Origin of the sequence: Bremerella alba (assembly GCF_013618625.1) — a bacterium.
Classification (GTDB): domain Bacteria; phylum Planctomycetota; class Planctomycetia; order Pirellulales; family Pirellulaceae; genus Bremerella; species Bremerella alba.
In genome coordinates, this window is record NZ_JABRWO010000002.1 from 115343 (window position 1) to 230685 (window position 115343).

Below are 115343 nucleotides of genomic sequence, written 5' to 3' on the forward strand. Positions count from 1 at the left end.
GTAGCAGAGCGACTTACCACCCCCGGTGGGCATAACCACGACCGAGTCACGATCTTCAAGGACCGACTCCATCGCCTCGCGCTGTAAGGGACGGAACTGTTCGTATCCCCAGTACTTATGTATGGTCGCCAGCAAATCATCGGTACTGGCTGGCGACGTAGAATCCATGATATAGGCCTGAAGCGCGAGAATGCGAGAAAACACCCCGCGCGATCCGTCCTTCGCATCGCCATCAGCGAGGAACGTTAAGTGTAAAGGTGTTCATTCTGAGAGGCAACCGTGGCTGAGATAACGCCCTGGCAAAGCTTCATGGCTCATGTCCCGGCTGGAGTAAAAATGGGGGCTTAGCTACTGGTTCGCGTTCTTGCATTAGCCGCTTGACGGCGATGCCGACCCAGAGATGAATCTCTGGGCCACCCTGGTATTTGGGACCGTAGAGACGATCGACTGGACTTGGCTTGGATGCTGTGAGCGTATCGCCTGCTCAACCAGGGGAACGCAAACTCGGTTGTCCCAGAGTTTTATCTCTGGGTGCCGCAGGCACAAGCGGCTTGTGAGTTCGGCTTGAGCCCGATGGGGGCTTAGCTACTGGTTCGCGTTCTTGCACTAGCCGCTTGGCGGCCATGCCGACCCAGAGATGAATCTCTGGGCCACCCTGGTGATACCGTTGAGACAGACTGCTAGTTCGGTTGCACCTTACGTCGGTAAGCGGTCGGCGAGAGGCCGGTTTTTTTGCGGAAGGTGGCGCTCATGTATTCGACGTGCTCGAAGCCGGCGCGGTCGGCGATGTCGCCGATGCTTAGATCGGTGTCGTGCAGTAACTGGCGGACTTTATCGAGGCGCTGGTGGACGATGGCTTCGTGTGGCGTTTGACCGGTGATTTGTTTGAAGCGGTACTCGAGAATTCGACGCGTGCTGTCGACCGCTTTGAGCACATCGCCGACGTTGATGCCGTCACAGGCGTGTTCGCGAATAAACTGCATGGCCATGCCCACTAATGGATCTTCCGTCGCCAGCACGTCGGTCGAGCGGCGCGTCGCAATGCCCAGCGGCGGTATCAGCTTCATTATTTCCTTGGGCGTTTGCCCTTTCATCATGAAATCGAGCATTCTGGCGGCCTCGAAGCCTGTGCGACGGCTGTCGGGAATCACACTCGACAGCGGTGGCGAGCAGAGATCGCATAGCAGACGATCGTTATCGACCCCAATCACGGCGACCTGCCGCGGAACGTCGATTTCCAACTCTCGACACGCTTCTAGAAGCAGCTGGCCGCGGATATCGAAACAAGACATGATCCCGATCGGCTGGGGCAGGCGTTCGATCCAACGGTCGAGCTTCTGTACGTTCTTGGGGGTCGAGTTCTTGCCGTCTTCGCCGGTCGGCAGATCAAGCACGTGGCACCCGTGGCCATGCTCGGCGAGCGCTTCGACGAAGTACTTCTCGCGAAGCTTGCTCCACGCGAACGTGCTATCGCCGCAAAACGCGAAGTGCGAAAAGCCGCGCTGCAGGAGATGCTCGACCGCCATCTCCGAAATTGCCTTGTCGTCGGTTTCTACCCATGGCAGTTCCGGAATCAAACGGGCAGCGCTGACATCGACTATCGGGATGTTCAATGGTTTCAATGCGGCCGCGATCTCAGGCGTTTCTACCCGGGCAATGATCCCATCGCCGTTCCACTGCTTGAGCCACTTCGGAGGCTTCGCTCCGCGACCTTGCTCAGGCAGAAAGATAGACCACCGCTGGTATTCTTCCATGTACCTCACGACGCCATCCAAGAGACCTCGGGCATACTCGTTGGAGGTTTCGATCAATAGAGCGACCTCCTTGCGAGGTTGAATCATGGTCGTCCTCTGAGTTGAAAAGCAGCGGGGGTGATTTATCGATAAGGGAACGGGGATCGTTATGATAGCCGAATTACGGAAGAGATTCCTCCTGGCGTGTGAAATACCTATTGTTTAGTGCAAGTTTTCTCATGGCGTCATGGGAATGTTTCTGTTCTTCTAAAAGGGGTAAGCTACTGCTATTCACCTCGTCTAAGCCCCTCCAGGTAATTCCAATGAGCGAAAAGACTATTAACGTCGCAATGATCGGTTTGGGTTTTGGAGCCGAGTTCATTCCCATTTACCAGGCTCATCCCAACGCTAACGTTTACGCCCTATGCCGTCGCGACGAAGCAGCGCTGCAGAAGTCGGGCGATATGTTCGGTATTGAAAAACGCTACACCGACTACGACGACGTCCTGGCGGATCCGGAGGTCGACTTTGTCCATATCAATTCGCCGATTCCCGATCATGCGTGGATGTCGCTGAAGGCGCTCGATGCCGGTAAGCACGTCATGTGCACCGTGCCGATGGCCACCACCATTGACGAGTGCCGGCAAATCGTCGAGAAGGTGGCCGAGACCGGTCTGAAGTACATGATGGCCGAAACGGTCGTCTATAGCCGCGAGTACTTGTACATTAAGCAGCTGTACGAGACGGGCGAGTTGGGCAAAATTCAATACATGCAGGCCTCGCACCCGCAAGACATGGCCGGCTGGCCCGAGTATTGGGAACGCATGATCCCCATGCACTACGCCACACACGTTGTCAGCCCCGTGTTGGGTTTGGTAGACGGCCTGGCCGAATACGTCAGCTGCTTCGGTTCGGGTAGCATCAACAACGAACTGGCGAAGAAATCCGGCAACCCGTATGCCGTCGAGTCGTGCCATATCAAGATTAAGGACACCGACATCTCGGCCCAGATCTGGCGATTTTTGTTTGATACGGCTCGTCAATACCGCGAAAGCTTCGACGTTTACGGGACCAAGAAGAGCTTCGAGTGGTCGCTGGTCGAGGGGGAACCGCACGTGCTGCATACGGCGAAGCTGCCGGAACACGAAATCGCTTCGCACGTCGAGATCCCAGACTTCGCGCATCTTCTGCCGGAACCGATTCAGAAGTTTACACAGTCAATCGAAGACGCCGATCACCTATCGTTCATCCAAGGGGGTGGTCACGGCGGCTCGCATCCGCACCTGGTCAACGAGATGATCAGTGCCTTGCTGGAAGATCGCGACCCACTGCCCAATGCGGTGACTTCGGCCAACTGGACCTGCGTGGGAATCTGTGCTCACGAGTCGACCAAAAAGGGTGGCGAGATCGTGCGTCTGCCAGAGTTCACGCTGCAGAAGCCAAGCCCCCGTAAGACTGTCACCGCTTCTTAAGACGCGAACCCGCTGGCGAATCCAATGAGCGGACAACAGAAGCCCGGTTTGAGGCGATTGCTGTTCGCTTTTTTCGTTCGAACGGTTAAAGAGAGGAACGCTCTGAAGCCCATGAGGATCGTTCAGGGCGTTCCATGTTTTACGGGTTATCGAGTCAGATCTCGATAACCCTGGACAGCTCATGACTAGGCAGCCAGGGCTTTACCGATCACGCCAGCTTGACGCTGGAAACACTCGCTGCGGCGAAGGAACTTGGCTTTGGCCGGAATGCTGTGGGTGATCGCCGCCAGGTGACGATATTTCGCAGCAAGGGCCATTTTCACCGCAACTTTGTTTTCGATCTCGGTCTTCTTGGTCATATAGAACGATGCCTCAGGGACATACTTGATGGATTCACGCGAATCCGATTTGGGTAATTCTAATCTCGTCGGTGGCCAAGCTCCTATCCCTCTTTGCATGTCAGGAGCGAAATTCGGGAAGTCCACAAATTCTCTCCCGATTCCCGATCATTTCGCGACCAGCAGGGTTGGCAAGACGCCTGGTTTGTCGTGAGATAAAAGGAACGATTTTACGCAAACACCTTCCTGTGATGAGTCCTTATGACAGTTGAAGCTGGCACCAACGTCACGCTGATCGGTATGCCTGGTTCTGGAAAGAGCACGATCGGGGTCGTCCTGGCCAAACGCATCAATCGACAGTTCGTCGATACGGATCTGGTGATTCAGACTAGCCAACAGCGGACGCTGCAGCAGATTATGGATGTCGACGGCTTCGATCGGTTCTGCCAAATCGAGGAAGAAGCCGTCTTGAGCCTGGCGGTCGACTACCACGTGATCGCCACCGGAGGAAGTGTTTGCTACGGCCCGGACGGGATGGCCCACCTTCAAAAGCTAGGCCGGATCGTATTTCTCAAGACTAGCCTGGCGACCCTTGAGCAGCGTCTGTCCGACATGGCAACGCGTGGCATCGCGTTGAAACCGGGCCAAAGCCTGGAACAGCTTCTGCACGAGCGCAACGCGCTGTACGAAAAGTACGCCCAGATCACCATTGAGTGCGACGGATTGAATGTCGAACGCATTTGTGAACGGATCGAGGCGGCGCTAAGTTAGCGGCTGGCACTGGTCCGGTATTCGGTTGGCGTGTGGCCTGACTCGCGTTTGAAGAAACGCAGAAACGTTTCCTGGTGAAAGAACCCGGTCTGAAAGCCAATCTCTTGAACCGTCAGATCGGTTTCACTAAGCAAATACATCGCATGGGTTAGTTTCGTCCGGCGAATAACCTGGGCAGGGCTACGCCTAAGCGCCTTCTCAAAACGGTTCTCTAGCACGCGCCTTGAGAGGGCCACATGCGACGCGACATCGGTCACCTGGATTGCCTCGGCCATACGCTCGCGAATGAAATCCATGGCTTGGCGAACGATCTCGTCTTCGACGAACAAGTTGTCGACCGACATGCGTTCGGCAATTCCGCGGGGTGGAACCAAGACAGGCTCGACAGGTGCCGGGGCGCCTTGAATCATTCTTTCCAGCAGCGCGGCGGCTTGGGCTCCGACACGCCTGGGGGATTGGTCGATGTACGCAATGGGAACCGGCGACATGGCCGAGACAAGCGGGTCGAGTTCGACGGCTAAAATCGCTACGTCGTCCGGTACCGAGATACCAATCTGTCGGCAAAGCAGCGCGATCTCTTGTCCGATCGCCGTCGTCCAAACCAAGAGGGCGACCGGCTTGGGGAGTGCCATCAACCATTCGGCCATCTGAGGATGTTCCTGGCCGATGGTAATGGTGCCTGAATTCGGTTCATGGTTGAAACGTTTGACGGTCCGCCCTGCCTCGCCAACCGTGGAAGCGAAAGCCTTTTCGACCTTGTCCGAATAATTGAGCTGCGGCGGAGGCCCCACGAACCCGAAGAAGTGCCACCCGCGTTTCAAGTAAAACTCGGCCGCCATCTGACCGCAGGCTACCTCGTCGGAAACCACTTTGGGAACCGTTGGCGAGTGCTCGCCCAACCACGAGACATTCACCGCCGGTAATCGCCGCTGCTGAATCTGCCCCACCAGATCTTCGCTCGTCAGCCGACAGATCACCCCTTCCCCGCTCCAAGAGAGGGGGATTTCGATGTGTTCGTAGAAACCGCGCGGCTCAATCCAGAAGTCCCACCCGCCCGATTCCATCGCGTGTTCGGCTACCCCGGCTAGCACTTGCCGGCTCCAGGCACTGGAAGTTTGCACGAGCACCGCAATCCTACGACGCGTCTTTAAGCTCGCCATCGAGCTTTGCGGGTTCGGTTTGGGCGATACGTCGGGTGCAGGGTTGGTGGAACTCATGTGGAACTCTCTGGCGTTGTTAACCTATTCACCCGCCATTAGATCAAGAAATTGTGAAGATAAGGGGAGAACACTCAATAAAGTTGACGCAAAACGTCATCGTCATCCAAGGGGATCATTTCGCATAATTTCATTCGTTCGAGAGCAACAACCCAAATCATTCATATTGCAAGGTGCCCCGATGTCTCGAAGTGTCTCCGTTCTTTTGACGCTCATTCTACTATCTGCGATCAACAGTGGATGTGGGGTAGTTTCTTCGCCGGCAACGGTGGATGGACAGGTTCTGATCAACGGCAAACCGGCCGATGATGTCCAGTTAACGCTGTGGTTGGCGGATGTCGAGGTGACCGGCGCGTCGGCTACCGTGCGTACCGATTCCCAAGGGCACTTCCATATCACCAGCGATTCCAATCTCACCGCTGGCGAATATCACGTGACGTTTGAAAAGTTTGCCTTGCCTAACGGAAAAGCACCGTCGCCAGATATGAAGCCGTCGGAATCGGGCGCGAAGAATGTGATTCCCGAGCAATACCAATCGCCTAGCACCACGACGGTTCGTCTGACCGCTCCGGTTAAGGATGCCATCCTCGACGTCACATTGCAATCACGTTCCGGTGGCAAGCTACGCGTCGGCCAGACACGCTCACGTCACGGTTCCAAATCTTAACGTTCATTTTACGATCAATTGTCCGTCTCGTTTTCTCCGGGGGAGATTCAAATGCAGACTAGTTTCACTAACCGTCGCGGTTTCACATTAGTCGAACTCTTAGTCGTGATCGCGATTATCGGAGTTCTGATCGCCCTGCTTTTGCCAGCGGTTCAACAAGCTCGCGAAGCAGCACGACGCATGTCTTGTCAAAATAACCTGAAGCAGTTGGGCATCGCCATGCACAACTATCACGATACGTTTCTGACGTTTCCCTATGCAGGCGACAGCAGCGGTACGGCTTGGTCGACACATATCTTGCCGCAGATGGAACTCGGTAACGTTTACGATACGATCGGCCCTTTCAACGAGAGTAATAACTGGGGAAATGGTTCCGGCAATGCAACCAATGGCCGTACGATCGCATGTGAAACGGTTTTCCCTGTCTTACGTTGCCCATCGGCGGCGATCCCAGAGCACAAACGCGATCAAAGCAGCGATACATGGATAATAGAAAAGCGTGTCCCCGCCACCTATCTGGGATGCGTCTCCGGCATTGTGACCACCGACTCTTATAGCGGAATTACCGACAGTGATGGCGCCTTCTTTCCTTTTAGCAAGATCGCCTTGAGAGACGTCACCGATGGTTCGTCCAATACCATCTTGATTGGCGAAGCCGTTCCCGCGACCGATGCTGACTTCTCAGGCCGCGAAGACTCGGATACCTCAAATACCCGTAAAGATCATTGGTACTTTGGTGGCGACGATCTCGACGTAAGCCGCGATTACTCGGAAGTCCTTGGATCGACGGGCCTACGAATGAATGGCCCGGAAGAACTTTCCTTCGGCAGCCAACACCCAGGCGGATCTCAGTTTGTGCTGGGGGACGGCAGCGTCCGCTTCATTACCGAAACGATCGATGCTGACAACTATCGTCGTCTTGGCAATCGTCGCGACGGCGAAGTCATCGGCGAGTATTAATCACAAGCAAGTCGCTCCAAGGTTCCCTTCTCGGTTTGTGCTGTGACCGAGAAGGGATCTGACTTGACTGACCCATTCCTTGTCATTTGAATCTCGATACCCACTTGTCTGACAGAACCGTGAACAACCAGCCCACCACTGAAACACGTGAAGCTCAACCCAGCCGTTGGTCGGTCATTGCGACGGCCGCTGCCGCTGGGTTCCTGGTTTACTTCGCCATGTACGCGTTTCGCAAGCCCTTTACGGCGGCGACCTACGCCGGCGAAGGTCTCTGGGGAAGTGGCATCGAACTGAAGACGACCTTCGTCATTGCTCAGATCATCGGTTATGCCTTGTCGAAGTACCTCGGCATCGATCTCTGCACACGGATCCCCGATCGCTTTCGCGCCTGGGCACTGCTGGGCCTGATTAGTATCGCCGAGTTCGCGCTGGTTCTTTTTGCCGTGTTACCGTTGCCAGGGAAGGTGTTTGCTATCTTTCTTAATGGGGTCCCCCTGGGCATGGTTTGGGGTTTGGTCATTCGATACCTGGAAGGTCGGCGCAGTAGCGACCTTCTGCTGGCCTGTTTGTGCTGCTCGTTTATCGTCTCGAGCGGGGTTGTGAAAGATGTCGGCCGGGGGTGGATCAATGCCGGGGTCGATCCGTACTGGATGCCGGCGGTCACTGGTCTGTGCTTCCTGCCGATGTTTTTGTTGGCCCTGGGGATGCTGCTATGGCTACCAGCCCCTAGCGCCGCGGATATTCAATCGCGATCTAAGCGGGGCAAAATGTCCACGACCGATCGCTGGTCGTTTGTGCGATCGCAGTGGAACACGCTTTGGCCCCTGTTGCTGTTTTACACCGGCCTTACCGCTTACCGCGATTTTCGTGACAACTACTCTGTCGAAATCTTGAACCAACTCGGATATGCGGAAGCTCCGGCGATTTTCTCGAGAATGGAACTTCCCGTCGCGTTGTTCGTAACGCTCACGCTGGGTGCGCTGATTCTCGTGCAGAATCACCGCCATGGTCTAGCGGCCATCTACACGTCGATGCTGGTCGGTATGGCCCTGATCTTTGTCTCGACGAGCATGAGTTTCGCCGGGATGATACCAGGGCTGACGTGGATGATATTGGTGGGCCTGGGCAGCTATTTGGCCTACGTCCCTTTCAACGCAGTGTTGTTTGAACGGCTGGTCGCGCTGCGTGGGGCTGGCAGCGCCGTGTTTGGCATCTATTTGGCCGATGCACTTGGGTACACAGGTAGCATTGGCGTTCAGCTTTACAAAGACCTGGGAGCCGACTCCCTCGATCGCCTGACGTTCTTTCAACACTTTTCCTTTGTCCTTTCAGTAATCGGAATGGGCTGCCTGGTGGTGAGTGGTCTGGCAATCTTGATTGGCAACCACAAGCGGGCACTGGGCACGAACTGTACTTCACAGCCTTCGGCGCGTCCTCAGACAGCCGAAGTAATTTCGTAGCAGGAATGAAAGACTTTCACATGCATTACGATCTTATCGTCGTTGGGGGCGGCATTGTCGGTCTGGGCCATGCCTGGGCGGCCGCAAAACAAGGCCACACGGTGGCCGTTTTCGACAACAACTCGCGTGCAGAGGGAGCCAGCATTCGCAACTTCGGCATGGTTTGGCCGATAGGACAACCCGAGGGAACGCAGCGGGCGATCTCACTTCGCAGTCGTTTTTTGTGGCAAGAGCTGGGCGCCGTCGCAGGCTTTCCTGTGCAAGAGTGCGGCTCGCTTCATCTGGCTCATCACGATGACGAGTTGGCCGTACTGCAAGAGTTTGCCGCTTCGACCGCAGGCGACGGTCTTGATATCGAACTGGTAACCCCAGAGCAAATCGCAGCTCTCACACCATCGGCGAACCCCAACGGTTTAACGGGAGGTCTCTATTCACGCTCTGAACTACGCGTGACACCTCCGACCGCGATCAGTTCCGTTTCCGCCCACTTGGCCGACGCCCACAACGTGCAGTTTCATTTCAATACGCCCATCACCAAAGTCGACTCGGGGCTCGTGACCGGTTCCAACGGAAAGACTTGGACGGCCGAACGAATCGTGATCGCCACCGGTGCTTACTTTCAGCACCTATTTCCGGAAGCCCACGCGGCCGAGCGTCTGAAGCTGTGCAAGCTGCAGATGATGCTCACCGATTCGCAGCCGATCGGCTGGAATCTGGGGCCGCATATCGCCAGCGGACTGACCCTTCGACACTATCCTTCGTTTCAGGGCTGCCCTTCGCTAGCGGACGTCAAACAGCGTATTGCCAACGACTCGCCGGAACTCGATCGTTACGGCATCCATGTCATGGCATCTCAGGCCGACAACGGCGGACTGATCTTGGGTGATTCGCACGAATACGGAGACGACATCGAGCCGACCGATAAGGCCGAGATCGACACGCTTATGATCCAGGAACTTCAAAAGATCATGACCGTCCCTACTTGGAACATTACAAGACGTTGGCACGGCTTGTACGCCAAGCACCCTAGCCAGATGTGCTTCGTTCGCGAGGTTCGTCCGGAGGTTCTCGTCGTCAATGGCTTCGGCGGCAACGGAATGACTCTGGCCTTAGCTTTCTCGGAATCGATCATCAATCGCTGGCACAAATCGGCACAATGGGAGGTGCTTCATGGTTCCAACTAACTCGGCTATTCAAACTTCGGCCCGCCTGGTCATTTTCGACTGGGCAGGCACGATGATTGACTTCGGATGCCAGGCCCCGGTTGAAGTCTTACTGGCCCTCTTCCAGCAGCGCGGCGTGCCGGTGACCACCGCGCAAGCACGCGAACCCATGGGTGCCGCAAAACGGGACCATATCGCAGCGATTTTGGCGATACCGGAAGTGGCTACCCGCTGGGAAACCAAATTCGGAGCGTTGCCGATGGAAGCAGATGTCGACGCCATCTACGCTGACTTCCTTCCACTGCAGAAAACAATCCTCAGTCAACACGCCGGTGCTATCCCTGGCGCGGCAGACGTGCTGACTCAACTGCGTCAGCAAGACATCCAGATCGGTTCGACGACTGGTTACACACGTGAACTCATGGACGTGCTGCTTCCGTTCGCTGCTGACCAGGGGATCTCGCCAGACTATGTCATTACGTCCGACGAGGTGCCGCAAGGTCGTCCTGCACCGGACATGATTCAGAAGATCATGTCGCTCTCCGGTATCACCGATCCATCGCAAGTCGTCAAAGTCGACGATACGCCGGTGGGGATCGCCGCAGGCAAACGGGCCGGCTGCGTTACCATCGGGGTGGCCGCATCGGGCAACCAGCTTGGTTTGACACAAGCCGAGTACGATGCCCTGTCTGCCGACCAGCGCGATGCCCTGCTCGAGCCTGTTCGGGCGATTTTCCGCGAAGCTCAAGCCGACTTCGTTATCGACACCCTTGCTGACCTCCCCTCCATCCTTGCTCAAATCTAAGCTTTGCCATGACTAAATTCCCGCTACCTATCGTCTTACTTACTGCGGCAGTCTTTGCGACGGCTTCCCAATTCAGCCAAGCCCATGAAGGGCCCGATCCGTTGGCTCGCTGGCGGTTTGATTCGCAAGGAGTGGTCACCGAAGCGGAGGCCACCACGCTGCGTGCCCGACGCGGCCCCGACGGGACCGTGCTCGGGAAGCACCAAATGCTAGGCGAAAAGTACGAAGAGGCGTTGTTCCTTTCTGGCAAGATGTCAGGCATCGTCCTGGCAGAAGATCACAACGAAGCCGCTAAGTTCCTACCCAGTGAGTCGCTTACGGTTTCTGTGGTTGTGTCGGTCGACCGGCCCGAGAAATGGGGTGGTTTGGTAGGCGTGATCCAGGATAACGGCTCGAACGAATCGGGCTGGCTGCTAGGCTATGACCAAACGACGTTCACCTTCGCTTTGCGCGGCGACAACGGCCCCGGCAAATTAACCTACTTAAAGGGAACAACAAAATACGAGTCCGGCAAGCTGTATCACGTGGTTGCCGTGTACGACGGCAAGACCATGCAACTTTATGTGAACGGTAAACTGGATGCAGAAACCACGGCTCAATCCGGGCCAATCCATTACCCGGGGAAAGCCCCCTTCATGATTGGGGCTTATCGCGATGACAACGAGTTCCACAGTCAACGCGGCCGCATTCGCGACGTGGTACTTTACGATCTGGCCGCCAAGAAAGGGTGGGTCGAGCACGACTACGAGCACAACGCAGATCTTGCCAAGCTTCCGCCGGTTGAAATTCATGAACCGCTCGACTTCGTGATTGATCCTTATCTACAGTTTGGCACGCAAACCACGATGACCGTCATGTGGCGATCGAATCGACCGGCGATGGGCACACTGTTCTATGGAGAAACGGCCCAGTGCCCACAGCGAATCGATGTGGCTGACCTGAAGACGGTTCACGAGATCCGCATTGAAGACCTGCAACCGGAAACGCAATACTTCTATCGCACCGAAACACGCCTAACGGAAGAGGGCCCACCGCTTCTGAGTGAGGTTGCGACGTTTCAAACGGCCGTCCATAAGGACACGCCGTTTGCGTTCGCGGTGATTAGCGATACCCAAGGCAACCCTACCGTCAGCGGAAAGCTGGCCGGCTTGGCTTGGGAGCAACGTCCCAGCTTCTTGCTACACCCCGGCGACCTGGTCTCTGTAGGGCCTGATGATTCGCACTGGACACAGCACTTCTTTCCGAGCATGAACCCGCTGATTCGGCACGTGCCGTTCTACCCGGTTCTCGGCAATCACGAACGCAACGCCCAGTACTATTACGACTACGTTTCCCTACCCAGTCCCGAGTACTACTACACGTATCGTTTTGGCAACGCACAGTTCTTCATGATCGATTCCAATCGCAATGTCGATCCTGAGTCCGAGCAATATAAGTGGCTCGAGAAAACTCTTTCCGAATCGGATGCCGCGTGGAAATTTGTTTGCCATCATCATCCCCCCTACTCTTCCGATGAGAACGACTACGGCAATCTTTGGAAGACCAATAAAGGGACGCGAGGCGACACCAAGGCTCGTCAGTTGGTCCCACTTTATGAAAAGTATCACGTCGATATCGTGTGGAATGGTCATATCCATTCGTACGAACGCACCTGGCCCATTCTCGAGAACAAGGCCGTCAACCAGGGTGGGCCGGTCTACATGATCACCGGCGGAGGTGGTGGCCCCTTGGAAACGCCAGGTCCCATTCGCCCCTTCTTCATGAACACTGTTCGACGCGGTCACCATTACGCGATGGTTCGTATCAACGGTGCGAAACTGGAGTTCCAGGCCTACGATCTCGACAATCGCATGTTCGATCAGATGGTGATTGAAAAGAAGACCGGCCAAGATCAGGAATAAACTGCGGTACCATCTTTTGAAAAGCTGCCGGTCGAAGTGCTCGCCTCGACGCGTTTCGACCGTTTGCACGGCAGCTTGAGCATCGCCGGATTGGCTAATACCATGTGCGCGGTGGGCACGAAGGTCAATGCCAGCATCGTTGCACCGACCACGCCACCGGCGATCGAAACTGCAAGGGGTGGCCAGAAGCCGCCACCCGATAACACCAGCGGCAAGAAGCCAACGACGGTCGTAGCCGTGGTGGCGACGACGTGCCGTGTCGATCGCATCACGACCTCGCGGACGGCGATCGGATCTCCCGCTTTGGCCTGCTCGTTCTCGCGTAGTGCGGCGAGCACAACGATCGAGTCGTTAATGGCGATCCCTACCAAGCCCATGGTTCCGACGATGGCCATGAACCCAAAGGGATAGCCAAAGATCCACAAGGCAGCCAAGCCGAGACCGACGGAGAACAAGCCCACCCCACCAATCAGCGAGGCGGCACGAAACGAACTGAACGAGAGTACCAACGTGGCGACCATCAACACCATGAGAATACCAACACTGGACATCAAGTTGCCCACCGCCTGATTCCGCCCGTTCGCTTCGCCTCCGAGTCCCATTCGGTAGCCGGCCGGGAACTCGAAGCCTGACTCTGCCAGCCGGTCTTCGAGTTTCGCCAAAACGACCGACGGCAGAACCCCTGCTTTAACGTACCCTTTGACCTCGTTCATACGCAGATTGTTCAAACGCGTCACGGCAGAAATCTCCGGCTTTAGTTCCAGAGAACCCACCGCCGAAAATGGAACGGTATTCAACTTTCCTTCGCTGTTACTACCAGGCACAACCAGGTCGAGCGAGGCGATATCGGACAGGCTTGCGCGATACGATTCAGGTACCCGAACACGTACCGGTAACTCTTCCGTTTCTTCGAGAACCGTCCCCCCCAAAGCTCCTTCAGTGGAAGCAGCCAACTGCTGAGCGACTTGCGTATGGCTGAGACCTGCCAGGCGAGTTTTCTCTTCATCCAAGACCAGCGCAAACTTAGGGAGGTCGTCTCCCAGGTCGCTACGCGTGTGCGTGACCTCGGGAATTTGAGCCAATTCGGCCCGAACGCGTTCTCCTAAAGATCGCAGCACCTGAAGATCGGGGCCAAACAACTGTAGCTCGACCGGCGCATCAAACGGCGGCCCTTGTTCCAATTGACGGGCCAGCACTCGCCCTTCCGGCACGCCTTGGTCGAACTCTTTCTGCAACTGGTTGATCACTTCAGCGGCCCCTTCGGCCGACTTCAATTGCACGATGGCCTGACCATATGGCGCGTTGTTCTCTCTCCGCCGCACAATATTGTAATAGAACGAAGGGACGCTCTCTCCCAAAATCCAATCGATGCCGGTAACTTCGGGGTGCGTCTTAGCAATCTGGCTGATCTTACGAGCCGTCTGGGCGGTGTAATTGATCGATGCTTGAGGTGGAAGCTCTAGCTCGATCTGAAATTGATTTCGATCCGCCGGGGGGAAGAACTGCTCTGGCAGGAGTCGGGCTTGCACAAAACCGAAGATCGGCAGAACGATGGAAAGTCCGATGCTCAATAGGGGCCGCGCTAATAGGAAGTCCAACGTATTGCGCCAGGCACCGGCCAGCTTGGGGCTTTCGATTCCGATGGTCCACCAGTGGCGATCTCCGGCTTGCTTCGAGTCGGTAAATAACGCCGCCAAGGCTGGTGTGACGGTCATCGCCAGTAGAAAGGAACTCCCGATCGCCAGCATCACGCTAATGGCGATCGTTCCCACAAACTCGCCGGCCGGCCCCGGCATGAGCGCGATCGGTGCGAACGCCAGGCCAGTCGTCAACGTGCTGCCCAACAAGGGAATCGCCAAGTGACGCGTGCTACTGGCAACGGCATGGCTTGCGTCGTCCCCTTCTTCCATACGCGTCTTAACCTCGTCGACCATCACAATAGCGTTGTCAATCAAGAGGCCCAACGCGATGATGAGCCCGGTGATCGACATCTGGTGCATGGGTATCTCCATGAACCGCATGCCGGCGAGAACCATGAATGCCGAAAGGGGTAACGCCGTGCCAACCACAATGGCACTTCGCCAGCCCATCAGAACGAAAATCACGCCCACCACCGCTGCGCCACCGATCGCCAAGTTAAATAGTAAATTGGTCAACCGTGCCTCGACGTAAGGGCTTTGCTCGAACATGCGGGCCAGCTGAACCCCTTTAGGCAACTGCGATTCGAACTCTGAGATGACGCGTTGCGCCTCGGCATTCCAAACGTCGAGCCGGTAGTCACTGCGCACGAGCGTTCCCACCGTGACCGCTGCCTGGCCATCAATGATGGCCAATTGCCGAGGTGGCTGGGCGATTCCTTTATCGACGCTGGCAATGTCACCTAAGCGGACGAACCTACCATCTTGCCCGTACTGCACAGGGGTCTCGGCGATACGATTGATCGAGTCCAACTCGCTATCGACTTCCATCAGGAAGTTAGAATGCGAAGAACGTACCTGACCGGCGGACAGCTTGGCATCACTAGCGGCAAGCTGCTGCGCGACGTCTGCCGCCGTGAGACCAATGCTTGCCAACTGTGCGGGATGGACCTCGACCGAGATCTCTTCTTCCGGCTCGCCGAACATCTCGACGTCTTCCGTCCCCGGCACACTCCGCAGGCGATCTTCTAATTGCTCGGCCAACCGCAGGAGGATCGCATAGCTGGGGGCGCTATCTTGGGTCCACTTCAAGGCCACGATCGAGGCATAGGCCTTGGTTGTGATCAAGTCGATATCAGGCTCTCCGACCCCTTCAGGAAAACCAACCTGGGCATCGTCTATTTTGTCGCGAATACGGGACCAGATCTCCCCGACCTCGTAGACGTCGTCACGTAGTTCGATCACCATCGACGAAGCCCCGGCACGGCTGGTCGAGCGAATTTCCTTGATCTCTTCGATCTCTTGCAGTTCTTCTTCAAGACGATCGCTGACCAGAACCTCGACACGATCGCCGCGAGCCCCTGGAAACAAGGTCGTTACGATGGCAAAACGCGGGGTAAGCGTGGGATCTTCCAGACGGGGAAGCACAAAGTACGAAGAGAGTCCCGCCACAGCGACGACAGCAATCGTCAGGATCAGCATCCGTTTGTCGCGATAGAATGCGTTGAACATAGATTCACTCACTTCTTTTACTCGCTTGCCGGATGGATACGGACTTGCATGTCAGGCACCAAACGATTGACGCCACTGGCCACGACCTGTTCGCCGGATGTCAACGTGCCGCGGACGTACGAACGCTCACTCTCGCTATAGATGATCTCCAGATCACGGCGCGCCACGCGGTGATCCTGGTCGACGACGTAAGCCGACCAGAGGCCGCGTGAACCTTGCAGCAGCGCCGAATTGGGTAGCCAGAAACCGTCACTCTTACGCCCGCTGGCAAGCGAAACCCGTGCGACCTGAGCTGGTACCCAACCATGAGCTACATCCGCGGCAAGCGTCAGCACGATCGTCTGCGTGCGGGTCTTTGTATCAAGTTCTGGGATGATACCGGTGACTTTCGCGGACCGCGTTTGTCCGTTGACGGTTACCGGCAACGGGTCGCCTAACGACAAAGTAGATGCCGCGTCGGGCGGTAATCCGAACCATGCTTCGAGCGGTTCATGCTGGACGAGGCGAAATACGGCCTGGCCGGCGCTGATGACCGATCCCTCGTCGAAGTTTCGCCGGGCAATCGTGCCTGAGAAGGGCGCGACGAGCCGCGTGTCCTCTTCTTCGTGCTGCAAATCGGCAAGTTGAGCTTCGAGACCGGCCACTCTCGCTTTCTGGGCGTCAACCTGTTCGACACGTGTTCCTTTTTGCAATTCTTCCAGCCGACTCTTGGCCGCATCGAGTCGACCTTGTGCGGCTTCGGCTCCGAATACGGCGTCTTCTAACGTCTCTTGCGAAATGGCACTTCGCTCGATGAGCTGTTCTCGACGCTTCTTGTTCGCTTGTTGCAGGTGAAGCTCGGCATTCAATTGCCGCACTTCGGCAGATGCGGCGTCGATAACTTCGGACCGCGGGCCTGCTGTTAGTTCTTCGAGAATGGCAAGCTGCTGATTGCGTTCGGCTTTCGTCTGGGCAATTCTGGCCAAGAGATGCCGATCGTCCAGCACGGCAAGCTGGTCGCCGGCTTGCACATGATCCCCTTCATCGACCGAAAGCTGAGTGATCTTGCCGGGAAGCTCGAAACTTAGTTCGCTCGTCTTGGCGGCAACCAGCATGCCGGTGTAAGTACGCTGGGCGGTGTAACTTTCCTGCGGCTCGACCGGTACGACCGCTACCGGCAAGGGCTCGGCCTTAGGTGTAGGTACCGGTTGGGCACTGGCGAATGGGTAGCGAAGCAGCGCAACAATTGCGACCAAAAGCACGAATAGAAAACCCGTGATAAGACGCGACGTCCAAAGTTGACGCTTCGTCCACTTCTGGCCAAAAAAAGACTTACTGCTGGGCGAGTAGTTGCTGGTGCTCATCGGCAAAAGTCTCTGTTAGGGCCTTCTCAAAAACGGCTTCATAATCATGTTCGGTCGATAACAATCTCCAACCGAAACCGTCCAACATGTGATTAATGCAACCACGAATCGCGAGAGTCGGGTCTTCAATTCCAATTTCGTCGAGCGATCCGCTGGTCGACATGATCGAAAACGACCCAAAATTGATCGCCCACATACCGAATACCATATCCTCGGGCGTGATATCCTCAGGCAGTGTTAAATCGCCCTGGGAAACGGCATCTCGGACAATTCCAGACACGATCCCCATGCAAGCCTGTTCGCACGTTCGCAACACATTCTGCCGTTTTTCCGAGGTTTTTTCCCAGATCGAGGACAAGCGTACAACTTGCTCGACATGAAAATGGCTCGTGTACAACCGCACAAACAGCTCGCAAGCAACCCCGACGGCGGTCAGCCGCTCGCGAGACGCGCCTCGAAACAACGATGCCCTTTGAAACAAGGCGGTGCGTTTCTTTTGAGTCTCGACGGCCAGGGCCAGAATGATGTCTTCCTTGTTAGGAAAATGGCGGTATACGGTTCCTTTTCCGTACTCCACCGCTTCGGCGATACGGTCCATGCTCATTCCCAGGTAACCATCCTTGAGCAGCATTTCGCGTGCTACGGATAGAATCTGAGCTTCACGGTCCTGAATTTCTCGCTGTTTACGGCTTAATGTTGGCATCTGAATTCATTTTGGACGACTCGTCCATTTTTTGCAAGGATCATTATCTTATCTCTGATGAAATCGGCTCGGACACGGCAAAATCTTTTGACAGAGTCGCTGGAAATGAATGTCGTGACCTGACTACTAGAAATAGTACGCCGTTACGTACAACTCGCCCAGGCCTAAACCGCCCCATTAACGGCCACACACACGCTTCCCATTTCAAAGCGAACCAGCTAAACGCGGCGGGCATTGCGGTAGTCACGTGGCGACATTCCAGTTGCGCGACGAAATTGCCGCGTGAAGGCGCTTTGGTCGGAATAGCCAGCTTCCATGGCAATGTGCGAGATCGGCTCGTCCGAGGTCCTCAATCGACGTTGAGCGAGGTCGATTCGCAACTTCAGTAGCCATTGACCCGTCGTCAATCCAAACACGCGCCGCATGCGACGGTCGAGCTGGTAGGGAGACATTTCCGCAATATGGGCCAGTTCGGCCACACTGGGTGGATCATGTAGGCTGGCTTCGGCGAAATTGATCGCGGCAATCACGTGCTGATATTCGTCGGTCGAAAGATCAGGGAGTCGCAGATCTTGCGAAACACCCACCAAGCCGACAACTTCCCCCTGTTGACTACGAAGAGGCAACTTGCTGGTCAGGCACCAGCCCACATCGCGGGTTGCGTAGAAGTGAAGTTCTAACTGCCCTACGAGCGGCTGACCTGTTTCGAGAACCTTGCGGTCTTGGTCCTCAAAACTTTGCGCAAGTGGTGGACGCAACACCTCGCCGGGCAGGCGGCCAATCAGATCGCTTTTACTATGCGCACCACACCGCTGGACCAGCGTGTTGTTCACAACCAAGTACTGCCCTTTGGTGTTTTTAATGAAAAACACAATGTCTGGCAGATGGTCGAACAGTTCTTCTCCGGTGAATGGCTTATCCAACTGACCGAGAATTTTATGAATTTCCGAGATCATAGGTCTCCTCTGATTCTATGCGCAAATTCAAGTCGCAATTCGGTCGTTTGTCAAGACAAAACGCCTGCTGAAACGGTAATATCAGGGAAACATCGAAATCTTACTCCGGCCATTCCTATTTACCGAGTAGCGTTGTGAACGACAAATCGCAAGTTTTCCGTGGCTGCATTCCAGCACTTATGACACCATGCCAGAAGGATGGTACGCCGAACTTCGAGGCCTTGGTTGCCAAAGGCAAGGAGTTGATCGACGTCGGCATGTCGGGAGTCGTTTATTGCGGTTCGATGGGAGACTGGCCTTTGCTGACCGACGCGCAGCGTCAGGAAGGGGTCCGTCAGCTTACTGAAGCAGGCGTTCCTGTGGTTGTCGGAACCGGGGCTCAGAATCCGAAACTGGCCGCCGAGCATGCGGCTCATGCGAAGCAGGTCGGGGCCGCCGGTCTGATGGTCATCCCGCGGGTCCTTTCTCGTGGGATCTCGAAGGCCGCCCAGCGCGATCACTTCTCGGCCATTCTCACCGCGGCCGGAGACTTGCCGGCAGTGATCTACAACAGTCCTTATTATGGCTTTGAAACGAAAGCGGACTTATTCTTCGACTTGCGGCGCGAGTTCACGAATCTCGTCGGTTTCAAGGAATTCGGCGGAGCCAACTCCCTGACCTACGCCGCCGAGCACATCACCGGAACCAATCCCGACTTGGTGTTAATGGTGGGTGTCGACACGCAGGTCTACCACGGCTTTCTCCGCTGCAATGCCAAAGGAGCCATCACTGGCGTCGGCAATGCACTGCCCAAAGAGATTCTTCGTCTAGTCGAACTGTGCGAGAAAGGTGCGGCCGGTTGCGCCCAGTCGCGAAAACTGGCCTGGGAACTCAACGAGGCGCTGACCGTCCTGTCGACCTTCGACGAAGGACCTGATCTGGTGCTGTATTACAAGTACCTGATGGTCCTCGAAGGCAATCCAGAGTACGAGCATCACTTCAACGAAACCGACCAACTGAGCCCTAGCCAGCGCGATTACTTGAAAGCTCAGTGGCAACTGTTCCGCAATTGGTGGGATTCGTGGGCTGGGTCTCAAGGTTAGTTATCATCCGTGTTCTTGCCTCGCTGGATTTTGCTGCATGATTACCGCTTCGCCCCCTGAGAGTGTGCTGATTGTCGGTTCCGGAATCGTCGGAATAGCTTGTGCGCACTATCTCTCGAAACAGGGCTTGAAGGTCACCGTGATCGATCGCGGGACGATTGCCGGTGCCTGTTCGCATGGTAATTGCGGCTACATTTGCCCTAGCCACGTGCTACCGTTGACCGAGCCTGAGGCCATTCGCACGGCGGCCAAGTCGCTGTTTCAACCGAATGCTCCGTTCCGCGTGAAGCCACGTTTTAGTCCAGCGATGTGGAATTGGATGTGGCAGTTCGCACGCCGCTGCAATCATCGACAGATGGTGACCTCGGGCACCGCGCTGAAAACCATCCTCGATGCTTCGATGACCGAATACCGCCGGTTGGTCAAGGAAGAGTCGCTGGACTGCGAATGGAAGGATACCGGCCTCTTATATGTTCTACAGACTGAAAAAGGAATGCGATCGTTCGCCGAGACCGATCGATTTCTGACTGATCACTTCGGGGTGTCTGCCAAGCGGATCGATGGCAGCGAGCTTTCCACATTCGACCCGGCCTTGAACGATAACTTGGCCGGGGCGTTTCACTATCAGGGTGACGCTTCGGTTCGCCCCGACCGACTGAATGCCGATTGGACAGCCAAGCTGAAACAGCGCGGTGTCACGTTTCTCGAACACTGCGAACTACAGCACATCGAGAAAAAGAACGGTCGAATCGTTGGCTTACACACCACACATGGGCCGCTGGATGCCGATCAATATGTCATCGCAACAGGTGCCTGGAGCACGCAGTTGGGCAAGTCCCTCGAGTGTCGCATTCCGATTCAACCTGGCAAGGGATATTCCGTGACGATGTCGCGGCCGGTCGCCTGCCCAAAGTACCCCATGCTTCTGCCGGAACACAAAGTGGGCGTTTCGCCGTTCGAGGGAGGCTACCGTTTGGGTTCGATGATGGAGTTCTGCGGTTACGACCAATCGATTCCTGAGAAACGAATCGAGCAACTTCGCCAATCGGCTATACCCTATCTAAGGACGCCCAGTACCAGTGATAGACAAGCAACCTGGTATGGCTGGCGCCCCATGACATGGGACAGTTTGCCGATCATTGGACAAGTTCCGCGTTTAAAGAATGCCTACCTGGCGACTGGGCATAACATGCTCGGCCTCAGCATGGCCGCGGCGACCGGGCGACTCGTCGCCGAATTAGTGACACAATTGACTCCTCATATCGATCCCGAACCATTCTCACCTGTTCGATTTGCTTAGTTCCCCTAGCGCAAGTACATTTCTTAGGTAGTTCTCCCGGCGCCGGTCTTGTTTTTGACTAGAATTGCGGGAAACATCCTTCCTTTTCCCCTCCCTATTTTGCTCCACTGTTTGAGGTGCCCCTTGAAACAGACTGCCTTATCGCTTGCGCGATTTACTACTGCGTTTGTTCTATCGCTTGTTTGCTTGTCATCGATTGTCAGCTTGAGCCAGGCAGCGGATGATGCGAAGCGGCCCGATCGCAACGTCATCTTCTTCATCACCGATGACGAAAGCCCCACGCTAGGCTGCTACGGCGATAGCGTCGCCGTCACACCGACGATCGATGCCTTGGCCGAAGATGGAACGCTTTTCCGTAATGCGTTTGCCACCACCGCAAGTTGCAGTGCCAGCCGTTCGGTCGTGATGACCGGTCTGCACAATCATATGAACGGCCAATATGGTCACACGCACCACTTCCACAAGTTTTCGTCGTACCACGATGTGGTCAGCCTGGCACTACCGCGATTGATGGCCCAAGCAGGCTACCGCACGGCTCGGTGCGGCAAATACCACGTTGCCCCGGAAGCCGTCTTCCACTTCGATAAGACAATTCCCGGCAACACGCGTTCGCCTGTCGAAATGGCGGACAACTGTAAAGACTTCATCACCGAATCAAGTGATAAGCCATTCTTTTTGTACTTTGCCACAAGCGATCCGCACCGCGGTGGTGGCGACGATAAGACTTCAAGTCTCGAGCTGAAGCCGAACCTCTTCGGCAATAAGCCCAACAAAAAGGCGTATCCAGGTATCGAAGAAGTCTTTTACGATCCGGCGGAAGTCCCCATCCCAGAGTTCCTGCCCGACACGCCTGACACGCGCGAAGAGTTGGCTCAATACTATCAGTCCGTTTCGCGGATCGATCAAGGGCTTAAACGCCTGGTCGACATCTTGAAAGAGAACGGTCTTTACGACAAAACCATGATCGTCTTTACGGCCGATCATGGCATGGCGTTTTCTGGCGGCAAGACGACCGTTTACGAAGGCGGCCTACGCGTTCCCTTTGTCGTGCGGAATCCTTACGAGAAAAACCGCGGCATCGAAACCGATGCGATGATCAGCCACGTCGACATTACCCCTTCGCTTTTGGATTTTGCTGGTGCACTCGATCGCGAAGCTCAGCGTCCCAAGAACCCCATTAACGCCAATGCGTTCTGGAAGCAACGCGGCGAGGCGATGGCAGAGAATCGCAGCGGTGGCAATAAATTTGATCAATACCACGGCAAGTCCTGGGTTCCACTGCTGGGCGATGCCGAAGCAACTACGCACGACTCGATCTTTGCGTCGCATACGTTTCACGAAATTCAGATGTACTATCCAATGCGAGTTTACCGCGACAACCATTTCAAACTGATTTGGAACATCGCCCATAAGCTCGATTATCCGTTCGCATCCGACCTGTGGGCCGCGTCGAGTTGGCAAGCTCAGTTTCAAAAAGGGGAAGATGCCCCTTACGGCACCAAGACCGTCGGCGAGTACATCCAGCGTCCCGAGTTCGAGTTTTTCAACATCGAAACAGACCCGCACGAGTCACTGAACCTGGCCGACGATCCCGCCTACGCGAAGGCATTAGAAGAATATAAGGCCAAACTCAAAGCCAAGCAGAAAGAGTTAGACGATCCCTGGATCATGAAGTGGAGCTACGAATAACGTCGTTCGTTTCTCTTTCGTCGACCACCCGAGGGCCCTTCAATAACCACTTGAAGGGCCTTTTTTATGCGCGCCAGGGCATCGATTTAAAACGAATTGCAGAAATAAACGCCAGAAATATTTCTGCCGATTGAGTTTCCACACAATCTCTGCCAACATGATCCCCCACCCGCGTCCCCACCGCGGTGCATCATCTTCATCTGCGAACCACTCAATAGGTCTCTGATGCTCTTCCGACCGAATCTTTTCCGGCGTGCGTTGCTCGTCGTTGCGGCAACCCTGCTGATTGCTTCGTCGCACCGTGACAGCTTCGGTGAAACGCACCTCGATTGGCAGCAACTACCAGAGTTGCCTAATGCACTGGGTGTCGCTGGGCCATTCGCTGGCATAAGTAACCAGGCGCTGATCGTAGCCGGCGGTGCCAACTTTCCACGGCCTGTCTGGGAATCCCAAAAACAGTGGGTCGATGCGATCCATATACTCGTGCAGACAGACGAGGGTTACGCCTGGAAAGAAGGGGGAACGCTCCCCCGGCCAACAGCCTACGGGGCGAGCGCAACGACCAAGCATGGAGTGCTTTGCCTGGGTGGCAACGACGCCGACAAGGTCTACTCGGATGCGTACTTTTTGAAATGGAATGGCCAAGAGGTCGAGACGATTCCTTGTGCTGCCTTGCCGCAACCGATCGTCTACGCCCAGGCCGCTGTGATCGGAGATACGGTCTACGTTGCTTGTGGTCAAAGCAAACCAGAACTTTCCAGCGCGACCGGTTCGCTGTGGAGTCTCGATCTTTCTGGGCCCGAGCCGCCACAAGACCGGCACTGGAAGCAGCTGCCGTCGCTGCCAGGGCCGACGCGTGCGTTTTCAATGGTTGCCGCTCAGCATGACGGGTTTAATGATGGCATCTATGTGATCGGAGGTCGACGTGACGCGGACGGAGAGACTCAGTTTCTGCGAGACGTCTGGCAGTTCGTTCCCAAGACCAACACTTGGCGGCAGCGGAACGATGCCCCCCAGGCAATGATGGCCGGCGAGGCAATTGGCGTTGGGCAGAGTCATATCTTTGTGCTCGGCAGCGCCGACGAAAGTAATTGGGGCAAGGAAGATGAACTCAAAGACAACCACCCAGGCTTCCCTCGCCAGGCATTTGCTTATCATACCATCACCGATTCGTGGATCAGTGCCGGCGAAACTCCTGCCAGCCCAGTCACCACCACCGCCGTTCGATGGGGCGACTCGATCATCCTACCCAGCGGAGAAGTTCGTCCTCGCGTCCGTTCACCAGACATCTGGAAGATAACGCCTAGTACGCCGAGCAAGAGTTTTGGCCTGTTGAACTACACCGTTCTTTTCGGTTATTTGCTGGCCATGGTCGGTATCGGTGTCTACTTTACGCAGAAGAACAAGAACACCGACGACTACTTCCGCGGTGGGAAGCAAATCCCTTGGTGGGCCGCTGGCTGTAGCATTTTCGCCACGATGCTCAGCTCGCTGACCTTCACTGGGCTCCCTTCCAAGGCGTTCGCCCAAGACTGGGTCTATGCCGTCTCGAACTTTACGATTCCCTTCGTCGCCATCCTAGCCGTCTACGTGGCCCTACCGTTCTACCGACGAATCGACGCGACGAGTGCTTACGAATACCTTGAAATGCGTTTCGGACGCATGACGCGAATGTTTGCCAGCATGAGCTTTGTGTTCTTCCATCTCTTTCGAATGGCGATCGTGATGTCGCTTACCGCATTGGCCTTGGCCGTGGCAACTCCGCTGACACCGGTGCAATCCGTTCTGTTGATGGGCGTACTGAGTATTGTCTACTGCACGATGGGTGGTATCGAGGCCGTGATCTGGACCGACACGATTCAAACGTTTGTCTTGCTAGGCGGGGGACTTCTGGCAATTGTCCTGTTAATTAGCGGCGTCGACGGGGGTTGGTCTGGGTTCTGGGAGATTGCCCAGACGGCGGACAAATTCAATATGGCCAATGCCAACTGGGATGTCACGAACTCTCAGGTCGCGTTATGGGTCATCCTGACAGGAGCCGTCGCCCAAAATATTTCCTCTTATACGGCGGATCAAGCGGTTGTTCAAAGATACGTGACGACATCGACCCAGCAACTAGCCGCGCGCTCGATCTGGATGAGTGCCGTTCTAACGATCCCGGCGACCATCTTGTTTTTCGGAATTGGCACGGCGCTGTTCGCGTATTATCAGAGCCAGCCGGGCAAGTTGGATCCCCTGATCACGACCGATCAAATCTTCCCACTGTTCATCGCCCGAGAAATCCCCGTTGGTCTGGCAGGCTTGATTGTGGCTGGCGTTTTTGCCGCTGCGCAGTCGACCGTTTCGACCAGCATGAACTCGTCCGCGACCACGATCATCGTCGACTTTCTTCGTCCGCTGAACTTCTGCACTACAGAACGCGGTTATTTAAACGCGGCACGCGTTTGCACCTTCTCGATAGGAGCAATGGGAACGCTACTGGGCTTGCTGTTCGTCAATCCTGAGATTCGCTCGCTGTTCGATGCTTTCATTATGATCTTGGGAATTTTCATGGGCATTCTAGGAGGTCTATTTTTGCTGGGCGCGTTCACGCGGAGGACAAACCAATTCGGGGCGCTATGCGGGGCCATGATCGGCGCCGCAACCATGCTCGTCTTATGGAGATTCACGAAGGTCAACGGCTTCGTTTACCCCGCGGCAGGCCTCTCGGTTTGCTTTGTAGTGGGGTACGTAGCCAGCTATCTCAGCGGCCACACGCCGGCCAATCTATCAGGGCTGACGATCTACGATGCTCCCGCAACCGAGGAGAACCCACCGTTGGAGACTAGCAATCAGTCACACTGAACATCGGCAACTTCTTACATAATGGGGTCCTGCATTTCAGACTTCTCACTGCCAGGCACTTTCTTTAACAATAGTCTCCGGGGGGTTTTCATCGGTTGCTCGTGTTACCTAGAAACTCTCTCGACGGGTGGCGAATGTTTCCTACTGTCGATATGAATGAGAAGAAGGAATTGTTGGTCTAGGGACAGCGACAATTGATCGCGACACGAAAGAAGCTTGATGAGATACGAGTTCCAAGAAGGGCTACTTGAGCAGATCTTTGATTGCCTGGGCGATGTCGTGTATTGCGTGAAGAATCTGCAGGGCCGTTACACGTTTGTAAATCATGCATTCGCAGAACGTATTGGCGTGACAGATCCCGCCGAGCTAATTGGCAAACAGGCCGCACACTTTTTCCCTCCGGAATTGGCCAAGGTCTACGACGACCAAGACCGCGAGGTGATCCGCACTGGGCAACCATTAACAGATCAGTTGGAACTGATCTCGAACGTAGATGGAACGCGCGGATGGTACTTGTCTAACAAGTTTCCCCTTCTCGATTGCAGTGGCAACACGATCGGCCTGGTGGGCGTGTCGCAAGATCTAAAACAACCAAGCGACAGCGATCTGGAATTAGCCGATTTAAAGGTCGTTATTGACTTGATTCGGCAGCACATCGCTCAGCCGCTGACAACGGAGGAGCTTGCAGAGAAAGTCGGTCTTTCCGTGACGCAACTCGATCGCCGAATGCGTCGCGTGTTTCGGCTTTCGACCAAGAAGTTCGTGATGAAGTACCGACTTGATTTGGCTCAGCAGCTTCTAGTCTCCAGCGAAAAGTCCTTGTCCGAGATCGCTCTGGAGTGCGGTTTTAGTGACCAAAGCGCCTTCACCCGACACTTTGGTGCCGCAGCGAACCAAACCCCCTTAGCCTACCGAAAGTCGCACCAGAAGCCGGGTTAGGAAAATCAGCCGCTTTTCGTCATCCTAATTTTGACCGAAACGAACACCTGCGGCGCTAGAAATGCTCAATACCATCAGGGGTCTTCGTTTCTAAAATTCAGGCAAATGAATCTGTACGCTTATCCTGAAGGTGTGCCCGTGTCGATTGCAACTCACACGCAACGCAAAATGGAACTCTCTGACATCGATTTCATCACCCAAGAAGCGATCCCTCTCGCGGCCGATATCCTCCAGGCATCGAAGTCGCGTGAGACGACAGAGGATCGAGCCAACTTGGCGAAGGTGGCTGGTCTGATCAACGATCAAGATGGCAAAAAGTTAACCGTCGCGATGGTCGATCAGGTGCTGCGCATCAAAAATCCGCGACGTTCGGCCATCCATCTGCAATCGCTAGTTCAGCAGTACGGCCTGCCAGATTACTTCAGTCCTCGAGATCGCTGCTTACTTCAACTGGGGGTATGGGCCGCTCAATTCGCCCCGAGTTTAGTGATGCCGCTGGTTAGAAAGCGAATTCAAGCCGACTCGTCGCATGTCATCATCTCGGCCGAGCCGAAACCATTTGCCACCTACCTGAAACAGCGCAAGCGCGACGCAATTCGTATCAACCTGAACCAATTGGGCGAAGCTGTTCTCGGCGAGAAAGAAGCACAAGTAAGACTTCAGCTCTATCTTCAACGCATTGCAGATCCTGCGATTCATTACGTTTCGGTCAAGCTGTCTGCTGTCGCCGCTCACATCAGTTTGACTGGTTATCAAGCCACGCTCGAGCAGTTGAAACATCGGCTCCGAACCCTATATCGAGCAGCAATGGCCCCTGGGAATGGCAAGCACAAGTTCATCAATCTTGACATGGAAGAATATCGCGACCTTTACTTGACGGTCGATGTCTTACGCTCGGTGCTCGAAGAGCCCGAGTTTCGCGATCTGTCGGCGGGGATCGTGCTTCAAGCTTACCTGCCAGATTCGCATGCGGTTCAGCAATCCTTAACGCAGTGGGCTAAGCAGCGAGTTGCCCGAGGTGGAGCCGACATCAAGATTCGTTTGGTCAAAGGAGCGAACCTGGCGATGGAGCAGGTAGAAGCCTCTATCCATGGCTGGCCGCAAGCCCCTTACCACACGAAGACCGAAACCGACGCGAACTATAAACGCATGGTCGAATATGCCCTCCGACCTGAGAACGCCGAAGCAGTGCGGATTGGATTGGCAAGTCATAACTTGTTCGATATCGCGTTCGCCCTTCGTTTGTCACAACATCGCGAGGTTGTCCATCGCGTCGACTTCGAGATGCTCGAAGGAATGGCTAACGCTCAAGCTCGCGAGATGCGTGATCGCACAGGCGACCTGCTGGTCTATGCCCCCATTTGCTACGATGCCGATTTCGATTCCGCCGTAGCCTACCTGGTCCGCCGCTTCGACGAGAACACGCAGCCGGGAAGCTTTCTGGGATCGCTGTTTGCAATGGAAGTCGACTCACCTGCCTGGCAGGAACAAAGTCAGCGTTTTCTCGCTGCCGGCAAGCTGGCCCAGTCCCATCAATTGGCTACCCAACCCCATCGCAATCAAGACCGGAGCACCGAACACTTCACGGCAACCTCGGCAAACCAACCCTTCGAGAACGCCCCAAACACCGACTTTTCAATCCCTGCCAATCGCCGGTGGATCGAGGGATTACTCGACGTTTGGAATGAGAGATCCTACGGCACCATCCCTGTGCAAGTGGGTGGGGTTGAAGAAACGACCGATAATATCGCTGATGGTCTCGATCCTTCGCATCCAGGGGAGATTCTCTATCGCTACGCCAACGGCGATGCTTCTCATGTGGAAATTGCTTTGCAAACCGCTACTCAGTCTCAACCCCAATGGGAGGAACTGGGCATAAAGCAGCGTGCTCAGATTCTACGTCAGTTCGCCGCCGTGGCCGCGCAGCAGCGAGGCGAAACGATGGGCGTGATGCTGGCCGATGCCGGCAAGGCAGTGCAGGAGAGCGATGGTGAAATCAGCGAGGCAATCGACTTTGCCGAGTATTACAGCCGCTCGCACAACACCAAAGGGTGGAACGACGGCACAACCTCATCGCCTGTCGGGGTGGTGGTCGTTACGCCGCCTTGGAACTTCCCCTACGCGATTCCCGCCGGCGGTTGTCTCGCCGCGTTGATGGCCGGTAATAGCGTTATTCTGAAGCCTGCTCCGGAAACGGTCTTAACCGCGTGGCACTTGGCCTGCCAGTTGTGGGAAGCGGGCGTTCCCCGCAAAGTCTTGCAGTTTCTACCGCTGGACGACGGCGACAACGGTAAGGCCCTGCTGAGCGATCCTCGCACTTCAATTGTCGTTCTCACCGGGGCATACGCGACCGCCCAGCTTTTCCAATCGTGGCGACCAGCGATGCAATTGTATGCCGAGACAAGCGGCAAGAACAGCATGATCGTTTCCTCGGCGGCAGACCTCGACCTGGCAATCAAAGACCTCGTGCGTAGCGCCTTCGGTCACGCCGGACAAAAATGCTCGGCCGCCAGCTTGGCGATCGTTCTGCGAGATGTCTATGAGAGCGACCAGTTCCGCAATCAGCTTCGTGATGCGGCAGCGAGCTTGCATGTTGGATCTGCTTGGGATCTCTCTGCGGATGTCACGCCGATCATTCGACCGCCACATGCCGAACTGAAAAGAGGCTTGACGAAGCTAGAGCCGGGTGAGTTTTGGCTGCTTGAACCCCAAATGATTGACGATAACCCATGCCTGTGGAGTCCTGGTATCCGGCTGGGGGTGAAACCTGGCAGTTGGTATCACCGCACCGAATGCTTCGGCCCAGTACTGGGAATCATTTGCGTCGATTCACTAGAAGAAGCGATCCGCATCCAGAACGACAGCGAGTTCGGTCTGACCGGAGGCTTATATTCGCTAGATTCCGAAGAGATCACTACATGGCGCGAGTCGGTCGAAGTTGGCAATGCTTACATCAACCGTACGACGACCGGCGCGATTGTTCAGCGACAACCTTTCGGAGGTTGGAAACACTCGGCCGTCGGACCTGGCGCGAAAGCAGGTGGCCCTAACTACGTGGCCGCGTTCCAAAACTGGTCGCAAGCCGCCTTGCCTCAAGCCATGCAAACCCTTTCGGCCGAATTGCGCGAGCATGTGGCAATCCTCGGCAAAGCCCTCCCGTCGGACGATGATCGCCAAGAATTACAAGCAGCAACTGCCAGCTACGTTTATTGGTGGGACCATTACTTCTCAAGAGAACATGATCCATCCTCGTTGCTCGGAGAAACCAATCACTTCCGCTATCGACCTTTTCCGAAACATGTCGTTCGTGCCGAAGGTGACCCTATGCGCATGGTCGACTTAGCCAAGAGTTTCCTACTGTGTGAAATCGCTGAAATCCCCTGGGAGTTGAGCGCCGCTTCGCAAAGCAATTGGTTTAACCGACTGCCATCGGCGTTGAAACAACGTAGTCGAGCGGAATCCCAAGAGGAATTCATCCAGCGGTTGTCGCAAACCGAACCAGGGTGTCTGCGCGTTGTCGGGTCCTCGGACCTCGATCCACTCTTCGACCTGAAACGCTGTGGCTATCGCATCTTGAGCTCGACGTGTTACGCCAATGGGCGGCTCGAATGGCTCGGGTATCTGCGAGAACAATCGGTGACTGAAATCGTCCACCGACATGGGAATATCGTTTCCCGGCAACACCAACGGCAATAAAGAATACTTGATAGAACGCATTCCGAGTCGATGTTATGATGGCGAGTCTGGCCCCCCTTGACCTCCCCTGTCGACTTGGTTTCTTATGCATCTCTTTCGTACTCTCGTATTGCTGACCGTTTTCTACGTGACCACTGCCATTTCGGCGGCTGAGCGTCCTAACATCGTCTGGATCATTGCCGATGACCTCAGCCCAGAGTTGGGTTGCTATGGCTACCAAGGAGTTAGCACCCCTAATATTGATCGCCTGGCCGACCAGGGGCATCGCTATACAGAGGCGTTTTCTACCTCGCCGGTTTGCTCGTCCTCGCGTTCCGCGTTCATCACTGGGGTTTACCAGACGGCAACCGGGACGCATCATCATCGCACGGAAGTCAAACGACCGCTGCCGAGTCCTGTCGTTCCCATTCTCACGTTGTTGAAAGACGCCGGGTACTACCTCAGCAATAGCAACAGCACGATGACTCGCCCCGGCAAGACCGACTACAACTTCACTACCCAAGGCCAGGTTTTCGATGGTATCGATTGGTCGATGCGTGAAAAGGGACAGCCGTTTTTCGCGCAAATTCAAATCCACGAACCGCACCGCGCGTTCATCCGGGCCAAGGATTTGGCCCGAGCCGATGACGTCGAGATTCCTTCTTACTACCCAGAGCACCCGGTCATCCGTGCGGATTGGGCGAACTACCTCGCCAGCATCGAAACGCTCGACCAGCATGTGGGTGCCGTTGTGCAGCGATTAAAAGACGAAGGGGAATTCGATAAGACGGTGATCTTCTTCTTCGGAGATCACGGTCGGCCTCACTATCGCGACAAACAGTGGCTTTACGACGGCGGCCTTCGCGTTCCGCTTGTGGTGCACTTGCCAGGACATCTGAGCTCTGGTGTGGTCAACAACGATTTGGTCAGCCTGATCGACGTCAGCGCGACAACCATTGCCGTCGCTGGCCTGCCCGTACCTGAGTGGATGGACGGCCAAGATTTTCTTTCCGATGACTTCGCAGGGCGGACCATGATCTTCGCTGCGCGAGATCGGTGCGGTGACGCGGTCGACAGAATTCGCTGCGTGCGTACCGATTCGTTCAAGTATATTCGCAATGACTTCCCCGAACTTCCCTACACCCAGCGAAGTGGCTACAAAGAGCTTCAATACCCAGGCATGACAGTCGCTCGCGTATTAAAGCAGCAGGGCAAGCTGGAAGGTCCGCCGGCGCACTTTTGGACTGAGTCACGTCCTGCGGAAGAACTCTATGACTTGAATGCCGACCCAGATGAAACCAACAATGTGGCCGATGATAAGAAATACGCGAAGGTATTGGCCACTCTGCGCAATGAACTCGATCAGTGGATCGCCGGCACAAACGACTATGGTTATCAGCCTGAACCGCAGCTCCAAGAAACGATTGAGGCCAGTCGCAAGTGGTCGAACGGAGCATTTAAGCGACGCGGGCTCTCACCAGACGTCAAGCCGGATGTGTATCTAAACTGGTGGGAAAAGGAGTTAGGCGTCTCGCAGCGGTAACTCTGCCTAACTGGTCTCGGGCATGAAGGTCGGCATGACAATCCCCTCGGGCTTCGTCCATTCACCACGGACTTGCGAAAAGTGAAGCTCACAGTTCCTCGCTCCCCAACCGTACAACTGTTGAACCAGCTCGCTTGCTTCAACTGGGACAAGCCACACCGGCGATCTGCCAGCGTGATGCTGCAATTCGGAATAGATCAACGCTGCGGCATCCTCTTCCGTTCGCATCGCGCCTGGTCCTAGCATGTTCGAGCCAGGATGAAATACCGAGGCCAGAACTCCGTCGAGTTCCCCAGAGCTATTGACGATGACGGATACGTGCCATAGCCCGGATTTGTTTTCCAGAAAGTGGCGGTAATCGTCAGGGCGGCGAATGTGATGCAGCTTTTCTTCCAACGCGACGATCGCCTCCAGGTCGCCAGCGGTTGCTTCACGCACGCAGTCCAGCCGAGCTGGTGGCGTGCCTCGTTGTATTCCGCTCTCCGGCACTTCCAGGTACATATCTTGATAGGTTGCCCGAGGAACGAAACCAGCTCGACTGTAAAGCGAGAACGAATCTAGATTCAGAGCGCTCGACACCAGTCGCACCGGCTTGTTTACCTTCTCAGCCAGATCAATAACGGCCTGCAAGAGCTTCCGCGCGACACCTCCGCCGAAGTGATCGGGGTGAACGTTCATGATCCCCAACGACACGTGAGTGGGGCGTGGATGGTAAAAGCAAGATCCGGCAATCACACCAGACTCGTCACACCTAGCCACCACGCAGCATCCGGGATCAATGGCTTCGTACACTTCACAAAACACGCTTGCGACCGACACGTCGCCGGTGAAGATAGGCGGTCGGGCATGCGATTGATACCAGGCGTTGGTCGAATGGTAAATCAACGAGGTAACTTCATGCTGCTGCTCAGTCGTCATCGATTGAATCGTATAGCTCGACATACTTCGTCCTGTACCATGGCTCGTGAATCACTCCAAACAGTGTCGATATTCTCCAACGATTACTACATTCGTGCCACCCTTCGACGAGTGGGTTCATTTTCGACCAGAAAAGTCTCGCGTCATTTCCGCAGATCCATTAAAATGGCGATTCGGGCATCTCCTTGCCCTCCTCCTCTGTTTCCTTCCACTTCCCTCCTTCGGTAATCGAGCGTGGCGATCGTATGACCCAGCTGCCTCATTTAGCAGATTTCGCTCGCCTCGTGGCGATTATTGCGGTTGCGATGCTGCCAAGTGTTGCTTTCGCGGCTGATAATTCACAGACGGATGCGGTACGTTTCGAACAAGATATCTACCCCCTCCTTCGCAAGGCCTGCTTTGAATGCCACGGCGCCGATACGCAAGAGGCCGGATTACGCGTTGACGAGCGCCGTGCTTTTTTCGATTCGGGTAGCGTTGTCCCTGGTAATCCAAACGATAGCGAACTTTTGCGAAGAGTCATGCTGCCTGAGGGACATGACGAAATCATGCCCGCCGTGGGCGATCCGTTCACGACCAATGAGGTGAGTTCTCTTCGCGACTGGATTGTCAACGGAGCAACCTGGCCCCAAGATTTCATCCCTCCCAAGCACTGGGCATATGTCTCACCTGATCGGCCGATGCTACCGGAAGTGAAACATAAACCATGGCCCCAGTCTCCGATCGACCACTTCGTCCTGGCCAAGCTCGAATCGCTTGAGTTGGAACCATCGCCTGCGGCTTCCCCGGAGAAGCTCCTACGCCGGGTCCATCTCGACTTGATCGGACTGCCCCCCACGCCGCAGGAAGTGAATGCGTTCGTATCCAACCCATCTCAGCAGCATTATCGCCAAATTGTTGACGAGCTTTTAGCAAGACCGCAATTTGGCGAGCGCTGGGCACGACCTTGGCTCGACTTGGCACGTTATGCTGACTCGCATGGATTTCAGCGCGACGATCTCCGCGAGATTTGGGCATATCGCGATTGGGTCATACAAGCGATGAACGACGACATGCCGTTCGATCGATTTACGATCGAGCAAATCGCTGGCGACCTCTTGCCTGATGCGACCGAATCGACTCGGATCGCAACTGGGTTTCATCGCTGCGCTCCGACCAATGTCGAAGCAGGCTCACTGCCGGAAGAAACCCGGACCGAGCAGATCATCGACCGCGTCAACACCACAGGCGCCGTCTGGCTCGGAACGACGCTCGAATGCTGCCAATGTCACGATCACAAGTACGATCCTTTCCCCACGAAGGACTACTACCGGATGCTGGCATTCTTCAATAGCACGCAGCGCGAGGCAGACCGTACCGACTCGAAGAAGCCCAGCTCAATCGCGTTTCAGGGACCGTCCATGGATCTCGCGAATCCTCAGCGAGCACAGCGGCGGAAACAACTTCAAACAAAACAGGCTGAAGTCAAACAGCAACAATCTAAGCGACGCGACGAACTCGCAGACGAATTAAAATCCTGGGTCACAAGTATTGACTCCGACGCAATGAAGTCGATGCCTGACCCGGTCAAAGAGGTGATCGCAAAAGCCCCTGAACAGTGGACCCCTAAAGAAGAAAAGACGCTGCTTGATCACTGCATGAAACAAGATAGTTCGAGTCAAAAGATCACCAAACAGCTAAGTAAGATACAACGCGACCTGAAATCTGCCGCGCCGGACAAGACGCTGGTGATGATCGAACTTGAAGAAGCGCGTCCCACGCATATATACGAGCGTGGGAACTATCAGACCCCCGGCGCGCCTGTCCAACCTGGCACACCTGAAATCCTGCACGCGATGCCCCAGGGGCCGGGTAATCGGCTGTCGCTGGCACGCTGGCTGGTATCGCAGGAGAACCCGCTGGTCGCTCGCGTGGTCGTCAATCGCTGGTGGGCTGAACTATTCGGTCAAGGTATCGTGTCGACGGAAGAAGACTTCGGCATCAAAGGAGAGCAACCAACCCATCCCGAACTATTAGACTGGCTGGCGGTCGAGTTCATGGAAAACGGCTGGTCGCGCAAGAAACTACTGCGGGAGATCGTGCACTCGGCAACCTACCAGCAGTCGTCCAACATCACCCCGCAGCAGTTAGAACGTGACGATCGCAACAAGCAACTTGCACGCGGTCCACGCATGCGGATGGATGCCGAAATGATTCGCGACAACGCCCTGGCGATTTCCGGCTTGCTTAGCCTCAAGCAGTTCGGCCCTCCCATTCGTCCATATCAACCCTCAGGCATTTGGACCAAAGTCGGCGGGCAAAAGTACAACTACCAGGTTAGCCCCGGCAACGAGCAACATCGCCGAGGGATATATGTCGTCCTTAAACGAGGTTCACCCTACCCAAGCTTTCTCAACTTCGATGCCAACGCGCGCCTTGCGTGCACGGTGCAGCGGTCACGCACCAATACTCCCCTGCAAGCTCTCACGCTGCTGAACGACCCCGTTTACGTCGAAGCCGCCCAGTCCTTGGCGCAGCGAATTCAAAGCGAAGCGGCAGATCGCCCGCTTAACCAGCAGTTGACTTACGCCTTCCAACTGTGCACTGCGCGTACTCCGAACAAATCGGAACTTATCACGCTGAGACACTTGGTCGAGCTATATCCCCAGGACATCGACAAGGGCTGGTTCAATGTCGCAGCGGCATTGCTGAACCTACACGAAACCATCACGAAGGACTAGCGCGTCGCGATGAGCACCAAAGACCATCAACAAGCCACAACGCGCCGGGGATTCCTGCGGAATTCAGGCATCGGATTTGGTGGCATCGCGTTAGCGTCTCTGCTGCAAGACAATGGCAGCGCTAAAACGTTAGCCCCGCATCGTGTGCCGCGTGCCAAGCATGTGATCTATTTACACATGATCGGCGCTCCGTCGCAATTAGATCTGTTTGAGCCGAAGCCGGAACTCGTCAAACGACATAATCAGCCTTGCCCCGCAGAAGTGACCAAGGATCGTGATTTCGCTTTCATTGGTAAGACATCCACCCTCGCTGGTTCCCCATGGAAATACAGGCAACACGGATCGTGTGGCCATAGTTTTTCCGAACTGCTGCCCCACCTGGCAGGGGTTTCCGATGAGATCGCAATGATCCATTCGGTACATACCGAAGAGATCAACCATGCTCCGGCTCAGATGTTTCTGCACTCCGGATTCGGTCGTGGTGGACGCCCCAGTTTTGGGTCGTGGGTATCCTATGGTCTAGGATCTGAAAACGAAAACCTGCCAGGCTACATCGTCCTGCTTAGCGGCCCTAAAGGAGGCGCCGGAACAAGTCTCTGGTCGAGTGGTTTCCTACCCAGCATTCATCAAGGAATTCAGTTTCGCTCGGAAGGGGACCCGGTGCTGTTTTTATCCAACCCGAAGGACCACTCCACCCAAGATCGGCGACACGTTCTCGACACCGTGTCCGATCTTAACCGGCAGCACTTGGCTGCCACCGGTGACCCTGAAATTGAAACGCGGATAGAGCAGTACGAGATGGCCTTTCGCATGCAGGCATCCGTACCGGATCTGATGAACCTGGAAGGGGAAACCAAAGAGACGCTCTCCCTGTACGGGGCCCAGCCAGGGAAAGCATCGTTTGCCAATAATTGCCTACTTGCCCGGCGACTCGTTGAACGGGGTGTGCGTTTGATCGAGCTTTACGATGCCGATTGGGACCACCATAACAATCTCGACAAGCGTCTTCCGGCCAAATGCAAGCAAACCGACCAAGCGATTGCCGCGCTGATTCTCGATCTCAAGCGACGGGGTTTGTTAGACGATACGCTCATCGTTTGGGGCTCCGAATTCGGTCGTACACCACTACGCCAAGGTGGCAATGCCAAGGGGAACTCGGTGGCAGGTCGCGATCACCACAAAGACGCATTCACCATGTGGTTAGCTGGTGGCGGCGTGAAAGGGGGCGTCAGTCACGGGCGTACCGATGACTTCGGCATGGACATCGTCGATAACGGAGTCCACGTTCACGACCTCAACGCGACCATTTTGCATCTATTAGGCATCGATCACGAGCGACTCACCTACCGCTACCAAGGACGCGAGTTCCGCCTGACCGATGTGGATGGCAACTTGATTCGTCCGATACTGGCTTGAGCGACCTGGTAAATTTCACGGCCCCTTGGACATTATCTATAAGGAAACCGCCCTGGTTCGGGTGATAGACTAAACAGTCCTTGGCGATCCGTCGTGGCTGCCTTGGTTCACGTTGTGGACATTCCCTCCTTAGTCCCCTCTTCCCGTCTTGCCATTTGGCTGAAAAAGGATCCCGACCATGCGAGCGATCGTGATCTCCGCCTCTGCTGTCTGCTTCTTGTTATGCGTTGCCCCTCCATTGCAGGCAGCCCCACCGGAAGGTTATCTCCCCAAGGGAAATGATGGCCGGCAATTAAACCTCGACTTCGAGACCGGAACACTTCAAGACTGGTCGGCCCAAGGTGAAGCGTTCCAAGAGCAACCCATCGAGGGAGACACCATACATCGTCGTCGCAGTGACATGAGGAGCCGACACCAGGGCAAGTATTGGATCGGTGGATACGAACGTAAGCAAGACGAACCCACCGGCACACTCACCTCGGACTCGTTCCAGGTCACGCATCCCTGGGCGGCCTTTCTACACAATGGTGGATCCTTTGCAGAAACCCGAGTCGAGCTAGTGAGTGCCGCCAATGACAAGGTCTTTTACTCTACGGTTGGTGAGAAGCGTGAGGACATGCGTCTGGTGGTCGTCGATTTGAAGCCGGTCGCAGGCAAGCAGATCTACATTCGCCTGGTCGACGAACACCGCGGTGGCTGGGGACATCTTAACTTCGACAATTTTCGCTTCTACGACGAAGCTCCGGCTAAACCGAAGCCTCCCCTTAAGCCGCTGGTTGCCGATGACTACCCACACGCAGGATTATCCGCTGAACAAGCAGCGGCGGCCATGCAACTGCCTGACGGATTTGCGGCAATCGTAAGTGCCGCCGAGCCTGAAGTCACGCAGCCGATCGCGATGGCATTGGACGATCGCGGCCGACTCTGGGTGGCGGAAGCGTTTGAATACCCACAGCGTGCCCAAGATGGCGAGGGTCGCGACCGCATCTTGATTTTTGAAGACGACGACGGTGACGGCAAGTTCGATAGCCGCAAAGTCTTTTTCGAAGGCCTGAATCTGGTGAGCGGGCTGGAAGTCGGGTTTGGCGGCGTCTGGGTTGGTGCGGCACCCGACCTTTTATTCATCCCCGACGAAGACGGCGACGATGTGCCTGATAGCAAGCCGAAAGTGCTGCTCGACGGCTGGGGATATCAGGACACGCACGAAACGCTTAATGCTTTCATCTGGGGACCCGATGGTTGGCTTTATGGTTGCCATGGGGTGTTTACGCATTCCAATGTCGGAAAGCCTGGCACCCCAGACTCAGAGCGACAGCGGATCAACGCCGGCATCTGGCGTTATCATCCGCTGCGGCACGAGTTTGAGGTCTTCTGCCACGGCACGAGCAATCCTTGGGGAGTCGACTTCAACGACTACGGCCAGGCTTTTGCCACGGCGTGTGTTATCCCGCATCTCTATCACATGATTCAAGGAGCCCGATACCAACGCCAAGCCGGTTCTCATTTCAATCCGCACACCTACGACGACATCAAAACAATTGCCGACCACTTGCATTACCTGGGTGCGACTCCGCATGGAGGCAACAGCAAGTCCGACGAGGCTGGCGGCGGACATGCTCACGCAGGAGCCATGATCTATCTGGGAGATCGCTGGCCAGAACAATACCGCGGCCAGATCTTTATGAACAACATTCACGGCCAGCGTTTGAATGTCGATATCCTCCATCCGAAAGGGTCTGGATACGTTGGCAGCCATGGCCCAGACTTCCTGCTCACGCGAGATCGTGCTTCTCAGATATTGAATATCCGCTACTTGCCCGACGGAAATGCCTACATGATCGACTGGTACGACATGCAGGCATGTCATGACCGAAATGCGGCTGCGCACGATCGCAGCAACGGCCGGGTTTACAAAATCTGTTACGGCAAGAGTGAATCGGTCAAGGTTGACCTGCCCTGGAAAAGCGATCTCGAACTGGCCGAGCTAACTTTGCACCCCAACGACTGGTACGTCCGCCACGCCCGAAAGGTATTGCAGTATCGGACGACTAGTGTTGATATCGCCCCGAACGCAATCTCCCGCCTACAAGAGATCGCCGACACCCACGCTGACCCGACGCGCCGGCTAAGGGCCTACTGGGCACTGCACTCAATCGGCAAACTCGATTCCGAGCGAATCAATCAAATGACCAAAGATGCCAACCCGCATGTTCGCGGTTGGGCGATTCAGTTGGCGTTTGAGACCAACCACCAACCCTCGAAGTCATTCGCGAAAACCATGATTCGTTTAGCGAAAGAGGACCCCTCTCCTGTGGTTCGACTTTATCTTGCCTCGGCAGCTCAACGGATGTCGCTCGATTCAAGGTGGGAACTGCTCTCGGCATTGACCTCTCACGCGGAGGACGCCCAGGACCATAATCTTCCCCTGATGTATTGGTACGCGGCCGAACCTCTGGCCGAAGCGGCACCTGAACGAGCTCTTGCATTGGGTCTGGCTGCAAACGAGTCGATTCCTCAGTTAGGCCAATTCATGCTACGGCGCATCGGCAGTGGTGACTCGAATAGCTCTCTAGCAACATTAGTCAAAGGGGTCTCCACGGTAGACGATCCGAACACCCAGCTCATATTTCTGAAAGCCATGCGTGCGGCTTTGGCTGGTCGGCGTCAAGTCGTCATGCCGCCGGAGTGGGACAAAGTTGGTGGCAAGTTGATGTCAAACGGCAACAGCGAGGTTGCCATCGAAGCGACCGGGCTCGGCGTGACTTTTGGTGATGCAAAAGCCCTGTCGCGAATGCGTCAACTAGCCCAAAATGAACTCGCGAAACCACGTTTGCGAACGGCTGCAATCGAAGCCCTGTTGGCTGCAGACGATCCCCATCTACCAAGCACATTACAATCCCTCGTACCAAATCCCACCTATCGCGATATTGCGATCAAGGGTCTGGCTCAATACGATGACCTCCAAACGCCCGATAGTCTATTTGCTGAATATGCCCAGATGTCGCCGGGCGACAAGCGTTTGGCCCTGGCCACGTTGTGTTCGAGACCATCCTATGGAAAAGCGTTGCTCGCGACGATCGCCCATGGGGATATCCCTTCTAGTGATTTATCCGCCGATCTCGTTCGACAGTTGTCTAACCTGCAAGACATAGACATCAACACGCAGCTGAGATCAGTCTGGGGCTCAATTCGTGATACTCCGGAAGAGAAAGCCCAGCTGATCGAGCATTACAAAAAGTTAATCGCCCAGAAGACGCTACCCCAGGCCGATATAGAACTCGGACGTGCCATCTTCGCCAAAACCTGTCAGCGTTGCCACACTTTGTACGGCGTTGGTGGAGCCGTCGGTCCCGATTTAACAGGCTCGAACCGAGCGAACCTCGACTATCTCTTGAGTAACATCGTCGATCCGAGTGCCGTGATGGCGAAGGAATACCAACCTTCGATCATCCTGCTCGAATCTGGTCGCGTACTGACAGGCATTGTTCGCCAAGAAGATGACAAGACGCTCATTCTAGAAACGGCCGAAGATGTCTTGCCCCTTCCCAAGGATGAAATTGAAGCACGTCGGCTCAGCGATAAGTCGATGATGCCAGACGACCAACTTCGACCATTTTCTGAACACGACGTTCGTTCACTGGTCGCCTATTTGCAAAGCAAAACCCAAACAGCGCTGCTGGCAACTTCAGAGAACTCCGCTGATCTGTTCAACGGAACCGACCTGAAGGGATGGACAGGTGATCCCGCACTGTGGTCTGTCGAAGACGGGGAGATTGTCGGGAAGACAACCAAAGGCATTCCACAGAATAGTTTTTTAATCAGCGACCTTGCCGCAGAAAACTTTCGCTTGACCATGCAGGTGCGACTCGTGAAGAACGAGGGCAACAGCGGCGTGCAATTTCGCAGCCAGCCACTACAAGATGGTTCGGTCAAAGGATACCAGGCCGATATCGGGGCCGGTTGGTGGGGCAAGCTGTATGAAGAGCACGGCCGAGGCCTACTGTGGGAGAAATCCGGCCAGCGGCACTTGAAGCCAGATCAGTGGAACACTTACGAAATCAGCGCTCAGGGACCCGATATCAAGACACTTCTCAATGGTCAGCCGTGTGTGCAACTCCAGGACCACGAAGGGGCCAAACGTGGCATCTTCGCTTTGCAACTTCACTCAGGAGGTCCGACCGAAGTCCGTTTCCGCAATTTGAAGTTGGAAATTCTTCCCTAATCGACTTCCTGATCGATTCTCCTTCAAAAAACTCCCTCGCTGTCGCACCCTCAACTTGCCAGCGAGGTAAGATAAAGCATACGCTACGCGACTGTCCTGCCCTTTATTCTCTTCCCAGATAGACGACACGATATGACGACATTCTATTCTCGCGTCCTACTTTCCTTGACCTTTGTTTTGGCTACTGGAAGTTCTCTGCTGGCAGCAGATGAGCGATACCAGGTCTTGTTCAACGGTAAAGACCTTTCCGGTTGGAAAGGACTCGACAAGTTCTGGTCGGTCCAAGACGGCACCATCATAGGTGAAACAACTTCGGAGAATCCCACCAGCGGAAACACCTTTCTCATTTGGCAAGGCCCGCAGCTTGGCGACTTCGAGTTCCGCGGCAAGGTCCGTTTCCAAGGCAACAACTCCGGTGTGCAGTACCGTAGCGAAATCGTTGATGCCGATAACTATGTTCTCAAGGGGTATCAAGCCGACTTGCATCCCCGCCAAGAATACTTCGGCATGCTCTACGGAGAAAAAACGGGCCGAGGCATTATCGCCACCCGTGGACAGCAAGTGGTGATCAGCGAGGACGGCAAAAAGAAAGTCACCAGCCAGGTCGGTGATAGCGAACTACTGACCGATGACGATTGGAACGACGTGCACATCGTCGCCGTCGGCAATCGTTTGATTCACCAGATCAATGGTATCACCACGGTCGATGTCACCGATAAAAGCAAGCAGGCCATGTTGCAAGGAGCCCTCGGTTTGCAGCTACACGCCGGGCCTCCGATGAAGGTCGAATTTCGCAACCTCCTGCTCCGCCAACTGAAGGGAGACGAAGCGCAAGCGGTCCTCTCCCAAGCAATCAAGTCCGGTACACCGAACGACAAGTCCGCTTCTGTTGAGCCCACCGATGTGGCCCCCCAATCCAGTGAAGCCTGGCTTACCTCGCAACCGATTGCCAAGTGGATCTGGTCGAAGAATTCTCCTGACGGCCACAAGCTGAACCTTCGCAAGACATTCGAAGTAAGTGGCAAGGTCAAAGCGGCTCGGCTCTATGCCACCTGTGACAACAGCATGAAGTTAATGCTCAATGGAAAGCCCATCAAAAGTACTAACCAGTGGCAAACACCAATTGAGTTGAACATCACCCAATCGCTTAAGCCAGGCAACAACGTCTTAGCCGTCGCAGGTGAAAACGAAGGTGGTATCGCTGCAATGGTGCTGAAGCTTGTCGTGGAACTCACCGATGGCACCAAGCAAACAATCGTTACGGACGAGAGCTGGAAGATCAGCGATTCCCAAGTCAAAGATTGGGAGCAGGTCGCTTTCGACGACACAAGCTGGAACAAGCCCACCATTAAAGGAAAATTAGGGGATGGCCCTTGGCGAATTCCGAACTACACCTCTCAAACACAAAAGGGGGAAGCCAAAGACCCGCTCAATCCGAAGAACATTCTCACCGCACCAGGCTTCGTCGTCGATCACATATATACCGTTCCCAAAGAACAAGGCAGTTGGGTCTCGCTGACGACTGATCCCCAAGGACGTTTTTACGCCTGCGATCAAGGAGGAGCGGGACTGTTCCGAATCACCGTTCGTGAAGACTACGAGCCACTAATCGAGCCGGTCTCGGTCGACGCACTCAAGTCGATATCCGGTATTCAAGGGATGATCTGGGCCTTCGATAGCTTGTGGGTCCACCGCAACGGTGGGCACCTTTATCGATTGACTGACTCCAACGGCGACGACAAGCTCGACACGGCCGAAACGATTCCCGGCGGAACTGGTGGCGGCGAACATGGCAACCACGCGGTCATTGTTACCGAGGATGGAAGCGATCTTTACTTGGACGGCGGAAACCATGCTCCGCTAGGTAAGTACAAGAATACACACGTCGCAACCTGGGACGAGGATCTGCTGCTTCCACGAATGTGGGATGCCAATGGACATGCTCGCGGAAAACTGGCCCCAGGCGGTTGGATGACTCGTCTGAACGTCGACACGAAGGACCAAACGGTCTACACGATCGGCTTCCGAAATCAGTACGATATCGACAAGAATCGCTTCGGCGATGTCTTCACATTCGATGCCGACATGGAATGGGATTTGGGCCTGCCGTGGTACCGACCTACCCGCATTTGTCATGTGGCCAGTGGTGCAGACTACGGCTGGCGAAGCGGTTCCGGCAAGTGGCCAGCCTACTACGAAGATAGCGTTCCACCAGTGGTTGACATCGGCCCTGGCTCTCCGACCGGTGTGGTTTCCGGTAAGGGAACCGCATTTCCGACACGATACCAAGATGCAATCTTCGCACTCGACTGGACCTTCGGCACGATCTACGCGATTCACTTGAAACCGCACGGAGCGAGCTACCAAGGTGAAGCCGAACCGTTTACCTTCGGTTCGCCACTGCCGGTGACCGATGCCATCGTTGGCCATGATGGAGCGTTATATTTCACCATCGGTGGCCGTGGTACCCAGTCGGCTCTGTTCCGTGTTCGCTACATCGGCGACGAGTCGTTAGAAGCCCCTAGCGAAATCGATCCGGCTGCGGCAGAGGCCCGCACGGAACGCCGACAACTGGAAGCATTCCACGGAATCGAGGCGCCGGCAGCCGTTGAGTTTGCCTGGCCATTTCTTTCCAGCAAAGATCGCTTCCTGAGAAACGCCGCTCGCGCCGCGATTGAAAGCCAGCCAGTCGAAACGTGGTCTGCTTCGGTGTTGAGCGAACAAAACCCGCAAGCACACGTGACGGCGGCCGTCGCCCTGGCACGTATGGGCAACCAAGATCATCGTGCCCCACAGTTGGCAAGCTTGTTAAAGATGGATGCCAAATCGCTCGACAAAAGCGAGCTTCTCGGTCTGCTGCGTGCTTACTCTCTCACCTACATCCGACTTGGTTCTCCGACCGAGTCCGAGCGTACCCAGGTTATCGCTCAGCTCGATCCGTTGCTACCAGCCGGCGACCCCGACATCAATACGGAACTAATTCGTGTGCTCACGTATCTTCGCGCCGACAGCGTAATCGCCAAAACGATGATGTTGATCGAGAAGCGTTCTGCGCCTGAGATTCCTGATTGGTCGACCCTTGCTACACGTAATGCCCGCTACGGCGGAACGGTGAATTCTCTCTTGAGCAATCACCCCCCAACACGCGAACTGGGCTACGCCTTCATTTTACGAAACATGCGTTCTGGCTGGACCCTGAATCAACGCAAGGCGTACTTCACTTTTCTGAACGAAGCCGCCAAGGCCTCAGGAGGCGCCAGCTACCCTGGTTATCTGACACGTATCCGCGACGAGGCGTTGGGTAACAGCACCGACGCCGAGCGTAAAGCACTCGAGGGGATCACCGGCGAAGACTTCAATCCTGTTCCCGATTTCCCGATTGCCAAAATCGAAGGCCCCGGAAAACAGTACACGCTTGACTCAGCCATGGCGGCTGTGCGCGGCAAGCCTAACTTCGAACGCGGTCGATCGCTTTTCTTTAGCTCGACCTGCGGCAAATGCCATCGACTGGGAACTCTCGGCGGTAGCATTGGCCCCGACCTTACCAGTATCCCTCACAAGTTCGACCAGCGTTACCTTGTCGAGGCGATCGTCGATCCTAGCAAGAATATCTCCGATCAATACGGATCGTCGATCGTGTTGTTGGACAGTGGCCGAGTGATTACAGGCCTCCTCGTTGAAAATGACGAAGAGGTCACAATCTACCCCAACGAGCCCAATGCTGATCCGGTGAAGGTTTCACGAGACGAAATTGAAGACGTCCAATCGTCTCCTGTTTCCCAGATGCCCAAGGACTTGCTCAATCCGCTAAATCCGGAAGAAGTTCGCGACCTGATCAACTACCTGATGGCATCCGGCAATCCCAACGACAAGCGATACCGTCAAGGCAAATAGTCGCTTGCCACTCAGACCTTACCTTATTATTCGCCGGCACTAAGCCAGCGGCATTCCCTCCTGCGCCTCATCATGGAGAAATCGCTTGTCCCCTTCCAATTCTCCACCATCCTCGATCAGCACGATAGTTCATCTACGCTTTATCAGTCTTACCGCAATACTGTTTGCCGCTCTATCCGGTCTCCTACTAGCGGACGAAGAGAAGACTTCCAACAAGCCGCGTAGCATCAGCGGAATTTATCCGCACTTGGCCTACTGGAACGATCATGGTGAATGCGGCACCGGGGCAGTTGTGCCGTGGGCTGACAAGCTATGGGTTATTACCTATGGGCCTCACTACCCCAAAGGTTCCAGCGACCAGCTTTACTCGATAACACCAGATTTACAGATCGAAGCCTTCGCAGGAAGCGTAGGCGGTACCCCGGCCAATCGCATGATCCACAAGGAAAGCAATCAACTTCTGATTGGCCCGTATGTTATCGACGCGAAAGCCAACATTCGCGTTATTACGCCCGATGCCATGCCAGGTCGCTTGACCGGCAATGCCCGGCACTTGTTCGACCCTGCCGGCAAGGCCTATTACGCGACCATGGAAGAAGGCGTTTACGAGGTCGACATGGAAACGCTGGATGTGACCGAACTTTTTCAAGACGACCAGTCACACGGCCAAAATGTGGGGCCTGATCCGACCGCGCACGACGTACCTTTCGCCGCGCTTCCCGGTTATCACGGTAAAGGTCTCTACTCGGGGCAAGGCCGTCTGATCTACGCCAACAACGGCGAAGCTTCAGGGCTCGCCCGATCTCGTCCCGATATCCCTTCCGGGTGTCTGGCCGAGTGGGACGGCAAGAGCCAAACCTGGCAAGTCATTCGTCGCAACCAATTCACCGATGTCCGAGGTCCCGGCGATTTACTCGGCAACCCCAACCCCGAGACCGACCCTGTGTGGGCGATCGGTTGGGATCACCGTTCATTGCTACTTATGCTGTTAGATCAAGGACATTGGCATACCTATCGACTTCCCAAGGCCTCGCACAGTTACGATGGAGCGCACGGCTGGAATACCGAATGGCCCCGCATTCATGACATCGGCGAAGTGGATTTCGTCATGAACATGCATGGTATGTTCTGGCATTTTCCCAAAACCTTCACGCATGCCAATTCCGCAGGCATCGCTCCCCGTTCCACCTACTTGAAGGTGATAGGCGACTATTGCCGTTGGAACGATCAGCTTGTGTTCGGCTGCGATGACGCCGCCGCGAGCGAGTTCCTGAACACTCGTCGAGCCAAGGGGAAAGTCGCCGGACCCGGCCAATCGCATTCCAATTTGTGGTTCACATCGACCGATATTCTCGACAAGCTCGGGGCCCCGATTGGACGCGGAAGTGTTTGGCTAAACGACCCAGTGCAAGCTAATGTACCGTCCGATCCTTTCCTCTTTTCTGGTTTCGAGCGTCGTTCACTTTGCCTCTTCCACGATGCCAAGACACCAGTAACCTTCACCGTTGAAGTCGACCAGGAAGGCAACAACCAATGGAACGAACTGACGACCATCACCGTACCCGTCGGCGAAAACACTTGGCACGCATTCCCTCAAAATGAAACAGGCGTCTGGGTGCGTATCACAACAGATCAGGATTGCTCGCAAGCGACCGCTCAGTTCCAATATGCCAATCAGGACGTTCGCGACTCGGCAGCCGCCACAATCTTTCAAGGCCTTCGCCAGCCTGGTTCGAGTGATTACTCCGAAGGTATCGTTCGCGTTCGTGGCAATCGCCTGCAAACGATGGCCTTCGCGGCCACCCAGGTCGTCGACGGTCAGCCTGTCCACCACGGCTTCTACGAATTAGGTGCCGATCTGAAGCTGACAAATAGCCAAGATCAGACCGCATTTGAGTGGACGCATAATAACGCTCCCATTCCCCAAGGCGTTCTCACGTTCGACGAAGCCTCGATCCTTTATGTGGACGATGAAGGAAAACGCTGGCGTTTGCCCAGAAGCACGAAGGACGACACGGAAGATTTCGGCCCGCTACGAATCTCGCGAGAAGTAGCCACCGAGCGTGACCTCTTCAACTGCGGCGGCACGTTTTATGAACTACCTGCACGCAATGCAGATGGCATCGCCAAAATTCGTCCCGTTTGTAGTCACCCGTTCGCGATTCACGACTACTGCAGCTACCGCGGAATGATGATCTTAAGCGGCGTTGATGCGGACGCTTCCGGCGAGCACATCATTCGTTCTGAAGATGGTCGAGTCGCCGTCTGGGCTGGCGTGATCGACGATCTGTGGAAGCTCGGTAAGCCGGTGGGCGTCGGAGGTCCATGGCATAACAGCCAAGTCGAAGCCGGCTCGCCTTCGGATGCTTATTTGATGACAGGGTACGACCAAAAGTCGCTTACCGTTTCTACTGATGAGCCGACTGATATCCGCATCGAAGTCGATATCGATGGCACCGGCACCTGGCGAACCTACAAAACGCTAAGTCTCGCAGAGGGAGAAAGCAAGTCGCTATCGTTCCCCAAAGACTTTCAGGCATACTGGGTCCGCCTGGTATCTTCCCACGACGCGACTGTCACCGGCCAGCTGACCTACAAGTAGTCGCTAACGCTTGTGCTCAGCATAACAGTGCACCAGCGGCAAATGCCTTACGCCGCTGGCGCTGGAATAAGGATTCAGGAATTTTCTGTAATTCGTCGCCCCCTAACTTGAATGTGACGCACCACCCGGCCAAAATGCGGACGTCTTGGATAGACGATCTCTTCTGCAAGATGGCGTGGGATGGATGTCATGATATCGATTGATGAAGATTTCATTGCGGCAGCAGCTCCAAATGCAGCGGCAGCCAAGAATGGACGCGGGCTCGTATTAAAAAACAAGTTCATCGCCCTACACCACTCCGGCGACAACACGCTACTGTTCGGCGAGTGTCAGGGAAGTGGAAAGACGCCGTACCTTTGTTCGGCAGACTTTACCAATCCCCAGTCGGTCACGTATCGCTGTAGCTGCCCAAGCCGGCAGTTTCCTTGCAAGCATTCGCTGGGACTTCTATACGCTTACGTCGAAGGCAAGTCATTTACACCGAGCGAAGTTCCAGAGTCTCTACAAGAGAAGCGAGAAAAGGCCGCCGTCCGAGCCGACAAGAAAAAAGAAGACGCCAACAAACCTCGCAAAGTGAACAAGTCGGCACTGGCCAAAAAGATCAAAGCCCAACTCGACGGACTCGATCTTCTCGAGAAGCTGACCTTAGACCTTGTGCGTCTCGGCATCGGCAATATGAATGCCAAATCGGCCGGCGAGATCGAGAAGCAAGCCAAGCAGTTGGGTAACGCTTACCTGCCCGGTGCCCAGTCGGCGCTGCACGATTACACGAAGCTCTTTTTCGACGCAGACGAAGTCAAAACAACCGCATCTCAAGAGACCATCTACAGCGAGGCTCTTGATCAATTGGGCCGACTGCATTCACTGGTCAAACAGGGGCGATCATATCTTCAAAACCGCTCGGAAGACCCCGAACTGGCACCAGAAACAGAAACCTCCATCGCCGCCTGGCTGGGACACGCATGGCAACTTCGCGAACTGAAGGATGCTGGACTTGCACAGACCGACGTGGAACTCGTTCAACTTGCATTCAACAGTTACGACAATGTGGCCCGGCGCGAATGGGTCGATACCGGGACCTGGATGAATCTCGGCAACGGGGAAATTCAACTTACGCAAAACTTCCGTCCCTATTCGGCCGTGAAGCATATCAAAGCCGAGGACAGCTTCTTCCAGGTCGCTCAGGTAAGCGAACTGTGCGTCTATCCCGGCGATGCGAATCCGCGTATTCGTTGGGATGGCATGACGATGCGTCCGCTCGAAGAAAATGACTTCAAAGCTATCCGCAGCTACGCCCACAATAGCTTTGCCGAGGTCATCAAACAGGTAAAGAACCAACTCAAAGGACCGCTCGCCGACAAGCTTCCCGTCTATGCCCTGAATTTTGATTGTATCGGCCATGTGAACGATCAACTTGTCGTTCAAGATGCCAAGGGGCAACGTCTAGTCCTTACCGAACATGGTCTCGCCGAAGAGCCGTGCACATGCAACTTGTTACCGCTGCTACCATCGTCATTGCTTTCAGGGAAGACACTCATTGCTCGTTTTCGACATGACCTCGACACTCGTAAGCTGCAGGTTAAACCCCTGTCGATCGTCACATCCCACTCGATTGACCGACTCACGTACTAACGTCGCAAACCCCTTATTGGTTGGAGGAGTCTTCCGATGAGTATCGCGGTTCTCGCCCAGGTATACGACGAAGTGCGTCGTCTTTCGATCGCTGGTAGTAATGTTGCCCCAGGCGACTTTCGCTTAAAGAAGTTGATCTCCCCACTTGAAAAGTCCGGCGAAAAGGCACCCGTATTTAAAAAGGTTGCCGAGTCGGTCGGCAAGGTCGTTGAAAGCAACGAGTCGACATCAGCCGAAGCCCTGTTGGATCTCAGCACGCTGGTCAACGCCATTTTATACACGCAAGGAGAAGTCGGCGCTACGGGCGACCTGACACCAGTCGAGCAAATCGGACAAGGCATCCTACCCAAGCGTACGCCGGCTAGTTTGCTGAAATCGGTCGCTAATGCCCTGACCACAACCGGCTCTGGGCGTCTTGAGTTGATCCAGGAATCGCTCTCCCAAGATCCCTTTCCCGACCCTCGACTATTAGGACCAGCCATCGATGCGTTAGATGGTTCATACTACGAAGTAGGCGACCTGGTCGAAAAGTCGATTCTGCCCCAGTACGGTAAGTCGATCGTCCCCATCGTTCTCGAAAAGTTCGATCGCAAAGGGGGCGCAGGCGATGCCCGACGGCTTTCGCTGCTCCATCGCGTGGATCCCACAGGTGCAGAATCGATCATCCATGAGGTGCTCGAGGATGGTTCGAGCGAGGTGAAAATTGTCGCGATCTCGAAGCTCCGTGACCCCAAGAACGTCTCATTTCTGATTGAGCAGTCGAAGGCCAAAGGCACCAAGGTGCGTGATGCCGCCTTTTCCGCTTTGGCGGTCATTAATAACGCTGCCGCCGCAAAGTATCTCGTCCAGAGAATGAAGGAGAAAGGCCACCTCCGATCGATTCGAGAGGGACTCAAGACCCGTCACCCCGATGCCGTGAAAGTGCTTCTTGCCGAAACTCGCTTGGCCTGGCAGACACTGCTAGACACCAAGGAAACCGACAAGAACGCCCACGAGGCTGCTCACACACGCCTAGTGACTCTCCTGGCGGCCCTTGAACACCGCACCGATAAAGGAACGGAGAAGCTTCTTCTGGAACTGTTTCCTCACAGGGCTGCCATTACGAAGGCCGAGGGAAAACTTGGCAGCAAGACCTGCGCGCACAGTGTTATGACTCGCATGTCCGAGTGTAGCGACAAGACTCGCGACTTGCTTATCTCCGAGCACGAGACCTACGATGACTACGAACTGGCAATCGCGACCCAAGCGGCGATACAACAAGGTAACCCTGCTCAGTTTTATGACGAATTCCACGGCTATCTCGAAAACGCTAAAACCGCGAAAACGAAGAAGCGAGCAGCCCAGTCCAAGGCCGAAGCCATCACCCAGGCCATTGGCAACCGGGTCGGATCGATCTACCACTATTGGTACGAAACGGTCGACAAAGAACGAGAGCAGGAACTCGCCCAAAAGCGTGATCAGGTAGATCCCCGTTGGCTCGACCTGGCAGTCAAGCACAACAACATGGAACTTATCTTCGCGCTCGCTCGCCCCGACCACGGCATGGCCCACAAGGCCATCGAAGCAGAGCTTAAGAAACGATTGAAAATGAAACGGGTAGACTACCACCTGATGGACGTCCTTCTAGCCATCATTCGCTCGAAGCATCCCGACACGGTCGATCTGATCATCGAAGCGATCCGAAGTACCAGCAAACGCAGCATGGGATACTACTCGTATGGCATCGCTCGTTTGATCCCAGCACTCGACAAAAACGCCGTTCCAAAACTTGAATTGCTACTAGGTGAGCTTCCCGATACAGAAGCCGACCGCTACGTTCTGGCTGTGGCCGAACTGAAAAACCGCCGTTCTTAGTCAGGAGTTTCCATGGCCAAAAAGAAATCCGTCGCCGTCCCAGCTTATAGCTCGTCACAGTTATGCGAAGCAATTGAGTCGCAGGATGACGTTGCCTTGGCTGCCGCTAGGGTAAGCGAGGATCCTCTCGTCAATGCGAAACTACAAGGACTGATTCGCGATCAGCTTGGTGATCTCTACGACGCGACCAAAAAGAGTGCTACTATACAGAACCGTGTTTCGAAGCGAATGACTTGTCTTGTCAATGCACTTCGCGGCAAGAAGGATGCGAGTACTCAGTCCATACTTCTGGAACTATTCGATAACCGAACCAAGATCGCCAAGGCTCAAGGAAAAGCCCCCAAGCACGACATCAATGCTACGGTGATGCAGTCCCTGGCCTCCAGTACGGATGTGGCCGCCGATGCCCTGTTCGATAAGTTAGAGGAATTTAATCTCGACGACTTTTTTTGGGCTATCACGCTCGGATTACGCTTCTGTGAGAAAGAGAAGGTATTCGATACCTTCCACAATTGGGTCGCGCCGGCCCCTGAGACACCCAAACGCAAGCATGCCAAGGCAAAAGCCGAAAGCGTGATGGAGTTGTTAGATTTATATCAATCGGGTGTTCTCTATGCTCACGGATATGCCCTTGGCTCTGTTGATGCAGACGATCCCAACCACATCGACCATGTTTCACCGGAAGATCGTCTCGATGGTCGCTGGTTAGGCATTGCGATCGAAGTCGGAAACATCGACCTGATTCGCTCCCTGGCACGGCCCGGTCACCAGCCCACTCAAGACTGGGCCGAACAACGACTGCTCCAAGTGATTGAAGATGGCAAGAAGTCGAAAATCCGGGCAATCAAATTCGTGGGGCTACTCATAACTAGCGATCATCCCCAACTGCTAGATCGGTATGAACAAGCGATCGAGCACTTCCTCAAAAAGAAAGATGCCTGGGAAGTGGCGATTTGCCTGGAGATGATCCCTCGACTACCGGATTCATCAGTTCCTCGTTTGGAAGCCATTGAATTGCCGAGCGAACTGGCCCAAATGAGAGACCAGTTCCTTACTCAATTGAAAAACGACACTTAACAACCCCCTCAGCAAGGACTCTCCCATGGCGAAGAAGTCGACTTCCTCCGCCTCGAAAAAGCCCGAGACAAACGGCGATCTTCGTGCGACGGCCGAACAAATGTTTGCCGAAGAGATCGAGGCGCTGATCAAGGAAGACAAACACGACAAACCGCCCGGCTGGAAGATGTCGGCCAGGGCCGTGCACACCTACATTTGCGGTGGCAAGGCTGGTAAGCTCGCCATCACTCCAAAATATATTGGGCATAATCGCTTAGTCGAGATCGCCATAGCGACGCTAGTCACGGACCGCGCCCTGCTACTGATCGGCGAACCAGGCACCGCCAAAAGCTGGCTTTCGGAACACCTGACCGCCGCGATCAACGGCGACTCGACCAAAGTCGTCCAAGGTACAGCTGGCACCACCGAAGAACAGGTCCGCTATACCTGGAACTACGCGATGCTCATCGCCCATGGTCCTAGCAGCGATGCATTAATCAAGAGCCCCATATTCCGCGCGATGGAAAGTGGCAGCCTCGCCCGGTTTGAAGAGATTACTCGCTGCGCCTCCGAGGTCCAAGACGCGATGATTTCTCTGCTTTCCGAAAAACGGCTTTCCGTTCCCGAACTGGCCATCGAAGTCCCTGCTCAAAAGGGTTTTTCCATCATTGCCACAGCCAACACGCGTGATCGTGGCGTGAACGACATGTCGGCCGCCCTTAAACGCCGCTTCAACATCATCGTGCTTCCCACCCCAAGTTCCATCGAAACCGAAATTGAGATCGTGGGCAAACGCGTCCAGGAACTTGCCACAAATCTGGCACTGAAGTCGGAACTGCCTGCCACCGATGCCATCGAACAGGTGGTGACCATATTCCGTGAACTCCGCAGCGGGCAGACCTTGGATGGTAAAAACAAATTGAAGTCCCCCTCCGGCGTTCTTTCCACCGCAGAGGCCATTTCGGTACTGGCCAACAGCATGGCTCTTTCTGCCAGCTTTGGTAGCGGCACGGTGTCGGCCCAAGACATCGCTGCAGGCCTGCAAGGCGCGGTTGTGAAAGACGAAGAAAAAGATCGCATTGCGTGGCAAGAGTACCTGAAGAATGTCCTTAAGAAACGCGGCTCTGCTTGGCGGTCGCTTTACAACGCCTGCTCGGAGCACAACGCGTGAGTTGGCAGATTCCCATCTTCGGCGTACGTCACCTCTCTCCGATGGGGGCCTGGCAGCTGCGCGATTATCTCGACGAGATACGCCCTGAGGTGATTCTCGTCGAAGGGATCGACGACGCCACACCGCTCGTTCCCGATATGACCCGCCAGACAACGCGTCCGCCGATTGCTATTCTGGCTTACACCGATACGCTGCCGGTGCGGACGATTGTTACTCCCTTTGCCCGATATAGTCCTGAGTTTCAGGCCATTCTGTGGGCTGCCGAAAACCAAGTTGATGCTCAGTTCTTTGACCTTCCGTCAGAGTGTTTTCTAGGATTGATCGACGCTGAATACGAACGCCGCGAGAAAGAGCGTCGCGAAGCATTAGAAACGAACGACAGCCCAACCGACGACAACGAGTTTTCTGATCCAGACGAAGTCGCCACTCCGCTGGAACAAACCAAGCTCTCACTGTACGAGCGTGTTGCCAGTCAAGCTGGGGAAACCGATTTCGAGACCTATTGGGAACGCCATTTCGAGCATAACCAGGCCCAGGGAAGCTACCGTGGTTGCTCGTTCGAGTTCGGCGCTGCCATGCGTGACCTAGAAGAAGATCGACCTCACTGGCGTGCCGAGAATCTCGTGCGCGAAGCATACATGCGTCGTCGTATTCAGCAGACGATCGATGCCGGCACGCCACCTGAAAAGATCGTGGCGGTCGTCGGGGCGTTTCATGCACCGGTGCTGCGAGGTGACCTTCCGGCGATGACCGACCAAGAGCTTACTTCTCTGCGTCGGCGATCGAGCAAACTTACCTTAATGCCGTACTCCTACTTCAAGCTGTCCTCACAGTCAGGTTATGGTGCCGGCAATCGTGCCCCGGCCTACTTCGAACTTCTCTGGCGATCGCTCAACGAAGGAAACATTCGTGGGCTATCGCATCGCTATCTTGCTCAGGTCGCCACCAATTTGAGAAAAGCTGGCACCCATCGCTCGACCGCCGAAGTCATCGAAGGCGTTCGTCTGGCCGAAACGCTTTCGGCTTTAAATGGAGGTCAGGCTCCGACCCTCAGCGATCTGCGGGACGCAGCGATTACCCTGCTCGGTCGTGGTGAACGGTCGACGGTAAAAGATGCGTTGATGCGGGTTGATGTCGGGACCGAGATTGGTGAACTGCCAGAGGGGGTCAGCCAAACTTCGATTCAGGCCGACTTCGAACGAGAGTTGAAGCGGCTCAAGCTATCGAAATACAAAACTGCGGTTGAGCAAACTCTCGACCTCGATTTACGTGAAAATCGCCAGGTAGCCAGCGAAGAAGCGGCCTTCCTCGATCTGAACCGGTCTTCGCTTTTCCATCGCCTGCGTATGCTCGGCGTTCCATTTGCTAAGTGGGGGCAAGCTCGTCAGGAATCGACCACTTGGGCCGAGCGATGGATTGTACAGTGGACGCCGGAAAGCGAAATCGCCTTGGTCGAGGCTGTACTCGAGGGGGAAACGATCCTTCTCGCGACCGCGTTCCGTTTCAACACACTCTTGGAAAAGAGCCGCACGATCGCTGATGCCGCCAAGCTGGTCAACGATGCTTGTCAGTGCGGCATGATGGAGGCCATGGACCAAGCTCGGCAACGACTACAAGAGCTGTCGTCAGGCACTTCCGACTTCGTTGCGATTGCCAGGGCGGCATTTGAGCTGGCTCAGGTCGTTCGCTACGGAAACGTCCGCCGCTTCGATCCGGGACCGCTGATTCCTTTGATCGAAGAACTATTTGTCGAGGCCTCGCTGGCTCTTTATTCGGCCGCCAACTGCGACGATAGCGCGGCCGTGTCACTGCTAGAAGCAATCGACCTGACCAATCGTGTTGGTTTAGAGTTCGCTGAGCGAGTCGAAGAATGTCTTTGGACGGACCGTCTGCAGCAACTTGCCGACTCCGACGATCGCAACGCGCTGTTGTCTGGCTACGCTTGTGCCCTGCTGTTGGAGCGTGGACTGATTCCGAACGAGGCCCTCTCGCGTGAAGTCTCGCGGCGATTGTCCCCGGGCGTTCCTGCTGATTTAGGAGCTGGCTGGTTCGAGGGGTTGGCCCAACGTAATCGCTACGCATTGCTGGCCAGACAAACCCTGTGGGAGCAACTGGCCGAGTATGTGTCCTCGCTTGAGGAAGATCAATTTAAACGGGCGTTGGTCTTCTTGCGTCGGGCGTTTGCACAATTTCTCCCGCGCGAACGACGTCAGATTTGCGAGAACCTGGCAGAACACTGGGGACTCAACCAAGACGAGGCCGCCGATTTGCTGGAAGCACCTCTGAGCGAGGCGGAAGAAGAAAAGCTCTCTGACTTGAACGAATTCGATTTCGACGACTTTTAAGAGACCGCCACAAATGGATGCTGAACAACTCGCACGCTGGCGTCTGATCCTCGGGGCCGCAACGCAGGACTCACTAGGCAGTATGGGGCCAGGCTGCAGCCTATCTTCCGAACAATTGGAAATGGACGCAGCGCTCGCCGAAATCTATGGCGGCGGTGACGACGAGCTTTCTCAAGAGGAATGGGCTTCCGGCGATAAGAAGGTGGGGCATGGCCCCGCCAAAGGTCGCGTCACCCCCAAGGTTGCCAAGTGGCTCGATCAGATTCGCAACTTCTTCCCTACTGATGTCGTGACCCTGATCCAACACGATGCGATTGAGCGGCGGGGAATGAAGGAGTTGCTATTCGAGCCTGAGATTCTCTCTAAGGTCGAGCCCTCGTTAGACCTGGCCAGTACCGTGCTCGAACTCAAGAACCTGGTTCCCGAGAAAGCGAAAGATGCCGCTCGGGACTTGGTACGGACGGTCGTGGAAGACATTCGCCGCCGTCTGGAGCAAAGCTTCGTCCAGGCGGTTCGCGGAGCGCTCAATCGCAACCGACATTCTCCGTTTCGCAGTTTACCGAATCTCGATTGGACGCGGACCATTCGGCAGAACATCAAGAACTATAATCCCACGCTTAAAACGATCATCCCTGAGCAAATCTCTTTTTTTAGCCGACAGCAACGTCAAAACGATTGGAACATCATCATCGCCATGGACCAATCCGGGTCGATGCATTCGTCGCTTATTTTCGGCGGAATCATGGGAGCCATTCTAGCGAGCATGCCGGCTGTGGAAACCCATGTCGTGGCGTTCAATCATGAAGAGGTCGTCGACCTGACCGAGCATTGCCACGACCCGGTCGACCTACTCTTCGGTGTTCAGCTAAGCGGGGCCGAAGACTATTGGATGGCCACCAGCTACTGCGAGCGTTTCATGCATACGCCTGATAAAACGCTGTACATCGTTCTCGGCGACCTCTACGACACGAGCCCCAACGAAAACCGCTTCGTCCGAAAGATGGAGGGCCTTCTGGAAGGTGGCCTCAAAGCAATTGTGCTGTTGGCTATTTCTGATCAAGGAAAGCCCTCATACAACGAGAACCTGGCCAACAAGCTGGCAAAACTGGGTATGCCATGCTTTGCTTGCACGCCCAATCGCCTGCCGGACATGCTCGAGGCCGTCTTGCGAGGGAACGACCTGAAGAAGTTTGCCGAGACGGCGACCGAAAGTAGAAGCTAGTCGATACAACCTGCCAGGACTGACCTAACAACGGAACCTATCCCAGAATCCCGTGTGAATATTCGCCAGACGAATCGCTTGTCAGTCAAAAAGATTAGGACAAAAGCCTTTTCGCCAGATTTCGCTCTCTTAGAATAGGAAATAGGCGAAACTGCCCCATGACTAGTTTGCCTCCCTTGTCACTCAATCACCACATCAGTCGATTGCCGCCAGGATGGTTGGCACCCCTTGTGGAAGGATGCGCTGCCCAATGCCTGAAACAATCCGCATTCTCTTGATCGAAGACTCGCCCAAAGAAGCCGGTCTGGTCGAGCGTTACCTGCGCGAAGCCGAAGAAAGCTTCTCGCTTGTCCACGCCGATCGTCTCGACACGGGCCTCGCCAAGCTATCCGATGGTCCGGTTGATGTCATTTTGCTCGACCTCGATTTACCAGATAGCCACGGGCTAGAAACCATACGCTCGCTGCACGCCCAATCTCCTCATTTGCCGGTCGTGGTGCTATCCGATCGAGTCGATCGCGATCTAGCTGCACGAGCCATCCAGGAGGGCGCGCAAGATTGCCTTCCCAAGTCGAACGTCGATCCTGATTCGCTCACGCGGTGCGTACGTTATGCGATCGAACGCACGCATCGCCAACTGGTCGAATCCACGCTCGAAAACTCGGAGGCACGCTACCGAGGACTCGTCAATTCACTTCCCGTTTGCGTCTTGCAGAAAGATCTCGACGGACGTTTTATCTTCGCCAATAAAGCATACAGCGAATTCACCGGTCACGTGGTCGAAGACATTCTCGGCAAAACCGATTTCGACCTCTCGCCGGTGGATGTCGCGGAAAAGTTTCGCGAGGATGACCGCAAGGTGGCCGAGTCTGGCAAACAGTTTCGCGACATCGAAGTCAACACGACCGATGGCCACACTTCGTGGGTCGAAGTCATGAAGTCGCCGATCTGGGACGCTCATGGAAACATCGTTGGCACCCAGGCAATCTTCTGGGACGTTACCGAGCGCCAAATGGCAGTCGAAGCTCTCCTGAAAGCAAAGGAAGCCGCCGAAGAGGCCAACCGGGCCAAGAGCGAGTTTCTCGCAAACATGAGCCATGAAATTCGCACACCGCTCAATGCCGTCATTGGCATGGCCGAACTCTTGCTCGATACGTCCCTCACCCAGACGCAGCGCGACTACCTGAAAATGGTGCACGAGTCAGGTGAATCGCTTTTGTCGGTAATCAACGACATTCTTGATTTCTCGAAGATCGAGGCCGGTAAGTTAGACCTGGTCAGCAAACCGTTTGATCTCCGCGAAACGGTCGGCGATATGATGAAGCCACTTGGCGTCCGGGCCGGAGGCAACGGTCTGGAGCTTACTTGCCACTTTGAAGGCGACGTTCCCGCAATGATTGAAGGGGATCCGCACCGACTCCGCCAGATTATCGTGAATCTGGTTGGCAATGCCATCAAGTTCACCGAACAGGGAGAAATCGACTTTGATGTTAAGGTCGAATCGTCGAACAACGGCAACGTCGATCTTCATTTTCAGATCCACGACACGGGCATCGGAATCCCTGACCATAAACTGGGAACAATATTCGAGGCCTTCGAGCAGGCCGACTCCGGTTCGACTCGGCAGTACGGCGGAACAGGCTTGGGGCTGGCCATCTGTGCCCGGCTCGTCGAACTCATGGGCGGAAAGATTTGGGTCGAGAGCACCGTAGGAGAAGGTAGCACATTCCACTTCACCGTGCCCTTCCCCGTGACTCGTGCCGATCGCATTCCGCACCCTCGCGCAGCGGCTCGCATCCAGGGCACCCGCGTGTTAATCGTGGACGATAACGCGACCAACCGAACTATTCTCGATGAAATCGCACGTAGCTGGGGAATGCGGACGCAACTAGCGGCCGATGCCGAAGAAGGGCTAATGCTTCTCAAAGAGGCCTATTCGGTCGGCGACCCTCACTCGATTTTATTGACCGACGTTGAAATGCCCGGCAAGGATGGAATCGACCTGATCGCCGCAGTGCGCGAGATTCCGAACCTGAAGGATACACTAGTAATCGTCCTTAGTTCTTCCGAACGGCCCACCACGCGTCGGCGGTGCGAAGATCTTAAGATCAGTACCTTTCTTATGAAGCCGGCAAAACAGTCGGAACTGTTCGATGCAATCATCGTGGCTCTCGGAGTTGCTTCGCCAGAGGACGAGAACGAAGTCAAGTCGATAGGCAACCTGCCGAAGATTCGACCGCTCAAAGTTCTTTTGGCCGAAGACAACCGGGCCAATCAGCGTCTGGCGATTGCGTTACTGGAAAAATGGGGACACGACGTGACACTTGCCGAATCTGGCAAGCAGGCCATCGACCGTTGGGAGTACGATCAGTTCGATCTGATTGTGATGGACGTGCAGATGCCTGAGATGGATGGGCTTCAGGCAACTCAGTACATTCGAGAACGCGAAAAAGAACGCGGCGGACACGTTCCAATCATCGCCATGACCGCGCATGCGTTGGCCGGAGATCGTGAAAAATGCTTGGACTCTGGCATGGATGGCTACACTTCCAAGCCGCTACGGATTCAAGAATTGCATCAGGCGATTGCAGAATTCTTCGATGCGGAACAACCGGCCGCCGAGGATGAAACACCTAGTGCAACCGCAGCCGATCCGCAGGTCGACTGGTCGCACGCGTTGCGGGCATGTGACGGCGATAAGGAATTGTTCTTCGATCTGCTGCATCTCTTCTTGGAAGAGACGCCGGAACTGCTGAATGCCTTGGACAAAGCGATTGAAGAAAAGAACGGCGAGGCCGTCTTCCGTTCTGCCCACACGGTGGTCGGCTCATTACGCATTATAGGCCCTACCGAGGCCGGTGACATTGCCCTGCAAATCGAAAAAGCTGCTCATCAGGATGCGAACGACGGGGTCAGAGAGCTCTCTCGGCAACTGCGAAATCACCTTGATACGCTCTTTGCGGAAGCATCTCAGATCGTCGACGGTCGGCAGACTTTGCCCTAGTGGGCCACTCTGCTGATGCCCGCAATCTCTTGTGTCACTAAGAAAATCGTCGATCTTTCCATAAATTGGGAATAGGATTCGCATAAAATTTTTCGACCTTGGTAAGATACGGTCGATAGTTGTCAGGATGACGACTGTAAGCTTTATTTGTGCGCACGCTTAGCAACTTTTGTAGGCAGATTGGTGCCTATTTGATGGGAGAAATATGCCAGAAGCGGAATGGGATCGGCTTACTGCAGAGGCTGGTCGAGAACAGGGAGCGAATTGGCGGCGGTGGGGGCCCTATCTGGCAGAACGACAATGGGGCACCGTTCGAGAAAGCACGGTCGAAGCCGAACCCTGGCTCAACTTTACCCACGAAGAGTCTCGCTGGCGAGCCTATCGGTGGGGTGAGGATGGCCTGCTGGGCATTTCCGACCGTCAATGTCGACTTTGTTTTGGCCTGGCACTATGGAACGAGAAAGATCCCATTCTCAAAGAGCGTCTGTTCGGGCTGACGGGTCCCGAGGGTAACCATGGCGAAGATGTCAAAGAGGCCTATTACTACCTCGATTCGACGCCAACCCACTCATATATGAAGGCCCTCTACAAGTACCCGCAAGCCGAATACCCCTACAACCATTTGCGAGAAGAGAACGCGCGGCGGAATCGTGAGGAGCCCGAGTTCGAACTGACCGATACCTGCATCTTTGATGACGGTCGATATTTCGACGTTCAGGCCGAGTACGCCAAAGCGTCGCCTGAAGATGTTCTCATTCGGATCACTATCTCTAATCGTGGACCGGAAGACGCCCCGGTTCACCTGCTTCCGACGTGGTGGTTTCGAAATACGTGGGCCTGGGGCCCAACGCTGGAAAAGCCAGAAGTAAAACCGTCCGTTAAAGAGATTGCTCCCGATCAATTGCAAGTCAGCCACGAGACACTGGGCGAGTATCGAGTCTTCGTCGACGACGGCCCCGACGGCGAGACGCCTCCTTGGCTATTTACCGAGAACGAAACCAATACCTGGCGTTTCGAAGATGGCGAAAGCCGGCGACCTTCGTGCAAGGATGCCTTTCACCTGGCGGTCGTTCACAACATGGAAGGGGTCGTTAATCCCAATCCCACCGGTACCAAAGCCGCGGCACACTTCAAGTGCATGGTGCCTGCCGGCGAGTCCGTTCAGTTTCGCCTAAGGATCGCGCCGAACAATGACCTTCCTGAGACGCCGTTCGGAGCCGAGTTCGAAAACATCTTCGCTCAACGCGTCGACGAGGCCGATCGCTACGCTAAATCGCTGGTCGCCCCAGGCTTAACGGAAGACGAACAATCGGTTCTGCGTCAGGCTGACGCTGGTCTCTTGTGGACGAAGCAGTTTTATCACTACGTCATACCGCGTTGGCTCGAGAACAACGGCAACCCTAAGAAAAACCACGATAACCCAATGCCGGGCGCGCCCAGCCCGCGCAATGCCGACTGGGGGCATTTGTACAACAAGAACATCATCTCGATGCCGGACAAGTGGGAATATCCCTGGTACGCTGCGTGGGATTCGGCGTTTCATTTAATACCGTTCGCCAAGATCGATCCGTTCTTTGCCAAGGAACAGGCCATCCTGTTCCTCCGCGAGTGGTATATGCACCCCAACGGACAGTTGCCGGCCTACGAGTGGAACTTCAGCGATGTGAATCCGCCGGTTCATGCCTGGGCATGTTGGCGGGTCTACCAGATGACCGCGTCCAACGGTGACCGTGATCGCGTCTTCTTGGAACGTGTTTTCCAGAAGTTACTGCTGAACTTCACCTGGTGGGTCAACCGAAAAGATATCCGCGGCAAACACGTTTTCAGTGGCGGCTTTTTAGGGCTCGATAACATCGGGATCTTCGACCGCTCGAAACCACTACCCACCGGCGGTCATTTAGAACAAGCAGATGGCACCGCCTGGATGGCCTTTTATAGTTCAAGCATGCTCTCTATCGCGTTTGAACTGGCCGACGGTAATCCGGCTTACGAAGACATGGCTTCCAAGTTCTTCGAGCATTACGTCTCGATCGCCGAGGCGATGAACAGCTTGGACGGGACAGGCCTGTGGGACGAAGAAGACGGCTTTTATTACGACCACTTGCATCTGGACGGAAGAAGTATTCCTCTCAAGATTCGCTCTATTGTCGGTCTGATTCCTCTGCTGACGGTCGACGTAATCTACGAAAAAACAATCGCCAAACTTCCCGCCTTTCGCAAACGTATGGATTGGTTCCTCAATTTCCGTCCGGAACTGACTAAGTTCATGACCTATATGGAGCGAGAGCCAGAAGGGGAAAGCGACGGGCATCGATTGCTGGCGATTCCCACCAAAGATCGCTTGATGCGCATGCTGAGATACTTGCTCGACGAAGACGAGTTCCTCTCCGCCTACGGCATCCGGTCCCTCTCGAAATATCACGAGGAACATCCTTTCGAGTACGAACTGCACGGCGAACGTCTCTGCGTGAAGTATTTGCCAGGCGAGTCGGACAGCGGTTTATTCGGCGGCAATTCAAATTGGCGCGGACCAATCTGGTTTCCTCTCAATTACCTCATTATCGAGGCATTGGAACGATACCACCTGTTCTACGGTAAGTCGCTCCGGGTCGAATGCCCGGCCAGAAGCGGCCAGTACATGGACCTGCAAGAGGTAGCCGACGAGATTCGCAAGCGGCTATCGAAGCTGTTCTTAGCCAATTCCGAAGGAGACAGGCCCAGCTATGCTCGCACGGAAATTCTATTGAACGACCCGCACTGGCGCGACCTGGTACTGTTCTACGAATACTTCGACGCCGAAACAGGCAAAGGCCTGGGAGCAAGTCATCAGACCGGTTGGACCGCCCTGATTTCCCCCATCTTGGGCACGCTTGCTTCACGACGGAACGAAACGCCCGACGCCACGGAAAGCCAGCCAAAGACGCTGAGCAAGCAAACCTGAGCAGTGTCTCCACTGCGAAGTTCTGAGACAATCATGAACCAGTTCTGCAAAACAACCTGTCAGCAGAGCTGGTTTTGGGTTAGCCGCTGTCTAATTGGCATCGGCCTACCTGCCTAGTCATTTCGCCGGAAGAATAAACGGCGCAGAAAAAAGCTTCGCCACATAAAGAGCGAAGCATCATCGTAAAGTCTGTTGTAACAATAAGTTACATTCAAGTAGCGGCAGAGGGATTCGAACCCCCGACACGCGGATTATGATGCCTCCGAGTGCTTTTGCCGTAAGCCATTTCTAATTCTGGGTTTACGTCGCTCTAGGCGACAATCTTTATCCCTTTTTTAACCCCGTTTTGACCTTTTTCTATCCCTTTTATAACCCCATTCATTCCGCCGCTCTAGGGTTCTCCTGGAAAGATTCTGCTGTTACTCGCTCCAATCGATTGGACAAAATGTTTCCCACGTCGGAATCATTTCCTAAAGAGTACTTCACTGATTCGCAATTATTTGTGAAAAAGTTATTGTCCAACTATTTGGACAGTGATATCATGAGCTAGCGAATGTCACCTCCCCGATTTTTCAGCTAGTGCCATGAAACAGCTATCCCAATATTGCCGGTCTCGTCTGGGGTTCGATCCCTCGGACATGTCAGAGGATGAGCTACGGAAAGTCGCTTCCGTCATCATCGAAACTATGGCTACCGAAATCGGCCTCATGTTCCGGGTAGTGGAAAAGGGGCGGGAGGTAGCCAAAGCTGCTGAAGAGTACGGGAAGCAAGTCCCCTACGAAGTCATAAGAGAAGAACGCTTGCCGTGCTCTGACGACTTGCACCGAACCAATAATGACGACCCGAACGCAATCCTAGATTCGATTTTCGTCTTCACCGATCCGGAATAATTCCCATGCCTAAAACACTCTACGCTGTCACCGCAATAAAGAACGGTCTCCCGGTTGGTGCGTTTGTTATCGCTGATAATCCGGATGACTGCGTTTCCCGGGTTAGCCGTCGACTTGGAACAAAGGACCGAATCACGCACCTCATACCGCTCTGTGAAGCTACCCTCGGGACGATGAAGAGAAACCAGCTTCTTAAGTACGTGAACGAGGACGGGAAAATTGAGTTTTTGGCCGATGCAATTCTCGAAATCATCGACTCGCTACAAGAGAATATCGCGACTCTTCAACTAGCTCTAGCCGTTCATGTCGGGACGCTTACCGAAAAGCTCAAGCTTCAACGGTTCAAATTTTCGGCAACGGATCGGGACGGCGTCGTCCAGTTTCACGAGACCTACGCTCCCAACTTCGGGGCCGCAATGCGTGCTGCCGATGAGCTTTGCTTGAAAGAGTACGGCTCCCGCCCCTATTTCTTTCAAAGGATTCCCGATGAATCAGAAGAATGAATTGCTAGAGCTTCTTTTCGGGGCTCCCCTCGTCGTTTCAAAGTCGGCTGATAAGTGCATTGTGTCTGGCTTTGCGTCGACCGCCGATATCGATCTTTCGGGGCACCTTGTCGACGTTTCTAGCTTCACCTGGGACGGATTGCCCCAGCTTTTGGAGCAACACCAAGGAGACCCAATAGGCCAGATTATGACGCTGAATAAAGCATTCTTGAGCGACATCGGGGATATCGACAATTGGGGCGTTTTCGACTCTGAGAGTGGGGAGCAAATAAACACCTACCCCAAAAAGGACGCTCCCGAATTCCGGAACGGGTCACTCGGCTTGTTCGTCACTGCCGAAGTTACAAAACCCGAAGTTATCGAAAAAGTAAAATCCGGTCTCTTTGGCGGGTTCTCTTGGCGTGGCCTTACGTTGGCCGTTAAGGACTTTCTCGGTATGGCTAAGCAATACCTAACCGACATCGAACTATGGGAGGTCTCTCTTGTGACGGTCCCCGCAAACCCAAACGCAAAATTTGTCGTCGCCAAATCTGCGGAAGACAAAAACGCCATATTCGATGACATCTTCCCAAGTTGTGAAGTGACGGAAGAGGTCCAAAAGGAAGCGGACACGCCAGAGGATGCTCACCCAGAACTAGCAAACATGTTTCCTCCTTGCTTCCGGTAGACCATGACCCGATTGCAGCAACTCGACTCGATAGAGCGGGAAGTCCTAGCCCGATTAGTGGACGAAAAACCACAAGACGTTTATACGACTATTGATCTTTCAAAGTCCGCTTTCCATCGACTTAAGAGCGGGGGCAAAGGTTTGAGTCTGGCAACGCTTCGGGCTCTGGCCTGCTATTTCGATTGCAAAGATAAGGACAGCCAACGGTGAGGAAGGTTTTCGGAATCGGCATCAACAAAACTGGCACTAAGAGTCTTTCACAATTTGCCAAGAGTCTGGGCTTCAAGGTTCTGCATGACCGACCCGACGCCAAGCGGATTAGAGACGCTGTCAACGGCTCGAAAAAGTCGATTCCCTACGTCTCAGAATATGACGCCTTTTTCGACTTCCCCGAAGATGTCGACCTTGAAAAGTTCCTCGAACTTTTTCCAGATGCCCGTTTCATCATGACAACGAGGGACACTGAAAAATGGATCACAAGCCGCATCATTCATGTTCTGCACAATCGCACAGTTACCAACAAATCCTGGAAGGAAATCGACACTCAAGCTTGGAGACGGCAGAAGAACGAACACGAAAACAAAGTACGCGAAACCTTCAAGCGATTGGGCAAGCTCGATCAACTTCTAGTTGTCGATGTTTGCTCGAATCCCGACCAAGCCGGACAGAAGATTGCTGACTTCTTGGAAGTACCCGGAAGAGAAAATGGCTTTCCCCGACTGAATACTGGGGAGAGAAAACTCGAACAAATCCGCGAGAAGCTTTAAAACCATGCGTTCCATGTTCATTGTCGAATATCGAATGAGCGGACGGAAGATATCGTCGATGTCGATCTACGCCGATTGCCTAGCTTCCGCACTACGAGAGTTTCACGTTCGGATGGGTGCAAACGGTTGCGAACGTAATAAGTATTTCATCATCAGCCATCGCCAAACTTCAGATAAGGTCACCACCTAGTGAGCACCGAAACCAATACCTTAGATCGAAACGATATCCTCCGTGAGATTGCAGAATGCGAAGCTCGTATCGATGAGCTACGGGCACTGCTCCCGACTTGTATTAAGACGTTTTTCCGTTTCCGCTGTCGGCCCGAAAAATACGTTTGGGTCTACGCCGAAAATCGGGAGCAAGCCGAGCAACGTTTGCACGCTCGGATGCACAAGACGTACGGCAACACTGAAGCTTGGCAAGTCGTCTCAAAGGTAGTCGACCAATACGACGACCCCCAGAACGCTGCGGTACAGTCTCACGGTAACTTGTTGACTTACGTTACCGAAGCTGAAGCTCGGGAATTCGTCAACGACTACCGAGCTAATGAGCGGGGCAAGACACCCGATCCTAACCGACCGAAACACCTACCCTTAAGCCAGCTTGAAAAGGATGTTTCCGACTGGGAACACCTCCAACGTCGCAAGGGTAATCTCTGATCATCGCCAGCGTGGCCGGAAGGTCCGCTAGTCGCTGGGGTCCTTCGGGACCCTGGCGATTTTAAAGACTCCACACGTTTGGAGTCGGGAAGTGGCAGGTTTATTCCTACTTCAAAGTCTCATACAGTTTTTCCATTTCGTCATGCACCTTAGAAATCGCGTCCGTGTACTTTTTCGAGAAATTCAAGAGGTCTCTTGGGTCAGTACTCGATAGATTTCGATCCAAGTTAATTACGTTTTCGATGGCTTTCGCACAGTCCGTTCCCTCATCTGGAAAGAGCAACCGAACGGATATTTGGCGAGACTTGAGCTTCGCTTGGTAGTCTAGTGCCTTCGTCGTCGCCTTTTCTGCAAGCATACCCTCTCTGTCCCTTTGCTGAATTGCCGTTTCTCGTTCCGTTTCATAATCGCTATCAAGTGGAGAAAGGTGTATCAAAACACGATGCCATCTATCTGAGGATGCGATATACAAGCCCGAGTCATTCACCGCCATTCTGAACACATCTAGATCATGAGTGATTTCCCGAATTAGCTTTGCAACTTCTCGCTTGTCATTATCCGACTCCATCATTTGATGAGCCAATTTCACGCTCATCTTCGGGCCATACCACGCCACAAATGCTGCAACGAGAGTCGCGAAAACGGAGCAAATAGAAGTAACCACTGTTGCAGTTTCATACCCAGTCATAGAAATCCACTCTTTAAAATCGTCGCCAGCATTGGCGAAGCTAAAAACAAGAATCGCAACTAGCAATACCGCCCACATCACGTAGGACCATCGGTCTACCGAACTCATACCGCGAAAAGGCACAGGAAACTCTTACCTTTGGAAGTAGTGAAAGTGAATTGCCGATTTTCCGGAACAAAAAAATACACAATAGCTACGGGTTTAGGGGTTTCCCAAGGGAATCTGGACACGCCTTAACCGTTTTTGCGAATCCAACTCCCGAGCAAACTGGCCCAACTACCGAGCCCGATATCATCCCTTATATGTGAGCCTATATCAATCTTGTAACTGTATTCGTTTTCTATCCCCGAATCTTAGGCCCCCGGGCTTTTCTTTGTTGAGTGGTGGGGTTGCTGCCCGCACTAGGGAATTCCTTAGCTTCCCTGTGTGTCGTGCGGGTGGTGGTGAAGGGTTGAGCGAGTCGTCCAGGACTTTAGAGGGACCTGGGCGGCTCTGCTCCCCGTTCCTTTGTCTCCCGACTTTTCCAAACGGTTGGAGTCCGTACCGAGTGTGTCATTTAGGGTGTCTCCCGGTTTTGGCTAGTCTTGCCCGCTAACTCGCTGGTTTTATCGCTTGCTAGCCTGTTTCATTTTGGGTACACCTCAATAGGCACATTTCCAGTGAGTCAAAGAGCCCTGATTTCTCGGTCTCAATTAACCCAAAACAGTTGAGAACCCTAAATGACACAGTGACAGCCATAGAGGTACTTCGTTGGGAATTGGATGCACTTGGTTGCAATAACGCTCGGATGGTTAGTAGAGCCTTCTGCTTGACCCAGGCAACGCTAGCCCCGAGGTAAACCGACTGCCTATATTTTCAGCGCCATCTGTAACACAAGCGCGTGTACCAGAATCTAAACGGAAAGAATACCCAGATTAGCAGCTCAAATGACTTCTATTCGAGTTGCCCAAAAAAGCAGGGCGCTGGATTCGCCATGGCTTCCTCCAGCGCAAGGACAGCGTACTAAAGAATGATAGCTACGATTAGGCTGGCGATGCCAACTACTAATTGTAGTACGTCGATAATAACGGCTACCACTGCGAAATCCCATTTCATGAGACCTCCTATGATAGGTTAAAGGGATTGGAAAAGCCTTACTGGCAGCTCGCGGGTCCCCGTTCCCGACAGGCCATCCATTGACCTCAATAAAAGAAGTCAAAAGATGGCCTGCCCCCATCTCAGAGTGTCGTCATCTAATTAGAGAAATGAGATGACCGTCAGACTTGTGATCTTCCGGCTCCATCCTGCAGTTGAGTAGGATAGTTAATTGACCTGAGAGTATCAATACCTGAGAGAGATCATTTTGAAAGCACAATGCCAAACAATATGTCATACAACCATCAAAGCCGTCATCGATGTTGCAATAGTTTACTCCGGTATCTGCGGAACGTTATCTCCGCCATTTCCGAATAGCGTTAAAAGCCTGGGGGCATTCTGAGTCAAAGTGAGAACGGCGTTGCTTGTACGCACAACTGCGCCACCCAGACTGATAATATTCCAGAATTTAGCCCAAGTCTGAGGGTTCTTCTCCTTAAACTCGGCAACAATATCATGATGAAAAGATAGTTCGCCGAGGATTACCTTTATACGTTCCTCGAAATTGGAATATCCATATGCTTGATAATCGTGAATACTTTTGATCAGGGAAGATACCAAGCCGAGTAGCCACTGCTTGATGTCGTCGGACACATCCGAAGCCTTTATAGCTTCAAAGAGGGCTTCGGCATTCAGCAGCAAATCAGAAGCAGAAATTGTCTTCGGATTCGTACCTTTCGTAATAACCGCAGCAATCATTTCACAAGTCTGAGCAACTCGTCCATCTCGAAATAGTTCACGGGAATTTTTCCACGAGCTAGAATATCCAACGCTAAGAAATGTTGACTTGGCATGAGTCCATGCACCTTCAAACAGTTCAAACGAATCGGGATATAGATTATTCAGCGTTCGTTCAATGTCTTCTATGGCATAGTGAATTTGTGAAGCGAATGCAAAAGCAAACTCCCAACTATCTTCTTTGGTGATTGTATCTGAGTCCATTAACTTTCGGGCAAGCTCAAAATAAGTCTCATTGCTTTCATTTCTTGTACTAGATGCCAACACATTGCACATTTTTGCAAGCCATGCTGCCGGATTGCGTCCAATTTCGATATCTTTGCTTTTTTCATTCATGGCTTAGCCTCTGATAACGCCAATGTTGCTCTGAGAAAGAATCTACCGAAACGAGAACTAGATTTCTAGCGGCAATGGGTGGTTGGATCATCCGAGAAAGTGCCCTTTAGACAGTGCAATCGATTGCGCGTTAGAACGCGCCTGAACTTTTCTGCATTCGTCGCATCGGCTGGCGATTGAAATTCGAGCTAAGTCAAAGACTGCCAACAAAACGGCAGTTTTGCCTCTTATGCCAATAAGGTCATACCTCTGAGCTTTCCTTGTCTTCCTCTGTCTCTTCGCTTGGCTCGGCTGCTAGATCATAGAGACCGTCAAGATAATCCAGAGCTTCAAAGAGCAAGTCATAGTGACTTTCAACGTAGTGCTTTTTTACGCTGACTTCACTGTGAGCTAGAAACAAGCTCGACAAGTGCGGGGCATTCTGAAAACGTTTTTCTATTTCGTTGGCTGCTGACTTGCGAAAGTGCTTGAATCCCCGGCTGTCTTCAATTTTGGCTTGCTTCTTGGCTCGGTTGAATGCCAGGCGGATTACGTCAGTACCCGATAGATTCCCGTCTTCCTTGATTGACTCGGTATAGAGAGGCTTTCCATTTTCGCCAACGAGAACAAGCCCTGTCTTGCTTTGAGTCTCTTCTTTCAATAGTTCAAGAGTGATCGGCCAAAGCTTGTGCACTTGGAGTGCAGCAGACTTGCCCCGTCCTAGCGTCTTGTGTCGCTTCCTTCTGACAATGCCGGTTTCCCAGTCAATCATTTCATGGGTCAAGGTGGCTATGTCTTTCTGCGTGTAACCGCAATTGAGCCCCAAAGCGATATATAGGTGTGTTCTCTGTGTCGTTTTGTTCCAGATCGCTTTGACCTCTTCAGGCGTATAGAAAAGCGGGGCAGGATCAGGAAGCCGAATCTTGGCATAGGTGCGTATCGTGCGGGGAAGCCGGTCAAGGTGCTTTCGTTCGTATGCCCATTCAATAAACCGCTTGAGAGTTCCTAGCCGTTTCTTGGCGGTAACTGCACTGATACCGCCATCGGCTTTTTTCATGTTGATTAGCTCAAGCTGGTAGGCTCGATAAACGTCTAGATAAGCTTCGTCTAGTTCATCAACCAACTCGACGTTTTTGAAATTACAGAAGCCCCGAAAGTCTTCTAGCTTCTGTCGGTGTTCGCTGTAGGTCTTAACGGATACCTGCCCTGATTCGGCTTCTCGCTTTCGCATCTCAAGATAGGCGTCAAGCAGTTCAGATAGGTCAGACTCTTTCTTTCCCGAGCTTGCCCGAATCCCAGGGGCGACACGAAGCGACTTATAGTCACTCGCCATATTGACGCCAATCAACCGATCAGGCCCGGCAATTACTGAATCTGTTTGCTGATCCTGAGCCAGTGAGGCTTTGACGCCCTTCCATTCATCAAGAGCTTGCTGATATCCGTCTGTGTCTGTCTTCCCTTTGCAGACTCCCCCGGTTGCAAAGTAGTAGCGTTTGCCCCGATACCACTTTGACCAACAACTTCTCTGAGGCACCCAAGTAAGTTCTCGTTTTCTTGGCATTGTCCGAACCCCTATTGCATACAGAATCCGCGTGTTTGCCTACAGCATAACGATTCCGAGAGGGTGCAATCAATCTCGTATGCAATCCCGTATGCAATCCGGGACGATATTCGGAACAATCGGGGCGAATACAGAAAGACCCACCAAGACACGAAAAAAGCCGTAAACTGCTGTGAATCAACAATTTACGGCTTCTGTTTTTAGTAGCGGCAGAGGGATTCGAACCCCCGACACGCGGATTATGATTCCGCTGCTCTAACCAACTGAGCTATGCCGCCATGGAAACCCTAGACATTAAGTTTTCCCGTTAGGTTCGTCAACGGGGGAAACATCTCCTCCGCGGTAATCTTCGTGCGGAAAGCACGGATCCATCGGTATAGATAGAATAGGTCGACCTACTGGCTCAGTCAGGCAGTCGATTTGGGGGAATTGGTTCCATAAGTGAGTCGGCATGTTCCCTTCTCGGGGGCACACTCGTAATAATGGTATGTTTCTCGACTCACTTATCCCCAAATAAGATCTTTTCCCCCTCAATCCATGGCATCTCGCAAGCAAAAACGCAAGCAACCGTCCGCCCCTTCCACGACCATGCCTCGCTGGGTTCTTCTAGCTGGTGGAAGTTTGATTTTCATGCTCTTGGCTGTCTCCCTGGTCACGGCCGACTGGTATTACGCGATGCCGTCGAACACGAAGTTGACCTATGTCGGGCGAAACTCGTGCATCGAGTGTCATCAGTCTGAGCACGCCAAGTGGGAAGGCTCGTACCACGACCAGGCCATGGACATTGCCACCGAGGAAACGGTGCTGGCCGATTTCGATGGGCAAGAGATTGAACATTACGGCATTACGTCGAAAATGTTCCGCCGCGATGGCAAGTTCATGATTAACACCGAAGGTCCCGATGGCCAGATGCAAGACTTCGAGATCAAGTACGTCTTTGGCGTGAGTCCTTTGCAGCAATACATGGTCGAGATCGAACCCCCAACGCCTGGCTCCGAAGAAGGTTCAATCGGCCGCGTGCAGGTTCTCCGCGTTTCGTGGGACACCGAAAAGAAACAATGGTTCTATCTCTCGCCACCAGACGTCAAGGAAAAGCTGGAAGTCGACGATCCCTTGCATTGGACGGGTCGCACGCAAAACTGGAATCATTACTGCGCCGACTGCCATTCGACCAATTTGCAGAAGAACCACGACTTGGCTACCGACACGTTCCACACAACGTTTTCAGAAATAGACGTCAGCTGCGAAACGTGTCACGGCCCGGGCAGCGCCCACGTGAAACTTGCCAAGTCGACGAGCCTGTTCTGGGACCGAAACTTGGGCTACGGACTTAAGAAGCTCAAAGGAGATTCGACCGAAGCTCAGCTTAATCAGGTCGAATCGTGCGGAACGTGCCATTCGCGTCGCCAGGTAATTTGCCCCGACTTTCAGATGGGCGATAACTTCTACGATCAGTACAGCAACGAGCTTATCTCGCAGCACACCTACTACTGCGACGGCCAAATCATGGACGAGGACTACGTCTATGGTTCGTTTCTGCAAAGCAAGATGTTCCACAAAGGCATCCGCTGCACCGACTGCCATGATCCTCACTCGACCAAACTCAAGTTTGAAGGAAACAAGCTGTGTACGTCGTGTCACCAGCATCCCGCTGGGAAGTATGATTCGCCAGCCCATCATTTCCATAAGACAGGCTCCACCGGAGCATCTTGTGTTGAATGCCACATGCCGGAGACGACCTACATGGAGGTCGATCCACGGCGCGATCACAGCATTCGCGTCCCTCGCCCTGATCTATCGGTCAACCTAGGCACGCCCAACGCATGCACACAATGCCATCTCGATTTGGCAGAGCTTCCTCAGGAAGAACATCCCGAGGCTAAACGCTACGACCAATGGATGGCGCTGGCCCGCGGTGGTGACGATAAGGTTCGCCAAGCCTTAGCCAAAGTCGATCAATGGGCGCTCGATGCGGTCGACCAGTGGTATGGCGATACTTCGAAGATTCCCAAGGGAGAGCACTTCGCTTACAAGCTGAAACAAGCTTGGGATAACCAGCCCAACGCCGGTGAAGATCTGATTGAACTGGTTCGAGACACGCAGCAACCAGGCATTGTCCGGGCCAGCGGGATGATGTATCTCGCCAATTACTTGAACGAGGAAGGGGTCCGAACGGCTCTACGTTATCTATCCGACGAGGACCCCCAGGTGCGTATCGCCGCAATCGAAACCCTGCGTGATCTGCCGGCCGTAGCGCCGGATGTTCAAGGCCAGGTGCTCGATGCCCTGCTCACGCGTCTCTCCGACGAAGACCGTGCTGTGCGGACCGAAGCGGCTTGGTCGCTGGCCAATCAAGATGCCGAAGCACTTCGCCTGCGTGGCAAGAGCGAGGCCTTCCAAAAGGCCTTGAACGAGGCGATCGTGCAGTTGGAACGCGATAGCGATCAACCCTCGGCGCATCTCTCGCAGGGTGTGCTGTACGAACGCATAGGCGACGTCGCCAAGGCTGAACAGGCCTACCGCACCGCCATTCGCATCGGGCCGAACTTCACTGGACCACGTTCCAATCTCATTAGCCTGCTGCAGCAGCGGCAAGACATGGAAGAGCAGCGGATGCGACAATTGGTCGTCCAAGGCAACCGCCCGGCGGCCGAACAAATGACGACCGGCCTGGCCGAACGAGCCGTCGAGATTGCCCGCTTCCGCCTGGAAGAACTCGACAACTTGAAGCGTGACGTCAGCCAACAGCCCGACTTCGCCCCGCTGCAGTACCAGTTCGGATCGGCCCTGTACCTGGCCGCGCGTAACACCACGCCGGAAAGTGCCGGACCGTTCTACGACGAGGCCTTCGACGCCTACAAGAAAGCCAAAGAGCTAGAGCCGAATAGCGTTCAGTACGCTTACATGTACGCCCTGATCTCACAGTATTTGGAACGCTGGGACGAAGCCGATCAAGCTGTTGCTGATCTACTGGAAATCGACCCCAACAATCCTGATTTCCGTGGTTTGAAGCAGCAGATTGATGCTCGGCACTCGCCACGACAGGAACAACAACGAAGATAGGCTTACGAAGCTGAACCAACCCGCTGCTGCACGATCTGCAAGTGATGACGCACATGCCCCACGCTGCAGCGGCCCAGGTCTCGGACCGTCCATTGAAAGCCACTAGCCGTGCCTTCTCGCTCTAAGGCCTCCTTGGGCAACGTGCGAAACAGTTCGATTGTCGATTGCCGAACCAGGTATAGCTCCTGGACCAGCTCTGCGTAGGGTCGATCGTTAAAGTTGGCTGCCAGCATGTAGTCGTCTTGCTCGAAACCGGGCAGCGGGGTGGCGTCTCCGCGAGCGAAGCGTAGGGCTCGATACGCAAAGACACGCTCGGTGTCGCTTAAGTGTCCGACAACCTCCTTGATGGTCCACTGATACGGGGGATGCACGATGGTGGCCTGATCTTCCGAAACGAGCTGAAGCTTGGGAAGTTCTTGCTCGAATTGTATCTGTAACGCAATCGCGCAGTTCTCTTCTGGAGCCAGATCCAAGTAACGCTGAAAGGGAGCAGATTCGGTCATAATTTCCCCGAGGATTAGAAGTTACTTTCATTTTGCGGTGCCCCAAGCTGGACAACCTTTCAGCGCACAAAGTTCATTAATGGAATTGAACTTCATGCTATCGCCCCGATTCCTCTAAGGTAGTCATTATGGTAAATTACGCTGCTTTAACGCACAAACGCGTCCAACCATTCACCCTACTATCCTGAAGAGTCGGCTCCTTATGAAGGCGATTGCGGTTAAACCCGGGACCCCCAACAGCGTTCATCTTCGTGATATCCCTGAACCTTCCCTCGATCAATTCCCCAACGGCAAGGGCGTCCTGGTCAAGGTGCTGAAAGTCGGGGTTGATGCGACCGACAAAGAAATCAACGAAGCCCTCTATGGCAACGCCCCTCCCGGCGACGATTTTATGGTGATTGGCCACGAATCGTTCGGCATCGTTGAAGCAGTCGGCGAGAACGTCACGCGTTTCAAGCCCGGCGATTACGTCACCGCCACGGTTCGCCGTCCGGGTAGCTCGATCTACGACCAGATCGGCACCTACGATATGACCAGCGAGGAAACCTACTACGAACGCGGCATCAACCTGCTTCATGGTTATCTCACCGAGAAGTTTGTCGACGAAGAAGATTACATTATCCGCGTCCCACAAGGGCTGACCCATTTGCACGTTTTGATGGAGCCTATGAGCTGCGCGGCCAAGGCCGTACATCAGGCCTACGAAGTGCAGCGTCGTATGAAGGTTTGGAGTCCGAAGGTCGCTTGGGTGATGGGTGCTGGTCAGATCGGTTTGCTCACCACGCTTTGCCTCCGCCTGCGGGGACTGCAGGTCAGCACGATTGCCCGTTCCCCTGGCCCGCATCTCAAGCAAGAGATCACTGAGGGGATGGAGGCCAATTACGTCAGTACAAAGGAAACGGACCTGGACGAACTGGTCAAAAAGACAGGTCGTCCTGATGTCATCGTCGATGCCACCGGTAGCAGCATCATCGCTTTTGAAAGCATGAAGTACCTTGGCCTCAACGGCGTGCTGGTCTTCACCAGTGTGACCGGCGACAGCGATAAGCACGAACTGCCTACCTCGCAGATTAACCTGGAATGGGTTTTGGGCAATAAGCTTCTGTTGGGCAGCGTGAATGCCAACCGCGATCACTTCGAGATGGGTATCAAAGACCTGGCCCTGGGCGAGATGATGTACCCTAACGTGCTGGAAAAGATCTTGACCAACCCGGTCGACGGCTTGGACAACTATGCCGAGATGATGCGGTTGTTGGTCGAGGACAGTTCGGCCCTGAAGGTATACGTGAACGTCGCTTCCGAATAACCGCTCGGTCAACAATTTGAGAAGGGCCCGTTATGAGGTCCGGGTATTTAGCAGGCTGCGATCTGCGTGCTTGCTTTGGTCCCGGGTATTCATACGGGCCTGATGTTTGCGCATCCGCATTTCACAGATTGCCCGATTTGCTAGAATGCAGATCCTCGGGAGATTATCGCTAGATAGGCTCCCTGCCCTGCTTACTCATTCAGGATGACCCGATATGAAAAAGCCAACCAGTGGCGGCGGCTGGCAAGCGATCCGGTATACCTTTCAGAAAGCTCGCGAGTCCGGCGGGTACTGGAAGTTCTGGAAAGCCATGCGGAGTAAGAACGCGTGTAAGACTTGCGCCCTGGGCATGGGGGGCCAAAAAGGAGGCATGGTCAACGAGCAAGGCTCGTTCCCCGAAGTCTGCAAAAAGTCGATGCAGGCCATGGCTGCCGACATGCAAGGCGCCGTGCCTGAGGATTTCTGGAAAACCTATAGCATCGCCCAGTTGCAACAGTTCACTCCCTACCAAATGGAGCACGCCGGTCGCCTCACCCAGCCGATGCTGTGGGAACAAGGACAGCAGCACTATCGTCCGATCTCGTGGGAAGATGCCCTGGGTCGGTTGATCGCTAAACTGAAGTCGCTGACCCCCGATGAGACCTTCTGGTACTTCAGCGGTCGCAGCAGCATGGAAGCCGGCTTTCTGCTGCAGCTATTCGCTCGGATCTACGGCACCAACAACGTCAACAATTGCAGCTATTACTGTCACCAAGCCAGCGGTGTCGGACTAGCAAGCACCGTTGGTAGCGGCACGGCGACGATTGTCTTGGAAGACGTCGAGCACGCCGATCTGGTGTTCGTAATTGGTGGCAATCCGGCCAGCAATCATCCCCGGCTGATGTCGACGCTGAAACAGGTTCGTCGGCGCGGCGGCGAGGTGATCGTCATTAATCCGGTCGTTGAAACAGGCCTGGTCAACTTCCGCGTGCCAAGTGATCCGATCAGCATGCTCTTCGGCACGAAGATCGCGACGCTCTATGTTCAACCTGACATCGGCGGGGACCTGGCTCTGCTGTATGGCATCGCCAAACGTGTACTGGAACTAGGCGGACAAGACCAGGAGTTCCTCGACAACCACTGCGAAAATACGGCCCAGTGGCTCGAGTTTCTGAAGAACCTGACGTGGGAGGAAATCGAAGAGAAGTCAGGGGTCGGTGGTCTGAAGATAGCGGACATCGCCCAGCGCTATATCAAAGCCAAACGCGTCATCTTCAGCTGGACAATGGGCATTACACATCACGCGCACGGTGTCGACAATGTTCAGGCCATTGCCGGCCTGGCTGCCGTGCGTGGTATGGTCGGCAAGCCTGGCTGCGGTTTGATGCCCATTCGTGGCCATTCGAATGTACAAGGGATCGGTTCGGTGGGTGTTACCCCCACGCTCAAGCAAGCTATCTTCGACGGACTCGAAAAAGAATACGGCGTTCAGCTACCCACCACACCAGGGCTCGATACGTTGGGTTGCATGGAAGATGCCCACTCTGGCAAGCTGAAAATGGGGTTCTGTTTGGGGGGTAATCTATACGGCAGTAACCCCGATCTGGCCTTTGCGGCCCAGTCGCTGCAAAACCTGGAGACGATGGTCTATCTGAGCACCTCGCTAAACACCGGTCACGCACACGGTCTGGCCAAGGAAACGATCATACTGCCGGTCCTGGCCCGCGACGAAGAGCCTTACCAGTCAACGCAAGAATCGATGTTCAACTACATCCGCATGTCGGAAGGAGGACCGCGGCGACTGGACGGCCCCCGCGGCGAGGTCGACGTGATTGCCACTATCGGCGAAGGTGTCCTGGCAAGTAGCACGCCAATCGATTGGACGTCGATGCAAGATACAAACAAGATTCGTGCCGCCCTGGCAAAGGTGGTGCCGGGCTTTGAGAAGATAGCGGACATCGATAAAACCAAGCAGGAATTCCAAATCGACGGACGAACGTTCCACACGCCTAAGTTCCCCACACCCAGCGGTCGTTTGGTTCTGCATCACCACGAGATCCCGGAGCTCAAAGGGACGGGAGAAAACGAACTTCGGCTGATGACAGTGCGTAGTGAGGGACAATTCAACACCGTCGTGTACGAAGAGTACGACATCTATCGTGGCATCGACCGACGTGACGTCATCGTGCTTCACCCGGAAGATTGCCAACGTCTGGGTGTCGTTGCAGGGCAGAAAGTTACGATCCAATCGAACATCGGCAAGATCGATGGTTTCGTCGTCCACGAGTTTAAAGACATCAAACCTGGCAACGCATTGATGTATTACCCTGAGGCCAACACGCTTGTTTCCCGAACGGCCGACCCCAAGTCGAAGACGCCAGCGTTTAAGGGAGTTGTAGTCACCGTTTGTCCAGCGTAGGCCGATCGCTAGAATGGTCTTACGCGCCTTCCCTCTTTTAAATACCTTCCGAATGAATTGGAAAAAGGACGACCAACTTTGCTTTCACCTTGGCGTAGCGATGCGAAAGATTTCGCGTATCTACGCTGAAGGTTTGGCAGCGTATGAAGTCACCCCTGCCCAGTTGTTTATGCTATCTTGCCTGGATAGTCGTAACGGACAAAAGCCGAGCGAATTGGCCGAAGAAGTCCAGTTGGATGCCAGCAGCATGACAGGCCTTTTAGATCGTACGGAAAAGGCCCAACTGATTCGCCGCATGCGCGATCCAGCCGACCGACGTGCCCTGCGGATATACCTCACCCCGCAAGGTACCGAGACGTTGCAGCGACTGAAGCCGGTCATTAAGCAGCTACAGGAAAAAGTTCACGAGGACTTCTTTGGCGATTACAGTGACGAGCAAGTTGCGTGTTTCTTAGAAATGCTTCGAAACGCAGGCTCCTCCCTAGACCGCTCTAGCTAGTCCCATCCCCAGGAGATACACCATGTCAATGATCGAACGTTTACAACATCAACTCGAGTCGGCCCGCGGCTTCACGACGAGAATTCTAGCCGACTTTCAAAAGCAGGAAGACTGGGTGGCCCAAGTTTGCAATCAAAGCAACCATGCCCTCTGGTTTATTGGTCACATGGCCACGACCGACAACTTCTTTGTCTCGCTTCTGGCCCCCGAGAAAGCGGATGCAAAAGAGAACTACCAAGAGATGTTCGGTCTCGGTTCAACCCCATCGACCAAACTGGAAGACTATCCCCCGATCGCAGACGTCCGCGGCTACATGGACGATCGCCGCCAGGTCCTTCTCGAGATCCTCGCATCGTTGAGTGATGAAGACCTCGCCACGAAGACCCCTGACGGTACGCCTGACTTCCTGGCCGATTATGGTCAAGTATTCGAGACCGCCATCTGGCACGAAGGCCTGCACAGCGGTCAGTTAACCATGGTCCGCCGCTCGCTCGGGCACAAACCAGCGATCACATAGACCAGATCGACTTTCGTTCTCCTTCATTGAAAATTCGTTTGACCGTGCAGCGCGGCTACTAATAGACTGCTCCCAACAGACAGTACCACTGAGGGAGCAATACACCCTCTTTTGGGCATGCTAAAAATCATCTGCCTTTTAAGAGCCGTTAGGAGAGTCGCGTGTTCAAGGAACCTTACGAAAGCACTCAAAGCACCCATTCCAACGAGGATCAATACCGTAAGTTGGTCGATACGGAAACGCACGCATCGAGCCAACGACATAAAGAAAACTTGAAACTTGCTTGGACCAGTATGGCTGGTGGATTCGGTGTGATGCTGTTGGGTCTGATCTGGCTAACTGCTGGCCTATTGATGGGACGAATCTATTTTTATCCATTCTGGCTTATCGGAGGCGGATTCGTCGGCTTCGTTTCATCCATTGGTTACTACCAGCGTTTTCGCTAACTGGGGGCCGTTACCATCAACTTTTCGGCCGCTTCCAACCCCAATGCGGTGATTCGGCCTTCGATTTCGATGGTGACAATGCCAGCTTCCGCTCGACTGGTGATCAGTTTTGCCTCGCAGCCTGGCTGCAGTGACTCTTCGCTTAAGTAACGCAAAAAGTCCGAGCTTTGATCCATCACGCGAACCAGACGAAACGGCTTGCCGGGCTCCCACTGGGTGAGTTTGACGCCCTGCTCGGTGCGAATCTTACCATCGGCAGTCGGAATGGGATCGCCGTGAGGATCGGACGAGGGATACCCCAAATATTGGTCGATACGATCGACGAGAAAGTCGCTGACGGCGTGCTCCATGTTCTCGGCCTCTTCGTGGACTTCGTCCCAGGCCAGGTCGAGCGTGTGCACCAGAAATAACTCGATCAATCGGTGACGCCGCAGGACACGCAGCGCCAGCTTGCGACCACTCTCGGTCAGGCGAACCCCCTCGTACTTGGTATACGATGCCAAGCCGGTCTCGCTGAGGGTCTTCAGCATGCTGGTGACGGTACCCGGCGAGACTTCTAATGCTGTCGCGATTTCGCCGGTCGGGGCCGCTTTTTCCGGCGCTAGAAGCGCGATCTGATAAATCGCTTTTACGTAGTTTTCGATTGTCAGACTAGGCATGGGGGTCGGCTCCGGAAGACTCAAGGCACCGGATTTTAGACGGTTCCCACCAAAGCGGCAATCTGACGTACGGGCGTTTTATGTTGTCGGAATGGAGCCGTGCTTGTCTTGCCGACAATTTCGTGTTCATGCAGAAAATCGATTAGGCTATCGGCGTCGACCCACATGTTCGACTCATCGGTCACCATGTTCCCATCGACAGGATTGGCTAGGTACCAATAAAACGAATGTCCACAGGCAGCAGACAGTTCAGCGAAACAGTCATATGGCCGATACGGCGTCCCCAATTCGATGACTTTGGTGCCCGGAGGTGCAAAGACCATATTCCCCAGACCGGCACCATGGGGACCCATGATGACATCTGCTTGTTGAAACAGTTCGACTTGCTCTCGAACCGACATCGTTTCGAGGTAGTGCCGCTCGAACCCTAGCTTTTCTAGCTTCGGCATGAACTCATTTTCGTTCAAGCAGTTTCGCAGCTTCATGCGTCCTCGCGAAACGTAAACCAGTTTGCGAGGCTCTTGCTTCACCTTTGACCAGGGTTGGCCTGCGGCCGTTTCAAAAAGGAACTGCGTCTCTTCGCTGCGAACCGCGTGCTGATTATTGGGAACGTAAACGTTGTCGCCTTGAACGTGGGCGTGGTGGCTTTCCGGAATAACCTTGTTTGTGTCGACTCCAAACAGCGATAGCATCTCGCGTTGGTAAGAGCGACTCATCGGAGCATAGAGATTGTCAACCTGAACGCCGGACTTAGCGAACAGCCGCAGCTTGGGTATCGCTTCGATGAGGAAGTGAAAATAATTGGAACTCGACCATCCAAAGGAGATAACACCCACTGTGCCTGAGACTTTCCGCAGTCGTGGGAGGTACCCCTGGTGCAAGTATTGTGGAATCACCCCGTCATCGCTCATACCAGGAAAGCGAATCATTCCGAAGTCTAGCAGATGGCAATTGTCGTCGGTGATAACCGAGACACCTCGCAAAGCAACCCGTGCATCTTTCAAGCTGGTTAGTGATGTACCTTCCAACTTTCGCTGAGCCGGTGCATATAGGTTGTTCCAGAAGGTCAACTGTTTCTCGCCAGAGGTCTGGTCGAGCACTCGCTGAATCTCGTCCAGCGCTCCTCCTAGGATCCGGGGGGGGTTAACAATATCCCGAGGAGGCTCGAGAACAACCGCCGAGCCGCTTGCATGGCTCTTTTCTACCCACGACTTCGAATGGTCGGCGTGTGTCGGGGGCTGCGTCCCTACAAATCGGTTCCAGGCAGTTCGACTTTGACGGCGCAGTTCGTGGCGAGCACGTGTTAGCGACTTCACATCCAGCATCCTCAAGCGGAGATCAATCAAAGGAGGCTGAAAGTATCGATAATTATTAGAAACGTGGCAATAGACATACGACTGCTATTCCCCCCATTCACTGGGGCGGGATGGCAGCTAGTCTATGATCCCGCGTTGCTGAAGGAATTCGTAGATCTTATCGACACACTCGTCAACGCCCAACTCGTGCGTTGGCAGCACCAGGTCGGCATTCTCGGGAACTTCATACTCGTAGCTGACGCCTGGGAAGTTGGCAATCTCGCCGCTGTCTGCTTTCGCGTACATGCCAGAGTCATCTCGCTGACGGCAAACGTCGACAGGAGCCGACAAGTAGACCGTCAGGAATTGCTCAGGCCCAACCACTTCGCTGGCCCGCTGACGAACATCGGCGCTAGGTGCCAGGAACGCTGCAATGCAGAGCATCCCCGAATCGTTAAGCATCCGGGCAATCTCGCTGCCACGACGAAGATTCTCACTCCGCTGCTCAGCCGTGTACCCCAGGTCCTTGCTGATACCGCGACGAAGGTTTTGCCCGTCAAGCACAACGCTCGTCTTTCCTTCATCGAACAGACGTCGCTCTAGGGCGTAGGCGATTGTCGTTTTACCGGCTCCGGTCAAACCGGTCAGCAGCACGGTCGCTGGCTTTTGACCAAAGCGGGCCGCACGTTCGTCGACAGAGACGTTGCCCTTGCTGCTTTGCAGCGTTTCGTCGCCTTCGATGTCCCATAACTCATCGGTGTCGCTGGCATCGCGGTCGATAATCATGCCGGCACCGACGGTGCGATTGGTCATGTAGTCGATCAGAATGAACGCCCCGGTCGTCTTGTTCTTCGCGTACGGATCATAGGAAACCGGCTGATTCAGCTTGATGCTGCAGCGACCGATTTCATTGAGCTTGAGGGCCGGCGTATCTTCGCGATGAAGCGTATTCACGTCGACGTTGTAGCGTACCCGCGAAACTGTGCCGGTCATAATCTTGGTGGTGTGCTTGACGAAGTACTGCTTGCCAGGCACCAGCGGATCTTCCGACATCCAAACGACCATGGCGTCGAACTTGCTATCGACTTTTGGGCGATTGCCAGGACGCACGATGATGTCGCCGCGGCTGCAGTCAATTTCATCTTCGAAGGTCAGCGTGACCGACATCGGCGGGTAGGCTTCTTCGGCATTGCCGTCCATGGTGACGATGCTTTTCACCTTGCTCGTCTTTTTGGACGGCAAGACCATGACTTCTTCGCCTGGACGAATCGTGCCGGAGGCCACCGTACCGCAGAAACCACGGAAGTTGAGGTCAGGCCGATTGACCAATTGCACCGGGAAGCGAAAGTCTTGTAGGTTGCGGTCGGAACCGATATAGAGGTTCTCGAGCATGTGCATCAACGTGGCACCTTCATACCACGGCATCTTCGGGCTCTTCTCGACCAGGTTGTCCCCTTTGAGCGCCGACAGCGGAATAAAATGGACATCGTCGGCCGACATTTTCGCGGCGAAGTCGATGTAATCTTGCTTGATCTGCTCGAACACTTCCTGGCTATAATCGACCAGGTCCATCTTGTTGATCGCCACCACGATGTGCCGAATGCCCAGCAGCGACGTGATGAAGCTGTGCCGCTTGGTTTGGGTAAGCACCCCTTGGCGAGCATCAATCAGAATGATTGCCAGGTCGGCGGTTGAAGCACCGGTGGCCATGTTACGGGTATACTGCTCGTGGCCAGGGGTATCGGCAACGATGAACTTTCGTTTGGCGGTCGAGAAATAACGATAGGCCACGTCAATCGTGATGCCCTGCTCGCGTTCTTCCTTCAAACCGTCGGTCAGCAAGGCCGGATCGATCTCGCCCCCGACTGTTCCGTGTGTGGCCGAATCTTTCTCGATGGCTGCCAACTGGTCTTCGTAGGCCGCTTTCGATTCGATCAGCAGCTTGCCAAGTAGCGTACTCTTCCCGTCATCGACACTGCCGCAGGTCAGAAATCGCAGCAGTTCTTTCTTTTCGTGCTGAGCGAGATAAGCATGAATGTCGGTCGCGATCAGGTCAGATTTGTGAGACATGCGTCAGTCTTAAGTTTTCAGTGTTCGGTTTTCAGTAGGATTCGCGGTCCAGCTTTCAAACGCCTCAGTATCTATTCTCTTACTGAAAACTGAAAACTGAACACTTGCCCGTCTGCGGGCACACTTCGTTAGAAGTAGCCCTCTTCTTTTTTCTTCTGCATCGAGGCGCCCTGATCCTTATCGATCGCGCGGCCTTGGCGTTCAGATGTTGTGGTCAGCAGCATTTCCTGAATGATTTCAGGTAGCGTGTCAGCTTCCGATTCCACGGCTCCGGTTAGCGGATAGCAGCCAAGTGTACGGAAGCGAACCATCTTCTCTTCCACCTTCTCGCCCGGCTGAAGCTGGATGCGGTCGTCGTCGACCATGATCCACATATCGTTCCGCCAAACTACAGGGCGCTTCGCAGAGTAATACAACGGAACGATCGGAATCTCTTCCAGGTGGATGTATTGCCAGACGTCGAGTTCGGTCCAGTTGGAAAGCGGAAAGACGCGAATGCTCTCCCCTTTATTCACCTTGGTGTTATACAGATTCCAAAGTTCGGGACGCTGATTCTTCGGATCCCAGCGATGGTTCTTATCGCGGAACGAGAAGACACGTTCCTTGGCACGCGATTTTTCTTCATCGCGACGAGCCCCACCGAATGCGGCATCGAAACGGTACTTATCGAGCGCCTGCTTCAACCCTACTGTTTTCATCAGGTCGGTGTGGCGAACACTATCCTCGAACGGATCGATGCCGATCTGTTTGCCTTCTTCATTGATGTGAACAATCAAATCGAGACCCAGTTCATTGCGCGCGTAATCTTCGCGGAACTGGATCATTTCCTTGAACTTCCATGTCGTGTCGACATGCATCAAAGGAAATGGCGGTTTGGCCGGATAAAAGGCTTTCAAGGCCAAGTGGACCATGACCGAAGAGTCTTTGCCGACGGAATACAACATCACCGGGTTCTCAAACTCGGCCGCGACTTCGCGGATGATGTGGATGCTCTCTGCTTCCAGCTGTTTGAGATGCGTAATCTGATAACCGGACATCAATCAATCGCTGTGGGTTGAAGTTAGGCAGACTGGCCATTCTGCAGCGGGCCAACTGCCGTTGGGGTCGGTTTCTCTTTACTGGCTAATGCGGGGTCTTATTTCATGGTCAATGGCGTCGGCTTCTGAGCCGTTTGGCTGCTTCGCTGATCCAGGCTTAAAAACCTGGGCCACCCAAATTCCATGTTCCCTTACTGCACTAGGCACGCTCAGAGAGAATCGTCTGATTATAGGGGTCATAACTAATATCAACAACGACACTAATCGGCCGTAAGTTGAACTGGCTTAAGGCTCTTTGCGACCTTTCGGCCAAACTTTTACGATCACGCTGGGGTGATCGTTGCCAGGTGTCTCGTATTCGTGGGCGTTGCGGATTTCAACTCCCTTAGTCAAGCCAAGATGACGGGCTTCTTTTACTTCCTCGAGCCAGCGACCTCCCTTGATCGTCAACAACCGGCCGGCAGAAAGCCAATGCCCATCAAGCCATGCCAGCAGTTTCTTCAAAGGCGCAACCGCACGGCACACGACCGCGTCGAAGCTCAGGTCTTCCAGAATCTCTTCCGCTCGATTGTGGTAGACAGGAACCTCCAGCTCGAGCTGTTCGATCATGGCCTGCATCGCGTGTGCCTTCTTGCCTACCGAATCGCACAGAGTGACACGAACATCGGGGCGAATGATCGCGATCACAATGCCAGGCACGCCTCCGCCGCTTCCCATGTCGAGAATCTCTTCATTGGGCCGCAACTGACCGGCCAGCGCCAGGCTGTCGATCACATCGCGTGAAACGAACTTGTCGTAGTCGGTATGCCGCGTAAGATTTAGCGACTTGTTGATCTCCCACAGCGCATCGACGTACCGCTGAAGTTGATTGCGGATCTCGTCAGGCAAGGGAGCCCCAAATTTTATCAGGGCTTCTTCAAGAGTAGCGCTCGCGGAAACGTCTTCGCTCATACTGGCTTTTCAATGAGAATTCTTCTAACAGACAGGCCCAAACCAAATGGCCTGTCAATTCCCACTATTTGACCATGAATCGCCCATTTGGGCCATGACACTCACGGCAAAGCTACTTCTTTTCGTGCCGTGATAGCACCACTATCCGGTGTGCCGTTAGATGCGACTTGGTGTATTGATCTAGCGGTGAAATCTGCCCGTAAATACCTACCTGCATTCGGGAATATCGCCGTAAGTTCAGCCCCGGCGAAGGGCTCACAAACTGCAGCACGTTGCCCTGAGAATCGGTCAATGCAAACGGAGGCGTGTACTGATTGGCGTTTCGGGTCGACGAGGCCCGCGTGATGACCGGCATCAGCCACCCTTTGCCATCGTAGCGTGGGTCAAAGCCATCTTTGGTGAACGAAGCGGCCGGGTCGTTTGAAGGCTCGACTTTCCCAAGCTTCTCGTCACTAATCAGAGGTGTTTTCAAGGGAATCGACGAGGAAACGACCGCTTCCTTCGTAGCAAGCTGGCGTTCGTAAAGCTCGTTGAATTCTTCGATTTTCTCTAACAGCAAACGGGCCTTACCCCGCTCTAGTGGCGTTTCACCTTCGACAATGAGTCGTTTAGCCTGGTCTTTCAAAGGCTTAAAATTCCACAGATCAACCGCCTTAAGGCACTCGCGACTGACGTGCAGTTCTAACTCGATGAGGTTCAAGCTGGTGCCCGGACCAATTTCATCGAGAGGTTGCAGCTCTCCGGTAATCGTTGCGCCCGGCTTGTCGTTTTCTGCATCGAAGGAAACAGGCCGCACGACGCTCAACTTCTGTTCGGCCTCTTTCCAAAATTCGTCATCCTGAATTGACTCGGCCATGGCAGCAGAATCAACCACCGATGATCCCTGAGGAAGGGGCGGCGTACCGATCGCTTCCACGAAGTGCTTGTTGATCCAGCGAAACTCACCAGCCGGGGGGGCGATGCGGTAGAAGGCTTCCTTCTTGCCGCTCTCAGGGTCGCGAAGTTCCACAATCCCCAGCACTTCCAGCGGTTCGTCCTGGTCGAGTTTCACATGCGTGATGTGATGCTGGTCGCTGATCTGGCTACCCACATAGGCCGGTGCTTCGGCTGTTCGGACATGGGCAATTCGACGATCTTCGCCATACGAAAGGCCTTCGGCTCGTACTAAGCTGAACTCGTTCTCGGTCGGCCTAATGGCCAACCAGCCGCCGACATCTTCACGGTAGACATCCACGATCGAGTTTTTTTCCAGGTAGGCCGTCGGATAGTAGTTCTGCCCTGGACCGCTACGCGTAAAGACCTGCCCGGTAGTCACGCGTCCTTTGTAGGGTTCAGTAGCGAGAGCAGTGGCCGCGCAAGGCAAGACGCCTGCCAGCAGCAACAAGCAAAGTGGTCGAAAACAGAACATAGCCGGATCCCTCAGGCAAAAACTTGAGTTATTACCCGAGGAAATACCGGAAATCATGATCGCCGGCAAGATTGATTTCAGTGCTATCGCATTTCGACCAAGTTCTTAGAGATTTAGAACTTATGAGCCTTCTGAGGACCATCTTTGGTCATCGAGAGGATCTCAGCGCCATTCTCGGTCATAAGGATCGTGTGCTCGAACTGGGCACTCAGGCTGCGGTCGCGGGTACGGACGGTCCACCCATCGCTTGGATCGAGTTGAGTGGCAGCGCCGCCAATGTTGATCATCGGCTCGATCGTAAAACAGACACCTGGCAGCAGGCGAACCGAATGCGCGGCACGTGTCGGGACGTGAGGAATCGAAGGATCTTGATGGAAACGGCGACCGAGCCCGTGACCGACGAACTCTTCGACGACACCAAAGTTGTATTTCTTCGCCTCTTCGACAATTACCCGGCCGATTTCTGAAACACGACACTCAGGGTAGATCGCATCGATCGCCAGATACAGGCAATCGAACGCACACTGGGTCACCTGTTTCGCTTCCGGGGACACTTCCCCAATCAGGAACGTTTCCGACTGATCTCCGTGCCAGCCATCGACGATCGATGTTAGATCGACGTTGACAATGTCCCCATCTTTAAGTTCGTACTTGTCAGGAATTCCATGACAAATAACTTCGTTGACACTGGTGCACGAACTCTTCGGGAAGCCCTGGTAATTCAAACAAGCCGGTGTATGCCCGTGATCCAGCGTATATTCGTGCACCATCCGGTCAATCGCTTCGGTGGTGATGCCTGCTTTGACATGCGGGCGTACGAAATCCATCAGTTGCGCGTTGAACTGACAGGCAACTCGCATCGCGTCGCGTTCGGAATCAACTAGTTGAAGATGACGTCGTCCGTGAAGCATAAAGGATTCAGGGGTTTGTGGAGGGGGCTGAGAATATTTCCGAACCAGCAGTCTACCAAGGTAATCGTCTTGGCAACATGGATTTCTCGCGAATTCCTGGCACAGATTTCATCTCTGGGTTCCATTTAGCGCGAACGTTCCGGAGAACCAAGGGGGTCCTTGAATTGTCAGTTTTCGCGAGGGCCATTAGAATCGTTACCTTCGCGAGACTGCGGGAAAGCCCTATGTATCAACATTTTGCGGCGAACCCTGCCCCAACGACCCAACTTGCAAGCAGACCAAGCTGCGGCATGACCGCAATTTAGACGACTGGACAACACCCATGCCTCGCTACAATCCGGCCCAGATCGAACCCAAATGGCAAAAGTACTGGGACGAGAATCAAACTTTTCGCACACCTGAAGTCCCGCAAGGCGAAAAGCTTTATGTCTTGGATATGTTCCCTTATCCAAGTGGTGCTGGCTTGCACGTGGGGCATCCAGAAGGGTACACGGCGACCGATATTGTCTGCCGCTTTGCCCGCATGCAAGGCAAAAGCGTCTTACACCCGATGGGCTTCGACTCGTTCGGCCTTCCGGCAGAAGAGTATGCGATCAAGCACAACGTGCATCCTCGCGAGACCACGGAAAAGAACATCGGCGAGTTTGTCCGCCAATTGAAGATGCTCGGCTTTAGCTACGATTGGCAGCGTCAAGTCGCTACGACCGACGTCGAGTATTTCCGCTGGACGCAGTGGATTTTCCTTCTTCTTTTCGACACATGGTACGACCAAGATGCCGGCAAAGGCCGGCCTATCGCCGAGCTTCCCATTCCCGACGATGTCCAATCCGCCGGTGAAGAGGCCGTACGCGAGTACCAGGACGAGCATCGATTGGCCTTCGTCAGCGAGGCCCCGGTCAACTGGTGCCCCAAGTTGGGCACTGTATTGGCGAACGAAGAGGTGATCGACGGTAAGAGCGAACGTGGCGGATATCCGGTAGAGCGTTTGCCTCTTCGCCAGTGGATGCTCCGCATTACCGCCTATGCCGAGCGGTTAGAGAGCGATCTCGAGTCCCTCGATTGGTCCGATAGCATTAAGCAGCTTCAAAGAAACTGGATTGGCCGCAGCGTCGGCGCAGAAGTCGATTTCTTTCTCGGCACCGACCTGGAGTACACCCCCTGGGAAATCGAGCGGAAGAAACTCGGTTATCCCCGCAAGCCGGGCAGCGATGTGCTTCGCGTCTACACAACACGCCCCGACACGCTTTTCGGGGCAACCTATATGGTGATTGCTCCGGAACATCCGCTTGTCGACCAATTGACCACCACCGACCAAGCCGCAGCCGTTAAGAAATACTGCCAGACCGCCGCTTTCAAGTCTGACTTGGAACGCACCGAATTGGCCAAAGAGAAGACCGGCGTTTTCTCTGGCTCGCATGCTATCAACCCGGTTACGGGACAGCCTGTGCCGATCTGGATCGCCGATTATGTATTGGCCAGCTATGGAACGGGCGCGATCATGGCCGTTCCTGCCCACGACGATCGCGACTTCGAGTTCGCTCAGAAGTTCGATATTCCGGTGATTGCCGTGGTCGATCCGGGCGACAAGTCCGACATCGATCGCGATGCGGTCTTGGCCGGAACCGCCTGTGCGACCTTCGATGGCGTGGCCATCAATTCGGGTAAATACGACGGCATGAAGACCGGCGAGATGAAGGCGCAGATCGCTCTCGATCTCGAACAAAACGGTCTTGGCCGCGAAGCAACCAATTTCAAGCTTCGCGATTGGCTCTTCAGTCGCCAGCGTTTCTGGGGCGAGCCCTTCCCAATCCTCAAAGAACTCGACGCCAACGGCGAGCCCAACGGCAAGATTCGCGCCGTCCCGGTCGACCAGCTTCCGGTCGACTTGCCGCAGATCGAAGATTACAAACCGATCGGGCGACCGGAACCGCCACTCGAAAAAGCCGACCCGTCGTGGCTTTATCCAGTGATCGACGGCGTGAAGTACAAACGCGAAACGAACACCATGCCCCAATGGGCTGGCTCGTGCTGGTATTACCTTCGTTTCATCGACCCGAAGAACGACGAGATCTTTGTCGACCCCGAAAAAGAAAAGGCCTGGATGCCGGTCGACCTTTACATTGGAGGTGCCGAACACGCCGTGCTGCACCTCTTGTATGCCCGCTTCTGGCACAAGGTGCTTTTCGATCGCGGGTACATCTCGACGCCTGAACCGTTTCAAAAGCTCGTCAACCAAGGGATGATTTTGGGCGAGATCGAGTATATGGGCTTTCAGACGGAAGACGGCACCTGGGTCGGTAGCAACCTCGTCAAGAAGCAGGAAGACGGTTCGCTCGCCGATGCGAAGGGTGCCCCGATCAAGTCCGTTGCGCTGACTGAAGCCGATGTCCTTAAGAAAGGGGATGGCTTCGTGCTTGCTGCCGATCACAGCATTCGGATCGACTCGCGGGCGCATAAGATGTCGAAGAGCCGCGGAAATGTCGTAAACCCTGATCATGTCGTTCAAGATTTTGGCGCCGATAGTCTTCGGCTTTACGAAATGTTCATGGGTCCACTCGAAGCGACCAAGCCGTGGGCGATGGATGGCGTGAAGGGGGTTCGCGGATTCCTCGACCGAGCGTGGCGAATGCTCATCGATCACAACGCGGAAGAGTTGGTGCTCAACGCGGCCATTGAAGATGTCGAGCCCACCGAAGAGCAGAAGAAAATGCTCCACCGTACGCTCAAGAGCGTCACGAACGACCTGACCAACCTCAGCTTCAATACGTCGATTGCCCGCTTGATGGAGTTCACGAACTTTTTCACCAAGGAATCGACACGGCCGAAACAAGCCATGGAGTGGTTCACGTTGATGCTTTCGCCCTTGGCTCCTCACTTGGCGGAAGAATTTTGGCAATTATTGGGGCACAGCAACACTTTGGCCTACGAGCCCTGGCCACAGTTTGTCGAGTCGTACACCAAGGACAACGAGATCGAAGTGCCCGTGCAAATTATGGGCAAAGTTCGCGGCCGTATTACGGTTCCAGCCGACATTAAGAAGGACGATCTCGAAGCTCTCGCGAAATCGGATGTTCGCGTGCAAGAGTTTCTAGAAGGAAAACAAATCGTAAAAACGATTGTCGTTCCGGGTCGTCTCGTAAATTTCGTTGTGAAATGAACTTAGCTCCGCTGGCTGCGGTTGACGCGGCGCAACTTACGACGGATGCTTACAAGCAATGATTCGCTTCCGTTAGACTATGCCTAACAGAGAAGCCGGACCGAATATGGCAATTTGGTAAACCAATTGGAATCAGGAAAAAGCCTGTTCCTTAAGGAAGATTCGCATCTATGACGCACGCTTGGCACGACGTGACCCCCGGTGAAGACATCCCAAGGGAATTCTGTGCGGTCATCGAGATCCCCACTGGGTCCAGCATCAAGTATGAACTGGACAAAGATACGGGACTATTGCGAATGGACCGTATGCTCTATTCGGCCGTTCATTATCCGGCCAACTACGGCTTCGTCCCTCAAACACTCGCCGAAGACGACGACCCGCTCGACGTGTTGGTCCTTTGCCAGGAACCGGTGGCCCCGCTGACGCTGATCACCGCTCGCGCGGTCGGCCTGATGACGATGGTCGATAGCGGCAAGCTCGATCATAAGATTATCGCCGTCGCAGTGACCGACCCGGAATTCTCTTCCTACAATGAAGCGATTGATCTGCCGAATCATCGTCGAAACATGTTGCGACGCTTCTTCCAAGACTACAAGATGTTGGAAGGGAAGTCGGTTGAGGTCGACGAAATTCTGCCTTCTGAAATGGCTCTGCCGATCATCAACGAAGCCCTGGAACGCTATAGCGCGCAGCGTCGACGCGGATTTTATCGAAAGTAGGCGTCGTATCCGTTGCGGCGCAATAATTGCGTAAAGTTGCGCGAATATTGCGTGGCCCGGTACGCATTGGCTTGCGTAGTGGCAACCTTGCCCGTTATCGTTCGAACGCCACCAACTGAAATATCACCCAATGCTTTTCTTTCTTGGAGAGAAGGTGACCCATGCGTAATGTCATCAGCTTAGTACTAGGCGGAGGCCGAGGTACACGGCTTTACCCCCTGACTAAATACCGCTCGAAACCAGCCGTTCCGCTGGCGGGCAAATACCGCTTGATTGATATCCCCCTCTCCAACTGCCTGAACAGCCAGATGAACCGCATCTACGTGCTGACGCAGTTCATGTCGGTGAGTTTGCACCGCCATATCCGCCAGACGTATCGCTTCGATCACTTTAGCGGTGGTTTTGTTGAATTACTGGCCGCTCAGCAAACGGCCGGCGAAGGCTCCGACTGGTACCAAGGCACCGCCGATGCGGTCCGTAAAAACCTGCGTTATATCCAGCAGCACGGTATCGACTACGTCATGATCCTTTCCGGCGATCAGTTGTACCGGATGGACTACCGCGAAATGCTCGACTCGCATATCGAGTCGGGCGCCGACGTTTCTATCGCAGGCCTGCCGGTTCACTCGAAGGACGCCAGCGGATTGGGCATCATGAAGATCGACGAGTCAGGCCGCGTCAACGGCTTCGTCGAAAAGCCCCAGACCCCCGAAGAATTGGCCCACGTGCGAACCGACCCAGCTTGGATCGACGCCCGCGGGATTCAATCGAATGGTCGTGACTGTTTGGCGAGCATGGGCAACTATCTCTTTAACCGCGACACCCTGGTCGAGCTGCTGGAAAAGACCGACTACCAGGACTTCGGTAAAGAGATCTTCCCTGCTGCGATTCGAGCGAAAAAAGTGCAGATGCACATGTTCGATAGCTACTGGGAAGACATCGGAACGATCAAAGCGTTCTATGAATCGAATCTCGCCACGTTGGCTCCGAAGCCACCGTTTGAGTTCATCGAAGAAGAAGCCCCGATCTTCACCAGGGCTCGCTTCCTGCCGCCGACAATGGTCATGGAAGGCAGTTTCAGCAACAGCATGATTGCCGACGGCTGCCAGATCGGCAAAGGCTGTACCATCAAGAACAGCGTGATCGGCCTGCGTAGCGTGATCGAAGAAAACGTCACCATCGAAGACTCGGTGCTGATGGGCTGCGACTACTACGCAACGCGAACGGAAACCGAAGCCCACGAATCGTCCGGTCGACCTCGTATGAAGATCGGATCAGGCAGCGTCATCAAGGGAGCGATCGTCGACAAAAATTGCCACATCGGTAATAACGTCCGCGTCGATAACTGCGATAACCTGCCGGACAAAGAATACCCAGAAGGGGTCACCATCGTCGACGGCATCCCCGTCGTCGAAAAAGGTGCCTGCCTGCCCGATGGCTGGAAGCTGACCTAAGTCAAGCGTCCACCTAGCCAACCTACGCTTCCCTCTCCCTTCGCTGGGAGAGGGCTAGGGTGAAGGACTTTTCGTTTTCCTATCTTCTTTCCACGACGAATCTACCGTCGTGCGGTTTATTCCAATCGCACCCAATGTCGCTAACGGAAAAGCCACATAATTCGCGACTTCAAACCAAATCGGATACGGCAGCATCCACTGGTTAAACCCCACCGCAATCAATAGCAGCAAAGCGACCATTAGGGACGCAATCAGATCGCCAATCTTCTGGGCGATCCACACGCTACCAAACACGGCCATCGCCCACATGGGCAAGACCGCGGCCAAAACCCAGGCCGGATATTTCTCGACGTGGGCGCAAACCTCGTCTTCCGTTCCGCCAAAGTCTGCAGGAAACGGATGAACCACCGCGCTGAATAATTCGACAGCAATCACTAATAGAAATGCGACCACTAGGCCAATGAAGACTGCCAGTATGGCGCGAATAACCACCAAGGCTTACTCTCCGACTATGAAGCTATAGGTTTCTTAATATCCATCCCAATGCTGCTGGATTCTGCCCATCCCCATAATCCCCTCATACCTTTTCGCTTCGGACGAAAAGAATCCGTCTGCAGAAGTCGGAGCACCTCTTGAGCCAGGATCGTGCGAACTCTTAGCTTATCATTCTCAGTCTCTATCAGCTGAGAAATGATGTGTAACCCAAGCTTCTGAGAGCGTTCGCAATTGCTTTGAAGAAGCCCTAGCAATTGCTCGTCGGTCGGACTGCATTCCGCGATAACGCTGGCCGCGTCCTGCGGCCACAATTTGTGCTCGTTGAATGCCTGAACAAAGCTGGGAACCAATGCGGTCCCTTCGTCGGGCGACAGTGTTTTAAGAAACATCGGGTCTTCGATGATCTGCTGAACAAGCTGACTGGCGTTCATAAGACAATCGAGTCCGGCACACCGGCTTTCGTGTGTTGAATCACTGTTCACGGTCCGTCGTTACACGTTGTCTAGCAATACCTGATAGCCATGGAATTCGTTTTTCCAGTCACCGTATACGCCGGACAGCCCGCACTCGACGCACTTGCAACCGAGGTAGAACCAGCGAACGTCTTCGCTATCATCACTAAGAGAGACAGCAGCCATGATGCGAAACTTTGTTCCATCGCACGTACAGAGCACATCAAAGATCTCTTCGACCTTGGCGATATGTTGGTCACTGTCCCCAATGCCATGTTCTTCGTCGCAAGTAACGCAAATTCGAGCGGCAACGCCTTCCTCTTCGTTCATCAAAAGCTCGAACACATCGCCGCTGCACGAATTGCAGACGGCCGTCGCGAAATGAGTAGCAACGTACTCATTAGCTTCGCTGTACTCGACGATCTGTGCTTTCAACGTTTCCATAACGATCATGAACTTTCTTAAATCGCGTTAGATGCACCCAATGCGATTTTCGGTTCGCACTCTACGTGACGTTATCGTAACCTACCGGAGCGTGTTTTACGGAAGCGAGACCGATTTCAAGCGGATTCGACGCTGCTTGGCGAGGACCTCATCGACCTCGCCAAAGGTAATCTTCGAGGCCAGTTCGTCGATGTCGCCATCGTAAGGGAACATGATGACACGTTGGTTGATCTCGGGATCAAGCCAATTGACATAAGCCTGAGCCAAACTCCACGGCCTGATGATTTCCCGAACCTGCTTGGCCTGGTCCGAGGTAATTGTCTTGAATTCCAGGCGGACCAATTTGTCCTTACCGTATTGCTGCTCCAACCTCTCAATCGCTTCCTGGGCAGGATCTCGTCTTGCAGATCCCATATTTGGCATTCCAGGGGACCCAAAGCGAGGGCCACGAGGCCCCGCAGTTGGCTCTCTCGGTGGATTCGCTGAATCAAGCCCGGTAGGCGGTTGAAAACGCGGACCGAATTGCGAACCTGGCTCTGGCATCTGAGGCATTCTAGGGCGACGAATATCGGGCATGCCACCAAAGGGAAGCCCGCCTACTAAACGCCCTCGCGATCCCGAAGACTTCGAATCATCCCGCCTTTTAAGGACACTTTCGTCGTACGACATGACCACAACGTTCTCGCCGGCAATCTCTTGGACTTTCAGCGTGTAACCGGAGGTCACCATGCTGTGGAAATCTTCGCCCTCATCGGACGGTTTCCATATAATTTTCATGAGCTTAGTGCTCATCTCTTCGCAACGGTTATTATATTTCAGGGCCTTCCATTTTTCGATTTCTGGTCCGTATCGCTCATCGATGAACATCACAACATACCGGCGATCAGGCATTCGATACTTGTAAGCCTGATGTCGCTGCACGAACGTATCCAACTCTTCGGGCGTGAAGCAGTGGAACATCGGCCCAACCTTACCCTGGGAATCGGCGTGGGGACGTTCGCCGTTGATGGTTTCCCAGTTCCCCCTGATCTCGTTCGACAAGCCCAGGTTCACCTTAGCCGTTGAATTCGCAATGAAAGGGAGTCCACTCGTAGCGAGACCCTCCAGCGGAAAGTGATTCGAATCATGAATCTCTTGCACATCGGACTTGTACTTCTCGATAGCCGGATCAACCACGTTACCATGAAAGGCTGGGATGTTGGCGAGATCTTGCGAGAACTCACGGATGTTTTGATACAGCCTCTTGATCTCGTCTACCTTATTCTTGATTTGATCAGGAGGCATCGGAACACTTAGAACCTGCTTTGCTTTAGCGTAATCGGCTAAGGCAAATTCATACAACAGTTGGGGAAGTTGCTGCGGATTCTGGACATGGGCGTATTTGATTGCTTGCTGGCGATCGACTTCTTCCCTTCGCGTGTCCGACCGAGTATTGGCCGCGCCCAAAGCCCCACCCAGGTAGCTGTGGGATTGATGATACTGCTGGGCAGCATACGCAACACGAGCATTACTGGTGTACTTCGCCAATTTCTGTCCGGCAGCTTTGGCCCTACCTTCTACGCTATCAAGCTGCTGCCTGACTTCTCGCTTTAGTTTTTCCTGCATGTCCTTGGGCAGCGGTGGAATGTTGCGGACTCCATGGGTTAATGACTCCATTTCCTGAGTCAGGCCTCTGACCGTTTCGTCGAATTGCTTTAAGTCCTCTTCGCTTTGAATCGCTTCGATCGCTGTAAGGAACTGAAGCATGTTGTCAAATTGTTTTTCTGTTACGTCAAAATGCTGCTTGTAGCTGTCCTCTTTACTAAACTGCTGCTGGGCGGCGTTCATCTGAAAGGGCCGGTCGGAACCGCCGGAAGCAAATGAAATCACCGTGACAACTAAGATGACCACCACCAGCACGCCGACGCCACCCAACACTAGCGGTATCACGGGGAACGATCCGGAGGAACTGCTTCTCTTTTTCGGGGGCAGCGATCCCAACGCCGGCGACGCAGCGGCTGACGATGACGTGAAATCGCCAAACAGATCGTCCCCTAATGGGTCGCTGGCTGGACTCGACGCCGCAAACGGATCGAGGGCCGGCACCGCGTCACTTTCAATTTCCGCAACAAACTTTTCGCTGCACTTTTTACAGGTGACCCGCCGGCCGGCAAGTTTCTCATCGGCGACCGGATAACGGGTACTGCAGTTGGGACAGGTAATGTGAAGCTTAGCCATGGCCACCAATACACTAGATATCGAATTATTTTGATTGGATTATAACCACCAGTCAGAGACCACTCCACTGCATCCCTTCAGGTGGCACTCGATCGGGCCACATTGCCCTTCAATCGCCACAAAAAAACCCCCTCGCATTTTGCCAACGCGAGGGGGCATGTTCGTTCAACGTTGAGTCAGCTCGGCACACTAAGGAGCCATCAGCAACTTGCTGGGATTCTCGAGAAGCGACTTCACGTCGTTCAGGAACCGTTGAGCCGTCGCTCCATCGACCAGGCGGTGATCGTAAGACAAGCTCAGCGGCATCATCAGGCGAGCCACGATCTGATCTTTCACCACAACCGGCATCTTCCGCGAGCGGCCAACCAACAGGATGGCGACTTCCGGGACGTTGATGATCGGCGTGCTGTAAGTGCCGCCGATCGCGCCCAGGTTACTGATCGTGAAAGTGCCGCCTTGCAGGGTCGACATCTCGAAACTGTTGCCGCGAATGTCGGCAGCCGTCTGCTGAAGGGTGCGTGCGATATCCGGAATCGACATCCGATCGGTGTTCTTCATGTTGGGCACCATCAGACCACGATCAGAATCGACAGCGATGCCGACGTTCACGTAGTCTTTGTAGATGACCTGTTCCTGTTCCATGTCGATCGAGGCGTTCAATTCCGGGTGCTCACGCAGCCCTACGGCGATGGCCTTGATCAGAAACGGCATGGTGGTCAGCTTGACGCCCGCTTCGGCGTAGTCGTCCTTGCTTTGCTGACGCAGCTCTTCGAGGGCCGTGATGTCGGCGTCGTCGAAGTTGGTGACCCGTGGTGCGGTGGTCCAGCTCTTGCTCATCTGAGCGGCGGTCACCTTGCGGATCTTCTTCATCTTCTCGATGCGAACCGGACCGTACTTGTCCTCGTGCGCCTCGCCGGAAAGCGATGGCAACGAACCAGTCGCGGCCGGAGCCGAAGTCGCACCTGCCTGAGTAGCCGAACCGCCACCCTGATTCAGATCGCGAACGGTTCGCAGAACGTCGTCTCGTTCGATGCGACCGTTGGGGCCAGAGCCTTGGACGTTTCGCAAATCAACACCCACTTCGCGGGCAAAGCGACGCACAGCCGGACCGGCCGGTACACTTTCGTCGGTGCTCGAAGCATCGGCAACGGGCGCCGGTGGTGGCGTGGTCAGCCGTGGTGGCGTCGCCGGGGCAGGAGCCGCCTTCTGAGGTGCAGGAGCCTGCTTCGGTTCTGGCTTGGCCGGAGTCGGCTCAGGAGCTTCTTCCTTGACGGCTGGCTCTTCCGGAGCTTTCTCTTCCTGCGGTGGTTCAGCGGCAGGTGGAGGGGACGCGTTATTGGAACCAGCCCCGTCCAAAGTCACGATCGGCGCATGAACCGCAATGGTATCGCCGGTCTTGACGTGGACCTTTTCGATCTTGCCACCCTCGGTGCTGGGAACATCGACGGTTGCCTTGTCGGTTTCGATCTCGATCAGGGTTTGTCCCTTTTCGACCGTGTCGCCCACCGAAACGTGAACGACAAGCACGTCTCCCGATTCAATCCCATCGCCCAGATCAGGCAGTTGTACGTCTATTGCCATGGTGAATAACCTTGCTAGGAATGCGTATTTTTAGTCGCATGGAAAAGCGTTCGTCGGCCGGGGGTCTGTCCGACCGACGCTGCTACCAATGTGCCGTTAGGCAAAATACGGATTTGGCTTTTCCGCGTCGTAATTTAAATCCTTGATGGCCTGAGCGACTTCAGTTCGCTCGATCTTGCCGGTACGAGCCAACTCGTAAAGCGTGGCAATGACCACCGACTCGGCGTCGACCTCGAAGTGACGTCGCAGAGCTTCGCGAGTTTCGCTGCGGCCCATCCCATCGGTTCCCAAAGCAACCATGTTGCCAGGCAAGTAAGGACGGATCTGTTCAGCCCAAGCCCGAACGTTGTCCGACGCCGAGATGAAAGGCCCTTCGACCCCATCCATGATCGTCTCAAGGTACGATTTCTTCGGCGTTTCGGTCGGATGGAACATGTTCCAGCGTTCGATTGCCTGAGCATCGCGGCGCAGTTCGGTGTAACTGGTGGCGGCCCATACATCGCTGGCGATGTTGTACTTTTCGGCCAGCATCTGTGCCGCGTCGAGCACACAGCGGGTGATCGTTCCGCTACCCATCAGCTGAACCTTGGCACGCGGCTTTTCGGCTTCGTGCGATTTCAGCTTGTAGATTCCGCGAATGATCCCTTCCTCGGCACCTTCGGGCATCTCTGGCATCGCGTAGTTTTCGTTTCCTACGGTGATGTAATAGATGGCCGTTTCGCCTTGCTCGTACAGCTTGGACATCCCATCCAGCGTGAGAACAGCCGTTTCGTAGGCATAGCAAACGTCGTACGAACGAACCGTGGGGAAGGCGATCGCATTGAGATGGCTGTGGCCATCCTGGTGCTGCAGACCTTCGCCGTTTAGAGTGGTTCGCCCTGCCGTACCGCCGATCATGAAACCCTTGGCACGCGTGTCAGCCGCACACCAGATCAGGTCACCGATCCGCTGGAAGCCGAACATGCTGTAGTAAATGAAGAACGGAATCATGTTGATGCCGTGCTGCGAATAGGCGTTGCCAGCCGCGATGAACGACGACATCGAACCCGCTTCGGTAATCCCTTCTTCCAGGATCTGACCGTCTTTGGCTTCCTTGTAGTACATCAGCTGATCGGAGTCGACCGGCTCGTACAACTGGCCAGAGTGGGCATAGATACCGACCTGGCGGAACATGCCTTCCATACCGAAGGTACGCGACTCGTCGGGCACGATTGGCACGATGTTCTGGCCGATGTTCTTGTCCTTGCACAGCTTGGAAAGCAGGCGAACAAAGCCCATCGTGGTCGACATTTCTTTTCCCTTGCTGCCACCGAGGAATTCTTTGTATTCCTCCATGGTCGGGATTGGCGATGTCGGATGATTGGTCGGGCGAGAAGGAACCGGTCCGCCCAGTTCTTCGCGTCGCTTCTTCAGATAACGCATTTCAGCGCTATCTTCCGGCGGACGATAGAACGGAGCTTTCACGACTTCTTCGTCCGAGATCGGAATGCTGAAGCGTGTGCGGAACTCGCGTAGCTCTTCTTCGTTGAGCTTCTTCTGGTTGTGGGTGACGTTGCGACCTTCGCCCGCTTCGCCCAAACCGTAGCCTTTGATCGTCTTGGCAATGACGACGGTCGGCTTGCCTTTGCATTCGGTAGCCGCTTTGTAAGCTGCGTAAACCTTTTCTGGATCGTGACCACCGCGAGTCAGCTTTTGCAGCTTTTCATCGGAGTAGTTCTTCACCAGTTCCAGCAGTTCGGGATACTTGCCGAAGAAGTGTTTACGAATGTATTCGCCTGATTCGACGACGTACTTCTGGTACTGACCGTCGACGACTTCTTCCATTCGCTTGACCAGCAGGCCGGTCTTGTCGGCTTTGAGCAGCGGATCCCATTCGGCTCCCCAGACCACCTTAATGACGTTCCAACCAGCACCACGGAAGACAGCTTCCAGTTCCTGGATGATCTTGCCGTTACCGCGGACAGGACCATCGAGACGCTGCAGGTTGCAGTTGATGACCCAGGTCAGGTTGTCGAGCTGTTCACGCGAAGCCAGGCTGATCGCACCCAGTGTTTCGGGTTCGTCGCATTCGCCGTCGCCGAGAAACGCCCAGACGCGTGTCTTGCTGGTGTCTTTCAGACCGCGGTCTTGCAAGTAGCGATTGAAGCGAGCCTGGTAGATCGAGCAGATCGGCCCCAAGCCCATCGAAACGGTGGGGAATTCCCAGAAGTCTTCCATCAGCCATGGATGCGGATAGGACGACAGTCCCATTTCCGGCTGCAGTTCACGGCGGAAGTTCTCCAGGTTCTTTTCAGTCAATCGACCTTCAAGAAACGCTCGCGAGTACATCCCCGGCGAGGCATGCCCTTGAAAATAAACCTGGTCCCCTTCATAGCCGCTTCCGCGACCGCGAAGGAAGTGATTGTAAGCGACCTCCACCAGCGTAGCGCTCGAAGCGAACGTGCTGATGTGACCACCGAGCCCCTCGAAGTTTTTGTTGGCCCGCGTGACCATCGCCATCGCGTTCCAGCGAATGATGCTCTTGATGCGGCGTTCAAATTCTCGGTTGCCTGGGTAGGCCGGCTGTTCCGAGGAGTGAATCGTATTGATGTACGGCGTATTGGCAGCAAACGGCACATCGACGCCGCGTGCGTGGGCACGATTTTCTAGTGCCGAAAGTAGAAAGCGAACCCGGTCATCGCCTTTTCCTTCCAGAACGTAGTCGAGCGAGTCGAGCCATTCTTGCGTTTCAGCCGGGTCCACGTCTGCCGAAAAGGTCGACGGGTTGTTCCGCATCAAATTCTCTTCAGCAGGCATTATTTTGGCGTTCGCCATGCAACTTCCCTTTTTACAGTCCGTTGCTTTGCGCCAGGGAAAATTCTCTTCCGCCGCGACTTCATTGCGCGACGTTGTCTGGCGAAGCAACCCTCGATTAACTTATCTCAAAGATCAATCTCGGCTTAGGCCCGAGGCGGGCTTCGAGTCTGAATTCTACCGCGCTGACCGTATTTGTCAGCGAGTGGTAGGCGAACCCTCTCCGTCTTCTGCAAGTAGCAGAATCGGCACAAGCCCAATTAAAACCACAAGTTATTTAGTGGCAAGACCTTACGACTTCTTCTTGGGTTTGTAAATTTCGGTGGCAGTCCCGAAAAATACCTCCCCAGCATTCATAACCGTCTCACTTAGGGTCGGATGCGGGTGGATAGTCGAGGTCAGGTCAAAGACTTCGGCTCGCATTTCCAGAGCCAAAACGGCTTCGGAAATCATCTCTCCGGCACCTGGTCCGACAATCCCGCAGCCCAAAACACGCTGTGTTTCAGGGTCAACGATCCACTTGGTCAAGCCATCGGTGCGGCCCAATGCCTGGGCACGTCCACTAGCCGCCCAAGGGTACATGGCCACATCGACCTTTTTGCCCATCGCCTTGGCCTCGCCTTCCATCAGCCCTGCCCAGGCAATTTCGGGGTCGGTGAAGATCACGGCCGGAATGGCTGCAGGCTCGAAGGAGACCGGATGACCCAAAATGGCCTCGGCGGCGGTACGCCCTTCGTGGGTCGCCTTGTGGGCGAGCATCGGATCGCCGGTCACGTCGCCAATTGCCCAGATCTTCGGATCGGCTGTACGCAACTGTTTATCGACGCCAATGAAACCACGCTTGTCGACGACGCACTGCGTGTTTTCCAGACCAATTCCCTTGGTATTCGGCCAGCGACCGATCGAAACCAAGACGCGGTCGTACTTGAATGTTCCGAACTTGTTCGGGCCCTCGAACGCGACTTCAACCTTACCGTCGCGATCGCCCAGCGATCCGACCTTGGTATTGGTGAAAATGCGTCCCTCGAACAGTCCTTCCAGCTTTTTGGCCAGCGGCTTGACCAGATTACGGTCGGCACCCGGCAGAAGCCCGTCCGTCAGTTCCACGACACTGACCTTCGTACCCAGATGAGCATAGACGGAGCCCATTTCCAGGCCGATATAGCCACCACCGATGACCAGCATGGTTTCGGGAATATCTTGCAGGTCCAACGCACCGGTCGAGTCCATTACCCGTGGCGAGTCAATCTGGAATGCCGGCGGCATAGCAGCCACCGAACCGGTCGCGATGATCGCGTGATCGAAGGTTAGCTTGCCGCCTTCGGGAATGGAGGGGTCGTCCCCTTCCAATTCAAGCGTACTCGAATCGACAAAGCTGGCTTTGGCCTTGATGACGGTCACGTTTCGCTTTTTGGCAAGTTGACCGAGCCCTGTCGACAGGGATTTGATCACCCCTTCTTTGCGAGCACGGAGCTTGTCGAGTTCGATCTGAGGTTCACTGTAGGTGACACCCCAGTCTTTGTTCAGTTCGTGGACTTCGTCGATGACGCGTGCGACGTGCAGCAGCGCTTTGGATGGTATGCATCCACGCAGCAAACACGTCCCCCCCAGACGCGAGTCTTTTTCAATGAGGGTGACTTCCATTCCTTCGTCGGCAGCCAAGAATGCTGCTGCGTAGCCCCCGGGACCACCACCGATGACCGCCAATTGGGTATGAGCCATGATGTCTCTCTAGCAATTACTAAGGCAAAGTTGAGTTACTTACTTGAGATGCTGTAGTGGGGAGATGCGTCTCAAGTTCGACTGGTAACAGTGGGACATTGAACCAAAAAAAAAGGGACTCCGCGACGGGCTGTCGTGCCGGAATCCCTCTGAAATCTACGAATTGCTGCGAATTGCCGAAAAATTGATTTCGGAAATTAACGCGACATGAATTCGACCACCATGTTCACGTCCACTGGCAGGCTGATATCTTCCGGGCCTGGAACGGCGTCGTAGGTTACCGAAAGTGTTTCTGGCTCAGTTGTCAGAAACGCGGCCGGTTCGCCCGAAGATTCGCCATGAACGCTGCGATAAAGGATCTGCAGCTTTTCACGATTGCGGACGCTCACCACGTCGCCAGGACGCATCTGGTAGGACGGCTTGTCGACCTTCTGCCCGTTAACCAGGAAGTGACCGTGAACGATCCCCTGGCGAGCCTGGCAGCGTGTGAGTGCCAAACCGGCACGACGAACGATGTTATCCAGGCGGCGTTCGCACAACGACAACAGGTTTTCACCCGTGTTGCCCTTGCTGTGCTTGGCGTGGGCAAAATAGCGACGGAGCTGCTTTTCGCCGACACCGTAATAATGCTTGATCTTTTGCTTTTCCATCAAAGCAGCACCGTAGTTGGACGGGCGCTTCGGACGGGTGTGCATGCCGGGGGGGTTAGGCCGACGGTCAGCCGCACGCATAGCGCCGCGACTTTCGTAAATCATGGCACCGAGACGACGGTTGATTTTGGCCTTGGGACCTGTGTAATGGCCCATGTGCGATTCACTCCTAAAATTTCGATTTCCAGGAATCACCATACCGCAATGAAGCGACGAAAACGTGATTCCTACATCCACGTTTGTTCCCTGGTCAAAACTTTAGACCGGGTGGAAACCACACATTGTGCCGCACCCCTACTTAATTGGCAAGGGGTAACGCTTAACCCTAAGTCAGAAAACAACCTTCTGGCCGCAGCTTAGATCAAACAAGGCCTGCGACCACATGCCATGAATGCGCCCGGCAATTATCCAGCCCAGAGCATCCCACCTGAACCACCCAAGCGGGTAGCGCAATACAACTTAGCGGGTTAAAGCTTCCTTTCTGTTGGGAAGAGCTTTGCAGTCCGCGCGAAAGTCGACAATAATCTTAACAACCTTCTATCGCCTACCTACCTCCTATCTTCTTATGCCACGAGGAAGCCTGCCCATGCCACAGTCGAAACTCAGCCGTCGTCACTTTCTCCAAGGGTCTGCTGCCGCCACGATGGTCGCTGGCACCGGATTTCATCAGCTGGCCTCAGCCGCCGAATCGAAGTCACCCAACGAGCTCTTGGATATCGCGTGCATCGGCGTACAGAACCGTGCCTCGTCGAACGTTCGCGGTGTTAGTGGGCAAAACCTGGTCGCCATGTGCGATATCGACGACAGCTATTTGAACCAAGCGCTGAAGCAGTACGACAAACAGAAGTCCAATCGGTATAACGATTTCCGTGTTCTGCTGGACAAAGAAAAGAACATCGACGCTGTTGTGGTCAGTACGCCAGATCACACGCACGCTCCGGCTTCAATGTGGGCGATGCAGCTTGGCAAGCATGTTTACTGTGAAAAGCCGATGACCCACACGGTGCATGAAGCCCGCGAGATGACCAACTTCGCGGTCAAGAACAAGCTGGCCACGCAGCTCGGTACGCAGATTCACGCTGGCAACAACTATCGCCGCGTGGTTGAAGCCGTTCAGGCTGGTGCAATTGGCAATGTAAAGCACGTCGACGTCTGGGTCGGCAAAGGCTGGGGCGGCGGTAAGGTTCCGACCGACAAGCCGGCCATTCCCAAAGGTATCCACTGGGATGTCTGGCTCGGCCCCGCTGAGTACCGCACCTATTCACCCGTCTACATGCCCGCCCAGTGGCGACGCTGGTGGGACTTCGGTGGAGGCACCCTCGGCGACATGGGCTGTCATTACATCGACCTGGTCTTCTGGGCACTCAAGCTGAAGTACCCCACGAAGGTTTCTGCCGAAGGCCCCGAGCCTGACGCTCATACGGCACCGATGGGTCTCACCGTGAACTACGAGTTCCCCAAGACCGAAGTCGCCCCGGCCGTGACCATGCAATGGCGCGACGGCGACAACTGCCCCAAGGAAATCAACGGACACAAGGTCCCCGGCTCAGGCGTCATGTTCCACGGCGACAAAGGGATGATGTTGGCCACCTACGGCAACTTCACCCTGCTACCGGAAGACGACTTCCAAACGTGGAAAGCCCCTGAGCAGACCATCCCGAATTCCATCGGCCACTACGAGGAATGGATTCAGGCCTGTAAAGAAGGAACGCCCACGACTTGCAGCTTCGACTACAGCGGCCCGCTGACCGAAACGGTTCTGCTGGGCAATGTCGCCTACCGCAGCGGCGGACCGATCGAGTGGGACGCGAAGAACCTGAAGGTCACCAACAACGACTCGGCCAATCAGTTCATCGAGCGTAAGTATCGTGAAGGCTGGCGGATTTAGTTCGCCGTTTGATCTCAGGGTTTGCCTGATTGAGATAGTAGCTGGTCCCGGTCTTTAACCCGGGATCGGCGTAGTCGGCATGCGGCTAATCGATGCGTGCTGATCAGGATGGATATGCTCTACCCAATGTTTGCCAAATGCATTAGCCGCTTGTTGCCATTGGCCACCCGCGTGTTGACTATCAGGCGTTTCGATCGCTAGTCAACAAACGGTGGGTCCTGCGGGTACACGGCCACTTCAATCGTGTGCCCGTCCGGATCTTGGAAGAACGTCTGATGGATGTTGCCAGCGTTGACGCGCTGGATGAACTCGATGCCGTGCTCGTTGAGGATCTCAATCAGGTCGCTGTTGTCGTCCACGGCAAACGCGTAATGGTTTGCTCGCGAGTTCGGATTCTCGCCGTACTCTCCCCGATGCTCCGTTTCCAGGATATGAATCTGAATGCCATATCCCACCAGCCAGGCCCCAGGGAAATTGAACGGAGGGCGTTCGACTTCGCGAAAACCGAGGACATCGCGGTAGAAGCCGCAAGCTACGCGGGCGTCACGAACGGCCAAGGCCAGGTGATTCAAGCTCTTGATAGGAATCGGACGGGGCATGGATGACTTTCTACATGCAGTTAACATTCAAACTCACAAGGATGCGTACCATGCTCACGTCCGCGTGGGCATGGCTTCGTTCGTTATTGTGCGGGATTCGCATGTCCACGATGACGTGAACATGGCACCCTTTTTGGAAATTTCTAAGTAAGAGCACTCAGCATAATGTAATCCCAAAGCCCGAGGCCATGGGTACAGTCTCCACTGTCACCAAACGGTTGTTTAGCTGTTAGCGTTTTCCGGCAAACATCCGTAAACTTTGTTGGCCAGGAACGCCTCTTTGGCATTCGCACATAGCCGGAGGGCGTTACAATCAAGGGCTTGGACTCAATGTTTAACTTTGCGCAGAAGCTCCTTTAGGTTCGTTTCATGAAAGCGCTCGTCAAGCGTCATGCAGAAAAGGGATTGTGGCTGGAAGATGTCCCAGAACCAGCCATCGGTATCAACGATGTCTTAATCAAGGTGCTGAAAACGGGCATCTGCGGGACCGATCTCCACATCTATAAATGGGATGCCTGGGCGAAGAAGACCGTACCGGTACCAATGATCGTCGGGCACGAGTTCGTCGGTGAAATCATTGAAGTCGGTTCCAACGTCGGCATCTTCGAGCCAGGCCAAATCGTCAGCGGCGAAGGTCACGTTGTCTGTGGCCAATGCCGCAACTGCATGGCCGGCCGGCGTCACCTCTGCTCCGAGACAGAAGGCATCGGCGTCAATCGTCCCGGTGCGTTCGCCGAGTACATCTCGATCCCGATGACCAACGTTTGGCATCATGCCGACGACATTCCGCTCGACGTGGCATCCATTTTCGATCCCTTCGGCAATGCGGTTCACACGGCCCTGACTTTTCCCGTGCTGGGCGAAGACGTCCTGATCACCGGGGCCGGTCCCATCGGCTGCATGGCTGCGGCGGTTTGCAAACACGCCGGGGCACGCTTTGTCGTGGTAACCGATGTGAACCCCTGGCGTTTGGAACTGGCCAAAAAACTGGGCGCGACGCGGGTAGTCGATGTCCGCAACGAAAGCCTCACCGACGTTCAAAACGAGTTGGGCATGCTCGAAGGGTTTGACGTGGGCCTGGAAATGTCAGGCAACGATGTGGCCTTTCGCGATATGATCAAAAACATGTCGCACGGCGGTAAGATCGCCATGCTCGGCATCCCTCCGGAAGACATCGCGATCGACTGGAACGATGTGATCTTTAACATGCTGACCATCAAGGGCATTTACGGCCGCCAGATGTACGAAACCTGGTACCAAATGACCGTCCTGCTGCAAGGCGGTTTAGACCTCGACCCCGTCATCACGCACCGCTTGCACTTCACCGAATTTGAACAAGGCTTCGAGGCCATGTTCTCTGGCCAGTCAGGCAAGGTTGTTCTCGATTGGGCCGAGAAATAGTAATCAAGTTTGAAGTGTTCCATTTTCAGTGGAGAGGACAAAAGATCTTCTTATTGAAAACGGAACACTGAAAACCTTAACTCAAAAGTGATATTTCTATGTGGAACGAAGACGTAAAATCTCGCTACTCAGGCATCCTCAACGAGATCCGTGAAGCAGGTCTCTACAAGAGCGAGCGCACGATTCTTTCGCCGCAGAAGTCGAAGATCGACCTGCCTCAGCAGCAGCAAGTGCTGAACTTGTGCGCCAACAATTATCTCGGCTTGTCCGATCACCCCGAGATCATCGCCGCCGCCAAGGAAGGTCTCGATCGCTGGGGTTACGGACTTTCTTCCGTCCGATTCATCTGTGGAACACAGCAATCGCATGAAAACCTGGAAGACGAAATCACCAGCTTCCTCGGCATGGAAGATACCATTCTCTATTCGTCTTGTTTCGATGCCAACGGCGGGCTGTTCGAGACGATTCTCGGCCCGGAAGATGCCATCCTTTCCGACGAGTTGAATCACGCCAGCATCATCGATGGGGTGCGCCTCTGCAAAGCGAAGCGTTTTCGCTACAAGAACAACGACATGGCCGATCTCGAGGCCAAGCTGAAAGAAGCCGCAGATGCCCGCGTCAAACTGATCGCCACCGATGGTGTATTCAGCATGGACGGCTATATCTGCAACTTGCCCGACCTGTGCGAACTGGCCGACAAGTACGGCGCGATGGTGATGGTCGACGACTCGCACGCCGTCGGCTTCATGGGCAAGACCGGCCGCGGAACGCACGAGCACCACGATGTGATTGACCGCATCGATATTATCACCGGGACCCTCGGCAAGGCCCTCGGCGGTGCTTCCGGCGGGTACACCAGCGGCCGCAAAGAAATCATCGACCTACTGCGACAGCGTTCGCGTCCGTATCTGTTTTCCAACACGCTGGCCCCGCCCATCGTGGCTGGCTCGCTAAAGGCCTTAGAGCTGATCCAAAGCTCGACCCAGCTGCGCGACAAGTTAGAAGCCAACACCAAGTTCTTCCGCGAAGAGATCGCCAAGCTGGGGCTCGACGTCCTGCCGGGCGAGCACCCGATTGTGCCGGTGATGTTCTACGACGCCAAGATCGCGGCCGAGTTCTCTGAGCGGCTCCTCAAGCGGGGCATCTATGTGATTGGGTTCTCGTTTCCCGTGGTGCCGAAAGACAAAGCCCGCATCCGCACCCAGGTTTCTGCTGGGCATTCGATCGAAGAACTAAAGTTCGCCGTCGAGCAATTCGCCGCCGTGAAACAGGAACTGGGGCTTTAAGTTCCCATGCTACCTACGGGAAAACACTCACCTAGGCTGCGCAAAATGAAGCGCCGTTTGGCCCAACCTATTGGCGGACAACAACTTTAGCCCAGTTGACTACTCGCCCCAACGCAACCTAGGATAACCCCTTTCCTGACTGAAATTTTTCATCCTCATACCGTTTGTCCATACCTATGCACAAAACGAAGGTCGCCATTGTCGGCTTAGGCACCGTCGGGGCAGGCGTCGCTAAAATCTTACTCGACCACGGCGACCGCACTGCGCGTAACGCGGGGACCACTCTATGGTTAGAGAAAGCCGTCGTTCGCGATCGAAACCGAGATCGCGACTGCGAACTACCCGACGGCGTGCTGACAGACGACCTGAGCGAAGTCACCGGCGATCCTGAAATCAAAGTCGTTGCGCAGCTGATCGGGGGGATCGAACCAGCCCGGACCATCATGCTGCAGCTGCTGGAAAGCGGCAAAGATATTGTTACCGCCAACAAAGCGTTGATCGCCGAACATGGCGCCGAGTTGTTCGCCCGCGCTCGCGAATTGGGCCGCAGCATTGCCTTCGACGCCGCAGTCGCCGGTGGGATTCCGATCATCACGAATCTCAGCCAGTGCCTGACTGCCAACCGCATCAGTTCTCTCAGCGGTATCTTGAACGGCACGTCCAACTTCATCGCTTCCGAGATGGAAGAACAAGAGGCGAGCTACAAGTGGGCCGTCAAAGAGGCACAGCGACTAGGCTACGCCGAAGCCGACCCCACGATGGATGTCGATGGGACCGACGCCGCCCAGAAACTGGCCATTCTCGCTCACATTGCCTTTGGCATCAAAATCGACTGGAAGGCCGTCCCCCGCGAAGGGATCGATAAGCTGCTGCCGGTCGACATTCGCTTCGCCAAAGAACTTGGCTATCGCATCAAGCTGCTGGCCTCGGCCCAACTGAGCGAAGACGGGCTCGAACTGCACGTTTCGCCATCGCTGATCCGCGCCGGCGAACCGCTGGCCGAAGTCCGTGGTCCATTCAATGCCATCAGCGTCGAAGGCGACCAAGTCGGACCGTTGTTCTACTACGGACAAGGTGCCGGGCAGAAGCCGACCGCTTCCGCCGTGGTTGCCGACATGATCGACATGGCCGTCGGACGAACGGCCCTCACCTTCCGCACGCTGAAGCTATTCACCGAGAATCACAGTGACGTGCAAATGTGTTCGCCCGATCAGATTCGCGGTCGACACTACTTCCGTTTCAGCGTCGAAGACCGTCCCGGTGTGTTGGCGGAAATTGCCCGGGTGCTGGGCGAACAAAAGATTTCGATCGCCTCGGTTATTCAGCACGAGCCAGAGAACTTCGACGGCGACACCAAGAGTTACACGCCGCTGGTCATCATGACCCACACGGCAACCCAGGGACAAGCGGCCCGCGCCTTGGAAGTGATCAGCAAGATGCCCACCGTCAAACCGGGTGCTCGGAAAATGCTGGTCCAAGACTAAGCAAATCACAAGACCGCATAGTGCGAGCAGCGAAGCGTATCGCACCAAAAACGCATACCCATCTACAACCGATCGTTGCAACCAACGGTTGTAGATTGAATAATCCTCTGCAGAGAGGTCACTTTGCCGGTGCGATGCGCTTCGCTGCTCGCACCCTATCAAGATCAAGATACGCCCCATTCACGTCGGTTCTTATTCAGGAGATTCGGGAAATATGAAGTACGCGATTGTCATTCCCGACGGCTGTGCCGATGAACCTCAAGAGTCGCTCGGCGGCAAGACTCCCTTGGAAGCAGCCAATGTTCCGAACATGGACGCCGTTGCCAAAGCAGGCGTTGTCGGTCGAGCCGATAACGTGCCGGCGCATCTTCCCGCTGGAAGTGACGTGGCCAACCTGAGCTTGCTCGGCTATAGCCCGCTGAAGTACTTCTCGGGTCGGGCACCGCTGGAAGCCGCTGCTCAGGGAATTGAACTGGGGGCCGACGATTGGGCTGTCCGCTGCAACCTGGTCACCATCGAAGACCAGATCATGAAGAGCTTCACCGCCGGGCAGATCTCGTCGGAAGAAGCCAAGGCCCTGCTCGAAACGGCCCAAACGCAACTTGCCGGCCCAGGCGTCGAATTCCATCCCGGGGTCAGCTACCGCAACCTGCTGATCTATCGCGGCCAGGACCGCCCTGCCCCGTTCAGCATGGAAACCCGCACCACGCCGCCGCATGACTTGAGCGATAAGTCGGTTGCCGATGGCTACCCGCGTGGCCAAGGCAGCGATTGGCTTTCCGACATGATGAGCCGCAGCGTCGAGCTGTTCGCCGATCATCCGGTCAACAAGCAGCGTATCGCCGACGGCAAACCGCCGGCAACCAACATCTGGTTGTGGGGCCTGGGTTGCCGCCCTGCCCTGACCCCTTTCGCCGAGCTATACGGCAAGACCGGCAAGATGATCACCGCGGTCGACCTGCTGCGCGGCCTGGCCGCGCTGATCGGTTGGGACCGCATTGAAGTCCCCGGTGCGACCGGCTACACCGACACCGACTACGCCGCCAAGGGGCAGTATGCGATCAACGCGTTGGATTCCACCGACGTGATCTGCGTGCATGTCGAAGCCACCGACGAAGCCTCGCACGAAGGGGACATCCAGGAAAAGATTAAATCGCTTGAAGCGATCGACGGCAAAATCGTCGGCCCGCTGCATGAAGCGCTTAAGAAGCACGGAGATTACCGGATGATCGTGCTGCCCGATCACCCGACGTTCTGTCGTACAAAAACCCATAGCCATGGCTTTGTCCCGCTTACCATGTGTGGTAACGGCATCGAAGCCGACGCGTTCGAGGCCTACCACGAACGCAACGCCGACACCTCGTCGCTAAGCTTCGACGAAGGCTGGAAGATGATGCCATACTTCCTCGGCGTGTAAAACTTTGGTCACGGCGGTTGCCGGGCCACATCTTTGCCAAGTCGAAATTTATTACGGATGACACGATCCCATGTCATTGATTGTTCAAAAATTTGGCGGTACGAGCGTCGCTGACTGCGAGAAGATTGTTTCCGCAGCGAGAAAAGCGATTCGCGCCCAGCGAGAAGGCCATCAGGTGGTGATGGTCGTTAGCGCGATGGGTAAAAACACCGACGTCCTGGTCGACCTGGCCCAACAGGTCAGCGACAGCCCACCGGCTCGCGAGATGGATATGCTGCTCTCGACCGGCGAGCAGGTCAGCGTCGCGTTAATGGCCATGGCCATCGATGCACTCGGCTCGAAGGCCGTCAGTTTGACCGGTGCCCAAATCGGAATTCGCACCGACAGCACGCACACCAAGGCGCGTATCCGTTCGATCGAAACGTCCCGCGTCAAGCAGCTGTTGGACGATGGCAACATTGTCATCGCCGCCGGCTTCCAAGGGATCGACGAGAACCTCAACATCACGACCCTTGGCCGCGGCGGTAGCGACACCACCGCCGTTGCGTTAGCTGCCGTGCTCGATGCCGACACGTGCGAAATCTATACCGACGTCGACGGCGTCTACACCACCGACCCGCGCGTACTGCCGGACGCCCGCCGCGTTCCGCAGATTGCCTACGACGAAATGCTGGAGCTGGCCAGTCTGGGTGCCGGCGTCATGCACAGCCGTTCGGTTGAGTTCGCCAAGAAGTTTGGCGTGCCGATCCATGTCCGCAGCAGCTTCACCGATGTCCCGGGAACGCTGATCGTGCACGACCCCGAGTCGCGCACCCGTCCGGTCAGCGGCGCGGCCATCACTAAGAAGGAAGCCCGCATCACCCTGGAAGGCATTCCCGACGAACCAGGCATTTCACTGGAACTGTTCAGCCGTATCGCCGCCAAAGCGATCTCGGTCGACATGATCGTCCAGAACATCAGTAAAGACGGCAAAGCGAATATCAGCTTCACCGTTCCGCAAAACGAACTGAAGGTAACGCTCGACGCCGTGAAACAGGCCTCCGAGATCTTGCGTCCCGAGAACGTTACCTTCGACGAGCATGTCTCGAAGGTCTCGGTCGTCGGTCTCGGTATGGCTACCTTGCCGGGGGTCGCCGACAAGATGTTCCATGTCCTCTCGGAAGAAGGCATCAACATCCAGGCCATCTCGACTTCCGAGATTAAAATCTCGGTCCTGGTCAGCCAGTCCGATGCCCAGCGGGCCTTGCAAGCGGTTCACAATGGCTTCCAACTCGATGTCACGCCCGAAGATTCGCCCGCCGAAATTAGTTCGGTACGCGTTCGCGATGTGACCGATCCGGCCATCGTAGTTCAACGCCTTCGCGAGATGGAAGACCTGGCGATCGACAACATCGAGCTCGATCGTAGCCAGTCGCTGCTGTTGGTTCGCCGCGTGCCTGATCGACCAGGGATCGCTTCCCAGGTCTTGAATGCGGTCGCTTCCAAGGGCATCAACATCGACGTGATTATTCAGAACGTCGGCCGCGACGACAGCGCCAACGTCAGCTTCACCTGCCCCGTCGGCGACTACGAAAAGGCCTACGCGGCCTTGGAAGAAGTCGTCAAAGAGATCGGTGCCGGCGAAGTCGAAGGCAACCGGGAAGCGGCCAAGCTATCGGTCAGCGGCATCGGCCTGCGAAGCCATACCGGCGTAGGCGTTCGCATGTTCAAAGCCCTCAGCAACGCCAACATCAACGTCGACCTGATTAGCACCTCGGAAGTCCGCGTGAACGTCATCGTCGACGAGCACGAAGGTGAGCCAGGCCTGAAAGCATTGGAAGAAGCATTTCACGACGTCCTACTGGACACGTGAATGCGTCGGCCGGCATCAAAATGACATCCAAACGAATGGCCACCAAAAACGGTGGCCATTTTTCATGCGCGATCACAACCGAAAGCCTCCGGAAGCATCTGCCACAAAACGCGACATCCCTGTAGGGTGCCGAGCAGCGAAGCGAATCGCACCACGAACAGCGTTGTCGCGTTGCCATGCGATGGAGACCGTATTCGGTGCGATACGTTCCGCGATGCGTCACTTCTCACACCCTACGGCCTGGGCCGGCTTAGACTTCCGACTCTTCCAATACCTGTTCTTCGACGTAGATCGGCAGATGCGGCTGGCTGGTGACGGCCACGGCAATGGCGTCGGAAGGGCGGGCATCGATCGATACCAGTTCGCCGTCGACCTTCACGCGAAGGTTGGCGAAATAGGTTCCTTCTTTCAGGTCGGTGATGATCACGCTATCCAGTTCGCCACCGAGTTGCTCGACGATGCTGACAATTAAGTCATGCGTTAGCGGGCGTGGCGGGATGAAGTCCTTCACGCGGCGGTGAATACTGGTCGCTTCGAAGATACCAATCATGATAGGAAACTGGCGTTCTCCGTCCACTTCCTTCAAGTAGATAACCTGCTGGTCGTTAATCTCGCTGATGATGATCCGCGAGAGTTCCATCTGAATCGGCATAAGGGGATCTGACTTCCTCAGGGATTCTCGTTCAAGTAACTCGATTATATCCCTGGAATTTCTCGTGGGAACAGTCCCCATCTTGGTGAGCTTTCCAAGAGGGGTGGTACCGAGGCTTATTGAGTGCTCGGAGTTGTCGACAAGTGGGTAACGAACGGAGGTAATTTGAATAGAGGCGTGCCAAGCGGTACAGGCTCTATCCATGAACCGCTTGTAGCCTGCGGCCACCCAGAGACGAATCTCTGGGCCACCCTCAAGCGAAAATCATTTCGCCGCCGACTCACGCAGCTTGGCTAACGCTGCCTGGGTGCGTTCCAGTTCCTGCTTGGCTTGTTCCAGGCTCTCGCGTTCGCGGGCTACGATGTCGGCTGGGGCCCGGGCGACGAAGCTTTCATTACTAAGCTTCTTTTCCTTGCCGGTCACCAACTGCTGAAGTTTTTGCCCGTGCTTTTCGTTCCGCTCGATCTCGGCTTCGACGTCGATGAAGTCCTTCAGGTCGACGAAGATCTCCATATCCCCTACCGTGATCGTCGCGTTGGTTTCCGGCACGGCCACGTCCTTACCCAGGCCGCAGCTCTTGGCGTTGGCCATCGACAGGAAGTACGGCGACATCGTTTCCAACAGCTTGGCGGTCGGCTCGTCGCAGCGGATCACGAATTCGATCGTATCCTTCGGGACGATATTCTGGCGACTGCGAATCTCTCGCAAGCTGCCGAGCGTTTCCTCGAAGACGGCAAACTGACGCTCGATCGCGCGGTCTTCCCACTTGGCGTCGATCTCGGGCCAAGTCGATTGCATGATGCTTTCGGTCGCTTCCGCAGGCGATTCGATGCCACGCGTGGGAGCAATCTTGCCGAGCGTTTGCCAAATTTCTTCGGTGATAAACGGAATGATCGGGTGCAGAAGCCGCAGCATCGCGTCGAGCACGTAGGTAATCACTCGCTGGGCGGCGGCTCGCTGCTTTTCGTCCTGGAAACGCTCTTTGAGGATTTCCACGTAGAAGCTGCAGAACTCGTCCCAAGCAAAGTCATACGTTGCCCGGGCCGCGTCGGAATAGCCGTAGCTCTCGTAGCACCGCGTCACCTCTTGGCTCACCGTGTACAACCGCGACAAAATCCAGCGGTCTTCTAACTGCATCTCGTCGGACGACACGTCACCCGGCGTATAGCCTTCCAGGTTCAGCATGGTGAACCGGGCCGCGTTCCACAGTTTATTGCAGAAGTTACGCCCCAGCTCGAAGCGTTCGCTGACCACGGAACCACGCGGCAAGGCCTTGTCTTCGGCTGTTTCCGCCCACTGCGTGCTGAATGGCTCGTGGCACTTCTTGCACTCGACACGCGGTAACTGACGGTTCTTCTTGGTCTGATCGATCAATGCGCCGCAGTGC

At 54.7% G+C, this 115343-nt stretch carries 81 protein-coding genes and 1 tRNA gene (2 of these 82 running past the window's edge); 50 read left to right on the forward strand and 32 right to left on the reverse strand.

Going from position 1 to position 115343, the window contains the following annotated elements; translation table 11 throughout:
- Together recQ and HOV93_RS03720 are read right to left on the reverse strand one after the other, a co-directional pair.
- Positions 1–168: the 5' end (the start) of a DNA helicase RecQ gene (gene recQ, locus HOV93_RS03715; RefSeq protein WP_207395123.1), read on the reverse strand. It extends 2025 nt beyond the left edge of the window; the window shows 168 of its 2193 coding nt (coding positions 1–168); it begins with the start codon at positions 166–168; its stop codon lies beyond the left edge, outside the window.
- 512 nt (positions 169–680) lie between these two features.
- Positions 681–1841 (reverse strand): AraC family transcriptional regulator, encoded by a 1161-nt coding sequence (locus HOV93_RS03720; protein ID WP_207395124.1) that lies wholly within the window; start codon positions 1839–1841, stop codon positions 681–683.
- Positions 1842–2056: 215 nt separating this feature from the next.
- On the opposite strand from HOV93_RS03720, the gene HOV93_RS03725 reads away from it, so the two are divergent.
- Positions 2057–3205, forward strand: a complete 1149-nt coding sequence (locus tag HOV93_RS03725; RefSeq protein ID WP_207395125.1) for a Gfo/Idh/MocA family protein — start codon at positions 2057–2059, stop codon at positions 3203–3205.
- A 185-nt stretch (positions 3206–3390) separates the two neighbouring features.
- On the opposite strand, the gene HOV93_RS03730 is transcribed toward HOV93_RS03725, so the two are convergent.
- Positions 3391–3564, reverse strand: a complete 174-nt coding sequence (locus tag HOV93_RS03730) for a hypothetical protein (protein ID WP_207395126.1) — start codon at positions 3562–3564, stop codon at positions 3391–3393.
- A 240-nt stretch (positions 3565–3804) separates the two neighbouring features.
- On the opposite strand from HOV93_RS03730, the gene HOV93_RS03735 reads away from it, so the two are divergent.
- Positions 3805–4314 carry a shikimate kinase gene (locus HOV93_RS03735; RefSeq protein WP_207395127.1) on the forward strand — a complete coding sequence of 170 codons (510 nt, stop codon included), beginning with the start codon at positions 3805–3807 and terminating at the stop codon, positions 4312–4314.
- On the opposite strand, the gene HOV93_RS03740 is transcribed toward HOV93_RS03735, so the two are convergent.
- Positions 4311–5531 (reverse strand): XylR family transcriptional regulator, encoded by a 1221-nt coding sequence (locus HOV93_RS03740; RefSeq protein WP_207395128.1) that lies wholly within the window; start codon positions 5529–5531, stop codon positions 4311–4313. The genes HOV93_RS03735 and HOV93_RS03740 overlap by 4 nt on opposite strands.
- 181 nt (positions 5532–5712) lie before the next feature.
- On the opposite strand from HOV93_RS03740, the gene HOV93_RS03745 reads away from it, so the two are divergent.
- From HOV93_RS03745 to HOV93_RS03770, 6 genes are all read left to right on the forward strand, one after another.
- Positions 5713–6198 (forward strand): hypothetical protein, encoded by a 486-nt coding sequence (locus tag HOV93_RS03745; protein WP_207395129.1) that lies wholly within the window; start codon positions 5713–5715, stop codon positions 6196–6198.
- 51 nt (positions 6199–6249) lie between these two features.
- Entirely contained in the window at positions 6250–7158 is a 909-nt protein-coding gene (locus tag HOV93_RS03750; protein ID WP_207395130.1) for a DUF1559 domain-containing protein, read from the forward strand.
- A 104-nt stretch (positions 7159–7262) separates the two neighbouring features.
- Positions 7263–8618: a DUF5690 family protein gene (locus HOV93_RS03755; protein ID WP_207395131.1), complete on the forward strand. Its 1356-nt coding sequence runs from the start codon at positions 7263–7265 to the stop codon at positions 8616–8618.
- 20 nt (positions 8619–8638) lie between these two features.
- Complete coding sequence (locus HOV93_RS03760) at positions 8639–9802, forward strand: TIGR03364 family FAD-dependent oxidoreductase (RefSeq protein ID WP_207395132.1); 1164 nt, start codon at positions 8639–8641, stop codon at positions 9800–9802.
- The gene (gene phnX / locus HOV93_RS03765) at positions 9789–10586 is read left to right on the forward strand and encodes a phosphonoacetaldehyde hydrolase (protein WP_207395133.1); all 798 of its coding nucleotides are present in this window, start codon (positions 9789–9791) and stop codon (positions 10584–10586) included. Before HOV93_RS03760 ends, phnX begins: the two co-directional genes overlap by 14 nt.
- A gap of 8 nt (positions 10587–10594) precedes the next feature.
- Positions 10595–12487 (forward strand): LamG-like jellyroll fold domain-containing protein, encoded by a 1893-nt coding sequence (locus HOV93_RS03770; protein WP_207395134.1) that lies wholly within the window; start codon positions 10595–10597, stop codon positions 12485–12487.
- Here the strand turns inward: HOV93_RS03770 and HOV93_RS03775 are convergent.
- The 4 genes from HOV93_RS03775 to HOV93_RS03790 all read right to left on the reverse strand — a co-directional run bounded on the left by HOV93_RS03775 (position 12478) and on the right by HOV93_RS03790 (position 18638).
- On the reverse strand, positions 12478–15636 hold the full coding sequence (locus tag HOV93_RS03775; protein WP_207395135.1) for an efflux RND transporter permease subunit: 3159 nt from the start codon (positions 15634–15636) through the stop codon (positions 12478–12480). The two genes, HOV93_RS03770 and HOV93_RS03775, sit on opposite strands and share 10 nt — an antisense overlap.
- Positions 15637–15653: 17 nt before the next feature.
- The gene (locus tag HOV93_RS03780) at positions 15654–16979 is read right to left on the reverse strand and encodes an efflux RND transporter periplasmic adaptor subunit (RefSeq protein ID WP_207395136.1); all 1326 of its coding nucleotides are present in this window, start codon (positions 16977–16979) and stop codon (positions 15654–15656) included.
- Positions 16948–17682: a TetR/AcrR family transcriptional regulator gene (locus HOV93_RS03785; protein ID WP_207395137.1), complete on the reverse strand. Its 735-nt coding sequence runs from the start codon at positions 17680–17682 to the stop codon at positions 16948–16950. The genes HOV93_RS03780 and HOV93_RS03785 overlap by 32 nt, the downstream gene beginning before the upstream one ends.
- Before the next feature lie 218 nt (positions 17683–17900).
- The gene (locus HOV93_RS03790) at positions 17901–18638 is read right to left on the reverse strand and encodes an AraC family transcriptional regulator (RefSeq protein ID WP_207395138.1); all 738 of its coding nucleotides are present in this window, start codon (positions 18636–18638) and stop codon (positions 17901–17903) included.
- 134 nt (positions 18639–18772) lie between these two features.
- Between HOV93_RS03790 and HOV93_RS03795 the strand changes: the two genes are divergently transcribed.
- The 7 genes from HOV93_RS03795 (at position 18773) to HOV93_RS03825 (ending at position 31710) form a co-directional block, all read left to right on the forward strand.
- Complete coding sequence (locus HOV93_RS03795) at positions 18773–19720, forward strand: dihydrodipicolinate synthase family protein (protein ID WP_315853340.1); 948 nt, start codon at positions 18773–18775, stop codon at positions 19718–19720.
- 37 nt (positions 19721–19757) lie between these two features.
- Positions 19758–21020 (forward strand): NAD(P)/FAD-dependent oxidoreductase, encoded by a 1263-nt coding sequence (locus tag HOV93_RS03800; RefSeq protein WP_207395139.1) that lies wholly within the window; start codon positions 19758–19760, stop codon positions 21018–21020.
- A 186-nt stretch (positions 21021–21206) separates the two neighbouring features.
- Complete coding sequence (locus HOV93_RS03805; RefSeq protein ID WP_207395508.1) at positions 21207–22709, forward strand: sulfatase family protein; 1503 nt, start codon at positions 21207–21209, stop codon at positions 22707–22709.
- Positions 22710–22934: 225 nt separating this feature from the next.
- Positions 22935–25553: a sodium:solute symporter family transporter gene (locus HOV93_RS03810; RefSeq protein WP_207395140.1), complete on the forward strand. Its 2619-nt coding sequence runs from the start codon at positions 22935–22937 to the stop codon at positions 25551–25553.
- Positions 25554–25772: 219 nt separating this feature from the next.
- Complete coding sequence (locus HOV93_RS03815) at positions 25773–26492, forward strand: AraC family transcriptional regulator (RefSeq protein WP_207395141.1); 720 nt, start codon at positions 25773–25775, stop codon at positions 26490–26492.
- 138 nt (positions 26493–26630) lie between these two features.
- A complete protein-coding gene (locus HOV93_RS03820) occupies positions 26631–30188 on the forward strand; it encodes a bifunctional proline dehydrogenase/L-glutamate gamma-semialdehyde dehydrogenase (protein ID WP_207395142.1) in 3558 nt (1185 codons plus the stop codon).
- Between the two features lie 85 nt (positions 30189–30273).
- On the forward strand, positions 30274–31710 hold the full coding sequence (locus HOV93_RS03825; protein ID WP_207395143.1) for a sulfatase family protein: 1437 nt from the start codon (positions 30274–30276) through the stop codon (positions 31708–31710).
- A 6-nt stretch (positions 31711–31716) separates the two neighbouring features.
- Here the strand turns inward: HOV93_RS03825 and HOV93_RS03830 are convergent, their stop codons facing one another.
- Entirely contained in the window at positions 31717–32652 is a 936-nt protein-coding gene (locus HOV93_RS03830) for a GNAT family N-acetyltransferase (protein WP_207395144.1), read from the reverse strand.
- A 221-nt stretch (positions 32653–32873) separates the two neighbouring features.
- On the opposite strand from HOV93_RS03830, the gene HOV93_RS03835 reads away from it, so the two are divergent.
- The 19 genes from HOV93_RS03835 (at position 32874) to HOV93_RS03925 (ending at position 66194) form a co-directional block, all read left to right on the forward strand.
- On the forward strand, positions 32874–35348 hold the full coding sequence (locus tag HOV93_RS03835; protein ID WP_235989798.1) for a PSD1 and planctomycete cytochrome C domain-containing protein: 2475 nt from the start codon (positions 32874–32876) through the stop codon (positions 35346–35348).
- 9 nt (positions 35349–35357) lie between these two features.
- Positions 35358–36764 (forward strand): DUF1501 domain-containing protein, encoded by a 1407-nt coding sequence (locus HOV93_RS03840; protein ID WP_207395145.1) that lies wholly within the window; start codon positions 35358–35360, stop codon positions 36762–36764.
- A 178-nt stretch (positions 36765–36942) separates the two neighbouring features.
- Positions 36943–40986 (forward strand): PVC-type heme-binding CxxCH protein, encoded by a 4044-nt coding sequence (locus HOV93_RS03845; RefSeq protein ID WP_207395146.1) that lies wholly within the window; start codon positions 36943–36945, stop codon positions 40984–40986.
- Between the two features lie 132 nt (positions 40987–41118).
- Entirely contained in the window at positions 41119–44880 is a 3762-nt protein-coding gene (locus HOV93_RS03850) for a family 16 glycoside hydrolase (RefSeq protein WP_207395147.1), read from the forward strand.
- Positions 44881–44965: 85 nt separating this feature from the next.
- Complete coding sequence (locus HOV93_RS03855) at positions 44966–47482, forward strand: hypothetical protein (RefSeq protein WP_235989799.1); 2517 nt, start codon at positions 44966–44968, stop codon at positions 47480–47482.
- A 189-nt stretch (positions 47483–47671) separates the two neighbouring features.
- Positions 47672–49114: an SWIM zinc finger family protein gene (locus HOV93_RS03860; protein ID WP_235989802.1), complete on the forward strand. Its 1443-nt coding sequence runs from the start codon at positions 47672–47674 to the stop codon at positions 49112–49114.
- A 36-nt stretch (positions 49115–49150) separates the two neighbouring features.
- Entirely contained in the window at positions 49151–50968 is a 1818-nt protein-coding gene (locus HOV93_RS03865) for a hypothetical protein (RefSeq protein ID WP_207395148.1), read from the forward strand.
- A 12-nt stretch (positions 50969–50980) separates the two neighbouring features.
- Positions 50981–52045 (forward strand): hypothetical protein, encoded by a 1065-nt coding sequence (locus HOV93_RS03870; protein WP_207395149.1) that lies wholly within the window; start codon positions 50981–50983, stop codon positions 52043–52045.
- 25 nt (positions 52046–52070) lie between these two features.
- The gene (locus tag HOV93_RS03875; RefSeq protein WP_207395150.1) at positions 52071–53195 is read left to right on the forward strand and encodes an ATP-binding protein; all 1125 of its coding nucleotides are present in this window, start codon (positions 52071–52073) and stop codon (positions 53193–53195) included.
- A complete protein-coding gene (locus HOV93_RS03880; RefSeq protein WP_207395151.1) occupies positions 53192–55540 on the forward strand; it encodes a DUF5682 family protein in 2349 nt (782 codons plus the stop codon). The genes HOV93_RS03875 and HOV93_RS03880 overlap by 4 nt, the downstream gene beginning before the upstream one ends.
- 13 nt (positions 55541–55553) lie before the next feature.
- On the forward strand, positions 55554–56762 hold the full coding sequence (locus HOV93_RS03885; RefSeq protein ID WP_207395152.1) for a VWA domain-containing protein: 1209 nt from the start codon (positions 55554–55556) through the stop codon (positions 56760–56762).
- A gap of 250 nt (positions 56763–57012) precedes the next feature.
- On the forward strand, positions 57013–59766 hold the full coding sequence (locus HOV93_RS03890; protein WP_207395153.1) for a hybrid sensor histidine kinase/response regulator: 2754 nt from the start codon (positions 57013–57015) through the stop codon (positions 59764–59766).
- A gap of 205 nt (positions 59767–59971) precedes the next feature.
- Positions 59972–62707: an MGH1-like glycoside hydrolase domain-containing protein gene (locus HOV93_RS03895; RefSeq protein ID WP_207395154.1), complete on the forward strand. Its 2736-nt coding sequence runs from the start codon at positions 59972–59974 to the stop codon at positions 62705–62707.
- 584 nt (positions 62708–63291) lie between these two features.
- Positions 63292–63597: a hypothetical protein gene (locus HOV93_RS03900; RefSeq protein ID WP_207395155.1), complete on the forward strand. Its 306-nt coding sequence runs from the start codon at positions 63292–63294 to the stop codon at positions 63595–63597.
- Between the two features lie 5 nt (positions 63598–63602).
- On the forward strand, positions 63603–64100 hold the full coding sequence (locus tag HOV93_RS03905; protein ID WP_207395156.1) for a hypothetical protein: 498 nt from the start codon (positions 63603–63605) through the stop codon (positions 64098–64100).
- Complete coding sequence (locus tag HOV93_RS03910) at positions 64084–64767, forward strand: hypothetical protein (protein WP_207395157.1); 684 nt, start codon at positions 64084–64086, stop codon at positions 64765–64767. Before HOV93_RS03905 ends, HOV93_RS03910 begins: the two co-directional genes overlap by 17 nt.
- Before the next feature lie 206 nt (positions 64768–64973).
- Entirely contained in the window at positions 64974–65534 is a 561-nt protein-coding gene (locus HOV93_RS03915; protein ID WP_207395158.1) for a sulfotransferase, read from the forward strand.
- A gap of 4 nt (positions 65535–65538) precedes the next feature.
- Positions 65539–65724 carry a hypothetical protein gene (locus tag HOV93_RS03920; RefSeq protein WP_207395159.1) on the forward strand — a complete coding sequence of 62 codons (186 nt, stop codon included), beginning with the start codon at positions 65539–65541 and terminating at the stop codon, positions 65722–65724.
- Positions 65724–66194 carry a hypothetical protein gene (locus tag HOV93_RS03925; protein WP_315853341.1) on the forward strand — a complete coding sequence of 157 codons (471 nt, stop codon included), beginning with the start codon at positions 65724–65726 and terminating at the stop codon, positions 66192–66194. Before HOV93_RS03920 ends, HOV93_RS03925 begins: the two co-directional genes overlap by 1 nt.
- A gap of 106 nt (positions 66195–66300) precedes the next feature.
- Here the strand turns inward: HOV93_RS03925 and HOV93_RS03930 are convergent, their stop codons facing one another.
- From HOV93_RS03930 to HOV93_RS03945, 4 genes are all read right to left on the reverse strand, one after another.
- The gene (locus HOV93_RS03930) at positions 66301–66963 is read right to left on the reverse strand and encodes a hypothetical protein (protein WP_207395160.1); all 663 of its coding nucleotides are present in this window, start codon (positions 66961–66963) and stop codon (positions 66301–66303) included.
- Between the two features lie 1326 nt (positions 66964–68289).
- The gene (locus HOV93_RS03935; protein WP_207395161.1) at positions 68290–69090 is read right to left on the reverse strand and encodes a hypothetical protein; all 801 of its coding nucleotides are present in this window, start codon (positions 69088–69090) and stop codon (positions 68290–68292) included.
- A gap of 241 nt (positions 69091–69331) precedes the next feature.
- Entirely contained in the window at positions 69332–70402 is a 1071-nt protein-coding gene (locus HOV93_RS03940; RefSeq protein WP_207395162.1) for a tyrosine-type recombinase/integrase, read from the reverse strand.
- A 432-nt stretch (positions 70403–70834) separates the two neighbouring features.
- Positions 70835–70908: transfer RNA gene (locus tag HOV93_RS03945), tRNA-Met, on the reverse strand.
- Positions 70909–71260: 352 nt separating this feature from the next.
- On the opposite strand from HOV93_RS03945, the gene HOV93_RS03950 reads away from it, so the two are divergent.
- Positions 71261–73693 carry a HEAT repeat domain-containing protein gene (locus tag HOV93_RS03950; RefSeq protein ID WP_207395163.1) on the forward strand — a complete coding sequence of 811 codons (2433 nt, stop codon included), beginning with the start codon at positions 71261–71263 and terminating at the stop codon, positions 73691–73693.
- A gap of 2 nt (positions 73694–73695) precedes the next feature.
- Here the strand turns inward: HOV93_RS03950 and HOV93_RS03955 are convergent, their stop codons facing one another.
- Entirely contained in the window at positions 73696–74196 is a 501-nt protein-coding gene (locus tag HOV93_RS03955) for a DinB family protein (RefSeq protein ID WP_207395164.1), read from the reverse strand.
- A gap of 202 nt (positions 74197–74398) precedes the next feature.
- Between HOV93_RS03955 and HOV93_RS03960 the strand changes: the two genes are divergently transcribed.
- From HOV93_RS03960 to HOV93_RS03980, 5 genes are all read left to right on the forward strand, one after another.
- Positions 74399–75502, forward strand: a complete 1104-nt coding sequence (locus HOV93_RS03960) for a glucose 1-dehydrogenase (RefSeq protein ID WP_207395165.1) — start codon at positions 74399–74401, stop codon at positions 75500–75502.
- Between the two features lie 214 nt (positions 75503–75716).
- A complete protein-coding gene (locus HOV93_RS03965; RefSeq protein ID WP_207395166.1) occupies positions 75717–77900 on the forward strand; it encodes an FdhF/YdeP family oxidoreductase in 2184 nt (727 codons plus the stop codon).
- Positions 77901–77952: 52 nt separating this feature from the next.
- A complete protein-coding gene (locus HOV93_RS03970) occupies positions 77953–78399 on the forward strand; it encodes a MarR family winged helix-turn-helix transcriptional regulator (protein WP_207395167.1) in 447 nt (148 codons plus the stop codon).
- 22 nt (positions 78400–78421) lie between these two features.
- On the forward strand, positions 78422–78916 hold the full coding sequence (locus tag HOV93_RS03975) for a DinB family protein (protein WP_207395168.1): 495 nt from the start codon (positions 78422–78424) through the stop codon (positions 78914–78916).
- A gap of 161 nt (positions 78917–79077) precedes the next feature.
- Complete coding sequence (locus tag HOV93_RS03980) at positions 79078–79362, forward strand: hypothetical protein (RefSeq protein WP_207395169.1); 285 nt, start codon at positions 79078–79080, stop codon at positions 79360–79362.
- Here the strand turns inward: HOV93_RS03980 and HOV93_RS03985 are convergent.
- The 7 genes from HOV93_RS03985 to map all read right to left on the reverse strand — a co-directional run bounded on the left by HOV93_RS03985 (position 79359) and on the right by map (position 87693).
- Positions 79359–80021, reverse strand: coding sequence for a metal-dependent transcriptional regulator (locus tag HOV93_RS03985; RefSeq protein ID WP_207395170.1), 663 nt, complete (start codon positions 80019–80021; stop codon positions 79359–79361). The genes HOV93_RS03980 and HOV93_RS03985 overlap by 4 nt on opposite strands.
- Before the next feature lie 35 nt (positions 80022–80056).
- A complete protein-coding gene (locus tag HOV93_RS03990) occupies positions 80057–81337 on the reverse strand; it encodes a glycosyltransferase family 61 protein (protein WP_207395171.1) in 1281 nt (426 codons plus the stop codon).
- Positions 81338–81454: 117 nt separating this feature from the next.
- Entirely contained in the window at positions 81455–83386 is a 1932-nt protein-coding gene (gene cysN / locus HOV93_RS03995; protein ID WP_207395172.1) for a sulfate adenylyltransferase subunit CysN, read from the reverse strand.
- Positions 83387–83514: 128 nt separating this feature from the next.
- Positions 83515–84423 (reverse strand): sulfate adenylyltransferase subunit CysD, encoded by a 909-nt coding sequence (gene cysD, locus HOV93_RS04000; protein ID WP_207395173.1) that lies wholly within the window; start codon positions 84421–84423, stop codon positions 83515–83517.
- Positions 84424–84708: 285 nt separating this feature from the next.
- On the reverse strand, positions 84709–85374 hold the full coding sequence (gene rsmG / locus HOV93_RS04005) for a 16S rRNA (guanine(527)-N(7))-methyltransferase RsmG (protein WP_207395174.1): 666 nt from the start codon (positions 85372–85374) through the stop codon (positions 84709–84711).
- 112 nt (positions 85375–85486) lie between these two features.
- Entirely contained in the window at positions 85487–86782 is a 1296-nt protein-coding gene (locus tag HOV93_RS04010) for a hypothetical protein (protein WP_207395175.1), read from the reverse strand.
- A gap of 113 nt (positions 86783–86895) precedes the next feature.
- Positions 86896–87693, reverse strand: a complete 798-nt coding sequence (map, locus tag HOV93_RS04015) for a type I methionyl aminopeptidase (protein ID WP_207395176.1) — start codon at positions 87691–87693, stop codon at positions 86896–86898.
- Positions 87694–88015: 322 nt separating this feature from the next.
- On the opposite strand from map, the gene leuS reads away from it, so the two are divergent.
- The 3 genes from leuS to HOV93_RS04030 all read left to right on the forward strand — a co-directional run bounded on the left by leuS (position 88016) and on the right by HOV93_RS04030 (position 93023).
- The gene (gene leuS / locus HOV93_RS04020; RefSeq protein WP_207395177.1) at positions 88016–90850 is read left to right on the forward strand and encodes a leucine--tRNA ligase; all 2835 of its coding nucleotides are present in this window, start codon (positions 88016–88018) and stop codon (positions 90848–90850) included.
- Between the two features lie 170 nt (positions 90851–91020).
- Entirely contained in the window at positions 91021–91569 is a 549-nt protein-coding gene (locus tag HOV93_RS04025) for an inorganic diphosphatase (protein WP_207395178.1), read from the forward strand.
- A gap of 161 nt (positions 91570–91730) precedes the next feature.
- Positions 91731–93023 (forward strand): glucose-1-phosphate adenylyltransferase, encoded by a 1293-nt coding sequence (locus HOV93_RS04030; protein WP_207395179.1) that lies wholly within the window; start codon positions 91731–91733, stop codon positions 93021–93023.
- Between the two features lie 54 nt (positions 93024–93077).
- On the opposite strand, the gene HOV93_RS04035 is transcribed toward HOV93_RS04030, so the two are convergent.
- From HOV93_RS04035 to rpsD, 8 genes are all read right to left on the reverse strand, one after another.
- Positions 93078–93515, reverse strand: coding sequence for a hypothetical protein (locus tag HOV93_RS04035; protein ID WP_207395180.1), 438 nt, complete (start codon positions 93513–93515; stop codon positions 93078–93080).
- 17 nt (positions 93516–93532) lie between these two features.
- The gene (locus HOV93_RS04040; RefSeq protein ID WP_207395181.1) at positions 93533–93949 is read right to left on the reverse strand and encodes a hypothetical protein; all 417 of its coding nucleotides are present in this window, start codon (positions 93947–93949) and stop codon (positions 93533–93535) included.
- Positions 93950–94009: 60 nt separating this feature from the next.
- Entirely contained in the window at positions 94010–94423 is a 414-nt protein-coding gene (locus tag HOV93_RS04045; RefSeq protein ID WP_207395182.1) for a hypothetical protein, read from the reverse strand.
- Positions 94424–94510: 87 nt separating this feature from the next.
- Complete coding sequence (locus HOV93_RS04050; RefSeq protein WP_207395183.1) at positions 94511–96631, reverse strand: zinc-ribbon domain-containing protein; 2121 nt, start codon at positions 96629–96631, stop codon at positions 94511–94513.
- A gap of 189 nt (positions 96632–96820) precedes the next feature.
- The gene (locus tag HOV93_RS04055; RefSeq protein WP_207395184.1) at positions 96821–98212 is read right to left on the reverse strand and encodes a 2-oxo acid dehydrogenase subunit E2; all 1392 of its coding nucleotides are present in this window, start codon (positions 98210–98212) and stop codon (positions 96821–96823) included.
- A gap of 96 nt (positions 98213–98308) precedes the next feature.
- Entirely contained in the window at positions 98309–101008 is a 2700-nt protein-coding gene (aceE, locus tag HOV93_RS04060; protein WP_390813903.1) for a pyruvate dehydrogenase (acetyl-transferring), homodimeric type, read from the reverse strand.
- Between the two features lie 288 nt (positions 101009–101296).
- Positions 101297–102727, reverse strand: a complete 1431-nt coding sequence (lpdA, locus tag HOV93_RS04065) for a dihydrolipoyl dehydrogenase (protein WP_207395186.1) — start codon at positions 102725–102727, stop codon at positions 101297–101299.
- Positions 102728–102924: 197 nt separating this feature from the next.
- The gene (gene rpsD / locus HOV93_RS04070; RefSeq protein ID WP_207395187.1) at positions 102925–103533 is read right to left on the reverse strand and encodes a 30S ribosomal protein S4; all 609 of its coding nucleotides are present in this window, start codon (positions 103531–103533) and stop codon (positions 102925–102927) included.
- 430 nt (positions 103534–103963) lie between these two features.
- Between rpsD and HOV93_RS04075 the strand changes: the two genes are divergently transcribed.
- A complete protein-coding gene (locus HOV93_RS04075; protein ID WP_207395188.1) occupies positions 103964–105265 on the forward strand; it encodes a Gfo/Idh/MocA family oxidoreductase in 1302 nt (433 codons plus the stop codon).
- 197 nt (positions 105266–105462) lie between these two features.
- Here HOV93_RS04075 and HOV93_RS04080 read toward each other — a convergent pair whose 3' ends face one another.
- A complete protein-coding gene (locus HOV93_RS04080; RefSeq protein ID WP_207395189.1) occupies positions 105463–105864 on the reverse strand; it encodes a VOC family protein in 402 nt (133 codons plus the stop codon).
- On the opposite strand from HOV93_RS04080, the gene HOV93_RS04085 reads away from it, so the two are divergent.
- From HOV93_RS04085 to HOV93_RS04110, 6 genes are all read left to right on the forward strand, one after another.
- Entirely contained in the window at positions 105863–106015 is a 153-nt protein-coding gene (locus tag HOV93_RS04085) for a hypothetical protein (RefSeq protein ID WP_207395190.1), read from the forward strand. The two genes, HOV93_RS04080 and HOV93_RS04085, sit on opposite strands and share 2 nt — an antisense overlap.
- Positions 106016–106233: 218 nt before the next feature.
- Positions 106234–107265: an L-threonine 3-dehydrogenase gene (tdh, locus tag HOV93_RS04090; protein ID WP_207395191.1), complete on the forward strand. Its 1032-nt coding sequence runs from the start codon at positions 106234–106236 to the stop codon at positions 107263–107265.
- Between the two features lie 98 nt (positions 107266–107363).
- A complete protein-coding gene (locus tag HOV93_RS04095; RefSeq protein ID WP_207395192.1) occupies positions 107364–108551 on the forward strand; it encodes a glycine C-acetyltransferase in 1188 nt (395 codons plus the stop codon).
- A gap of 176 nt (positions 108552–108727) precedes the next feature.
- Entirely contained in the window at positions 108728–110035 is a 1308-nt protein-coding gene (locus HOV93_RS04100; RefSeq protein WP_207395193.1) for a homoserine dehydrogenase, read from the forward strand.
- Between the two features lie 214 nt (positions 110036–110249).
- A complete protein-coding gene (locus tag HOV93_RS04105) occupies positions 110250–111452 on the forward strand; it encodes a cofactor-independent phosphoglycerate mutase (protein WP_207395194.1) in 1203 nt (400 codons plus the stop codon).
- 70 nt (positions 111453–111522) lie between these two features.
- A complete protein-coding gene (locus tag HOV93_RS04110; protein WP_207395195.1) occupies positions 111523–113304 on the forward strand; it encodes an aspartate kinase in 1782 nt (593 codons plus the stop codon).
- Positions 113305–113554: 250 nt separating this feature from the next.
- Here the strand turns inward: HOV93_RS04110 and HOV93_RS04115 are convergent, their stop codons facing one another.
- Together HOV93_RS04115 and HOV93_RS04120 are read right to left on the reverse strand one after the other, a co-directional pair.
- Complete coding sequence (locus HOV93_RS04115; protein WP_207395196.1) at positions 113555–113956, reverse strand: bifunctional nuclease family protein; 402 nt, start codon at positions 113954–113956, stop codon at positions 113555–113557.
- Positions 113957–114220: 264 nt separating this feature from the next.
- A protein-coding gene (locus tag HOV93_RS04120) for a valine--tRNA ligase (RefSeq protein WP_207395513.1) crosses the window boundary here: on the reverse strand, positions 114221–115343 show its 3' portion. Its footprint extends 2036 nt past the window's final position; only the last 1123 of its 3159 coding nucleotides appear in the window; its start codon lies beyond the right edge, outside the window; the stop codon is at positions 114221–114223.

What these genes read in the sequence shown, in the direction of transcription:
- HOV93_RS03720 (WP_207395124.1), bottom strand. Translation starts at nt 1,841, where the DNA reads ATGATTCAACCTCGCAAGGAGGTCGCTCTATTGATCGAAACCTCCAAC.
- HOV93_RS03725 (WP_207395125.1), top strand. Translation starts at nt 2,057, where the DNA reads ATGAGCGAAAAGACTATTAACGTCGCAATGATCGGTTTGGGTTTTGGA.
- HOV93_RS03730 (WP_207395126.1), bottom strand. Translation starts at nt 3,564, where the DNA reads ATGACCAAGAAGACCGAGATCGAAAACAAAGTTGCGGTGAAAATGGCC.
- HOV93_RS03735 (WP_207395127.1), top strand. Translation starts at nt 3,805, where the DNA reads ATGACAGTTGAAGCTGGCACCAACGTCACGCTGATCGGTATGCCTGGT.
- HOV93_RS03740 (WP_207395128.1), bottom strand. Translation starts at nt 5,531, where the DNA reads ATGAGTTCCACCAACCCTGCACCCGACGTATCGCCCAAACCGAACCCG.
- HOV93_RS03745 (WP_207395129.1), top strand. Translation starts at nt 5,713, where the DNA reads ATGTCTCGAAGTGTCTCCGTTCTTTTGACGCTCATTCTACTATCTGCG.
- HOV93_RS03750 (WP_207395130.1), top strand. Translation starts at nt 6,250, where the DNA reads ATGCAGACTAGTTTCACTAACCGTCGCGGTTTCACATTAGTCGAACTC.
- HOV93_RS03760 (WP_207395132.1), top strand. Translation starts at nt 8,639, where the DNA reads ATGCATTACGATCTTATCGTCGTTGGGGGCGGCATTGTCGGTCTGGGC.
- phnX (WP_207395133.1), top strand. Translation starts at nt 9,789, where the DNA reads ATGGTTCCAACTAACTCGGCTATTCAAACTTCGGCCCGCCTGGTCATT.
- HOV93_RS03770 (WP_207395134.1), top strand. Translation starts at nt 10,595, where the DNA reads ATGACTAAATTCCCGCTACCTATCGTCTTACTTACTGCGGCAGTCTTT.
- HOV93_RS03775 (WP_207395135.1), bottom strand. Translation starts at nt 15,636, where the DNA reads ATGTTCAACGCATTCTATCGCGACAAACGGATGCTGATCCTGACGATT.
- HOV93_RS03780 (WP_207395136.1), bottom strand. Translation starts at nt 16,979, where the DNA reads ATGAGCACCAGCAACTACTCGCCCAGCAGTAAGTCTTTTTTTGGCCAG.
- HOV93_RS03785 (WP_207395137.1), bottom strand. Translation starts at nt 17,682, where the DNA reads ATGCCAACATTAAGCCGTAAACAGCGAGAAATTCAGGACCGTGAAGCT.
- HOV93_RS03790 (WP_207395138.1), bottom strand. Translation starts at nt 18,638, where the DNA reads ATGATCTCGGAAATTCATAAAATTCTCGGTCAGTTGGATAAGCCATTC.
- HOV93_RS03800 (WP_207395139.1), top strand. Translation starts at nt 19,758, where the DNA reads ATGATTACCGCTTCGCCCCCTGAGAGTGTGCTGATTGTCGGTTCCGGA.
- HOV93_RS03810 (WP_207395140.1), top strand. Translation starts at nt 22,935, where the DNA reads ATGCTCTTCCGACCGAATCTTTTCCGGCGTGCGTTGCTCGTCGTTGCG.
- HOV93_RS03815 (WP_207395141.1), top strand. Translation starts at nt 25,773, where the DNA reads ATGAGATACGAGTTCCAAGAAGGGCTACTTGAGCAGATCTTTGATTGC.
- HOV93_RS03825 (WP_207395143.1), top strand. Translation starts at nt 30,274, where the DNA reads ATGCATCTCTTTCGTACTCTCGTATTGCTGACCGTTTTCTACGTGACC.
- HOV93_RS03830 (WP_207395144.1), bottom strand. Translation starts at nt 32,652, where the DNA reads ATGTCGAGCTATACGATTCAATCGATGACGACTGAGCAGCAGCATGAA.
- HOV93_RS03835 (WP_235989798.1), top strand. Translation starts at nt 32,874, where the DNA reads ATGACCCAGCTGCCTCATTTAGCAGATTTCGCTCGCCTCGTGGCGATT.
- HOV93_RS03840 (WP_207395145.1), top strand. Translation starts at nt 35,358, where the DNA reads ATGAGCACCAAAGACCATCAACAAGCCACAACGCGCCGGGGATTCCTG.
- HOV93_RS03845 (WP_207395146.1), top strand. Translation starts at nt 36,943, where the DNA reads ATGCGAGCGATCGTGATCTCCGCCTCTGCTGTCTGCTTCTTGTTATGC.
- HOV93_RS03850 (WP_207395147.1), top strand. Translation starts at nt 41,119, where the DNA reads ATGACGACATTCTATTCTCGCGTCCTACTTTCCTTGACCTTTGTTTTG.
- HOV93_RS03860 (WP_235989802.1), top strand. Translation starts at nt 47,672, where the DNA reads ATGATATCGATTGATGAAGATTTCATTGCGGCAGCAGCTCCAAATGCA.
- HOV93_RS03865 (WP_207395148.1), top strand. Translation starts at nt 49,151, where the DNA reads ATGAGTATCGCGGTTCTCGCCCAGGTATACGACGAAGTGCGTCGTCTT.
- HOV93_RS03870 (WP_207395149.1), top strand. Translation starts at nt 50,981, where the DNA reads ATGGCCAAAAAGAAATCCGTCGCCGTCCCAGCTTATAGCTCGTCACAG.
- HOV93_RS03875 (WP_207395150.1), top strand. Translation starts at nt 52,071, where the DNA reads ATGGCGAAGAAGTCGACTTCCTCCGCCTCGAAAAAGCCCGAGACAAAC.
- HOV93_RS03885 (WP_207395152.1), top strand. Translation starts at nt 55,554, where the DNA reads ATGGATGCTGAACAACTCGCACGCTGGCGTCTGATCCTCGGGGCCGCA.
- HOV93_RS03890 (WP_207395153.1), top strand. Translation starts at nt 57,013, where the DNA reads ATGCCTGAAACAATCCGCATTCTCTTGATCGAAGACTCGCCCAAAGAA.
- HOV93_RS03895 (WP_207395154.1), top strand. Translation starts at nt 59,972, where the DNA reads ATGCCAGAAGCGGAATGGGATCGGCTTACTGCAGAGGCTGGTCGAGAA.
- HOV93_RS03900 (WP_207395155.1), top strand. Translation starts at nt 63,292, where the DNA reads ATGAAACAGCTATCCCAATATTGCCGGTCTCGTCTGGGGTTCGATCCC.
- HOV93_RS03905 (WP_207395156.1), top strand. Translation starts at nt 63,603, where the DNA reads ATGCCTAAAACACTCTACGCTGTCACCGCAATAAAGAACGGTCTCCCG.
- HOV93_RS03910 (WP_207395157.1), top strand. Translation starts at nt 64,084, where the DNA reads ATGAATCAGAAGAATGAATTGCTAGAGCTTCTTTTCGGGGCTCCCCTC.
- HOV93_RS03920 (WP_207395159.1), top strand. Translation starts at nt 65,539, where the DNA reads ATGCGTTCCATGTTCATTGTCGAATATCGAATGAGCGGACGGAAGATA.
- HOV93_RS03935 (WP_207395161.1), bottom strand. Translation starts at nt 69,090, where the DNA reads ATGAATGAAAAAAGCAAAGATATCGAAATTGGACGCAATCCGGCAGCA.
- HOV93_RS03940 (WP_207395162.1), bottom strand. Translation starts at nt 70,402, where the DNA reads ATGGCGAGTGACTATAAGTCGCTTCGTGTCGCCCCTGGGATTCGGGCA.
- HOV93_RS03950 (WP_207395163.1), top strand. Translation starts at nt 71,261, where the DNA reads ATGCTCTTGGCTGTCTCCCTGGTCACGGCCGACTGGTATTACGCGATG.
- HOV93_RS03955 (WP_207395164.1), bottom strand. Translation starts at nt 74,196, where the DNA reads ATGACCGAATCTGCTCCCTTTCAGCGTTACTTGGATCTGGCTCCAGAA.
- HOV93_RS03960 (WP_207395165.1), top strand. Translation starts at nt 74,399, where the DNA reads ATGAAGGCGATTGCGGTTAAACCCGGGACCCCCAACAGCGTTCATCTT.
- HOV93_RS03965 (WP_207395166.1), top strand. Translation starts at nt 75,717, where the DNA reads ATGAAAAAGCCAACCAGTGGCGGCGGCTGGCAAGCGATCCGGTATACC.
- HOV93_RS03970 (WP_207395167.1), top strand. Translation starts at nt 77,953, where the DNA reads ATGAATTGGAAAAAGGACGACCAACTTTGCTTTCACCTTGGCGTAGCG.
- HOV93_RS03975 (WP_207395168.1), top strand. Translation starts at nt 78,422, where the DNA reads ATGTCAATGATCGAACGTTTACAACATCAACTCGAGTCGGCCCGCGGC.
- HOV93_RS03985 (WP_207395170.1), bottom strand. Translation starts at nt 80,021, where the DNA reads ATGCCTAGTCTGACAATCGAAAACTACGTAAAAGCGATTTATCAGATC.
- cysN (WP_207395172.1), bottom strand. Translation starts at nt 83,386, where the DNA reads ATGTCTCACAAATCTGACCTGATCGCGACCGACATTCATGCTTATCTC.
- cysD (WP_207395173.1), bottom strand. Translation starts at nt 84,423, where the DNA reads ATGTCCGGTTATCAGATTACGCATCTCAAACAGCTGGAAGCAGAGAGC.
- rsmG (WP_207395174.1), bottom strand. Translation starts at nt 85,374, where the DNA reads ATGAGCGAAGACGTTTCCGCGAGCGCTACTCTTGAAGAAGCCCTGATA.
- HOV93_RS04010 (WP_207395175.1), bottom strand. Translation starts at nt 86,782, where the DNA reads ATGTTCTGTTTTCGACCACTTTGCTTGTTGCTGCTGGCAGGCGTCTTG.
- map (WP_207395176.1), bottom strand. Translation starts at nt 87,693, where the DNA reads ATGCTTCACGGACGACGTCATCTTCAACTAGTTGATTCCGAACGCGAC.
- leuS (WP_207395177.1), top strand. Translation starts at nt 88,016, where the DNA reads ATGCCTCGCTACAATCCGGCCCAGATCGAACCCAAATGGCAAAAGTAC.
- HOV93_RS04025 (WP_207395178.1), top strand. Translation starts at nt 91,021, where the DNA reads ATGACGCACGCTTGGCACGACGTGACCCCCGGTGAAGACATCCCAAGG.
- HOV93_RS04030 (WP_207395179.1), top strand. Translation starts at nt 91,731, where the DNA reads ATGCGTAATGTCATCAGCTTAGTACTAGGCGGAGGCCGAGGTACACGG.
- HOV93_RS04040 (WP_207395181.1), bottom strand. Translation starts at nt 93,949, where the DNA reads ATGAACGCCAGTCAGCTTGTTCAGCAGATCATCGAAGACCCGATGTTT.
- HOV93_RS04045 (WP_207395182.1), bottom strand. Translation starts at nt 94,423, where the DNA reads ATGATCGTTATGGAAACGTTGAAAGCACAGATCGTCGAGTACAGCGAA.
- HOV93_RS04050 (WP_207395183.1), bottom strand. Translation starts at nt 96,631, where the DNA reads ATGGCTAAGCTTCACATTACCTGTCCCAACTGCAGTACCCGTTATCCG.
- HOV93_RS04055 (WP_207395184.1), bottom strand. Translation starts at nt 98,212, where the DNA reads ATGGCAATAGACGTACAACTGCCTGATCTGGGCGATGGGATTGAATCG.
- aceE (WP_390813903.1), bottom strand. Translation starts at nt 101,008, where the DNA reads ATGCCTGCTGAAGAGAATTTGATGCGGAACAACCCGTCGACCTTTTCG.
- lpdA (WP_207395186.1), bottom strand. Translation starts at nt 102,727, where the DNA reads ATGGCTCATACCCAATTGGCGGTCATCGGTGGTGGTCCCGGGGGCTAC.
- rpsD (WP_207395187.1), bottom strand. Translation starts at nt 103,533, where the DNA reads ATGGGCCATTACACAGGTCCCAAGGCCAAAATCAACCGTCGTCTCGGT.
- HOV93_RS04075 (WP_207395188.1), top strand. Translation starts at nt 103,964, where the DNA reads ATGCCACAGTCGAAACTCAGCCGTCGTCACTTTCTCCAAGGGTCTGCT.
- HOV93_RS04085 (WP_207395190.1), top strand. Translation starts at nt 105,863, where the DNA reads ATGGATGACTTTCTACATGCAGTTAACATTCAAACTCACAAGGATGCG.
- HOV93_RS04080 (WP_207395189.1), bottom strand. Translation starts at nt 105,864, where the DNA reads ATGCCCCGTCCGATTCCTATCAAGAGCTTGAATCACCTGGCCTTGGCC.
- tdh (WP_207395191.1), top strand. Translation starts at nt 106,234, where the DNA reads ATGAAAGCGCTCGTCAAGCGTCATGCAGAAAAGGGATTGTGGCTGGAA.
- HOV93_RS04095 (WP_207395192.1), top strand. Translation starts at nt 107,364, where the DNA reads ATGTGGAACGAAGACGTAAAATCTCGCTACTCAGGCATCCTCAACGAG.
- HOV93_RS04100 (WP_207395193.1), top strand. Translation starts at nt 108,728, where the DNA reads ATGCACAAAACGAAGGTCGCCATTGTCGGCTTAGGCACCGTCGGGGCA.
- HOV93_RS04105 (WP_207395194.1), top strand. Translation starts at nt 110,250, where the DNA reads ATGAAGTACGCGATTGTCATTCCCGACGGCTGTGCCGATGAACCTCAA.
- HOV93_RS04110 (WP_207395195.1), top strand. Translation starts at nt 111,523, where the DNA reads ATGTCATTGATTGTTCAAAAATTTGGCGGTACGAGCGTCGCTGACTGC.
- HOV93_RS04115 (WP_207395196.1), bottom strand. Translation starts at nt 113,956, where the DNA reads ATGCCGATTCAGATGGAACTCTCGCGGATCATCATCAGCGAGATTAAC.